The organism is Salinivibrio sharmensis, from assembly GCF_001995985.1.
In the GTDB taxonomy this organism is placed as follows: domain Bacteria; phylum Pseudomonadota; class Gammaproteobacteria; order Enterobacterales; family Vibrionaceae; genus Salinivibrio; species Salinivibrio sharmensis.
Map to the genome: position 1 here is coordinate 57,275 of NZ_MUFC01000005.1, position 114,901 is coordinate 172,175.

General features: G+C 51.5%; 111 protein-coding genes and 2 pseudogenes (2 of these 113 cut by a window edge). 71 read left to right on the forward strand and 42 right to left on the reverse strand.

Going from position 1 to position 114,901, the window contains the following annotated elements; translation table 11 throughout:
- The 8 genes from ftsY to BZG74_RS06390 all read left to right on the forward strand — a co-directional run.
- Nucleotides 1-417, forward strand: the 3' end of a protein-coding gene (gene ftsY / locus BZG74_RS06355) for a signal recognition particle-docking protein FtsY (protein WP_077771846.1). Its footprint begins 846 nt before the window's first position; the window shows 417 of its 1,263 coding nt (coding positions 847-1,263); its start codon lies off the left edge, out of view; it ends in the stop codon at nt 415-417.
- Between the two features lie 2 nt (nt 418-419).
- The gene (ftsE, locus tag BZG74_RS06360; RefSeq protein WP_077771847.1) at nt 420-1,088 is read left to right on the forward strand and encodes a cell division ATP-binding protein FtsE; all 669 of its coding nucleotides are present in this window, start codon (nt 420-422) and stop codon (nt 1,086-1,088) included.
- On the forward strand, nt 1,081-2,019 hold the full coding sequence (ftsX, locus tag BZG74_RS06365) for a permease-like cell division protein FtsX (protein WP_077771848.1): 939 nt from the start codon (nt 1,081-1,083) through the stop codon (nt 2,017-2,019). The genes ftsE and ftsX overlap by 8 nt, the downstream gene beginning before the upstream one ends.
- A gap of 121 nt (nt 2,020-2,140) precedes the next feature.
- Nucleotides 2,141-3,004: an RNA polymerase sigma factor RpoH gene (gene rpoH / locus BZG74_RS06370; RefSeq protein ID WP_069361987.1), complete on the forward strand. Its 864-nt coding sequence runs from the start codon at nt 2,141-2,143 to the stop codon at nt 3,002-3,004.
- Between the two features lie 319 nt (nt 3,005-3,323).
- Nucleotides 3,324-3,662: a thiosulfate sulfurtransferase GlpE gene (glpE, locus tag BZG74_RS06375; RefSeq protein ID WP_069361999.1), complete on the forward strand. Its 339-nt coding sequence runs from the start codon at nt 3,324-3,326 to the stop codon at nt 3,660-3,662.
- Nucleotides 3,663-3,683: 21 nt separating this feature from the next.
- A complete protein-coding gene (gene glpG, locus BZG74_RS06380; protein ID WP_077608868.1) occupies nt 3,684-4,520 on the forward strand; it encodes a rhomboid family intramembrane serine protease GlpG in 837 nt (278 codons plus the stop codon).
- 244 nt (nt 4,521-4,764) lie between these two features.
- On the forward strand, nt 4,765-6,126 hold the full coding sequence (gene glpT, locus BZG74_RS06385; RefSeq protein WP_077771849.1) for a glycerol-3-phosphate transporter: 1,362 nt from the start codon (nt 4,765-4,767) through the stop codon (nt 6,124-6,126).
- 86 nt (nt 6,127-6,212) lie between these two features.
- Complete coding sequence (locus BZG74_RS06390) at nt 6,213-7,007, forward strand: DeoR/GlpR family transcriptional regulator (RefSeq protein WP_077771850.1); 795 nt, start codon at nt 6,213-6,215, stop codon at nt 7,005-7,007.
- Here BZG74_RS06390 and BZG74_RS06395 read toward each other — a convergent pair whose 3' ends face one another.
- Nucleotides 7,008-7,424 (reverse strand): flagellar basal body-associated protein FliL, encoded by a 417-nt coding sequence (locus BZG74_RS06395; protein WP_077771851.1) that lies wholly within the window; start codon nt 7,422-7,424, stop codon nt 7,008-7,010. It abuts the gene before it with no gap.
- 157 nt (nt 7,425-7,581) lie between these two features.
- On the opposite strand from BZG74_RS06395, the gene BZG74_RS06400 reads away from it, so the two are divergent.
- Both BZG74_RS06400 and ubiA read left to right on the forward strand, forming a co-directional pair.
- On the forward strand, nt 7,582-8,124 hold the full coding sequence (locus BZG74_RS06400; RefSeq protein WP_077771852.1) for a chorismate lyase: 543 nt from the start codon (nt 7,582-7,584) through the stop codon (nt 8,122-8,124).
- Entirely contained in the window at nt 8,121-8,975 is an 855-nt protein-coding gene (ubiA, locus tag BZG74_RS06405; RefSeq protein WP_077771853.1) for a 4-hydroxybenzoate octaprenyltransferase, read from the forward strand. The genes BZG74_RS06400 and ubiA overlap by 4 nt, the downstream gene beginning before the upstream one ends.
- An 85-nt stretch (nt 8,976-9,060) precedes the next feature.
- On the opposite strand, the gene plsB is transcribed toward ubiA, so the two are convergent.
- Nucleotides 9,061-11,511 (reverse strand): glycerol-3-phosphate 1-O-acyltransferase PlsB, encoded by a 2,451-nt coding sequence (gene plsB, locus BZG74_RS06410; RefSeq protein WP_077771985.1) that lies wholly within the window; start codon nt 11,509-11,511, stop codon nt 9,061-9,063.
- A gap of 213 nt (nt 11,512-11,724) precedes the next feature.
- Here plsB and lexA point away from each other — a divergent pair, with 213 nt between their 5' ends.
- The 6 genes from lexA to BZG74_RS06440 all read left to right on the forward strand — a co-directional run bounded on the left by lexA (nt 11,725) and on the right by BZG74_RS06440 (nt 17,714).
- On the forward strand, nt 11,725-12,351 hold the full coding sequence (lexA, locus tag BZG74_RS06415; RefSeq protein WP_077771854.1) for a transcriptional repressor LexA: 627 nt from the start codon (nt 11,725-11,727) through the stop codon (nt 12,349-12,351).
- A gap of 120 nt (nt 12,352-12,471) precedes the next feature.
- Entirely contained in the window at nt 12,472-13,266 is a 795-nt protein-coding gene (locus tag BZG74_RS06420; protein ID WP_316243043.1) for a class I SAM-dependent methyltransferase, read from the forward strand.
- Nucleotides 13,267-13,593: 327 nt separating this feature from the next.
- Nucleotides 13,594-14,709, forward strand: coding sequence for a cytochrome c oxidase subunit II (gene coxB / locus BZG74_RS06425; protein WP_077771855.1), 1,116 nt, complete (start codon nt 13,594-13,596; stop codon nt 14,707-14,709).
- 9 nt (nt 14,710-14,718) lie between these two features.
- Nucleotides 14,719-16,320: a cytochrome c oxidase subunit I gene (gene ctaD, locus BZG74_RS06430; RefSeq protein ID WP_077771856.1), complete on the forward strand. Its 1,602-nt coding sequence runs from the start codon at nt 14,719-14,721 to the stop codon at nt 16,318-16,320.
- Complete coding sequence (locus tag BZG74_RS06435; protein ID WP_077771857.1) at nt 16,310-16,837, forward strand: cytochrome c oxidase assembly protein; 528 nt, start codon at nt 16,310-16,312, stop codon at nt 16,835-16,837. Before ctaD ends, BZG74_RS06435 begins: the two co-directional genes overlap by 11 nt.
- A gap of 10 nt (nt 16,838-16,847) precedes the next feature.
- Nucleotides 16,848-17,714, forward strand: coding sequence for a cytochrome c oxidase subunit 3 (locus tag BZG74_RS06440; RefSeq protein ID WP_077771858.1), 867 nt, complete (start codon nt 16,848-16,850; stop codon nt 17,712-17,714).
- Between the two features lies 1 nt (nt 17,715).
- On the opposite strand, the gene BZG74_RS06445 is transcribed toward BZG74_RS06440, so the two are convergent.
- The gene (locus BZG74_RS06445; protein ID WP_069361974.1) at nt 17,716-17,922 is read right to left on the reverse strand and encodes a DUF2909 family protein; all 207 of its coding nucleotides are present in this window, start codon (nt 17,920-17,922) and stop codon (nt 17,716-17,718) included.
- Between the two features lie 45 nt (nt 17,923-17,967).
- On the opposite strand from BZG74_RS06445, the gene BZG74_RS06450 reads away from it, so the two are divergent.
- Genes BZG74_RS06450 through cyoE form a run of 4 tightly spaced genes read left to right on the forward strand, consistent with a single transcriptional unit; the run spans nt 17,968 to nt 21,095 of the window.
- On the forward strand, nt 17,968-18,675 hold the full coding sequence (locus BZG74_RS06450; RefSeq protein WP_158020633.1) for an SURF1 family protein: 708 nt from the start codon (nt 17,968-17,970) through the stop codon (nt 18,673-18,675).
- Entirely contained in the window at nt 18,672-19,193 is a 522-nt protein-coding gene (locus BZG74_RS06455) for a hypothetical protein (protein WP_077771860.1), read from the forward strand. The genes BZG74_RS06450 and BZG74_RS06455 overlap by 4 nt, the downstream gene beginning before the upstream one ends.
- Nucleotides 19,194-19,195: 2 nt before the next feature.
- Entirely contained in the window at nt 19,196-20,218 is a 1,023-nt protein-coding gene (locus BZG74_RS06460) for a COX15/CtaA family protein (protein ID WP_077771861.1), read from the forward strand.
- Nucleotides 20,193-21,095: a heme o synthase gene (cyoE, locus tag BZG74_RS06465; protein WP_077771862.1), complete on the forward strand. Its 903-nt coding sequence runs from the start codon at nt 20,193-20,195 to the stop codon at nt 21,093-21,095. Before BZG74_RS06460 ends, cyoE begins: the two co-directional genes overlap by 26 nt.
- 4 nt (nt 21,096-21,099) lie before the next feature.
- On the opposite strand, the gene BZG74_RS06470 is transcribed toward cyoE, so the two are convergent.
- Nucleotides 21,100-21,348 carry a lipoprotein gene (locus tag BZG74_RS06470; protein WP_046074648.1) on the reverse strand — a complete coding sequence of 83 codons (249 nt, stop codon included), beginning with the start codon at nt 21,346-21,348 and terminating at the stop codon, nt 21,100-21,102.
- Between the two features lie 230 nt (nt 21,349-21,578).
- Here BZG74_RS06470 and dinF point away from each other — a divergent pair, with 230 nt between their 5' ends.
- The gene (gene dinF / locus BZG74_RS06475; protein ID WP_077771863.1) at nt 21,579-22,919 is read left to right on the forward strand and encodes an MATE family efflux transporter DinF; all 1,341 of its coding nucleotides are present in this window, start codon (nt 21,579-21,581) and stop codon (nt 22,917-22,919) included.
- A 57-nt stretch (nt 22,920-22,976) separates the two neighbouring features.
- Here the strand turns inward: dinF and nfuA are convergent, their stop codons facing one another.
- Together nfuA and BZG74_RS06485 are read right to left on the reverse strand one after the other, a co-directional pair.
- The gene (nfuA, locus tag BZG74_RS06480; RefSeq protein ID WP_201247360.1) at nt 22,977-23,636 is read right to left on the reverse strand and encodes a Fe-S biogenesis protein NfuA; all 660 of its coding nucleotides are present in this window, start codon (nt 23,634-23,636) and stop codon (nt 22,977-22,979) included.
- Nucleotides 23,637-23,672: 36 nt separating this feature from the next.
- A complete protein-coding gene (locus tag BZG74_RS06485) occupies nt 23,673-24,404 on the reverse strand; it encodes a ComF family protein (RefSeq protein WP_077771864.1) in 732 nt (243 codons plus the stop codon).
- Nucleotides 24,405-24,443: 39 nt separating this feature from the next.
- On the opposite strand from BZG74_RS06485, the gene bioH reads away from it, so the two are divergent.
- The 3 genes from bioH to BZG74_RS06500 all read left to right on the forward strand — a co-directional run bounded on the left by bioH (nt 24,444) and on the right by BZG74_RS06500 (nt 26,219).
- A complete protein-coding gene (gene bioH, locus BZG74_RS06490) occupies nt 24,444-25,223 on the forward strand; it encodes a pimeloyl-ACP methyl ester esterase BioH (RefSeq protein WP_077771865.1) in 780 nt (259 codons plus the stop codon).
- 98 nt (nt 25,224-25,321) lie between these two features.
- Nucleotides 25,322-25,681 (forward strand): hypothetical protein, encoded by a 360-nt coding sequence (locus BZG74_RS06495; RefSeq protein WP_077771866.1) that lies wholly within the window; start codon nt 25,322-25,324, stop codon nt 25,679-25,681.
- A 64-nt stretch (nt 25,682-25,745) separates the two neighbouring features.
- A complete protein-coding gene (locus BZG74_RS06500) occupies nt 25,746-26,219 on the forward strand; it encodes a hypothetical protein (RefSeq protein ID WP_046074654.1) in 474 nt (157 codons plus the stop codon).
- Nucleotides 26,220-26,291: 72 nt separating this feature from the next.
- Here BZG74_RS06500 and BZG74_RS06505 read toward each other — a convergent pair whose 3' ends face one another.
- Complete coding sequence (locus BZG74_RS06505; RefSeq protein WP_077771867.1) at nt 26,292-28,589, reverse strand: Tex family protein; 2,298 nt, start codon at nt 28,587-28,589, stop codon at nt 26,292-26,294.
- A 91-nt stretch (nt 28,590-28,680) separates the two neighbouring features.
- A complete protein-coding gene (gene greB, locus BZG74_RS06510) occupies nt 28,681-29,175 on the reverse strand; it encodes a transcription elongation factor GreB (protein ID WP_077771868.1) in 495 nt (164 codons plus the stop codon).
- A 221-nt stretch (nt 29,176-29,396) separates the two neighbouring features.
- On the opposite strand from greB, the gene ompR reads away from it, so the two are divergent.
- The 3 genes from ompR to BZG74_RS06525 all read left to right on the forward strand — a co-directional run bounded on the left by ompR (nt 29,397) and on the right by BZG74_RS06525 (nt 31,937).
- On the forward strand, nt 29,397-30,113 hold the full coding sequence (ompR, locus tag BZG74_RS06515; protein ID WP_046074657.1) for an osmolarity response regulator transcription factor OmpR: 717 nt from the start codon (nt 29,397-29,399) through the stop codon (nt 30,111-30,113).
- A 2-nt stretch (nt 30,114-30,115) separates the two neighbouring features.
- A complete protein-coding gene (envZ, locus tag BZG74_RS06520; protein ID WP_077771869.1) occupies nt 30,116-31,441 on the forward strand; it encodes a two-component system sensor histidine kinase EnvZ in 1,326 nt (441 codons plus the stop codon).
- A 100-nt stretch (nt 31,442-31,541) separates the two neighbouring features.
- Nucleotides 31,542-31,937 carry a GntR family transcriptional regulator gene (locus BZG74_RS06525; RefSeq protein ID WP_077771870.1) on the forward strand — a complete coding sequence of 132 codons (396 nt, stop codon included), beginning with the start codon at nt 31,542-31,544 and terminating at the stop codon, nt 31,935-31,937.
- Here the strand turns inward: BZG74_RS06525 and recG are convergent.
- From recG to gmk, 5 genes and pseudogenes are all read right to left on the reverse strand, one after another.
- Nucleotides 31,922-34,012: pseudogene (gene recG / locus BZG74_RS06530) on the reverse strand (ATP-dependent DNA helicase RecG); the annotation flags it as partial. The gene BZG74_RS06525 and the pseudogene recG overlap by 16 nt on opposite strands.
- A 26-nt stretch (nt 34,013-34,038) precedes the next feature.
- Nucleotides 34,039-34,740: a tRNA (guanosine(18)-2'-O)-methyltransferase TrmH gene (trmH, locus tag BZG74_RS06535; RefSeq protein ID WP_077771872.1), complete on the reverse strand. Its 702-nt coding sequence runs from the start codon at nt 34,738-34,740 to the stop codon at nt 34,039-34,041.
- 80 nt (nt 34,741-34,820) lie between these two features.
- Nucleotides 34,821-36,920 (reverse strand): bifunctional GTP diphosphokinase/guanosine-3',5'-bis pyrophosphate 3'-pyrophosphohydrolase, encoded by a 2,100-nt coding sequence (gene spoT / locus BZG74_RS06540; RefSeq protein WP_077771873.1) that lies wholly within the window; start codon nt 36,918-36,920, stop codon nt 34,821-34,823.
- A 27-nt stretch (nt 36,921-36,947) separates the two neighbouring features.
- Nucleotides 36,948-37,220, reverse strand: a complete 273-nt coding sequence (gene rpoZ / locus BZG74_RS06545) for a DNA-directed RNA polymerase subunit omega (protein WP_046074663.1) — start codon at nt 37,218-37,220, stop codon at nt 36,948-36,950.
- 114 nt (nt 37,221-37,334) lie between these two features.
- On the reverse strand, nt 37,335-37,958 hold the full coding sequence (gene gmk / locus BZG74_RS06550) for a guanylate kinase (protein ID WP_077771874.1): 624 nt from the start codon (nt 37,956-37,958) through the stop codon (nt 37,335-37,337).
- 381 nt (nt 37,959-38,339) lie between these two features.
- On the opposite strand from gmk, the gene BZG74_RS06555 reads away from it, so the two are divergent.
- Together BZG74_RS06555 and BZG74_RS06560 are read left to right on the forward strand one after the other, a co-directional pair.
- Complete coding sequence (locus tag BZG74_RS06555; protein WP_077521952.1) at nt 38,340-39,257, forward strand: phytanoyl-CoA dioxygenase family protein; 918 nt, start codon at nt 38,340-38,342, stop codon at nt 39,255-39,257.
- Nucleotides 39,258-39,388: 131 nt separating this feature from the next.
- The gene (locus tag BZG74_RS06560; RefSeq protein WP_235605717.1) at nt 39,389-40,492 is read left to right on the forward strand and encodes a glycerophosphodiester phosphodiesterase; all 1,104 of its coding nucleotides are present in this window, start codon (nt 39,389-39,391) and stop codon (nt 40,490-40,492) included.
- Between the two features lie 190 nt (nt 40,493-40,682).
- Here BZG74_RS06560 and BZG74_RS06565 read toward each other — a convergent pair whose 3' ends face one another.
- The gene (locus BZG74_RS06565) at nt 40,683-41,999 is read right to left on the reverse strand and encodes an MATE family efflux transporter (protein ID WP_077771875.1); all 1,317 of its coding nucleotides are present in this window, start codon (nt 41,997-41,999) and stop codon (nt 40,683-40,685) included.
- Nucleotides 42,000-42,677: 678 nt separating this feature from the next.
- Between BZG74_RS06565 and BZG74_RS06570 the strand changes: the two genes are divergently transcribed.
- The 16 genes from BZG74_RS06570 (at nt 42,678) to BZG74_RS06645 (ending at nt 63,890) form a co-directional block, all read left to right on the forward strand.
- Complete coding sequence (locus tag BZG74_RS06570; protein ID WP_077771876.1) at nt 42,678-43,703, forward strand: ABC transporter permease subunit; 1,026 nt, start codon at nt 42,678-42,680, stop codon at nt 43,701-43,703.
- A 1-nt stretch (nt 43,704) separates the two neighbouring features.
- A complete protein-coding gene (locus BZG74_RS06575; RefSeq protein WP_077771877.1) occupies nt 43,705-44,748 on the forward strand; it encodes an ABC transporter permease in 1,044 nt (347 codons plus the stop codon).
- 46 nt (nt 44,749-44,794) lie between these two features.
- Entirely contained in the window at nt 44,795-46,621 is a 1,827-nt protein-coding gene (locus BZG74_RS06580; RefSeq protein WP_077771878.1) for an extracellular solute-binding protein, read from the forward strand.
- A gap of 8 nt (nt 46,622-46,629) precedes the next feature.
- Complete coding sequence (locus BZG74_RS06585) at nt 46,630-47,496, forward strand: ABC transporter ATP-binding protein (RefSeq protein ID WP_077771879.1); 867 nt, start codon at nt 46,630-46,632, stop codon at nt 47,494-47,496.
- A gap of 15 nt (nt 47,497-47,511) precedes the next feature.
- Nucleotides 47,512-48,399, forward strand: a complete 888-nt coding sequence (locus BZG74_RS06590) for an ABC transporter ATP-binding protein (RefSeq protein WP_077771880.1) — start codon at nt 47,512-47,514, stop codon at nt 48,397-48,399.
- A gap of 289 nt (nt 48,400-48,688) precedes the next feature.
- Nucleotides 48,689-49,705: a TRAP transporter substrate-binding protein gene (locus BZG74_RS06595; protein ID WP_077521964.1), complete on the forward strand. Its 1,017-nt coding sequence runs from the start codon at nt 48,689-48,691 to the stop codon at nt 49,703-49,705.
- 62 nt (nt 49,706-49,767) lie between these two features.
- Nucleotides 49,768-50,325 (forward strand): TRAP transporter small permease subunit, encoded by a 558-nt coding sequence (locus BZG74_RS06600; RefSeq protein WP_077771881.1) that lies wholly within the window; start codon nt 49,768-49,770, stop codon nt 50,323-50,325.
- Nucleotides 50,318-51,634, forward strand: coding sequence for a TRAP transporter large permease (locus tag BZG74_RS06605; protein ID WP_077771882.1), 1,317 nt, complete (start codon nt 50,318-50,320; stop codon nt 51,632-51,634). The genes BZG74_RS06600 and BZG74_RS06605 overlap by 8 nt, the downstream gene beginning before the upstream one ends.
- Before the next feature lie 79 nt (nt 51,635-51,713).
- Nucleotides 51,714-52,214: a gluconokinase gene (locus BZG74_RS06610; protein ID WP_077771883.1), complete on the forward strand. Its 501-nt coding sequence runs from the start codon at nt 51,714-51,716 to the stop codon at nt 52,212-52,214.
- Entirely contained in the window at nt 52,211-53,701 is a 1,491-nt protein-coding gene (gene gndA / locus BZG74_RS06615; protein WP_077771884.1) for an NADP-dependent phosphogluconate dehydrogenase, read from the forward strand. Before BZG74_RS06610 ends, gndA begins: the two co-directional genes overlap by 4 nt.
- Nucleotides 53,702-53,810: 109 nt before the next feature.
- A complete protein-coding gene (gene gntR, locus BZG74_RS06620; protein ID WP_077771885.1) occupies nt 53,811-54,812 on the forward strand; it encodes a gluconate operon transcriptional repressor GntR in 1,002 nt (333 codons plus the stop codon).
- Nucleotides 54,813-54,908: 96 nt separating this feature from the next.
- The gene (locus BZG74_RS06625) at nt 54,909-56,435 is read left to right on the forward strand and encodes a DNA cytosine methyltransferase (protein ID WP_077771886.1); all 1,527 of its coding nucleotides are present in this window, start codon (nt 54,909-54,911) and stop codon (nt 56,433-56,435) included.
- Nucleotides 56,436-56,675: 240 nt separating this feature from the next.
- Complete coding sequence (locus BZG74_RS06630; RefSeq protein ID WP_077771887.1) at nt 56,676-58,160, forward strand: ATP-binding protein; 1,485 nt, start codon at nt 56,676-56,678, stop codon at nt 58,158-58,160.
- Complete coding sequence (locus BZG74_RS06635; RefSeq protein ID WP_077771888.1) at nt 58,150-60,861, forward strand: Z1 domain-containing protein; 2,712 nt, start codon at nt 58,150-58,152, stop codon at nt 60,859-60,861. The genes BZG74_RS06630 and BZG74_RS06635 overlap by 11 nt, the downstream gene beginning before the upstream one ends.
- Nucleotides 60,848-61,822 carry a PD-(D/E)XK motif protein gene (locus BZG74_RS06640; RefSeq protein ID WP_158020634.1) on the forward strand — a complete coding sequence of 325 codons (975 nt, stop codon included), beginning with the start codon at nt 60,848-60,850 and terminating at the stop codon, nt 61,820-61,822. Before BZG74_RS06635 ends, BZG74_RS06640 begins: the two co-directional genes overlap by 14 nt.
- Nucleotide 61,823: 1 nt before the next feature.
- Nucleotides 61,824-63,890, forward strand: coding sequence for an AIPR family protein (locus BZG74_RS06645; RefSeq protein ID WP_077771890.1), 2,067 nt, complete (start codon nt 61,824-61,826; stop codon nt 63,888-63,890).
- Between the two features lie 198 nt (nt 63,891-64,088).
- Here BZG74_RS06645 and BZG74_RS06650 read toward each other — a convergent pair whose 3' ends face one another.
- On the reverse strand, nt 64,089-64,952 hold the full coding sequence (locus BZG74_RS06650; protein ID WP_077771891.1) for a YicC/YloC family endoribonuclease: 864 nt from the start codon (nt 64,950-64,952) through the stop codon (nt 64,089-64,091).
- Nucleotides 64,953-65,112: 160 nt separating this feature from the next.
- Here BZG74_RS06650 and rph point away from each other — a divergent pair, with 160 nt between their 5' ends.
- The gene (gene rph / locus BZG74_RS06655) at nt 65,113-65,832 is read left to right on the forward strand and encodes a ribonuclease PH (RefSeq protein ID WP_077771892.1); all 720 of its coding nucleotides are present in this window, start codon (nt 65,113-65,115) and stop codon (nt 65,830-65,832) included.
- A 95-nt stretch (nt 65,833-65,927) separates the two neighbouring features.
- The gene (gene pyrE / locus BZG74_RS06660) at nt 65,928-66,569 is read left to right on the forward strand and encodes an orotate phosphoribosyltransferase (RefSeq protein ID WP_077771893.1); all 642 of its coding nucleotides are present in this window, start codon (nt 65,928-65,930) and stop codon (nt 66,567-66,569) included.
- Nucleotides 66,570-66,666: 97 nt separating this feature from the next.
- Here pyrE and slmA read toward each other — a convergent pair whose 3' ends face one another.
- Both slmA and coaBC read right to left on the reverse strand, forming a co-directional pair.
- Complete coding sequence (slmA, locus tag BZG74_RS06665) at nt 66,667-67,257, reverse strand: nucleoid occlusion factor SlmA (protein WP_077771894.1); 591 nt, start codon at nt 67,255-67,257, stop codon at nt 66,667-66,669.
- 195 nt (nt 67,258-67,452) lie between these two features.
- The gene (gene coaBC / locus BZG74_RS06670; RefSeq protein WP_077771895.1) at nt 67,453-68,703 is read right to left on the reverse strand and encodes a bifunctional phosphopantothenoylcysteine decarboxylase/phosphopantothenate--cysteine ligase CoaBC; all 1,251 of its coding nucleotides are present in this window, start codon (nt 68,701-68,703) and stop codon (nt 67,453-67,455) included.
- A 245-nt stretch (nt 68,704-68,948) separates the two neighbouring features.
- Here coaBC and radC point away from each other — a divergent pair, with 245 nt between their 5' ends.
- The 5 genes from radC (at nt 68,949) to mutM (ending at nt 71,664) form a co-directional block, all read left to right on the forward strand.
- The gene (gene radC, locus BZG74_RS06675) at nt 68,949-69,632 is read left to right on the forward strand and encodes a RadC family protein (protein ID WP_077771896.1); all 684 of its coding nucleotides are present in this window, start codon (nt 68,949-68,951) and stop codon (nt 69,630-69,632) included.
- Between the two features lie 185 nt (nt 69,633-69,817).
- A complete protein-coding gene (gene rpmB / locus BZG74_RS06680) occupies nt 69,818-70,054 on the forward strand; it encodes a 50S ribosomal protein L28 (protein ID WP_046074695.1) in 237 nt (78 codons plus the stop codon).
- Between the two features lie 13 nt (nt 70,055-70,067).
- A complete protein-coding gene (gene rpmG / locus BZG74_RS06685; RefSeq protein ID WP_046074696.1) occupies nt 70,068-70,238 on the forward strand; it encodes a 50S ribosomal protein L33 in 171 nt (56 codons plus the stop codon).
- 115 nt (nt 70,239-70,353) lie between these two features.
- On the forward strand, nt 70,354-70,833 hold the full coding sequence (locus BZG74_RS06690; RefSeq protein ID WP_077606801.1) for a hypothetical protein: 480 nt from the start codon (nt 70,354-70,356) through the stop codon (nt 70,831-70,833).
- An 18-nt stretch (nt 70,834-70,851) separates the two neighbouring features.
- Nucleotides 70,852-71,664, forward strand: coding sequence for a bifunctional DNA-formamidopyrimidine glycosylase/DNA-(apurinic or apyrimidinic site) lyase (gene mutM, locus BZG74_RS06695; RefSeq protein ID WP_077771897.1), 813 nt, complete (start codon nt 70,852-70,854; stop codon nt 71,662-71,664).
- Here the strand turns inward: mutM and coaD are convergent.
- Nucleotides 71,659-72,204 (reverse strand): pantetheine-phosphate adenylyltransferase, encoded by a 546-nt coding sequence (coaD, locus tag BZG74_RS06700; protein WP_392397585.1) that lies wholly within the window; start codon nt 72,202-72,204, stop codon nt 71,659-71,661. The genes mutM and coaD overlap by 6 nt on opposite strands.
- Nucleotides 72,205-72,323: 119 nt before the next feature.
- Between coaD and BZG74_RS06705 the strand changes: the two genes are divergently transcribed.
- On the forward strand, nt 72,324-73,034 hold the full coding sequence (locus BZG74_RS06705; RefSeq protein ID WP_235605719.1) for a 3-deoxy-D-manno-octulosonic acid kinase: 711 nt from the start codon (nt 72,324-72,326) through the stop codon (nt 73,032-73,034).
- Between the two features lie 4 nt (nt 73,035-73,038).
- On the opposite strand, the gene waaA is transcribed toward BZG74_RS06705, so the two are convergent.
- Nucleotides 73,039-74,298 carry a lipid IV(A) 3-deoxy-D-manno-octulosonic acid transferase gene (gene waaA, locus BZG74_RS06710; protein ID WP_077771899.1) on the reverse strand — a complete coding sequence of 420 codons (1,260 nt, stop codon included), beginning with the start codon at nt 74,296-74,298 and terminating at the stop codon, nt 73,039-73,041.
- Nucleotides 74,299-74,581: 283 nt separating this feature from the next.
- Between waaA and BZG74_RS06715 the strand changes: the two genes are divergently transcribed.
- Nucleotides 74,582-75,382, forward strand: coding sequence for a hypothetical protein (locus tag BZG74_RS06715; RefSeq protein WP_077771900.1), 801 nt, complete (start codon nt 74,582-74,584; stop codon nt 75,380-75,382).
- Here the strand turns inward: BZG74_RS06715 and BZG74_RS06720 are convergent.
- Genes BZG74_RS06720 through rfaD form a run of 5 tightly spaced genes read right to left on the reverse strand, consistent with a single transcriptional unit; the run spans nt 75,372 to nt 80,190 of the window.
- Nucleotides 75,372-76,409, reverse strand: a complete 1,038-nt coding sequence (locus tag BZG74_RS06720; protein ID WP_077771901.1) for a glycosyltransferase family 4 protein — start codon at nt 76,407-76,409, stop codon at nt 75,372-75,374. The two genes, BZG74_RS06715 and BZG74_RS06720, sit on opposite strands and share 11 nt — an antisense overlap.
- Nucleotides 76,410-77,189, reverse strand: a complete 780-nt coding sequence (locus BZG74_RS06725; RefSeq protein ID WP_077771902.1) for a glycosyltransferase family 2 protein — start codon at nt 77,187-77,189, stop codon at nt 76,410-76,412.
- Complete coding sequence (gene waaF, locus BZG74_RS06730; protein ID WP_077771903.1) at nt 77,186-78,223, reverse strand: lipopolysaccharide heptosyltransferase II; 1,038 nt, start codon at nt 78,221-78,223, stop codon at nt 77,186-77,188. Before waaF ends, BZG74_RS06725 begins: the two co-directional genes overlap by 4 nt.
- Nucleotides 78,220-79,200 carry a lauroyl-Kdo(2)-lipid IV(A) myristoyltransferase gene (gene lpxM, locus BZG74_RS06735; RefSeq protein ID WP_077771904.1) on the reverse strand — a complete coding sequence of 327 codons (981 nt, stop codon included), beginning with the start codon at nt 79,198-79,200 and terminating at the stop codon, nt 78,220-78,222. The genes waaF and lpxM overlap by 4 nt, the downstream gene beginning before the upstream one ends.
- 45 nt (nt 79,201-79,245) lie before the next feature.
- Complete coding sequence (gene rfaD / locus BZG74_RS06740; protein ID WP_077771905.1) at nt 79,246-80,190, reverse strand: ADP-glyceromanno-heptose 6-epimerase; 945 nt, start codon at nt 80,188-80,190, stop codon at nt 79,246-79,248.
- A gap of 103 nt (nt 80,191-80,293) precedes the next feature.
- Between rfaD and BZG74_RS06745 the strand changes: the two genes are divergently transcribed.
- From BZG74_RS06745 to tdh, 3 genes are all read left to right on the forward strand, one after another.
- Entirely contained in the window at nt 80,294-80,962 is a 669-nt protein-coding gene (locus BZG74_RS06745) for a TetR/AcrR family transcriptional regulator (RefSeq protein WP_077771906.1), read from the forward strand.
- Nucleotides 80,963-81,155: 193 nt separating this feature from the next.
- A complete protein-coding gene (locus tag BZG74_RS06750) occupies nt 81,156-82,352 on the forward strand; it encodes a glycine C-acetyltransferase (RefSeq protein WP_077771907.1) in 1,197 nt (398 codons plus the stop codon).
- Nucleotides 82,353-82,371: 19 nt separating this feature from the next.
- Nucleotides 82,372-83,400 (forward strand): L-threonine 3-dehydrogenase, encoded by a 1,029-nt coding sequence (gene tdh / locus BZG74_RS06755; RefSeq protein WP_101494675.1) that lies wholly within the window; start codon nt 82,372-82,374, stop codon nt 83,398-83,400.
- Nucleotides 83,401-83,482: 82 nt separating this feature from the next.
- Here tdh and BZG74_RS06760 read toward each other — a convergent pair whose 3' ends face one another.
- Nucleotides 83,483-84,616 carry a peptidoglycan DD-metalloendopeptidase family protein gene (locus tag BZG74_RS06760; protein ID WP_077771909.1) on the reverse strand — a complete coding sequence of 378 codons (1,134 nt, stop codon included), beginning with the start codon at nt 84,614-84,616 and terminating at the stop codon, nt 83,483-83,485.
- A gap of 7 nt (nt 84,617-84,623) precedes the next feature.
- Complete coding sequence (gene gpmM / locus BZG74_RS06765) at nt 84,624-86,162, reverse strand: 2,3-bisphosphoglycerate-independent phosphoglycerate mutase (protein WP_077771910.1); 1,539 nt, start codon at nt 86,160-86,162, stop codon at nt 84,624-84,626.
- A 477-nt stretch (nt 86,163-86,639) separates the two neighbouring features.
- Here gpmM and BZG74_RS06775 point away from each other — a divergent pair, with 477 nt between their 5' ends.
- From BZG74_RS06775 to cysE, 4 genes are all read left to right on the forward strand, one after another.
- A complete protein-coding gene (locus BZG74_RS06775; RefSeq protein WP_077771912.1) occupies nt 86,640-87,101 on the forward strand; it encodes a rhodanese-like domain-containing protein in 462 nt (153 codons plus the stop codon).
- A 96-nt stretch (nt 87,102-87,197) separates the two neighbouring features.
- Complete coding sequence (gene secB / locus BZG74_RS06780; protein WP_069361901.1) at nt 87,198-87,677, forward strand: protein-export chaperone SecB; 480 nt, start codon at nt 87,198-87,200, stop codon at nt 87,675-87,677.
- Between the two features lie 9 nt (nt 87,678-87,686).
- Nucleotides 87,687-88,706 (forward strand): NAD(P)H-dependent glycerol-3-phosphate dehydrogenase, encoded by a 1,020-nt coding sequence (gene gpsA / locus BZG74_RS06785; RefSeq protein WP_077771913.1) that lies wholly within the window; start codon nt 87,687-87,689, stop codon nt 88,704-88,706.
- A gap of 115 nt (nt 88,707-88,821) precedes the next feature.
- Nucleotides 88,822-89,655 carry a serine O-acetyltransferase gene (cysE, locus tag BZG74_RS06790; protein WP_231637427.1) on the forward strand — a complete coding sequence of 278 codons (834 nt, stop codon included), beginning with the start codon at nt 88,822-88,824 and terminating at the stop codon, nt 89,653-89,655.
- Nucleotides 89,656-89,784: 129 nt separating this feature from the next.
- Here cysE and pfkA read toward each other — a convergent pair whose 3' ends face one another.
- The 3 genes from pfkA to BZG74_RS06805 all read right to left on the reverse strand — a co-directional run bounded on the left by pfkA (nt 89,785) and on the right by BZG74_RS06805 (nt 92,357).
- Nucleotides 89,785-90,747, reverse strand: coding sequence for a 6-phosphofructokinase (pfkA, locus tag BZG74_RS06795; protein ID WP_077771914.1), 963 nt, complete (start codon nt 90,745-90,747; stop codon nt 89,785-89,787).
- A 186-nt stretch (nt 90,748-90,933) separates the two neighbouring features.
- The gene (gene fieF, locus BZG74_RS06800) at nt 90,934-91,824 is read right to left on the reverse strand and encodes a CDF family cation-efflux transporter FieF (protein WP_077771915.1); all 891 of its coding nucleotides are present in this window, start codon (nt 91,822-91,824) and stop codon (nt 90,934-90,936) included.
- 77 nt (nt 91,825-91,901) lie between these two features.
- Entirely contained in the window at nt 91,902-92,357 is a 456-nt protein-coding gene (locus BZG74_RS06805; protein WP_077771916.1) for a Spy/CpxP family protein refolding chaperone, read from the reverse strand.
- 168 nt (nt 92,358-92,525) lie between these two features.
- Here BZG74_RS06805 and BZG74_RS06810 point away from each other — a divergent pair, with 168 nt between their 5' ends.
- The 3 genes from BZG74_RS06810 to BZG74_RS06820 all read left to right on the forward strand — a co-directional run bounded on the left by BZG74_RS06810 (nt 92,526) and on the right by BZG74_RS06820 (nt 95,137).
- Nucleotides 92,526-93,221, forward strand: coding sequence for a response regulator (locus BZG74_RS06810; RefSeq protein ID WP_077771917.1), 696 nt, complete (start codon nt 92,526-92,528; stop codon nt 93,219-93,221).
- Complete coding sequence (gene cpxA, locus BZG74_RS06815; protein ID WP_077771918.1) at nt 93,209-94,609, forward strand: envelope stress sensor histidine kinase CpxA; 1,401 nt, start codon at nt 93,209-93,211, stop codon at nt 94,607-94,609. Before BZG74_RS06810 ends, cpxA begins: the two co-directional genes overlap by 13 nt.
- Nucleotides 94,610-94,672: 63 nt before the next feature.
- Complete coding sequence (locus BZG74_RS06820) at nt 94,673-95,137, forward strand: tRNA (cytidine(34)-2'-O)-methyltransferase (RefSeq protein ID WP_077771919.1); 465 nt, start codon at nt 94,673-94,675, stop codon at nt 95,135-95,137.
- A 50-nt stretch (nt 95,138-95,187) separates the two neighbouring features.
- Here the strand turns inward: BZG74_RS06820 and tpiA are convergent, their stop codons facing one another.
- A complete protein-coding gene (gene tpiA / locus BZG74_RS06825) occupies nt 95,188-95,955 on the reverse strand; it encodes a triose-phosphate isomerase (protein ID WP_077771920.1) in 768 nt (255 codons plus the stop codon).
- Nucleotides 95,956-96,219: 264 nt separating this feature from the next.
- Here tpiA and BZG74_RS06830 point away from each other — a divergent pair, with 264 nt between their 5' ends.
- Nucleotides 96,220-96,582, forward strand: coding sequence for a 5-carboxymethyl-2-hydroxymuconate Delta-isomerase (locus tag BZG74_RS06830; RefSeq protein WP_077771921.1), 363 nt, complete (start codon nt 96,220-96,222; stop codon nt 96,580-96,582).
- A 2-nt stretch (nt 96,583-96,584) separates the two neighbouring features.
- Here BZG74_RS06830 and BZG74_RS06835 read toward each other — a convergent pair whose 3' ends face one another.
- The 4 genes from BZG74_RS06835 to glpX form a co-directional block, all read right to left on the reverse strand.
- A complete protein-coding gene (locus BZG74_RS06835; protein ID WP_077638706.1) occupies nt 96,585-96,938 on the reverse strand; it encodes a DUF3135 domain-containing protein in 354 nt (117 codons plus the stop codon).
- 237 nt (nt 96,939-97,175) lie between these two features.
- Nucleotides 97,176-97,919: a ferredoxin--NADP reductase gene (locus tag BZG74_RS06840; RefSeq protein ID WP_077771922.1), complete on the reverse strand. Its 744-nt coding sequence runs from the start codon at nt 97,917-97,919 to the stop codon at nt 97,176-97,178.
- A gap of 9 nt (nt 97,920-97,928) precedes the next feature.
- Nucleotides 97,929-98,549, reverse strand: coding sequence for a helix-turn-helix transcriptional regulator (locus tag BZG74_RS06845; RefSeq protein WP_077771923.1), 621 nt, complete (start codon nt 98,547-98,549; stop codon nt 97,929-97,931).
- Between the two features lie 119 nt (nt 98,550-98,668).
- Nucleotides 98,669-99,676, reverse strand: coding sequence for a class II fructose-bisphosphatase (glpX, locus tag BZG74_RS06850; RefSeq protein ID WP_077771989.1), 1,008 nt, complete (start codon nt 99,674-99,676; stop codon nt 98,669-98,671).
- A gap of 291 nt (nt 99,677-99,967) precedes the next feature.
- Between glpX and zapB the strand changes: the two genes are divergently transcribed.
- Nucleotides 99,968-100,210, forward strand: coding sequence for a cell division protein ZapB (gene zapB / locus BZG74_RS06855; protein WP_077771924.1), 243 nt, complete (start codon nt 99,968-99,970; stop codon nt 100,208-100,210).
- A 50-nt stretch (nt 100,211-100,260) separates the two neighbouring features.
- Here the strand turns inward: zapB and rraA are convergent, their stop codons facing one another.
- From rraA to priA, 7 genes and pseudogenes are all read right to left on the reverse strand, one after another.
- Nucleotides 100,261-100,779: a ribonuclease E activity regulator RraA gene (gene rraA / locus BZG74_RS06860; RefSeq protein WP_077771925.1), complete on the reverse strand. Its 519-nt coding sequence runs from the start codon at nt 100,777-100,779 to the stop codon at nt 100,261-100,263.
- Between the two features lie 119 nt (nt 100,780-100,898).
- Nucleotides 100,899-101,804, reverse strand: coding sequence for a 1,4-dihydroxy-2-naphthoate polyprenyltransferase (locus BZG74_RS06865; protein ID WP_077771926.1), 906 nt, complete (start codon nt 101,802-101,804; stop codon nt 100,899-100,901).
- Between the two features lie 159 nt (nt 101,805-101,963).
- A complete protein-coding gene (hslU, locus tag BZG74_RS06870) occupies nt 101,964-103,295 on the reverse strand; it encodes an HslU--HslV peptidase ATPase subunit (RefSeq protein ID WP_077771927.1) in 1,332 nt (443 codons plus the stop codon).
- 2 nt (nt 103,296-103,297) lie between these two features.
- Nucleotides 103,298-103,834: an ATP-dependent protease subunit HslV gene (gene hslV / locus BZG74_RS06875; RefSeq protein WP_077771928.1), complete on the reverse strand. Its 537-nt coding sequence runs from the start codon at nt 103,832-103,834 to the stop codon at nt 103,298-103,300.
- A 150-nt stretch (nt 103,835-103,984) separates the two neighbouring features.
- Nucleotides 103,985-104,542, reverse strand: coding sequence for an SPOR domain-containing protein (locus BZG74_RS06880; protein ID WP_077771929.1), 558 nt, complete (start codon nt 104,540-104,542; stop codon nt 103,985-103,987).
- Nucleotides 104,543-104,612: 70 nt separating this feature from the next.
- A pseudogene (gene cytR, locus BZG74_RS06885) lies at nt 104,613-105,623 on the reverse strand (DNA-binding transcriptional regulator CytR); the annotation flags it as partial.
- A 169-nt stretch (nt 105,624-105,792) separates the two neighbouring features.
- Nucleotides 105,793-107,991, reverse strand: a complete 2,199-nt coding sequence (gene priA, locus BZG74_RS06890) for a primosomal protein N' (RefSeq protein WP_101494671.1) — start codon at nt 107,989-107,991, stop codon at nt 105,793-105,795.
- A 219-nt stretch (nt 107,992-108,210) separates the two neighbouring features.
- On the opposite strand from priA, the gene rpmE reads away from it, so the two are divergent.
- Together rpmE and BZG74_RS06900 are read left to right on the forward strand one after the other, a co-directional pair.
- Nucleotides 108,211-108,426, forward strand: a complete 216-nt coding sequence (gene rpmE / locus BZG74_RS06895) for a 50S ribosomal protein L31 (RefSeq protein ID WP_046074736.1) — start codon at nt 108,211-108,213, stop codon at nt 108,424-108,426.
- A 258-nt stretch (nt 108,427-108,684) separates the two neighbouring features.
- Complete coding sequence (locus BZG74_RS06900; RefSeq protein ID WP_077771932.1) at nt 108,685-109,929, forward strand: malic enzyme-like NAD(P)-binding protein; 1,245 nt, start codon at nt 108,685-108,687, stop codon at nt 109,927-109,929.
- Between the two features lie 77 nt (nt 109,930-110,006).
- On the opposite strand, the gene metJ is transcribed toward BZG74_RS06900, so the two are convergent.
- Nucleotides 110,007-110,324, reverse strand: a complete 318-nt coding sequence (gene metJ, locus BZG74_RS06905; RefSeq protein ID WP_077771933.1) for a met regulon transcriptional regulator MetJ — start codon at nt 110,322-110,324, stop codon at nt 110,007-110,009.
- Nucleotides 110,325-110,510: 186 nt separating this feature from the next.
- Here metJ and metB point away from each other — a divergent pair, with 186 nt between their 5' ends.
- The 3 genes from metB to metF all read left to right on the forward strand — a co-directional run.
- On the forward strand, nt 110,511-111,677 hold the full coding sequence (metB, locus tag BZG74_RS06910; protein ID WP_077771934.1) for a cystathionine gamma-synthase: 1,167 nt from the start codon (nt 110,511-110,513) through the stop codon (nt 111,675-111,677).
- Nucleotides 111,678-111,738: 61 nt separating this feature from the next.
- Nucleotides 111,739-114,180, forward strand: a complete 2,442-nt coding sequence (locus BZG74_RS06915) for a bifunctional aspartate kinase/homoserine dehydrogenase II (protein WP_077771935.1) — start codon at nt 111,739-111,741, stop codon at nt 114,178-114,180.
- Nucleotides 114,181-114,440: 260 nt separating this feature from the next.
- Nucleotides 114,441-114,901: the 5' portion of a methylenetetrahydrofolate reductase gene (metF, locus tag BZG74_RS06920; protein WP_077771936.1), read on the forward strand. It continues 439 nt past the right edge of the window; 461 of the gene's 900 nt are visible here — the first part of the coding sequence; it begins with the start codon at nt 114,441-114,443; its stop codon lies beyond the right edge, outside the window.

Below are 114,901 nucleotides of genomic sequence, written 5' to 3' on the forward strand. Positions count from 1 at the left end.
AGTGCCTCCGTGCTGTATGACGCAATTGAAGCGGCCAAAGCGCGCAACGTCGATGTGGTGATTGCCGATACTGCAGGGCGCTTGCAGAACAAAGCCAACTTAATGGAAGAGCTGCGTAAGATTGTGCGTGTGATGCAAAAGCTGGATGTGGGTGCCCCACACGAGGTAATGCTGACACTGGATGCTGGCACCGGGCAAAACGCCATCAGCCAAGCGAAATTGTTCAATGAGATTGCACCGATAACGGGTATTACGCTGACAAAATTAGACGGTACTGCCAAAGGCGGCGTGATTTTTGCCGTGGCAGAACAATTTAATATTCCGATTCGCTATATTGGTGTCGGTGAAGGCATTGAAGATTTACGCACCTTTAACGCCAACGACTTTATCGAGGCGCTCTTTAGCCGGGAGGAATAACCGTGATTCAGTTTCAGCAGGTAAGTAAAGCCTATCGGGGCGGTCGTCAGGCGCTGCAAAAAGTCAGCTTTGAGCTTCCCAAAGGGGATATGGCGCTGTTAACCGGCCATTCTGGCGCCGGGAAAAGCACGCTGCTGAAATTGATCTGCGCCATTGAGCGCCCCAGCGATGGGCAAATATATTTCAATGGCCATGATATATCCCGTATTCCGCGCCAAGATATACCGTTTTTGCGCCGTCACTTGGGGATCATTTTTCAAGACCATAACCTGCTGATGGACGCGACGGTTTACGAGAATGTGGCGTTGCCGCTGCGTATTGAGCAGCAGCCAGAAGGTGAAATCAAAAAACGCGTGTCTGCGGCGTTAGATAAAGTGGGGCTGTTGGATAAAGCGCGTTGTTTCCCGATTCAACTATCAGGGGGCGAACAGCAGCGTGTTGGGATTGCCCGGGCGGTGGTGAATCGCCCGCAAGTGCTGTTGGCGGACGAGCCGACAGGAAATCTCGATGCCGCGTTGTCAGCGCAAATCATGGAGCTTTTTCGCCTGTTCAATCAAGTGGGCGTGACCATTCTCATGGCTACCCATGACACCAGCTTGCTTGAGCAGTATCGCCACCTTAGGCGCTTTGACCTGGAGCAAGGCAGTTTGGCGGAGGTGGGGCATGGCTGAATCTTTCATCCAAACGCAAAAACGCCACGCATTAACCGCCTGGCAGGATCTGTTTCAACGCCCGATGGGGAATCTGCTCACCTTGATGGTGCTAGCGGTTGCACTGTCGTTACCCGCCACGTTCTACCTATTAGCCAAGAATGTGGTGGCAGTGAGTGCGCAGTGGCATAGCCCCGCCGAGATCAATGTGTTCTTAACCCCCGATCAGTCGTCGCAACAAGGTGAAGTGTTGGCAAAGCAGCTGGGTGACTGGCCCGCGATTGATAGCATTGAGTACATTTCGCCCGACCAAGGGATGGCATCGTTAAAACAGCAGCGAGGCTTTAACCAAGCGGTGAGCTTGCTTGATCGCAATCCACTGCCCGCGGTGTTGGTGGTGGTGCCTGACGTGACCCCCGCAGATGGAGAAAACGCCATCTCTTTGACCGCGCGTGTGGAAGCCTTGTCCGACAAGCTTTCGGCACTGGCAGAAGTGGATGAAGTACGGTTAGATACCGACTGGCTGGCACGGTTGGACGCGATTAAAACCTTGGCGGTCACACTTGCCTGGCTTTTTTCCGGGTTGATGCTAGCCGCGGTGGTGTTATTAGTGGGTAATACCTTGCGTTTGCAGGTGCTGCACCATCGTGCACGGATCCAGGTAATGAAGATGGTGGGGGCCACCGACAGTTTTATTCTTCGCCCTTATCTTTATATGGGGGCGTGGCTAGGCGTGTTAGCCGCGGTACTCGCTTGGCTACTAACGGCGTTAAACACTTGGTTGATGGATGGGGCGGTGCGACAATTCGCACAGCTTTATGATAGTCCCTTCACCCTCAGCGGACTGAATTGGGATGAATCTTTGCTATTATTAATGGCGTCAACCTTATTAGGGGTGTTGGCAGCATTACTGGCAACGCGCCGACATTTAAAAGAAATTGAACCTGTGTAGGGGTAATACGGTCATAAACCCACAACACACAGATAAAGGCTTGCAGTTTGCCCCTGCTTGGGTATATTTTTGCATGCTTAATCAGCAATTCGGTCTTCGACGATTCGGAAACGAGGTTTGAATGACAAAAGAGATGAACGCATTGGCACCGATTGTTCAAGATAACATCGACGGTTATCTGCAAGCGGTAAACAGCCACCCTATGCTCAGCGCTGAAGAGGAGCATTCGCTGGCCGAGCGTCTCCATTATCATGGTGATCTGGAGGCGGCGAAGTCGCTGATCTTATCTCACTTGCGTTTTGTTGTTCATATCGCCCGTGGATACACCGGATACGGTCTCCCGATGGCAGACTTGGTACAAGAAGGCAACATTGGCTTGATGAAGGCGGTGAAGCGTTTCAACCCAGAGGTTGGCGTGCGCCTCGTGTCCTTTGCTGTCCATTGGATCAAAGCTGAAATTCACGAGTACGTATTGCGTAACTGGCGTATCGTTAAAGTGGCAACCACCAAAGCGCAGCGTAAGCTTTTCTTTAACTTGCGTAAAAACAAAAAGCGCTTGGGTTGGTTTAATAACGACGAAGTGAATATGGTCGCAGAGCAACTCGGCGTGGAAGCGTCTGAGGTGCGCGAAATGGAAGCGCGGTTGGCCGCACAAGATGCGACCTTTGAAGCGCCGGCGAATGCCGACGATGAGCGCGAAAACGGTCCAATGGCCCCTGTCTATTATCTGGAGGACAAAACCTCCGATATTGCCGCGTCGCTAGAGGCGGAGAACTGGGAATCGCACGCCAATCGCCGCTTGGCCAGCGCACTCTCGGCACTGGACGAGCGCAGCCAACATATTGTTCGCTCGCGTTGGTTAGACGATGATAAGGCCACATTGCAAGATCTCGCGGATCATTATCAAGTGTCGGCGGAGCGTATTCGTCAACTTGAGAAGAACGCGATGAAAAAACTGAAGCAAGCAATGGGTGATGCGCTGTAAGCGCGCAGTCAATCGAAGATGAACCGGCCACTAGGCCGGTTTTTTTATGTCTATCGAATAGATGAAAACCGTGATATTAAAAAGTTATTCACAGCTTATCCTGGATCCTTACTACATCTAGTGGATCCGAATCAAGGATCATCGCTTATCAACGCAATCCACACCTTTTTCCACAGTCGATCAAAAAACGCACGTTGCTGGTTTGGTGACGCAGACGCGTGCGCGCAAACTCAGGTACAATGCAGGTTCACCGTGAGGAGCACGTTATCGCCGTGTGACGTCAGTTGGGAATAACTTTGTGAGTGAAGAGGTAAAAGGTATGGATCAGTTTGCACACATCTCTGTGACCGATGCGTGGGAAATGCTGCGTGATGATCAGCAAAATGCAGTATTAGTGGATATTCGCGATCCGCAAACATTTCAGGTTGCTCACCCTCAAGATGCGTACCACCTGACTAACGATACCCTGGTCTCGTTTATGGATCAGGTCGATTTTGATCAGCCGGTGCTGGTGATGTGTTATCACGGGATCAGCAGCCAAGGCGCGGCACAGTATTTGATCAATCAAGGCTTTGATGCGGTATACAGTGTCGATGGTGGCTTTGAGGCTTGGCAGCGCCAAGCGCTGCCGACCGCGTCGGGTATCGATCTTAAATAGTGATCATCAATAGGACACGTCATGCAAAAACTCGCGGTACTGCCAAATGCACGCTTGGCACAGGCGTTTGTCGATTATGCGGCGGCGCATCGGGTCAGTCTTGAGCTTGCCCCCGAGCCAGACGCACAAGTGGCGATTTGGTTAGTCAACGATAATGATAAGGCGTGGGTGGATAGCGAGCTGGAACGATTTATCGCTGATCCCATGCACAGTCGTTATCAAGCGGCATCTTGGCAAGTGGCTGAAACCCGTCATGCCCGTTTTCACTATCCGTCAGCCGGATTGTGGCAAACCGTTAAAGATAAATCTGGCCCGGTCACTCTAATGGTTATGAGTGCCAGCGTGGTGTTGTTTGCACTTATGACGCTCGGTGGGTTTGAGGTCGTGGTGCGCAGCTTGCTGTTTCCGGCAGACAGTGAACAGCGCTGGCAGCTGTGGCGTCTATTCAGCCATGCACTGCTGCATTTTTCCGCGTTGCATATTATTTTCAACTTACTCTGGTGGTGGGTGCTTGGTGGTCGCATCGAGCGCCTCGGCAGCAGCAGTAAGCTGGTTCAAATCTTTTTATTCGCCGCGCTTTTCTCGGGACTCGGCCAGTATTGGTTGGAAGGGCCTTACTTTGGTGGTCTCTCGGGCGTGGTTTACGCGCTGTTAGGCTATTTATGGTGGATGACTTGGCTGGCGCCATCGCGTGGTCTCACGGTAGAAAAGCCGTATGTTGTCTTTATGCTGGCATGGCTGGTGATTGGCTTTTTCCAGCCGATGGGTATGAACATTGCCAATATGGCGCATTTATTTGGTTTGATCATCGGCTGTTTGCTGGCGCTTTGGGATGCAAAACGCCATTCAACGGGCTGAAAGGGGTCTACACGTGGTGGGTTTATCCGCCGTTGATAGAAAAAAGAGCAGGTATCTGCTCTTTTTTGTTCGTAAGCGCAATTTTATTGCGTCAGATCTATGTTTTTATGTTCGCTTTCACGGTTTTTGTTTTCAATTTGAGTAATTATTCTACCCGTTGAGCGAATACGAAAATTTATTGCTCACTTCTTTGATTTTTATCCTTTTATAAATCCATCGCGTACATCTTACTGAGGACCCTCTCATGTTTGGAATCTTCCGTCCGGCTGCTCACCGGCAAAGATTGCCCCAAGCGCAGATCGGTGACACCTACACTCGACTGCGTTGGCAATTGTTTATTGGGATTTTTATCGGCTACGCCGGTTATTATCTCGTGCGTAAAAACTTTAGCTTGGCCATGCCGTATTTGATTGATGAGTATGGCTTTAGTCGTGGCGATTTGGGGGTAGCCCTGGCCGCTGTCTCGATTGCTTACGGCTTATCAAAATTCTTAATGGGCAGTGTCTCTGACCGCTCAAACCCACGTTATTTCCTTAGTGCTGGGCTGTTAATGTCATCGTTGGTGATGTTCAGTTTTGGTTTCCTTCCTTGGACAACCAGCAGCATTACCATCATGTTTATCCTGCTGTTTATTAATGGCTGGGTACAAGGCATGGGCTGGCCTGCCTGTGGGCGCACCATGGTGCACTGGTGGTCACGGAAAGAGCGTGGTGAGCTGGTGTCGGTTTGGAATGTGGCGCATAACGTCGGGGGTGGCTTGATTGGGCCGCTATTCTTGCTCGGCTTGTGGCTGTTCAATGATGACTGGCGTGCGTCTTTTTATGTGCCCGCATTTTTTGCCGCACTGGTTGCTGTGTTTATCTGGTTAACCCTACGTGACACTCCACAATCGTGTGGCTTGCCACCGATTGAGGAGTATAAAGACGATTACCCAGAAAACTATGACGAGGACGCGTTCGAGAAAGAGATGACCGCCAAAGACATTTTCGTCACCTACGTGATGAAGAACCGTCTGTTATGGTACATCGCGATTGCTAACGCCTTTGTCTATTTGATTCGTTATGGCGTACTCGATTGGGCACCGGTTTATCTTGATGAAGCCAAAGGCTTTACCGTGGATAAATCCTCATGGGCCTACTTCCTCTATGAATGGGCGGGGATCCCAGGCACCTTATTATGTGGCTGGATGTCTGATAAATTCTTCAAAGGGGCACGGGCGCCAGCCGGTGTGTTGTTTATGGTGCTGGTGACCGTGGCAGTGTTGGTATACTGGTTTAACCCAGCTGGCAATCCGGGCATCGACATGGTCGCACTGGTGGCGATTGGTTTCTTGATTTACGGGCCGGTGATGCTGATTGGTCTGTATGCCTTGGAGTTGGCACCGAAAAAAGCGGCGGGCACTGCGGCCGGCCTGACCGGTTTATTCGGCTATCTGGGTGGCGCGGTTGTCGCGAATATCGCGCTTGGCTATACCGTCGACCACTTTGGCTGGGATGGTGGCTTTATGCTGCTCACCGGCGGATGTGGGTTGGCCATCTTCTTCCTGTGTTTGGCATGGGTCGGGGAGCATCGTGTGCGTCGTGACACAGCTGTGCACGCTGTCTAAATGATCTGTCTTGGCATCGCCTAGTGGCTAGGCGTAAACTAGGAAGCCCTCGTGTTCGCGGGGGCTTTTTTGTAAGGGGAGAAGCAGTGAAGCAAAACAAACGTCATCAGCAAATCATTGATCTGGTTAAGTCACAAGGATACGTGAGCACGGAAGACTTGGTTGAGCGCTTCAATGTCAGCCCGCAAACCATTCGACGCGATCTTAACGAGCTGGCTGCAGAGAACCATATTCGTCGCCATCATGGTGGTGCGACAGTGCCATCTAGCTCTGAAAATACCGCGTATGCCACCCGTAAAGTGCTTCAGCAGCACGAAAAAGACACCATCGCCCAAGCGCTTGTCCAACACATTCCCGATGGCGCTACCTTGTTTATCGACATTGGCACCACACCTGAAGCAGTGGCGCGGGCATTGTTAGAGCACCAAAACTTACGGGTAGTGACCAATAACTTGAATGCCGCCGCGATCCTAATGCCAAAGCAGGACTTTACGGTGATTATTGCTGGCGGCGAGGTGCGTAACCGCGATGGCGGGATTGTGGGTGAAGCCACACTCGATTTTGTCTCTCAGTTTCGGCTCGACTTTGGCATTCTTGGTATCAGTGGTATTGATGATGATGGCTCACTGCTGGACTTTGACTACCATGAAGTGCGGGTGAAAAAGGCGATTTTAGATAATAGTCGTTGTGTGATGTTAGCGGCAGACCACACCAAGTTTGGTCGCAATGCCATGGTGAATCTGGGGAATATCACCCAGCTTGATATGGTGTTTACTGACGCGACGCCACCGGCGCAAATCCGTGACATGCTGAGCGCGCAGGGTAGCCACCTTGAGGTGATTAGCCACCCTGAGTCAGTCGCTGACGTCACCGCTGAGTAATTATTGGTATAAGTATTTAGTGAATAATAGGTCGGTGAGCATACGGCGATTGGTTTCGGCTAATAAGTGCTCGTTGACCTTTTCTAGGCACTTTTTCCGAATTGTCTCTCGGCCAGACAACGACTTAATCTGAGTGGCGGTTTGTTGGTTTAAGGTTTCAATAATCACATCGCGGATCAGCGGAGAGTGGTACTCAAGCTCACTAATCAGTTTGGGGTTATCGACCATCAGCTCCACTTTTATCTTAATAAAGCCCAGTCGGCGACCTTCGGTCACGTAGTTGGTGGTGATCTCAGGCTCCAAGGAATAGTAACTGTATTTGGGGTTACCCTCCCCCTCTTCTTGTGCATGGACTGCTGCGCTGAGCCAGAAAAAAAGGCTCAACACGACCATTAATAGGGGTTGTTTTTTACTCATAGTGGCCCAGTAATTCCGTTCATGGTGTGATAGGAGTAGGCCGAGCGCATTCTCCAAACGCAACCAGCCTGATACAATTACCAGCCGAGTATAGCAACATTGTCCACCCCTTAGCGGTAAGGACAGGCGAATTTTGCGCGATGTGGCACAGGAAACAATGTCGGAATTAAATTATACCTATTTAGAGGCGCTGCAAACAGCACGCTGGGAGCGACCAGATATTGCGGCGCTAAAGCGCACCGCAGAGGGCAGTTGGTTACTCGAATCGCACTCGATGACGGCGAGGCTAAAGCGCCACTGTCATGACTTTGACGTCGATGTGGTTGCTGTTTATCAATTAACCCCAGACAAACTGACCGACAGCGAAATTGCGCTGATTGGCCAAGAGGCGTGTGTCGTTCGTGAAGTGGTGTTAAAAGGCGATGGGCTTCCTTGGCTGTGCGCACGCACCCTGATGCCCGCTTCAACCTTAGAAGGGCAAGGGGGACACTTGCATGCCTTGGGCACCGAGCCATTAGGTCAACATGTGTTTAAACAGCGCGCCTCACGCCGTGATGCGATTGAAACCGCTAATGTGGTGTGCCTGTCCCATCAGTTGCATGCGCGTCGCTCTCGCCTGTGGCTCCACAATCGACCGATGTTAGTGGCGGAACTGTTTCTTCCAGACTCACCTGTGTATGGAAAGGAGATCCCTGCATGAGCGCAAAACTGGCGGCCTTTGGACAGTTAGCACGTCTAGACCGGCCAATTGGCACCTTACTGCTGTTGTGGCCAACATTATGGGCTTTGTTTTTAGCCGCGGATGGTCTACCGCCAACATCAACTTTAGTGGTCTTTGTGCTCGGTGTGTATATGATGCGTGCTGCAGGCTGCGTGATTAATGACTACGCAGATCGCCACGTCGATGGCCATGTTAAGCGCACCAAAGACAGGCCCTTACCGGCCGGAGCGATCAGCGAAAAAGAGGCCATTGGCTTTTTTATCGCGTTGGTGTTGGGCGCTTTTTTGCTGGTGCTGACCCAAAACCGTTTGACCATTCAACTGTCTTTTGTCGGTGTTGTACTGGCGTTTGTTTACCCTTTTATGAAGCGCTACACCCATCTGCCTCAGTTAGTATTGGGGCTGGCGTTTAGCTGGGCGATCCCGATGGCGTTTGCGGCGGCGCAAAATGCGCTGCCACCAGTGGTTTGGTTGCTGTTTCTGGCGAACATTTGTTGGACCATCGCTTACGACACCTTATATGCCATGGTCGACAGAGACGATGACGTTAAAATTGGCATCAAATCGACCGCCATTTTATTTGGCCGTTGGGACAAAGCGGCAGTGGGTGGCTTGCAATTGCTCACCCTAGGGCTGCTGATGCTCGCCGGGCAGTGGTTAGCGCTGTCGCCAGCCTATCAGTGGAGCTTATTGGCCGCCTTTGCCTTGTTTGTCTATCAGCAATACCTCGCCAGAGAGCGCGAGCGAATGGCGTGCTTTAAAGCCTTTTTGAACAATAACTATGTCGGCCTAGTGATTTTTATTGGTGTATTGGCCGGTATATACGGCTAGCCGAGTTTGAAAAAGAAATAACAAAGGCGCTTCTTGGTAAAGCGCCTTTTTTGATCAGGGTTGGTTGGTGAACGGACGGTTTCGCTTAGCTTTTGTCCGCCTTGTGCGTACCTAGTGGCTGATTAAGCACCGCTTGAATGGTCAATTGCACTTCCGGTGAAATTAACTCGCACACTAAATTGTTCAGTGCGGCGATACGCTCGGCATTGGCTTTGGCATCATCATCGAGATAGCCTTGCTCACGGAGTGTGTCGACGAAGGTGCTAAATACGCCTTTATCAAAGAACTCAGGCGCGTTAATACCGTGTAAGCGGCTCAGACGCTGCGCCAGCATTTGGCTGTGTTTTTCCAAATCGCGCTTATCAATGTGTGGCTGGTGGCTGAACAAGGTGAGCGTGATCGCGTAGCGCTGCAACGTCTCGGCAATGGTACGCCCAAGCAATTGCAGTTCACCGAGCTTCGCCTTGTTCATGGTCACTTTGCCATCGTCACAACACAGCAGCGACTGATCGTGCATCGCATGTAGTAAGGCATCGAAATAACTTTCGAGTCCCGCGTCATCAAAGCTCATAAAGAGCTCGGCTTTGAGCAAGGGATACAGCTGCTGCACACAAGCCCGCAAACCCGATTGGCTGATTGACTGGTGGGTCACCAATATTTGCGCGATCAGCGATGGCAGCGCCACCAGATGAATCACATTGTTGCGGTAGTAGGTCATCAAGATCGCTTGTTGGCGATCCAGAGAAATCACCTCACCCATGGTGTCTTTTTCGACAATCAGTTTGTTGAGTGATAACGCGTGATCGACCAAATCTGCCGGTGAGTCTTGAGGCACACTGCTGCTTGGCGAGTAAGGCGCTTGCGTTAACAAGGCCTTATACACACCCAGTTGTGTTTCGAGTGCCTCACGGCTTAAGGCACGCTGACGCGAGGCGAGCAACGCGGTGGCACATAAGTTGAGAGCGTTAGTGGCTGCCGCATCGTTAATGTGGGTCATCACCTTGGTGGCCAAATCGCTGACGACTGGGTTCATCCATGCCGGCTTTTGTGGCTCGATTGGATTGACGTAGTCATGCCAGTCAGGGACTTGTTCATTAAGGTGCTGATTGAGTGCAATGGGCTCGCCAAAGTTAACGTAACCGAGGCCATAATTACGCAGTTTGCGCACGATACCCAGCACCTGGCCAAAGCTTTCTTTCTCTTTGCGTTGGCCTTGGAGTTCTTTGGCGTAGGTGTTGACCTCCATTACGTGCTCGTAGCCGATATAGACAGGCACCAAGGTAATGGGGCGCTGTTGACCGCGAAGCATCGCTTGCAGTGTCATCGCGAGCATCCCGGTTTTCGCTGGCAGTAAGCGGCCTGTGCGAGAGCGGCCACCTTCGGCAAAGTACTCGACCGAGTAACCTCGGGCAAATAGCTCGGCCAAGTACTCGCGGAAAACGGTGGAATACAGGCGGTTGCCCTTAAAGCTACGACGAATAAAGAAGGCACCACCACGGCGGAATAAGGGTCCGGCTGGGAAGAAGTTAAGGTTCACGCCAGCGGCAATATGCGGTGGCACCAACCCTTCTTTGTACAGCACATACGATAGCAACAAGTAGTCCATGTGCGAGCGGTGGCAGGGCACATAGACGATTTCATGACCGTCTTGCGCTAACTGACGCACCCGCTCGGCATTATTGACGTTAATGCCTTGATAGAGCTTGTTCCAAAGCCAGGTAAGAATGCGGTCACTGTAACGAATCAAACGATAGGAAAAGTTGGCGGCGATCTCTTCCATCATATCGACCGCTTCTTTACGGACTTTCTCCACCGAAACGTCACGGCTTTGCGCTTCGTCGTGTACCACCTTATCGATGGCTTTCGACGCAAGCAGTCGCTTAAACAGTAAGCTACGGTTGGGCAAGCGCGGCCCTGAAGCAGCAAGCTTTTGGCGCGAGAAGTGGATCATTGCCACCCGCGCCAGTTTATGGGCGATGGCTTGGTCGGTGCCGTGTCTGTCGGCCATATAACGCAGTGACACCGCCTGGCTGATACGCACCATGCCATCACGGCCACGAGTCAGAATGGTCCACAGTTTCTCGGGGCCATTCATTGCCCGCAAAATAGCTTGGTGGCGCTGGGTCTCATTGCCCGGGTCGCGCTGCCAAAGCACCGAGGCAGGCACGAGTTGAATATCTAGCTCGCTATCTTGTCGGTGTAAATGGAGTAAGTCTTTAAAATGCGCGAGCGAGCGCGCAGGCAGATCGTCATCGCCGGCAAACACCTTGCGTCCGTGACTAATAAACACGTAGCGCGGCAAGGTGACATCGCCAATGGTCAAGGGCGTTAACGGATCGGGAAGCCCTTGACGCAGACACGTACGCCGTAAGGTCAATAAATCGGAATGAGACCGAAACGGCAACACATACACGATAGGCCGCGCGAGTGACAGATTAAGCTGTTCGACCGGTTCAGAGGGAATACATTGGGTTTTTACCCAGGCAGAAAGCGGCAAATTCAATAGCTTGTAATAAATCTTTTGCCAGAGCGCCATGATTGTCAGTGCCTCAAATTCAAAATGCGCGCCAAGGATAGCAGAAAAGTGCCGCGAACTTGCAAACAAAGGTCGAGATTTACCGCTCTCCTGCGTGCAATCGGCGGCGTTCACGAGAATGCGATCTGCTTCTCGCGCGCACAATTAGTGCTTTTCAAGCCGTATATTACTGGATATACTCACAGTTAACTGTATAAAAAGACAGGTAAGAGCATGAAGCCGTTAACCGCGAGACAGCAACAAATCTTCGATTTGATTAAAGCCCACATTGAAGAAACAGGAATGCCCCCGACCCGTGCCGAGATCGCCCGTCAATTGGGGTTTCGTTCCGCGAATGCCGCAGAGGAGCATTTAAAAGCCTTGGCCCGTAAAGGTGTACTGGAGATTATTCCAGGGGCATCACGTGGTATTCGTTTGATCAGTGAAGAAGAAGTGGTCACGCCGGAAGAGCAAGGGTTGCCCTTAATTGGTCGTGTCGCCGCCGGTGAGCCAATACTGGCGCAAGAGCACGTAGAAAGCCATTATCATGTCGATCCTGCTTTGTTCAAGCCCAATGCTGACTTCCTGCTTCGTGTCAATGGCATGAGCATGAAAGACATTGGTATTCTCGACGGTGATTTGCTGGCGGTACACAAAACGCAAGATGTGCACAACGGCCAAGTGGTGGTTGCCCGTGTCGATGACGATGTGACCGTGAAGCGTCTTGAGAAAAAAGGATCGCAAGTGGTGCTTCATGCTGAAAACGACGAATTTATGCCAATTTCGGTGGACTTAACCGCACAATCGCTGACCATTGAAGGTGTCGCTGTGGGCGTGATCCGTAATACCGACTGGATGTAATCTGAACCTTGGCGGACGATAGCGTCCGCCATTGGAACGCGGTTAAAAAAACACCTTTGCATTCTTGCTCAGTTAAACGATAATTATTATCATCAGTGATTATCGTGTGTGGAGGTGTCCGTGCGTACTCAACAGCATTCTGTTCCCAGTAAGCTATTTAAGCCCATGTGGCTGCGCAGTCGTGAGAGCCTGACTGACGACGGCGTGATCTATGATCCCATGGCGGCTGCCGCTTGCCAGGGGTGCGTGTTGCAACCTGAATGTGACTGGCACAACCTAGATCAAACCCAGCTGCTTTATGCCACTCTCACTAGCCAATGTGATGCCATCGTAAAACAGTTCTTGGCCCAGCATCCCACCGCGTGGATTATTAACGTGGGTGGCGGACTCGATACCCGCTTTTACCGACTGGATAACGGCCGCTGTCGCTGGTTGGAAGTGGACGTGGACGAAACCCTGCTCTGGCGAGAGCGCCTCTTTCATATCAGTGAGCGTTTTCGCATGGTGCAAGGTTCGGTCAAGCAGCTTGATTGGCTGGAGCAACTGGCGGTGCCTGCTGGTCATCCCACCATGCTGATTTGCGATCAAGCCTTGCTAGAATGCACTAACCAAGAAATTTCTGCCTTTTGCCACCACATTAGCCGTTATTTCCCTCAACTTGAGGCTTGCTTGGTCTTGGCGGGGGACAAATGTCATACCCGTATGGGTCAAAAACTCGGCTGTGAGCGCTATCAACACGGATTCACCGACCCCAGAATGGCGATTATTAATGCGTTACCTTGGGCGTGTCGCGTGGAAGAAAGATCTCCGCTTGATAAGCCGTGTCCGCGTTGGCGACTGTGGCAGCGTGCACTGGCAGCGATGCCGCGTTACCGCCTGCGTTTTACCCCTGTGGTACTGCACCTAGAGCTGTAATGCGGTGTGGTTCACCATCTATCCTGCTGCGTGATGCATCAGTATGTGCTTGGCATCACGATCTTTTTTCTGCTGTTTTTTTGTTCTTTGGGCAAACCTCTCCTAAATTGAATGTAAATAAAACGTTAATGAATGTGACCGGCTGTATCGCGTTTTTTCCTTAACGATGACTGACGGATATTGCCACTCCATGCCGTGATAACAGAGCGAGCCGTGATGACAGAGCAAACTGTCGGCATGTGGTGACAAGCCGTGACGCATTGCATTGATGCCGTGAGGCAGGAGGGAGCCGTGCTGAGGCACCAACGACGAATCCTAGCATTGGGAATGGCCTTGTTCAGTGGTCCAGCACTGGCCGCAGAGCGCGAAGGCTGGAACCTCACCCAAGGGGTGACGGCCATTAGTCAGCAGGTGTATGACCTGCATATGACCATCTTTTACATCTGCGTGGCGATTGGCGTTTTGGTGTTCGGTGTGATGTTTTGGGCCATCATCCGTCACCGTAAATCCAAAGGCGCAAAACCCGCCTCATTCCATGAAAGCACCAAAGTAGAAATTGCGTGGACACTCGTGCCGTTTTTGATTTTGGTCGGTATGGCGATTCCGGCCACCCAGGTGTTACTTGATATGGAAGACACCACTGAGCCGGAGCTTACGGTGCAGGTAACGGGCTCACAATGGAAGTGGCATTACCGCTATTTTGACCATGACGTTGCCTTCTTTTCACTGCTTGCCTCCAGCCCCGAACAAATCCGCAATGAAAGACAAAAGCGTGACACCTATTTACTTGAGGTCGATCAGCCGTTGGTGTTGCCAGTCGGGCGCAAGGTCCGTTTTTTAATCACCTCACAAGATGTGATTCATTCGTGGTGGGTGCCCGCCTTTGCGGTGAAGAAAGATGCGAACCCTGGTTTCATTAATGAGGCGTGGACCAAAATTGATAAGCCCGGCATTTATCGCGGGCAATGTGCAGAGCTGTGCGGTAAAGACCACGGCTTTATGCCGATTGTGGTGATCGCCAAGCCGCAAGAGGAATTCGATGCTTGGGTGCAAAAAACGGCCCTAGCACAGCAAAAAGCGCGCGAAGAGGAGCAACGCTTGCTAGACATGGAAATGCCGATGGATGAGCTGATGGCACTAGGCAAGCAGGTGTATGACAGCCGCTGTGGCATGTGTCACCAAAGCGAAGGGCAAGGGATGCCGGGCGTGTTCCCCGCGTTGGCCGGCGCTGAGATTGCCATTCAACCGGATAGGTTGGTCGACCATATCGATATCGTCGTTAACGGCAAAGCAGGTACTGCCATGCAAGCGTTTGGTCCGCAACTGTCGCTCAAAGAATTGGCGGCGGTGGTGACTTATGAGCGCAATGCGTGGGGCAATGACACCGGTGATACGGTGCAGGCTGCGCAAATCAATGCGGTGAAGTCAGGTGAAGATCTTTAGGAGCGCGTGATGACAGATACTACCCCAGATACCTTGCATGACGATCATCACCACAAACCGCGTGGGATCATGCGTTGGGTGTTGACCACCAACCACAAAGATATTGGCTCCATGTATCTGATTTTCAGCTTCACCATGTTTTTACTGGGTGGGGCGATGGCGATGGTGATCCGTGCTGAGCTTTTCCAGCCCGGCCTGCAACTGGTTGAGCCTAACTTTTTCAACCAAATGACCACAGTGCACGGCCTGATCATGGTATTTGGTGCGGTGATGCCTGCGTTTACCGGTTTGGCTAACTGGATGGTGCCGATGATGATAGGGGCGCCGGACATGGCGCTGCCACGGATGAATAACTGGAGCTTTTGGATCCTGCCGTTCGCGTTCTTACTGCTTATTGGCTCCTTATTTATGGAAGGCGGCGGCCCTAACTTTGGCTGGACGTTTTACGCACCGCTGTCGACCACCTATAGCCCAGACAGTACCGGTTTATTTGTATTTGCCCTGCATATCATGGGGATCAGCTCGATCATGGGGGCTATCAATGTGATTGTCACCATCACCAATATGCGTGCGCCGGGCATGACCTACATGAAAATGCCGCTGTTTGTTTGGACTTGGCTGATCACGGCCTTTTTGCTGATTGCGGTAATGCCGGTATTGGCAGGGGCCGCCACTATGGTGCTTACCGATAAGTATTTTGGCACCAGCTTTTTTGATGCCGCGGGGGGCGGCGACCCTGTGATGTTCCAGCATATTTTCTGGTTCTTTGGTCACCCCGAGGTCTACATCATGATTTTGCCCAGCTTTGGCATTATCTCGGCCATTGTCCCTGCGTTTTCACGTAAGCGCCTGTTCGGCTATAGCTCGATGGTGTATGCCACTGCCTCGATTGCGGGGTTAAGCTTTTTAGTATGGGCGCACCATATGTTCACCACCGGGATGCCGGTATTTGCCGAATTGTTTTTCATGTTCTGCACCATGCTGATCTCGGTGCCGACTGGGGTGAAGGTCTTTAACTGGGTCGCCACTATGTGGCGGGGATCCTTGACCTTTGAAGTGCCCATGTTGTTTGCGATTGCCTTTATTGTGCTGTTCACCATCGGCGGGTTTTCGGGCTTGATGCTGGCGATCACGCCGGTCGATTTTCAGTATCACGATACCTATTTTGTGGTGGCGCATTTCCACTATGTGCTGGTTTCGGGGGCGGTGTTCTCGATTATGGCTGCGGCTTACTACTGGCTCCCCAAGTGGACCGGCCATATGTTTAATGAAACCTTGGCCAAGTGGCACTTTTGGTGCTCGGTGATTTCGGTCAATGTGCTTTTCTTCCCCATGCACTTTCTGGGACTGGCGGGGATGCCACGCCGGATCCCTGATTATGCGCTGCAATTTGCGGACGTGAACGCCATTGTCAGCATCGGTGGCTTTGCCTTTGGTTTATCGCAACTTATTTTCCTCGTGGTGGTGATCAAATGCGCGCGTGGTGGTGAGCCTGCTGCGGCGAAGCCTTGGGATGGCGCCGAAGGGCTGGAGTGGACCGTGCCTTCACCGGCACCTTATCACACCTTTGAGACACCACCGGATCTGGAGGAGGTGCGCGATGGCCACTGAGTCCGCGCGCTCCGTGCGCCGATTACTGCTACTGGCAGTAGCGATGTTTGGCTTTGCCTTTGCCTTGGTGCCTTTGTACGACGTGTTCTGTGAAGTCACTGGGATCAACGGTAAAACCGATAATGAAGCCGCCGCATCCAGTGCGGGCATTGACCAAGATCGCTTGGTGACTGTCGAGTTTGTTGCCTACACCAACCCAGGAATGCGCTGGACCTTTGAGCCGCAAGTTAATCAGATGCAAGTGCACCCTGGTGAGACCCATACCATCAACTACCTAGCCACCAACAATGCGCGTTATGACACGGTAGGCCAAGCCGTGCCTTCGGTCTCGCCTGGGTTGGCGGCACAGTACTTTAATAAAATCGAATGTTTTTGCTTTAACCGTCAGCCACTGCCGCGTGGCGAGGATGCCTCCTTGCCGCTTATCTTCTACGTGGACCCCGAGTTGCCGGATGATATTAACCACTTAACGCTGGCTTACACCTTGTTTGATGTGACTGCCAGCGCCAAAGAATAAGGAGGCGCTCATGGCGACGCCTGAACGTTATTATGTCCCTGCGGCGAGTATTTGGCCGATTGTTGGTGCGGTAGCGCTGTTCCTGATTGCCGCTGGCGCAGGTGCCACGGTGGGCGGTCTATTTGGTGGCAACGGCCCTTGGCTGTTGCTGGCAGGCTCCGTGCTTATTTTGATTATGCTCACCGGCTGGTTTCGCGACGTGATCCGCGAATCTATGCAAGGGCTTTACTCGGCGCAAATGGACCGGTCTTTTCGCCAAGGAATGAGCTGGTTTATTTTCTCTGAAGTGATGTTTTTTGGTGCCTTCTTCGGCGCGCTCTTTTATGCCCGCTTTATCGCCGTTCCGTGGCTGGGGGGGGCGAGCAATAACGCGATGACCGCGGCGGTACTGTGGCCGGATTTTGTCGCCCAGTGGCCACTTACTTTGACCCCGGGCGGGATTGAAACCACTGCGATGCCGGCAATGGGACTGCCCTTGCTTAACACACTTATCCTCCTCACCTCGTCGGTCACGCTCCATATTGCCCATACCGCAATTGAAAAAAATCAGCGTGAACGATTGAAAGGCTTTCTACTGGTGACAGTGCTGCTTGGGGCGCTGTTTATGTTCTTTCAAGGCGAAGAGTATGTGCACGCCTATCAAGAAATGAATCTACGTCTCGACTCCGGGGTGTATGGCAACACCTTCTATTTACTGACCGGTTTTCATGGCCTACACGTGACTTTGGGCACCATCATGTTGTTGGTGGTGTGGCTACGGGTGATGCGTGGGCATTTTAGCCCTGAACATCACTTTGGCTTTCAAGCCAGTGCCTGGTATTGGCACTTTGTCGATGTGGTCTGGCTATGCCTGTTTGTTTTTGTGTATATATTGTAGCTCAGTAAGGACGCGGGTTAGGGGCAATCCAGCCCATGGAGAGCGCAATCAGCAATAAGACAAAAACAACCACGGAAAACAGCACACGCCGACCGAGATAACGCGATAAAGGCACGGAACTATCGCCTTTTAGGAGTACCGGCAAGGCACGAAAGAGGTTAAACAGAATAAAAACCAGTAAGCAAATCAGAATAGCTTTGACCAACATAAGCGCTCCTTAGCGCAATAGGTAATCATGAAACAAGGACGGCGAATGGGGTTTCTGATATTGACTGTGGTTGTGGTCTTGCTGCTCGTCAAGTTAAGCCACTGGCAATGGACGCGTGGCGAGCAAAAAGCCCAACACCAGGCACAGTTTGAGGCCAATCAAGCACCGGCGTCGCTCTCAAGCACGGTGCAAAAAGGGCAATACCTGGCGATCGATGGCCAGTTTCGCCCCGAGTTTGCCGTGTGGCTCGATAATCAGACTCACCAAGGTCGCGTAGGCTATCGCCTTTTTCTTCCCTTCATTCCAAGCCAGCAGCCATCGCAATGGTGGCTGGTCGAATTAGGCTGGATGGCCGCGCCTGCGCTGCGCCGCTTGCCGGCGGTGCCCGCGTTGGCATCGAGCTATCAGCTGTCTGGCTTTATTGATACACCGTCCAAGCGGGTGGTGCTCAAGAAAGAAACGGCATCGCATAAGTGGCCCGCTCGAGTTCAGCGCATTGACTTACAAGCACTTAACGCCCAACTGCCAACGCTGAATACGCAGTGGCTGATACGGACAAAAACATTGGTCGATCGGTCAGCGCAGAGCCAGGATGCCTTGGCGCAAGTTGGGGTGACGCCAGTGTGGCAGCCGGTGGTGATGCCGCCTGAGAAACACTATGGCTATGCCTTGCAATGGGCATTAATGGCGCTCGCGGTCAGTATTGGCGCGGGCATCTGGTGGTACAAAACAAAACAGAGGGAAGCTGTGTGAAAGGACGCATGACGCTGGTTGCACTGATTGGCATTTTTGTCCTGCCCGTGGTGGTGGCGAAATTGGTGCTGGAGCAAAGCTGGTATGAAAAAGGGGTCACCAATTATGGGCAGTTTCTCTCTGAGCCGGCGACCTTGAATTGGTTACCCAAGCAAGGCCAGTGGCGGTTGATTTATCGGGTGCCAGAGCAATGTGATTCCGTGTGCGAGCAAGCCCTGTTTCAGTTAACACAAATTCCGATTGCGGTCGGCAAAGAGCGCGATCGGGTCAGTAGCGTGGCACTGACAAGCTCGACCCTTAACGCGCCGGAAGTGCTGACATGGCAAACCCTGACCACAGATCAGGCGCAGGCATGGCAGCAGCAAGCGTTTGATAAAAATACCATTTATCTTAGCGATCCGATGAACAATGTGGTGCTGGCCTATCCTGTCAGTGACGATAAAACGAAGTGGGTGGCGCAAGGTAAAGGCTTATTGCGCGATCTCAAACGGCTTCTTAAATTATCGAAGGTAGGCTGATTATGGCAACACGTCGCTACCAACTCGCTGTCTTATCGACACTGATACTGGCCGTGCTGGTGGTTGGGCTTGGCGCGTTTACCCGCCTGACTGAAGCGGGGCTGGGCTGCCCAGACTGGCCCGGATGCTATGGCCATTTGGCAGTACCGGCCAGTGAAAGCGCGCAATCGGTCGCCATGTCGCGTTTCCCAGATGCGCCGCTTGATATCAATAAAGCATGGAATGAAATGCTGCACCGCTACGTGGCGGGCACCTTAGGTCTGGCGATTTTTACGTTGGCGTGGATCAGCTGGCGACGTCCTGACTATCAGGCTTTACGACCACTAACCACCTTGCTAAGTGTGGTCGTCATCGCGCAAGCCGCCCTTGGAATGTGGACCGTGACCTTAAGTTTAATGCCGGTGGTGGTGATGGCGCACTTACTCGGTGGTTTCACCACGGTATGTTTGCTGGTTTGGCTAGCGGTGGCGACAGGCGCGCTCCGATTGCCGGTGATTTCGATGTCATCATCCGCGCGCCGCGTAGGCACGTTGGCTTTGGTGGCGGTGATTGTACAAATCGGTCTCGGCGGCTGGACCTCGGCCAACTATGCTGCCACCGTCTGCACTCAGCTTCCTATCTGTGAAAGCCCTTGGTGGCAGCTTTTCACCCCTTCCGCCTTTCATCCCGTCAGCCCTCTTAGCGAAACCTATCAGTTTGGCGTGCTGAACCATGCCGAGCGGGTGACCATTCATGCCACCCACCGTCTCGGCGCCATGGTGGTCACCGCATTAGTACTTGCTTGGGCATGGATGCTGTGGCGTGCTGGGGCGCGCGCGCTGGCAATGAGTGTCAGCGCCGTGTTGGCGATTCAAATTACCCTGGGCGTGACCAATGTGGTCGCGCTACTGCCGCTGAGTGTGGCGGTGGCGCATAACCTCGGTGGATTGTCGCTATTGGCCACATTACTCCTCACCCGATTTCTATGTCTTTCACCGTCGACCCGACAAGGAGCCCGTGATGGCACAGTTTCAACGTACCGCTAGTGTTTCGACGCCTGCTGGCGCCAGTTGGCGAGATTATTATGAGCTGACCAAACCGCGTGTGGTTGCCATGTTGCTTCTCACCGCGTTAGTGGGGATGTGTTTAGCAACCCCCGGTTGGCCGCCGTGGTCGGCAGTGCTGGTGGGATTGTTTGGCATTGGTGCGCAAGCCAGTGCCGCGGCGGTGTTTAATCACGTTATCGATTGGAAAATTGACACGAAAATGCAGCGCACCCGCCATCGCCCCGTTGCCGAGGGACGAGTCAGTCAAGGCGCCGCGTTGGCCTTTGCGGTGGGGTTGATGGTGAGTGGTTTTATTGCCTGTTGGTGGCTGAATCCGCTCACCGCTTGGCTAACGTTTGCTAGCTTGGTCGGGTATGCGTTGGTGTATACCCAATGGCTTAAACCTGCGACCCCGCAAAATATCGTGATTGGCGGGTTGGCCGGTGCAATGCCGCCTTTGCTAGGCTGGACCGCGGTGACCGGAGAGCTTCACGCCCACGCGTTGCTGCTGGTGATGATCATTTTTACTTGGACGCCGCCTCACTTTTGGGCGTTAGCGATACATCGCCGCCATGATTATGCCAAAGCCGATGTGCCGATGCTGCCTGTCACTCATGGGGTCGGGTTTACCCAAACTATGGTCTTACTTTACACCCTACTGCTGGTCATCGTGGGCATTTTACCTTGGCTGACCGGGATGAGTGGTTGGTTGTATCTAGTGGGGGCGACCACGTTAAATCTGGTCTTTGTCGGGTACGCTTGGCGACTGAAAACCCAGTCGCAAAAAGGCATCGCGTGGCAGACCTTTAAGTTCTCGATATGGCATATCTTCGCGACCTTTGTGGTGCTCCTTGCCGACCACGCGTTGCTCTATTAAGGGACTACTTTAGCCCTTGCGCCGACAGCACGGTGGCTTTGTCGGCGACAAAAGACACTTTGATGTGTTTACCATCACCGCCCCACACACAGTGGGTCAGGCCCATGGTGTCGTCGCACTGGCTCGGCTCGCCAATATGGCTCACAACCACGTCATAGCTCATGCCGACTTCAAGTTGATCATAGTTTTGCTTGGTGACTTTCGAGCAGCCCGCTAGCAATACCACCAACACACAGGCAAAAAACACACGCATAACCATTCCTTATTCATTCAGTGTTGAGGGCAGTTGACCCAGTGTAACTGACGCAGTGCAACTGACGCAGTGGGCTGCCGCTCGTCGATTAGATTGCCGTAATGGTACACTGCTGCACCGATAAGGGCTACCGCTTACCACGTCGCTTATCAACGCAATCGTGCGCTTTATCAAAAACGATACGTCATCATGACGGATTGAGTGTAATTCAAACTTCAGAATGAGGCAGTATGTGGCAGTCTTTAACCCAGCGTGAGCTTCACTGGCGGGTCTTATCGCTGGCTTTACCCATGGTGATCTCCAATATCACTGTTCCCTTGCTAGGGCTAGTCGATGCTGCGGTGATCGGCCATTTAGATCATGCGTGGTATTTAGGTGGTGTGGCGGTTGGCAGCACCATGATAAATGTCACCTTTTGGCTGTTGGGCTTTTTGCGTATGGCGACCACTGGGTTTACCGCGCAAGCCTATGGCGCGAATGATAACCGTGAGCTGGCGGCCACCTTTGTGCGTGGGGCGACCTTGGCGGGCCTGTTGGCTGCGCTATTAATCGCACTGCATGTGCCTATTTTAGAGGGGGTGATGCACGTTAGTGATGCCAGCGCCGAGGTGAAACATTACGCGAGCCAGTACTTCTCCATTCGGATCTTTAGTGCGCCGGCGACCTTGATGAACTTGGTGATCATGGGCTGGCTACTGGGGGCGCAAAATGCGCGTCAGCCGATGTGGCTGCTGATCGTGGTCAACAGTGCCAATATTGTCCTTGATTTGCTGTTTGTGGTCGGTCTCGATATGAAAGTGGAAGGGGCCGCGGCGGCAAGTGTGGTTGCCGATTATCTCGGCCTCATGCTGGGGCTCTATTTTGTCAAAGGCATCTGGCAGTCGCGTCAGTTACCGACCGTTCGGTCGGTGTTTGAGCGCGGGCTAACTGGGATGAGCCGTTTGCTAAAGCTTAATCGAGACATCTTTTTACGTAGCCTTAGCTTGCAGTTGGCGTTTACCTTCATGACCTTCCAAGGGGCGACTCTTGGTGACGAGATTGTGGCCGCTAATGCGGTGTTGATGAGCTTTCTGATGCTGATTTCCTTTGCGATGGACGGCTTTGCCTATGCGATGGAGGCGATGGTGGGTAGAGCGATTGGCGCACAGAGCAAGTCTGCGTTGTTAGTGTCACTCATAGGCAGCACGTTTTGGTCGTTGGTGATTTGCTTGGCGATCACGCTGGCGTTTGGCGTGGCAGGCCATCACATCATTGCGCTGATTTCCGATATAGAGGCGGTGCGTGATCAAGCGGCGCGTTATTTGCCTTGGCTAGTGGCTATGCCTTTGGTGTCGATGTGGTGCTTTTTGCTCGATGGTATCTTTATTGGTGCGACGCGGGGTAAAGACATGCGCAATGGGATGTTCGTCGCCACCGCGGGCTTTTTTGCTGCATGGTGGCTAGCCCAAGATTGGGGCAATCACGCCCTGTGGTTAGCGATGCTTACTTTTATGGCGCTAAGAGGGCTCAGTCTCGCGGTGTGCTTTGTTTACCATTGGCGACGAGATAGCTTTTTTGACGTCACACACTGAGACCTATCAACAAAAAACAGGCCAGTTGGCCTGTTTTTGCGATGGAAGGGCAGCGTCTTAATAGTAAGAGTGATCGCCACGCGCGTGCTCGGTCACATCGCGCACACCCTTTAGCTCGCCGCTGAACTCAGCCAGCAACTGCTTTTCGATCCCTTCTTTTAAGGTCACGTCCACCATCGAGCAGCCATTGCAGCCGCCCCCGAATTGCAAAATCGCCACCGCGTCATCGGTGATTTCAATCAAGTTCACATGGCCGCCATGGCTGGCAAGCTGTGGGTTAACTTGGCTTTGAATCACGTAATCAACACGCTCCATCAAAGGCGCATCGGAGGCCACTTTCCGCATTTTCGCATTCGGCGCTTTCAGCGTCAGCTGTGAACCCATTTTATCGGTGACAAAGTCGATTTCCGCTTCGTCTAAAAATGGCAGGCTCATCTCATCGATAAAGGCCGAAAAGCCGTTGAACTTAAGTTCAGTATCGCTGCTTTCTATCGCTTCGGGTGGGCAATAAGAAACACCGCACTCAGCGTTTGGCGTGCCTGGGTTAACCACAAACACGCGAATATTGGTGCCCTCGGGCTGCTGCTCAAGCAGCTTCACAAAGTGGCTTTGTGCATTTTCTGAAATATTGACTTCTGACACGACAAATACCTGACTAATCCAGTGTGTTTTATACAGTGTACTCCGGTTTGCGTTGGCTATCACCCCTTGAAGCATGTGGCTACTTTCTGCGCATGGATAGCACGCTTTCCGTTAGGGTAGATCGGTACGTGCCAAGCAGTAAACATCGATCGTTTCTGCGCCGGCTCGTCGCAATAATCGGCACAGCTGCGACACTGTTTGCCCGGTTGTCACCACGTCATCAACAATCGCCACATGCGAACTTGGCAGCTCGCCGTTGATCGCAAACGCGTTTTTAAGATTAGATAGCCGTGCCTGTCGGCTCAAACCTTGCTGTGGTGCTGTATGGCGGCTTCGGGCTAAAACGTTATCGACGACGTGAGTATCCAGGTAGTCGGCGAGTGCCCAGGCTAAATGCATACTTTGATTATATCCGCGCTGCCAGCGTCGCCGCCAATGGAGTGGAACAGGCAGCAGTACGGGCGCGGGCGAATGAATTCGCTCACTTAACTGGCGGGCAAAAGGTATCGCTAATTCAAAGGCCTGTTGGTATTTAAATGCATGGATAAGCTGCGGCAGCGGATCCTCGTAGGCGCTGATCGCGACCAAACGGTCCCATGCTGGAGGGTGGCTAAGGCAGACACCACAGCGTGTCTGTGGTGTTGGGACCGGCAGGCCGCAACATTGGCATAGATAATAAGCGTAGTGCGCATCCCAGCAGGCGGCACAGCATAAAGCCGGGGTGGCACCCTCGGGTCCGGCATCCAATGACAAGTGGCAAACTGGACACTGAGAGGGCAAGAGTTTGCCTCTCCAATGGGTGAGTAAACGTGTGAAGCGCTGTGGTGTGATTGCTGATATCATAGGCACCTTGATTGAAAAGCAACCAAGGCAGTGTAAAGCATGGCGTTATGTGATTGGCAATCTCACGGGCAAGGTCCCGATCTGGTTCTCATTCATGGCTGGGGAATGAACAGCGCTGTCTGGTCAATGTTGCTCCCTTATTTGACGGCGCACTACCGTGTTCACTGCGTTGACCTGCCGGGTTTTGGCGGTAGTGCCTACCAACCGGATCTTGATATCGAGAAACTGGCACAAGTGTTGCTTAAAGAATCACCAGCGCATGCAACTTGGATAGGTTGGTCACTGGGCGGATTAGTGGCAACACAAGCCGCACTTTTATCGCCACAGCGCGTGACTGGATTGGTCACTATCGCCAGCTCACCCAAGTTTGTTGCAGAGCCAGGGTGGCGTGGGATCAAGTCGGCGGTACTCACCGACTTTGCCGGCCAACTTGAGCGCGACTTTTCGCAAACGGTGGAGCGTTTTATGGCGCTGCAAGCCATGGGGTCACCCACGGCAAGAAAAGATGTGAAAGCGCTCAAGCAAGCGGTGTTCTCGCGACCGGAGCCTGACCCTCGCGCGTTGGCGGATGGCTTGGCGATGCTGGCCACCACGGATCTGCGCCAGCAGTGTGAGGCGATTTCCGTACCGTGGCTGCGATTATACGGGCGGCTAGACGGTTTAGTGCCCGCGTCGGTGGCGGAAGCTGTCTCTGCGTTAGCGCCTCACTCGCAATGTGAGGTATTAGCACACAGTGCTCATGCCCCCTTTGTGACGGAGCCTGACGAAGTGGTGGACAAGCTGCTTGCCTTTTTAGGCACAAACTTGCCGCCCAAATAGTGTGCGCTGATCGTTTTTTGGTAGAATTGACTAAATCCTGTCATGGTTCTGCCGATAAGTTAACTATGTCACTTGCTCTGACATTAGGAGAGACCATAATGAACGTAGGTAACGTTGGGCAGTCTCAGGCGTATCATCAACAAACGATGAAGCCAAAAGCGCCGACACAACCGCAACAAAATGCGGACAACGCGGCCAAAGACACGAAAGCAGCCAAGGCTGCTGAGACGCTTTCCGCTGCCGAGGCAGCAAAAGAAAGCAAAGATGTGAAAGCAGCGAAAAACGCTGAAGGTGTTAAAAAGCCAGAAGAGAAATCATCGGTTGAATCCTTTACCTATGGTGCGTTGGGCATGGACCACCCGGAAAAAGTGAAAGAAAACGATGATACGGCCTACAGTGCGGGACAATTTTTGTCTGCGCTGGGCACAATAGGCACAATACTCGCGGTTGTCGTCTAAACTGTAAGGAGACGAGGCCGCACTGACAATTAGGCCTTCAGCTGATGTTGGGAGGTAGCATCAGATGAATATATCGCCAGCAAGCGTCAGTATCCCAACTGTCGCGCCATCGGTGAACCCGCCAACGGAGCAAGTTGCGCGGGATAATCGCATGCGCGAAAAAATTGTCCCCACCAAGCAAGCCCCAGAGCCAGAACACGGCAAAGCGGCGACCGATCAAGGCAAGCAGCTCGGCCGCTCATCCTGGGATCCGTCACAACACCCTAATTATTCGCTCGACTACAGTCGCGAGTCCTTGTCCGACGCTGATTATGACGGTGCGAACATTGCCGGGCGTGTTGATGCCATGGCGCGTACCGAGCCGGGTGAGCAAGCACGTAAAGACAACGGCTACCCGCTGGGGTTGAAAATGCCGGAAGAAGTGCTGGAGAAAGTCGAAGAGCTGAAAAGGTTCGAGCAAACGCGTGCAGTGGTTGCGATGCGCTATCAGCAAGCGACCGTGGCGAATATGCCCTCAGAAGTGCTGATTGTGATTTAAGTGGTGTTCATGACGCCATGCTGAGAAAGCCCACGATGAAAAAGCCCCACGATGTTGCGTGGGGCTTTTTGGTTAGGAGCGCTTAGCGCGGGCGAAGGCATCGGCCATGCTGCCCATTGCCGCGGGTTTGTCCTGGCGTTTTTTCGGACTTCTCTCACGCGGCTTAGGGGCGGCTGCTGGGGTTTCGCTAGCAGCCGGCGTATCGTCAAGGCGCATCGATAACCCAATTCGCTTGCGCGGTGCATCCACCTCCATGACTTTGACTTTCACCACGTCCCCGGCTTTGACGACGTCGCGGGGATCACTAATAAAGCGGTTCGATAGCGCGGAGATGTGCACGAGGCCGTCTTGGTGGACGCCGATATCAACAAATGCACCAAAGTGCGTGACGTTAGTGACCACGCCTTCGAGTTGCATGCCTGGTTTTAAGTCACTGATCTGATTCACGCCCTCGGCAAAGGTCGCGGTTTTAAACTCAGGGCGCGGATCGCGGCCTGGCTTGGCCAGCTCGTTCAATACATCGGTGACGGTGATTTGGCCAAAGGTGTCATCCGCGTAGTCACTGGCGTCTAAGCTTTGTAATAAGCCTGTGTTACCCACTAAGGCATCGACCGCCTTGCCAGTCTTTTGGGCGATTTGTTTAACCAAAGGGTAGGTTTCTGGGTGGACACCTGAGCGATCGAGCGGGTTAGCGCCATCCATCACCCGTAAAAAGCCAGCGCATTGCTCATAGGCTTTCGGGCCAAGGCGCGGGACCTTCAGTAAGGTTTTACGATCGCCAAATCGGCCATTTTCGTCGCGAAAGGCAACAATGTTTTGTGCCATGGTTTGGCTAAGGCCTGCCACCCGGGTGAGCAGTGGTGCGGACGCGATATTTACATCGACCCCTACGGCGTTTACACAGTCTTCCACCACCGCATCAAGCTTTTTGGCAAGCTGGTGTTGAGAGACATCGTGCTGATACTGACCGACGCCAATCGACTTAGGATCAATTTTAACCAGCTCGGCGAGGGGATCTTGCAGGCGGCGGGCGATAGAAACCGCGCCACGTAGCGAGACATCCAGGTCGGGAAATTCTTTGGCTGCCAGCTCTGACGCCGAATAAACCGAGGCTCCGGCCTCACTGACCATCACGGTTTGGATGCTCAAGTCAGCTTGTTTGAGCATGGTGGTGACAAAGTGCTCCGTTTCACGTGAGGCGGTGCCATTGCCGACCGCAATCAAGTTCACGCTGTGGCGGTCAATAAAACGGTGTAGTGTTTTACTCGCCCCTTCAATATCGTGTTTAGGCGCGGTGGGATAAATGGTGGCGGTGTCGAGCAATTTGCCCGTGCCATCCACCACCGCCACTTTACAGCCGGTACGTAGGCCTGGGTCAATGCCCATGGTGCAGCGAGGGCCAGCCGGTGCGGCCATCAATACATCTTTTAAGTTGGCCGCAAACACATCAATGGCGTCATTTTCCGCGCGCTCTTTCAGGTTGGCCATGAACTCGGTCTCGAGATGCATCAAGATTTTGACCCGCCAAGCAAAAGCAATAACTTGTTTGCGCCAGCGGTCTGCCGGTGCGGTGCCCAAAGACAGTTGATAGTGCTGAGCAATCATGGTTTCGCACACGCTTTGTTTGCTGTCTGGTGCTTGGTCGGGATCGGCAATCAGTGCCAGCTGTAACACACCTTCATTGCGACCACGAAGCATGGCTAAGGCACGATGAGAGGGCACCTTGGCAATCGGCTCTTGGTGGGCAAAGTAGTCTTTGAACTTGGCTCCGGCTTCTTCTTGGCCGGCAACCACGGTGGCGCGCAGCACTGCATATTGCTTAAGGTACTGGCGCAGCGTCTCTAATAAGCTCGCATCCTCGGCAAGGCGCTCCATCATAATCGCGCGGGCTCCCTCGAGTGCCGCTTTGCTATCGGCGACGCCCTTTTCAGCATTGATGTATTGCTCGGCAAGCGTGTCAGGGTCGTGCGAGGCATCTTGCCATAAGGTGTCGGCCAAGGGGGCGAGGCCCGCTTCAATCGCAATTTGGCCTTTGGTTCGGCGCTTGGGTTTGTAAGGCAGATAGAGATCTTCTAAGCGGTTTTTACTCTCCGCGGCGAGAATATCGCGGCGCAAGCTGTCGGTCAGTTTGCCTTGCTCGTCAATCGATTTCAGGATGGTGTCGCGCCGGGCATCCAATTCGCGCAAATAGACCAAACGGCTCTCAAGGGTGCGCAACTGCGAGTCATCCAGCCCTTGGGTGGCTTCTTTTCGGTAGCGGGCGATAAAGGGAACCGTGTTGCCATCATCAAGTAATTCAACCGCTGTTTTGACTTGGCCTGGCGCCACATTGAGTTCGTGCGCCAGGGTTTGTGTAATAGATGTGTGCATGTGTTTCCTTTTCTCTACAAGCACGGCAGGGGAACGCCCTGCCAAGGGATAGCATTTTTGACCGCGATGGGGACGAAGGTTCCCTCAGGTGTCACTGGGTTTCGGCGTCACTGGGCTTTGGGTAGGTAATGGTATTGACAAACCATTGCTTTTCGCCTTCAGGGGTTGAGACCACCACTTCGTCATCAACGGCTTTTTTTAATAGCGCACGGGCCATGGGGGCATCGATAGAAATGTAATCTTTGCGTTCATAAATCTCATCAGGGCCAACGATTCGAAATTGCTTGGTGTCGCCGGCTTCGTTTTCAATTTCCACCCAGGCGCCAAAAAAGACCCGTCCTTCTTGCTCGGGCGCGTAATCGACAATGGTTAAGTCATTGAGGCGTTTACGCAGATAGCGAACACGGCGGTCTATTTGGCGTAACAAACGTTTGTTGTAGGTATAGTCTGCATTTTCTGAGCGATCACCCAAACTGGCGGCCCAGCTGACAATTTTGGTCACTTCTGGGCGCCGTTCGTGCCACAGGTAATCGTGCTCGGCTTTGAGCGCGTTAAACCCTTCTCGGGTCACCAATTTGGTTTTCACGTTACCTCTCCTTTCGCTAGCCATTCGGCGTCGCGCGATATAACCTTGTTCAGGAAAGTACAAGAAGCGGGCAAACTTGTCGAGGCAACACTCGGTAACAATTTACCCCTCGCTTGGCGACAGACAAACACGCGGTCTGAAAGAGAACTGTGGCAAAATTCAGTATGATATAAGTGACGGCCAATCGATGGCCGGGCAACGATCAGCATTGAGGGCTTAGCATGCAAGAGAACTATAAAATTCTAGTGGTGGATGATGATATGCGTCTGCGCTCGCTACTGGAACGCTACCTGACCGAGCAAGGTTTTCAGGTACGTAGTGTGGCCAATGCCGAGCAAATGGATCGCTTACTCGCGCGTGAAGCCTTTCACCTGATGGTGCTCGATCTGATGTTGCCGGGTGAAGATGGCCTGTCTGTGTGTCGCCGTTTACGTCAAGCGAATAACCAATTGCCGATTTTGATGCTGACCGCGAAGGGCGATGAGATTGACCGCATTGTCGGTTTAGAAGTGGGTGCCGATGATTACCTACCCAAACCTTTTAACCCGCGTGAACTATTGGCGCGGGTACGCGCGGTATTGCGCCGGCAGACCATTGAAGCACCGGGCGCGCCGAGTGCAGACTCTACCACGGTGACCTTTGGCGAGTTTCGTCTCAACCTCGGCACCCGGGAAATGTTTCGCAATGATGAGCCCATGACGCTCACATCCGGCGAGTTCGCGGTGCTTAAAGCCTTGGTCACCAATGCGCGCGAGCCGTTATCACGTGACAAGTTGATGAACATGGCGCGTGGCCGTGAGTATTCGGCGATGGAGCGCTCGATTGATGTGCAAATCTCGCGTTTGCGTCGGATGATAGAAGAAGACCCGAGTAAACCGCGTTACATCCAAACCGTATGGGGGCTCGGCTACGTATTTGTGCCGGATGGAGAGGTATAGCGATGCGGATGTCACCGCGGACTAACTTTGCACGTACCTTGTTTATCTTGGCTGGCTTGTTAATTGCCAGCCAAGTTTTTTCTTATCTGACCATCGTCAATTATGCCTTGCTGCCCAGTTTGCAGCAGTTCAATAAGATCCTCGCCTTTGAAGTGCGCCTGATGCTGGAGGAGGACTGGTACCTCAAAGACGGTGAAGTCCTTCATCTTGGTGAACCTGTGCGGCGGCAATTGTTGGAGCAGATTGGTGTTACCTTGCATGCGCCCAACAGTGAGCAAGCGGCGGCGTTTAAAGACGCCATGGAAATTGATTATTTAAGCGAGCATATCAGCGAGGAGTTGGGCACCCAAACCGAAGTACGCTTGGTCAGTGGCGAAGACAGTTACGTACTGTGGCTGAAGTTTGACGAGATTGACGACTTTTTAATGCGGATCCCGCTTTCCGAGCTACATCAAGACGATTTTGCTCCTTTGTTTCAATACAGCTTAGTGATTGCTTTGTTGGTGATTGCGGGCGGGTGGCTGTTTATCAAGATGCAAAACCGCCCACTTGTGGCCCTTGAGCGCGCGGCGTTAGATGTGGCGGATGGCCGTTTTCCCGATCCTGTCCCGCCACGAGGGGCGTCAGAAATTCAGGCGGTGACGGTCGCGTTTAATAAAATGTCAGCGGGTATCCGTAAGTTGGAAGAAGACCGCGCCTTGCTGATGGCTGGAGTGAGCCATGATTTGCGCACGCCACTGACGCGCATTCGCCTTGCCACTGAAATGATGTCATCGGATGACGCCTATTTGGCCGATAGCATTACCGAGGACACCGAAGAGTGTAATGAAATCATCAACCAGTTTATGGACTACTTGCGCGCCGTGCAGCAGCAAGACCCTGATCCTGTCGACTTAGCGAGCATTTGCCGCGATGTGGCGAGTAATCAGCAACAAATGGGGGTCGATATTGATCTCGACTTAGGGGCATTGCACGGAGAGTTATTTGCTAACTCGGTAGCGTTAAAGCGTGCGGTAACCAACTTGGTGGTTAATGCGGTGCGATACGGCCATGGTTGGGTCCGTCTCGGTTGTGGCAGCAATGCCGATCACACCTATCAGTGGGTGGAAGTGGAAGACAATGGCCCGGGGATCGAGGCGAGTTTAGAGAATTCGCTATTTCAACCTTTTACTCGCGGTGACACCGCTCGCGGCAGCGAAGGAACGGGGCTAGGGCTAGCGATCGTGAAACGCATTGTGGAACAACTTCACGGTGATATTCGCTTGTCGTCACGCACTGAAGGTGGGTTAAGAATTCAAATGACGTTTCCTGTGGGCAATAAAAAATAACGCCCTTGTGTGCGTGTGACCACGTTTTTGGTCGCGGAAGTCGCGGAACCAGGGGGGTAGGCCATACTGTCATAGAGACTCAATACACTGGGAAACGGCCATGCGTTTATCGCTAGACAGTCAGGATCCGACGCCTAAATTTCAGCAGCTGATTGACCAAATTCAACGGCATATTGCCAGCGGCACCCTCTACCCCGGTGCGCGACTTCCCTCGGTGCGGCAACTGGCCAAAACATTGGCGATGAACCCAATGACGGTGTCGCGCAGCTATCAACAATTGGCCGACGAGGGCTGGCTTGAGCGTTTACCCGGTGTGGGTATGCAAGTGAGTGAAACCATGCGCCCGGCTGAGCCCGAGCAGCGTTTGCACTACGTTGAAGGCGCACTGGCGCATTTTATTCAGGCGGCCAGTGAAGCGGGCTACAGCAAGTCAGAAACCATGGCGTTGATCATGACGCACTGGGAGCGTTACAGCGCCGATCAGGCATTAGAATAGTGGGTTTTATGCCCCAGCCAGCGGCGAATAATCGCTTGAGCATGTTGTGGGTAGTGTTGATGTAAGTGCGTGGCCAGTTTTTGCACTTCAGGGATCAGCCCCTGATCTCTGACCAAATCGGCAATCTTAAACTCAGCCAGCCCAGTCTGGCGGGTGCCGAGAAGCTCGCCAGGTCCACGAATATCGAGATCGCGCTGCGCAATCACAAAGCCATCATTGCTATCGCGCAGCACCCCAAGCCGCTGACTGGCGGTTTTGGATAAAGGGGCGTGGTAAAGCAGTACACAATGACTGGCGACGGAGCCACGGCCGACACGGCCACGCAACTGATGTAGCTGGGCGAGTCCGAGCCGCTCGGGGTTTTCAATGATCATCAAGCTGGCATTGGGCACGTCTACACCCACTTCAATCACAGTGGTCGCCACCAATAACTGTAACTCGCCTTGCTTAAACGCTTCCATTACCGCTTGCTTTTCTGCCGCTTTCATTCGCCCGTGAACCAAGCCAATCTCCAGGTTGGGTAGGGCTTCTTTAAGCGCGGTGGCTGTGTCTTCGGCGGCTTGCGCTTCTAAGGCGTCGGACTCCTCAATCAAGGTACACACCCAATACGCTTGTCGACCGGCTGCACACGCGGCACTGACGCGGGCGATGATATCGTCACGGCGGGTGTCGGGGACGGCGACGGTTTGGATGGGGGTGCGCCCTGGGGGTAATTCATCGATGACGGACGTTTCAAGATCAGCATACGCAGTCATCGCCAAGGTACGGGGAATGGGGGTCGCGGTCATGATAAGCTGGTGCGGATGGGCGCCTTGCTGCTCGCCTTTCTCTCGCAGCGCGAGACGTTGGTGAACGCCAAAGCGGTGTTGCTCATCAATAATCACCAACGCTAGGCTGTCAAAGTGGACGCTCGCTTGAAACAAAGCATGGGTACCGACCACCATTTTTGCTTCGCCGTCAGCGATGCTTGCAAGGGTTTGCTCCCGCGCTTTCCCTTTTAGCTTGCCGGCCAGCCAACCGACTTGAATGCCCAGTGGTTCGAGCCACTGAGCGAAGTTAGTGGCGTGTTGCTCGGCCAATAGCTCGGTTGGCGCCATCAACGCGACTTGATGGCCTTGTTCAATGGCTTGCAAGGCGGCGAGCACGGCGACCAAGGTTTTACCTGCACCCACATCGCCTTGCACGAGGCGCATCATTGGAAACGGCTTGGCCAAATCGGTGCTTATCTCGCTCACCACTCGGGTTTGTGCGCCGGTGGGAGTGAAAGGCAGGTTATCTAAAAGACGCTGCCCTAATGACTGACTGGGCGCGAGGGCAAAGCCTTTCACTTGTTGGGCATGATGACGGACAGACAGCATCGACAGATGCTGGGCAAGGAGCTCTTCAATGATCAAGCGTCGCTGAGCAGGGTGTTGCCCTGCTAGTAAGTCTTCCAACACGGTCTCGGGCGGCGGACGATGTAAAAGGTGTAATGCATCGCGCAGCGAAAGCTGTCTATCGTACAAGCCTTCCGGCAGCAGCTCGTCGACGCCACTTTTGTCTAACAAAGCCAGGGCTTGATCGGTCAGGCTACGCAGCGTCGCTTGGCGCAGCCCCTCCGTCGTGGGATACACGGGGGTGAGGGTTTCTTCCATCACCAGTTCGGTGGGTTCGGAAAATACCTGATACTCGGGGTGAATGATCTCCAGCCCGTGCTTTCCGCGTTTGAGTTCGCCGTAGGCTTTTACTTGCTTGCCTACCGCTAAACTGTTTTTCATCGCGGCATTAAAATTGAAAAACCGCAGCGTTAACGCGCCGCTGCCATCTTGCACTCGGACGGTGAGCATCCGGCGACGGCCAAACACGGTGTCATTGTGGGTGATTTCCCCTTCGATGGTGGCATGTTGACCCGGTAAGAGACTCGCGACCGGCCACACACGGGTGCGATCTTCATAACGATAAGGCAGGTGAAACAATACATCCTGCACCGTATGCAGGCCTATTTTCGCCAGTTTTTCTGCCATTTTGCTGCCAACGCCACTTAAGGTATCAACAGTCACCGCACTTAGCATCGAAGATCGCATCCGTTTCTCTACTGATTCACTCTGGCTCGCGTGTCGGGCTAACGTGGATGTTTGGCCGCCTGCATCTGTGCCCACCACGCCTCGTCGGCCACAATTTGACCGTGTTCATCTAGGGGCGGATAAGGCAAGCCTTTTTGTTTTGCCACGCGGGCAAGCACCGGGTGACCACGCTCGAACAAAATGTGGTGAACCTCGTGGTCGGGCAAGCGTGTCTTATCCAACTGGTACATGCCAGCCGCTTGGCGTTGGCGCTGTGCTTCGTACAAAATCAAGGCACTGGCCACTGACACATTGAGTGACTGTACCATACCCACCATAGGAATGAGGATGTCTTGGTCTGCTTTATCCAGTGCTTCGCGACTGATGCCTTGTTTTTCTTGCCCCAGCACGATGGCCGTCGGGCGGGTGTAGTCAATCTCGCGAAAGTCGACCGCGGTATCCGATAAGTTGGTGACTAACACCTGCATCCCTTGGGCGTGCATGGTCTCAAAGGCTTCTTCCGTGGTGTTGTGAGTCACCACATCTATCCAGTTACGCGAGCCGGCCGATGTGCCACCGAGGGTGCGCATCTTGGTGCCCTCTGGCCACACCGCATGCATGCGGTGGACTCCCACGGCGTCGGCAGTGCGAATGATGGCGGAAATATTGTTGGGCTTGTGAACTTGCTCCATGCAGACAGTGAGATCAGGCTGGCGTTGGGCCAAGACCTGATGAATGCGTTCAAAGCGTTCAGGGGTCATGATTCAATTCCGTCAATAACAGGCAAAAAACGGTGACGCCCGCCAAAGGGCGGGCGACAGGTAATGATGGGTTGGGGCACTCAGTTTTTCTGGCGACTCACTTTCACCACATTAGGCATCACGCGAAGGCGGCGCATAATGTTGGCCAAATGCACTCTGTCTTTGGTCGTTAAGCGAACAAAAATGGTGTACAGGCGACCATCGCGCTCCTCGGTGGTTAACCCTTGGATATTGGATCCGGTTGCGGCGATGGTATTGGTGAGGTCGGCCAATGCCCCTTGGTGGTTTTGCATATCCACGCGTACCCGGGTGCTGAACTCTTGCTCAAAATCGTCCGCCCATTCGACGGGCATATATTTGTCCGGCTCTTGGCGGTGGCCACGGATGTTGGCACAGGTTTCACGGTGGATAACCAAGCCTTTACCTGGGCTGACATGGGCAATGATCGGGTCACCTGGGATCGGACGACAGCAATTGGCATAGGTCACCAAGATGCCATCGGCACCACGAATCGGCATTTTTCCCTCGGTGGGGGCAGCCGGGTCTTGGTCTAGCAAGCGACGTGCAATCACCACGCTCATGAGTTCGCCAAGGCCAATCGACGCGAGTAAATCGTCGCTGGTTTTTAGCTTCAAGTCACTCAATACTGCGTCAACGCGCTCAGGATTGATATCCGGTAGGTTTTGCTCTCCAAGCGCATGATTGAGCAGGCGACGCCCTAAGGTTACCGACTCTTCACGACGCATGGTTTTTAGCACTTGACGGATTTTCGTCCGTGCCCGCGCCGTGACCACATAGTTAAGCCAAGCGGCATTCGGACGCGCCCCCGGAGCGGTGATAATCTCAACTGTTTGACCATTTTTGAGCGGCTGGCTCAGCGGATAAGGCTGACGGTTAACCCGCGCGCCGACACAGGTGTTGCCCACATCGGTGTGGACGGCATAGGCAAAGTCGACCGCGGTGGCATCGACAGGCAGCTCGACAATCCGCCCTTTGGGGGTAAAGACGTACAGCTCGTCGGGAAAGAGATCGGATTTAACGCTCTCGATAAATTCAAACGAGCTGCCAGCGCTTTGCTGAAGCTCGATGATGTTCTGCATCCAACGTTGCGCCCGTTTTTGCGCGGTGGTACCTGACGGTCTGTCGGCGCCACTTTTATAGGCCCAGTGTGCAGCAACCCCTTTATCTGCCATTTGATCCATGTCTTCGGTACGAATTTGTACTTCCACCGGGACACCGTGCGGGCCAATCATAGAGGTGTGCAGTGACTGATATCCGTTGGCTTTGGGCACCGCGATATAGTCTTTGAGCCGGCCTGGGCGTGGTTTATACAAGTTATGCATTTGCCCCAGCACGCGGTAGCAGGTATCGAGATCACCCGCAATCACCCGAAACGCGTACAAATCCATGATGGTGTGGAAACGCTGCTCTTTATTCTTCATCTTGTTATAGATGGAGTAGAGGTTTTTCTCTCGGCCCAGCACACGGGCGTTAATCCCCGCATCTTCCAGTCGGCCTTCAATTTCCGCATGGATTTTTTGGATCATCTCTTTGCGGTTCCCCCGTGCCTGCGCGATCACCTTTTTAAGCACGCGGTAGCGATTGGGGTACAAGGCTTCAAAACCGAGCTCTTCAAGCTCGACTTTTATATTATGGATACCCAGACGATGGGCGAGGGGGGCGAAGATTTCTAGCGTTTCACGGGCAATACGGCGCTTTTTATCTGGGCGGAGGGCGCCCAAGGTACGCATATTGTGGGTGCGGTCACTCAGTTTTATCAGGATCACGCGAATGTCATGGGCCATCGCCATGACCATTTTGCGAAAGTTCTCGGCCTGGGCTTCTTTACGGTCGCGAAATTTAAGCTTATCAAGCTTAGACACCCCGTCGACCAAATCGGCCACCACATCACCAAAGCGTTGCTGCAGGTCCTCTTTGGTCACCTCAGTGTCCTCAATGACATCATGCAGCAATGCCGCCATCAGGGTTTCACAGTCCAAGCGCATTTCCGCTAAGATACGTGCCACCGCGATGGGGTGAATGATATAAGGTTCGCCGGTTGAGCGAGTTTGCCCGTCGTGGGCATCCCTGGCTACTAGGTAGGCTTGCCGAAGCGCTTCAAGCTGCGACTCCGGCAAATACTGGCTAGCAACTTCTTTCAGGCTATCAAATAGATACAAACGGCCTGTCCCTGATAAATGCAGCGTTTAACGTTGACCAGAAATGGTGCTTACCGCGGCCATTTCAGCGGCTTCTTGCTCTTGCTTTTCCTGACGCTCACGTGCGTCGAGGACTTCTTTGTTGATCAGTCCTTCTTCAACTTCACGCAAAGAGATCACTGTGTACTTGTCGTTTTCTTCTGCAACGAGGGCATCTTTGCCGCCGGTTTGCATTTGACGGGCGCGGCGAGCCGCAACCAGAACGAGATCGAAGCGGTTACCAATTTTTTCAACGGCGTCTTGAACAGTTACGCGTGCCATGAAGGACTCCAGCTATGTCATCAATAGGTCATTCAAAATGACCGAAAAGTATACAAAAGGCCGCGACCTATTGCCAGCCTTGGCTGGGGCAATGGTCACGTCTCAATGTGGTGGTTAGTCAGCCAACAGTTCGTCGATCATCGCATGATACTTGCTGGCTTGTTTGGCTTGTGCCATCCGCTCGGCACGGATGATGGCCTTAATATCCATCAATGCGACATCAAAGTCATCATTAATAATCAGGTAATCATAATTAGCATAGTGAGAGATCTCGGAGCGTGCTTCTTGCATACGCTGTGCGATCACCTCTTCACTGTCTTGACCACGAGTGGTCAGGCGTCTTTCTAGCTCTTCTCGGCTGGGAGGGAGAATGAAAATACTCTTGCTGTTCGGCATTTGCTGACGAATTTGTTCAGCGCCTTGCCAATCGATATCGAGGAAAATATCGACACCATTATTGAGCATTTTTTCAATCCATACCCGGGATGTGCCGTAGTAGTTGCCGAATACCTGTGCGTGCTCTAAGAACGCTTCTTGCGCAATCAGTGACTGAAACTCTTCCACGGAGACAAAATGATAGTGCACGCCATCTTCTTCACCTGGGCGCATGGCGCGCGTCGTGTGAGACACAGACACTTTCATGTCATAGCGAGGGTTATCATTCAGCAACGCTGAAATCAGACTGGATTTGCCCGCACCACTTGGGGCGGAAACAATGTAAAGCGTACCTTGGCTCATGGATTGATCACTTTCACTGGCTGATGCCCATCCGCAGTATAGCGTATACGTACAGGCGTCGATCGACGAATAGATAGTTGTTCCCCGTGGGAGGCGCGCAGGGTAGCACGAACTCATTTGGATTTGAACGGGATCGCGGTGAAAGCGATCATTAAGATGGCTTGTCATGACGCATAGCGGTTGTGGGTTTGCAAAGGTTCACTGTTCGATGTGGAGCTGGTAGGGTAGCTCGCAGTTATCCAAGAAGATGCATAGCACGCGTAGGGGGTTGATTTTAGATTAGCCGCCCACACCTGTGTTGTGTGCAATTCACGCCCTTAAGGGCCTCAAACAGCGAGAAGATATCACTAAAAAACGAACGACATGAAGGAGGTGTCAATAATGGAAGGTACACCCGATTTGTATCCCTCACGCGTCAATGGAAAAGAAACCCTCTCCCCACGTCTAGACCCTGTTGTGTACGGCGGTGCGCAGCCAGAGGTACCGCATAGCTTGAGCCAACGTGATCTGGATACGTTTGATCGCCAAGGCTTTTTGGTGATGAATGACTATATGCCGGAAATGGTGGCACCGCTTAAACGTGAAATCACCCGTTTACGCGATGATATGGCCGGCTATGAAGAGCTATATACCGAGCCAGATAGTGACGAGCTGCGTACTATTTTTAAACCTTTTGCCTACAGTGACTTAATTGATCGCTTCTCACGTGATCCACGCATTCTCAATAAAGTTCGGCAAATTTTGGGCTCGGATGCATATTTGATGCAATCGCGCGTCAACATTAAGCCTGCGTTTAAAGGCAAGTCGTTTCCTTGGCATTCTGACTTCGAGACTTGGCACGTTGAGGATGGAATGCCACGGATGCGAGCCGTGACTGTATGGCTGATGTTAACCGATAACACCGAGCACAATGGGCCTTTGTATGTGATCCCCGGCTCGCACCATCACTATGCGTCTTGTGAAGGCAATACCGGCGAGAAGAACTATCAGCAGTCGCTGAAAAAACAAATGCTGGGCGTGCCCAAGCCAGAGACCATGGAGGCATTGTTAGAAGACAATGGCATTGCCTCGGTAACGGGACAAGCCGGTACCTTGGTGTTCCATGATTGTAACTTGATGCATGGCTCACCCGATAATATCGCCAACGACCCACGTTCGATTTTAATGTTTGTCTATAACAGTGTGGAGAATAAACCGGTGACGCCATTTAGTGGGTTGCCACCGCGCCCGCACTATTTATCTAACCCCGATCAACGCCCCCTACAGGCAGTAGAGTCACTCTGGCCGCTGGCTTCTTAACCGTGTTGACGCCCACGTCTTTGTGGGCGTTTTTATTTTTTCGCTTTAAATCAGGGTTTTGCTATGCTGTCTCGATAATTGAACAAGCGTTTAATTATCTCGCCAACTTCAACGACATTAAGGAGTTTCCGTTGAACACATCATTAAAAGCGACCCTGAGCGTGACAGCTACTGCCCTGAGTGTGGCCAGTGCCGTATCCTTCTCTTCTTTTGCTCAAGCCAGTGACACGGCGTTAAGCGCACAACTTGGCATTGCCGATCACGCGGTCATTGCCCACCGTGGTGATTCTTACAATGCACCAGAGTCGACCTTGCCGGCTTACCAGCTTGCCTGTGAAGTGGGAGCCGATTATCTCGAGCTTGACCTGCAGCGCACCAAAGACGGCAAATTGATCGCGGTGCATGACGACAACCTTAAGCGCAACACCAATATTGAGACAGTCTATCCTGAGCGTGCCGACGATCCGGTCAATACCTTTACTTGGGCAGAGCTGGAAAAACTGGATGCCGGTAGCTGGTATAACCAAGCCTATCCCGAGCGCGCACGCGAGAGCTTTAGCGGCTTGAAGCTAGTGACGCTGGATCAGGTACGTGAAATTGCTGAAGACTGTGCGCACCAGCCTGGGCTTTATATTGAAACCAAGGTGCCTGAGTTCTTCCCGGGGATTGAGCAGGATTTGAAGCAAGACTTGACCGAGCATGGTTGGTTAGATGACGACGCCAAAGGCAAAGTGATCCTGCAGACCTTTAATAAATCGAGCCTTGAAGCGCTGCAAGATGTGATGCCGAATGTGCCAAAAATCTTGCTGCTTTGGGCGGGTGATGGCTACATTCCCACTAAAGACAGCGCGCCTAAAGCGGATGATGAGTCTTACGCCCAGTACTACGCGCGTCAGGAAGTGGCCTCAAAATCCGGCTACGCAGAATGGTTGGATTATGCCAAGGAGCATGGCGCCATCGGTGTGGGGCCGTCGGGCACCCAAGCCAACTTTGATGATGCTTGGTCAAGCCAGTTTAGCTATATGGACTTGGCGAAGTCTTGGATGGTGGATATGAGCCATGAAAAAGGCTTGCTGATGCACATGTATACCCTGGACGATCGCGAAGATTTGATTCGTTACCGTGAGCGCGGTGTGGATGGCTTCTTTACCAACCGTCCTAACGAGGCGGTTAAAGCCTTAACCGACAGCGACGGTAAAGACATTGAAGCGACCTTAACGCAACTGGGTTATTAACCCTGCGCGTCAACTGTATTTACCTTTTGAGCCCGCCTGTTATTAGCGGGCTTTTTTAGTTATGTGCATCGACTGGAGCCGCACGCAGACACGCCGTTAATCCATCCCTGGAGGCTCCGCCGCGCCATCCTTGGCGCGGAGGGTCTGCTAAGCGAATCCAGTCGATGATAGTAGCGAGCATCGACTCAGTTTAGTGGGGCTGATGCGCCATCAGTTTAGCCAGCGTACGTCGGTACATGGCATAAGCCACTGCGCCCGCAAGGAGGTTACCGATTAAGGCACCGGCAAACAGGCCAAACAGCTCGCCAATTTGTGCGCCTAGCCAGAGGCAGGGCAGGAAAAACGCAAATAGGCGGAGCGCAGAAATGGTTAGGGCGATGTATGAGCGGCCTAATGCATTGGTAATCGACACCATCAACATACACACTCCTAGAGCGCCCAGGCTAAACGGCACTAGCGTAAGGTGAGTGTACAAGATATCGGTGACTTGTTGATCGCTGGTCATCAAATCGGCGAGGGGCGCGGCAGCAAGCCAGGTCACCACGGCAATCAGCAATTGAAAGCCGAGAATAAACTGACACGCTAACTTGACCGAATGGCGCACTTCGGTCAGATCGCCTTTACCCAGCAAACGACCCACCATGGGGGGCATTGACATAGTCAGCGCCAGTACCGAGACAATGGCAAAGAACTCAAAGCGTGAACCTAGCGCCCAGGCGGCCACTGCCGCTGAGCCAAAGCTGGCGAGCAGCTTGGTCGCCAGCATAGATGACACCGGCGGCAGCAGCTGGCTTATCATCGCTGGCCCCATAATATGCCCAATCGAACCCACACTTTGTTTGATGTTTAAGTCCTGCCAGTCAAACGAAACCCAGCCTTTACCGAACACGCGAGGCGCGACAATGGCAATGCCAGCGCCAAACGCAATCAAGGTTGCCACGGCCGCGCCATTAATGCCCCAATCGAGCCAAAAGATAAATACCGGGTCGAGCGCAAGATTAAATAAGCTGGTGACCACCATCATGGAGCCGGGCAACATGGTGTTCCCGTTGGCGCGTGCTAGGCTATAAAAGAAGTAAAGCACTGCGCCTGTCCAAGCACTGACCAACCAAATTTGCCAATAGCTATCAATTACCGGAAATACCTTGTCCGGCGCATCAAGCAACATCAAGATTGGATGGCGCAAGGCGTAGAGCAAGCCGGCAAACAAAGCAACGCCTGCGGTGCCAATAAATAAAATCAGGCCGCCTAATTGTTTGGCATAGCGGCACTGATCGGCCCCGAGCGCACGTGAGATCACCGCCGTGGTCGCAATCCCGAGGCCGACTTGAATGCCGATAATGATCATCTGAATGGGCAAGGTGAAGCCTTGTGCCGCGAGAGGTAGCACGCCCAACTGACCAATGAAGGCGCTATCGACAAGTTGAAAACTCATTAGTGACAGTACGCCAAACAGCATGGGGAGGGTGGTCGAGAACAAGCGCTTTGCGCGAGAAGCAGACTCCATCAGGCACTCTTTGCGTTAATAAAGGGAAAAAAAGCCGAGCAGGAAGCGGCTCGGCATAACCTGCACAATTGTAGAGGATTGCTAAAAATTACCAACCCCTAATAAATGCGGGTATTCAGTGTTTGAGCTCCTGACTCAAGTGTGTATGGGGCGATTAGGGGCGCTTCTGCATACAGTAATTGATGTTGGTGATTTGTGCTGGTGGTTCAGATTATGGTGAAACAAATCACTATCACTGTTGCGCCGGTTTTGGTGAATGAATATGAGAATAGATGAGGCCGGAAGATGGATTGTCTTTTTACCAAGACAGGCTGTCGCGGTGGGTTATTGGTAAGTGAAGTGACGAAAAGAGACAATGTTTAGGTGAAATGTCAGTTTTATTGCATTTTAAACCAAACTTTTGTGACTATTGAGTGAAATATTTATTGCTTTTGGTGATAAGGGAGTTAGCACAACGCAGTAGAAAAATGGCATAGTTTTCGCTGTCTTGTGGAAAAAAAATCACTTCTAACAGGCCGTTATCGTTGATCGTGACTAAAAATCGAGATAAATATAGACCACTTTATGTGAGTGTGTAATACGTAGTGTTGCTTTCAGTGCTTAGGATGGCCAAGAGAGCACAACGGCAGGTTCCATGACCTGCAAAAATATCAGACAGTGGACAGGGAGTAGTGGACTATGCTGTCGTACTTTTTACGCCGGTTACTGTTGGTGATCCCGACATTTCTCGGCATTACCATTTTGATCTTTGGTATCACCCGTCTTGTGCCGGGTGGGCCGGTCGAGCGAATGATGACGCAAATGCAGGCACAAGCCGATGGCGGCTCGAGCTTGCAACGTGCTGGTGACAGCTCGGCGTTATCGGACGATCAGATTGCCGAACTTAAGGCATTTTACGGCCTCGATAAACCCGTGCTAGAAGCCTATGTCGATTGGCTGGGCAAGCTCGCCAATTTCGATCTGGGTGAGTCGACGCGCTACTACGAGCCGGTCACCGACATGATCGCCGAGCGTCTGCCCGTCTCCTTGTTTTACGGCGGCATGACCTTCTTCATCAGCTATTTTATCTCTCTTCCGCTCGGGTATTACAAAGCCCTCAAACACGGTTCAGTGTTTGATTCGTCCTCCTCTGTGCTGATTTTCATTGGGTTTGCCTTGCCTGGCTATGTGGTCGGGGTATTACTGATCACCTTGTTTAGCTATCACCTCGAATGGTTCCCGATGGGGGGCTTTGTGGGCGATGCCTACTACGACGCGACCAGCTTTTGGGAACGCGCCAAAGATGTGATGTGGCATGCGGTACTGCCGCTGATTTGTTATCTGATTGGTGACTTTGCCACCCTGACCATGACGATGAAAAACAACCTAATGGAAAACCTCTCGGCGGATTATATCCGTACGGCGATTGCCAAAGGGTTACCGTTCCGCTCGGCGGTGCGCAAGCACGCGCTGCGCAACAGCTTGATCCCGATTGCTAGCCATTTTGGCAACTCGTTGTTGTTCTTTATGACCGGCGCGTTTTTGATTGAAGTCATTTTCAATATCAATGGCATCGGCTTACTTGGCTACGAGTCAATTATGGAGCGCGATTATCCGGTGGTGATGGGCATTGTCGCCATCAATGCGCTATTACTGCTGGCCGGCAATATTATCTCCGATATCTGTGTTGCCTTGGTTGACCCTCGCGTGAAGTTTGGATCTTGATATGTTGACGTTTAGCCCTTTAACTCAAAAGAAAATCCGCAGCTTTAAGCAAATTAAACGCGGTTACTGGTCGTTTGTGATCTTGACCACCATGCTGGTGTTGTCGCTTTTTGCCGAGCTTTTTATCAACAGTAAAGCGTTAATGGTCAAATACGACGGTGAATATTATTTCCCGGTACTGAGTGATGTGTACTTGGCGAGCGACTTTGGTCAAGTGGGCACTAGCGAAGCCAACTATCGTCAACTTGCCAAAGCCTTTGAGGCACAAGGCGGTGACAATTATGTGGTGATGCCCCTAGTGCCATGGAACCCACTGGAGCAAGATTTTAGCGGGGATTTCCCGCCGACAGCGCCGAGCGCTGAGCATCAGCATTACCTTGGCACCGATGAGATTGGCCGCGACATTCTCGCTCGCTTGGTGTACGGCTTTCGTATCGCCATGGGGTTTGCGTTACTCACCATGGCCGCTTCCTATGCGATTGGTACAGCCGTCGGCTGTGCGATGGGTTTTTGGGGCGGCAAGTTTGACCTTTTGTTCCAACGCTTTATCGAAATCTGGTCGATGGTGCCGTTTTTGTACGTGATCATGATTTTGGTTTCGATTCTTCAGCCCACGTTTGCCCTGTTTGTAGGGATTAACGTGCTATTTGGCTGGATGGCGATCACCTGGTATATGCGCACCATGACCTATAAAGAGTCAGCCCGCGATTATGTGATGGCCGCGCGTGCACTCGGTGCCTCGACCAGCCGTATCTTATTCCGGCATATTTTACCGAACACCATGGTGATGATTGTGACCTTGGCGCCCTTTACCATCGCACTCAATATTACCGCGCTAACGGCGCTGGATTATCTCGGCCTTGGGCTGATGCCGCCGACGCCCAGTTGGGGCGAGCTGTTACAGCAAGGCAAATCGAATTTGGACGCACCATGGATTGTTGCATCCGTGGTGACCTCACTGGTGGTGGTATTGGTGATGGTGACCTTCATTGGTGAAGCGGTGCGCGCGGCGTTCGACCCGAAAAAATTCACCCGTTACGACTAACGTTAAACACAATGTGCAATGTTTGAATCACGATAAGGAAATCACGATGAAAAAACTGATCCTTGCGACCTCAATTTCGATGTTTAGCCTCAGCGGCTGGGCGGCGGATTTGCCTGAAAACCTTAATTGGCAAACCAATTGGGATGCACCTAAAATCGGCTCTCCCGACGCCAAACGTGGCGGCGTTTTGCGCTCACACTTAAGCTCCTTTCCCCAGACGCTGCGCACGGTTGGCCCAGACTCCAACTCAGGCCTGCGCAGTTATTTTCTCGATGAAATGCCTTCATTGGTAAAGCGCCACCCAGACACACTGGAATGGATCCCGGATTTGGCCAACGAGTGGGCGTTTGGCGATGATCATAAAACCATCTACTTCAAGCTGAACCCAGAGGCGACCTGGTCGGATGGCGAGCCCGTCACCGCCGATGATTTTGTCTTTATGATGCAGTTCTACCGCTCGAAAGACATTGTTGCGCCTTGGTACAACGAGTACTACACCAACACCATTGGCGGGGTAGAGAAAATTGACCAACACACCATTGCGATATCGACTGCAATAGAGAAAAGCGACGAAGATCTGATGTATACCCTGGGTAGTTTGGTCCCACGTCCCGCGCACTTTTACGCCAATCCGCGTAAAGATGAAAACCAAGACGGCATTGCCGACGACTTTGTACGTCGCTATAACTTCAAAGCGACCCCCACCGTGGGCCCGTACGAGTTAGCGCGGGTGCAAAAAGGCCGTAGCGTCACCTTTGAGCATGTGGATGACTGGTGGGGCTACACCAACCCCTATTATCAGCACCGTTATAACGTCGACAAAATTCGTCTGCGGGTGATCCGGGATAACGATATCGCCATGAAGCACTTTGAAAAAGGCAACTTGGATGTGTTCGATTTGCTATTACCGGATGTGTGGCACGACAAAACCCAATCTGAACCTTATAAAAAAGGCTATATCACCAAATTCTGGGGCCACAACGAATTACCGGTTGGCGCGGGCGGTTTATGGATGAATACGGCTATGCCGCTGCTCGATGATATCAATGTGCGCAAAGGCATCCTCTATGCCACGGACTTTGATGGCATGATTGAAAACATTACCCGTGGTGACTACTCACGCAAGCCACATGCAATGGGGCATGGTCATGGTGAGTACGACAACGATGGTGCGACACCGCCAGCGTTTGATCCTGAAAAAGCGATCAGCTATTTCGAAAAAGCTGGCTTTGACCAAGTGGGTCCCGATGGCATTCGTATTAACGACAAAGGCGAGCGTTTAAGCTTTGCCATCACTTATGGGTACCAACACCACACTCCACGCATCGCTTACTTGAAAGAGCAAGCGAAAAAAGCAGGGTTGGACTTTACCATTCACTTGGTTGATGGCTCATCGGCGTTTAAATACATACTGGAGAAAAAGCATCAGCTGGCGTTTCTCAATATGGGCACCTCAGAAATCCCGGCCTATTGGGAATACTTCCACTCGGATAACGCTAATAAAAAGCAAACCAACAACCACACCAATTACAGCTCCCCGGCGTTGGATAAGCTGATCATGGCGTACAAAACCGAGTTCGACATGGCGAAGAAATACCAGCTGTCGCACCAGATCCGCGCTAAGATCTCAGAAGCCAGTGTGATTGTACCTGGGTACATGGTGCCGTATGTGCGTCAAGGTTTTTGGCGTTATGTACAAATCCCAGACAACGCAATGACCAAGCGCACCGAAAAAATGGTCACCAGTGGCCGCGTGATGGGCTTTGGTACCTTCTGGATTGATGAAGAGATGAAAGACGCCACCGAAGAGGCGATGGATGACGATAAAGCCTTTGAGCCGGTGACCATCATTGATGACAGATACAAGCTGTAGGGGCGATTATGACGCAGGATGTCATTCTTTCGGTTAAGGATTTGACCGTTAATTTTACCACTGACGACGGCCCCCGTGAGGTACTTCACGGGGTAAGCTTTGACGTAAAAGCCGGGCGCACGCTCGGCTTGGTGGGCGAGTCGGGCAGTGGCAAAAGTGTCACAGCAATGTCAATCATGGGTCTGCTTCCTAAACCCTACGGCCAGGTGACGGGCGGCGAAATCTTGTACCGCGGGACCGACTTGGTGACCTTGCCCGCCAAAGAGCGCTATGCGATGCGTGGCAATCGGATCTCGATTATCTTTCAAGACCCGATGACGGCACTGAACCCGGTGCATACCGTGGGTCGGCAAATCAATGAAGTTTTGATGCTACACCGCCCAGAGCTGGATAAAAAAGCGCGCGCGGTGTGTGCGCTCGATATGCTGGCCAAGGTGAAAATCCCGATGCCAGAAAAGCGACTGAACGAGTACCCGCATAACCTATCCGGTGGGATGCGTCAGCGGGTAATGATCGCCATGGCACTGGCCTGCAAACCCGATATCTTGATTTGTGATGAGCCAACCACCGCCTTGGATGTGACGGTGCAGGCCTCGATTTTGGACTTGATTAACGAGCTGCAAGAAGAAACCGGCATGGCGGTGATTTTTATCACTCACGATCTGGGGGTAGTCGCCGAGGTGTGTGACGATGTGGCGGTGATGTACGATGGCCAAATTCGTGAACGTGCAGATATCTTTACTTTGTTTGACCACCCATCCCACCCATATACCAAGCGTTTGTTGGGATTAATGCCGGGGCGTCACCATCAACCCAAACAGATGATTGATATTCGCCCGTTGGAAGCGTTTGATGCCGCGCCATCATCCCCGTAGTTGCAGGAGAAGGCGATGAGCAAGGAAGTCCTCAGAGTAGAAAACCTGAAGCAGTATTTTGTCTCGGGCAAAGGCCTGCTTCGTCAAGGCTATACCATTAAAGCCGTCGATGGCGTATCGCTCTCGGTGTCACAAGGTGAAACGCTCGGGCTGGTGGGTGAGTCGGGGTGTGGCAAAAGCACCCTTGGCCGTACCATGCTTAAGCTGTTTGAGCCTACCGAAGGGAAAATTTTCTTTGAAGGTAAAGACATCACGCATTTATCGCCACGTCAGATGCGGCCACTGCGTAAAGACATGCAGATTGTCTTTCAAGACCCGCTCGAGTCGCTAAACCAGCGTCACACCATCGGCGGGATCTTAGAAGAGCCCTTTATTATTCACAATATAGGCACCGCGAAAGAGCGTCGCCAATGGGTACTTGAGCTGCTAGATAAAGTCGGCTTGCCCCACGATGCGGTCAACCGCTACCCGCATGAGTTTTCGGGCGGTCAGCGCCAGCGGATTGGTATTGCGCGCGCGATTGCCCTTAAACCGAAACTGCTTATTTGTGACGAATCCGTCTCCGCTTTGGATGTATCGGTGCAGGCCCAGATTCTTAACTTGCTGCTGAAACTCCAGCAAGAGATGAACTTGGCGATGATTTTTATCTCCCACGACTTATCGGTGGTTCGTCATATCTCCGATAAGGTGGCAGTGATGTACTTTGGTCATGTAGTAGAAGAGGGGCCGACCGAAACCGTCTATCATCAGCCGCAGCATGAGTACACGCAAAAGTTACTCTCTGCGATTCCGATCACCCACCCTAAATACCGCAAACACAAGCGCCGCGCTGAGCAACCGGCCGCTGACGCGGACGCAAGGGATGAGTCGGTGGACGAAAAAAAGCCTGAAACCACCCGCTAGTTCTGTTTCCCCACCCTGTTTCAGGGTGGGCATCGGCTCATGCTTGCGCTTTTTGCCGAGGATGCTAGCCCGATAACCGCCAATGTGGTGTGTCTCACACTTCTTCCTCTTTGATTTATCCTTGTGACAAATTAATCAATAACTGTGAGTGCGATCTCTGTTCATCCATTAGTGTTACCGGTAACTTTGCGTCGTAGAAGGTTGGTAACATAACAATTACATCCAGCGTTTCGACCACTCGCATTCCAGCTTGATGGAATAAATGGAAATAAAACAAGGATATCCTACTATGAAAGCAATAACGAAAACCCTGCTCGCTGCCTCTATCTCTGGCTTGTTCTCTATGTCAGCGATGGCGGCGGATTTTAATCTGAAAATCCAATCGTCTGATCCCTCAGGTGATCTCAACTTTAAGGTTCAGCAGCGCTGGGCTGACCGTGTGGAGACCATGTCTGATGGCCAAATCAATATTGATTTATTGCCTGTTGGCTCTGTGGTGAAACACACCGAGACGCTCGGGGCGATAAAAATGGGGATCCTAGACGGCCATGTCACTGCCACGGGCTACTTTTCCGGCAAAGATCCTGCTTTTGGCTTGATTGGTAATATGGTCGGTGCTTGGTCCGATACCACCCAGCTGCTGCAATACATGAATTACGGTGGCGGAAATGAGCTGATGACCGAGCTTTACGCCCCGTATGGTGTGCAGTTTGTAGGCGCATCGACCACAGGCGTTGAGTCGTTTATCTCCAAAAAACCGATTGACGGCGTGGCTGATCTTAAAGGACTCAAGCTGCGTGCCCCAGAAGGCTTGGTGCAGCAAGTGTTTGCCGCCGCTGGCGCCACACCAGTTAACTTGCCTGGCTCGGAAGTCTTTACCGGTCTGAGCAAAGGGGTGATTGATGCGGCCGATTACACCGTGTTTTCCACCAACCAAAAAGCGGGCATGAATGATATTGCACCGCACCCAGTGCAACCAGGCTTCCACTCGTTGCCACTGATTGATATCTCTATTGCGCAGAAAAAATGGGACAAGATGCCGGAAGACTTGCAGACCATTTTGAAAACCTCGGTGCGGGACTTTTCTTACGACATGACCACCCAGCTGAAAATGGCAGATATGGCGGCAGTGAAAGAGGCCAAAGCCAACCCAGAGATCACTATCCACGATTGGTCTGACGAAGAGCGCAAGAAGTTTCGTGAAATCGCCAAAACCCAATGGAAGGTGTTTGCCGAGCGCTCACCGAATGCGCAAAAAGTGTATGACTCAGTCACTGAGTTCTTAGAAACCAATGGCTTGTTGTAAGCATTCATCCTTGTCTTGTCAGTGATAGGAGGGCATCGCCCTCCTGATTGTGGACCTATTTTATGACTGAACAAATACCTCATACCCCGCCCGAGCCCGACGAGCACCCAAGAAACGTACTCGATAGAGCGATCATTAAGGTGAGCCATTTATTAAGTTGGCTATTTATCGCCACCGTTTTTATCTCGTTTTACGAAGTGGTGATGCGTTACCTGTTTGATTCGCCCACCACCTGGGTGCATGAAACGGCCTCATTTATCGGCGGCTCCTTGTTCATTATCGGTGGTATTTATGCCTTTGCAGCCAACCGCCATGTGCGTGTGGTCTTAGTTTACGACGCGGTATCGTCACAAACGCGCAAATACCTCAACCTGGTTCATCACCTCGTCGGACTCGCGTTTGCCAGCATGCTGGCCTATTCATCCTACTCGCTTGCCAAGGAAGCCTGGTTTGCACCTTGGGGCGAGCTACGACTTGAGACCTCAGGGTCTGTGCTCAATGCGCCCTATCCGGCGCTGCTTAAAGGGCTGATTTTTATCGCTCTGTGCATTCTTGTGCTCCAGTTTGTATTGCATCTCATCCAAGAGCTGATGGGGCTGAGGAACAAAGACGATGTTTGATTTATCTTCGATTGGACTGGCGTGGGGAAGCCTGCTCATGCTGGTGATGCTGATTGGATTGCTACTCACTGGGATGCAATTGGCGTTTGTGTCTGGGTTTGTGGCGATCTTTTTTACCCTCTTTTGGTTTGGCCCCGAGGCGATGCCATTAATTGCCAGCCGTACCTACAGTTTTGCCTCTGGTTACGTCTTTTTAGCCGTGCCGATGTTCGTATTAATGGCGGCACTACTTGACCGTTCAGGCATCGCCAAAGATCTTTTCGATGCCATGAAGTCCCTTGGGCGCAAGGTGAGAGGCGGGGTCGCGGTTCAAACCATTTTAGTCGCGGTGTTGCTGGCTTCTATGTCTGGTGTGATTGGCGGTGAAACCGTGTTATTGGGGATCTTGGCGTTACCGCAAATGCTCCGCCTTGGTTATGATCGCAAGCTGGCGATCGGGACCACCTGTGCGGGGGGCGCGCTGGGGACCATGCTGCCGCCCAGTATCGTACTGATTATCTATGGTATGACCGCTAGTGTGTCGATTGGTGATTTGTTCAAGGCATCCTTTCTCCCCGCCTTCATTCTCGCCGCTTGTTACATCGCTTATGTGTTGATTCGTTGTAAGTTAAACCCGTCACTGGCGCCGATCCCAAGTGACAGCGGCGAAGACGACGAGCCGCAAGTGAGCTACTTTAAAGCGCTGTTTTTCCCGCTTTTCTCGGTAGCCGTGGTACTTGGCAGTATTTACACTGGGGTGGCCTCGGTCACTGAAGCCTCGGCGCTTGGCGTGGTGGGGATCATGCTGTCTGCGATTATCCGTGGTGAGATGAACCTTTCGATGCTCAAAGAGAGCGCGATTGCCACTATGCGCACCTGCGGGATGATCATGTGGATTGGCATTGGTGCCAGCGCCCTGGTGGGAATCTACAACCTGATGGGCGGGATTGATTTTGTTGAACAAGTGATCCTGAGCCTAAGTGGCGGCAGTGCGATAGGTACCTTGCTTATCATGATGGTGATCTTACTCGTCTTAGGGATGTTTTTAGACTGGGTCGGGGTGGCGCTGTTAACCATGCCGATTTTTGTGCCCATCATCACCGGGCTTGGTTTTGACCCCATTTGGTTCGGGGTGGTGTTCTGCCTCAACATGCAGGTGTCGTTCCTTTCGCCACCATTTGGACCCGCTGCTTTTTACCTCAAATCGGTTGCCCCGAAAGACATTAGTCTTGGTGAGATTTTTACCTCACTCCTGCCTTTTATCGCCCTGCAAGTGTTCGTGCTGTCATTGGTGATTATCTTCCCTGAGTTGGCAATGTGGTGGCAATGATCATGGTATTAAAACAGCAATATCGAGTTCTCAAGGTGTTATCGCTGGCGTGTGGCCTGGCTAAGGGTTGTGGTGTGCAATGAAAGTAAAAAAACTATTAATCATGGGGGTTTCAGGGTGCGGCAAAAGCCTGATTGGCAGTGAAATTGCCCGTGCACTCGACCTGCCTTTTTATGACGGTGATGATTATCATCCCGCTGACAATGTAGAAAAAATGCGGCAAGGGATCCCACTGACTGATGCTGACCGCAGCGGTTGGTTACGTACCTTGAACCGTCTGTATACCGACAATGAGGCAGCGGTGATTGCTTGCTCAGCATTAAAGCCGGCGTACCGCGACGTTCTGCGACAAAACAACCCAGAGTTAGTGGTTGTTTACCTGCAAGGGGATTACGCCACGATTTGGTCACGGCTACAAAAACGGGCTAACCATTATTTTCATGGTGAGGCCATGCTGCGTAGCCAATTTGATGCCTTGGTCGAGCCCAGCGCTGAAGAGGCCTTGTTTGTCGATATCTCTTACCCCGCCGATACTGTGGTCGCGCACGCGTTGCAACAAATAAAGGAGATGGAGTCATGATGCCATCACAGATAGGTCTGGTTGGATTAGGTGTGATGGGGAAAAGCCTGGCTTTAAACCTGGTCGATCACGGCTTTAATGTCGCAGGCTTTGATATTGACCCGCACCACCGGCAAGCGGCGCATGAGGCCGCGTTACCCCTCAATCAGGCATCGGACAAGGGGCAGCTAACGGTAGTTGATTCGCAATCTCAGCTGCTGACCAGTTTGCAAATGCCGCGCGTTATCGCCTTGTCGGTGCCTGCCGGCGAGGTGGTCGACACGGTGATCCGTGAGTTGCTAGCGGCGGGGCTTGCATCTGACGATATTGTTATCGATACCGGCAACAGCCTGTGGACGGATAGCGAACGGCGCGCCCGCGACTACCAAGGGCAATTGCGCTTTTTTAACACCGCCATTTCCGGCGGGGAAGTGGGCGCACGTACCGGCCCCTCGCTGATGGCCAGTGGCGATGCGTCAGCGTGGGCGCAGGTTAAACCCATGTGGTTGGCGATTGCGGCAAAAGTGGATCACGCCGGTCAGCCTGTGGGCCTGTTTGAGCACGGGGAGCCGTGTGCCGCTTATCTAGGCGGGGCGGGCGTGGGTCATTATGTCAAAATGGTACATAACGGCATTGAATATGCGGACATGCAGTTAATTGCCGAAGCGTACCATTTTATGTCGCAAGCACTAGGACTGTCGGCGGTGGAAATTGGCCAATGTTTTGCTCGTTGGAATCAAGGGCCACTTAATAGCTACTTGATGGCAATCAGCGCCGAGATCTTGCAAACCCCAGACCCTATCACAGGTAAGCCGTTCGTCGAGGTGGTACTGGATAAAGCTGGCCAAAAGGGGACAGGCATGTGGACGGCAGTGAATGCGCTGCAAACCGGTGTCGCGGCACCGACCATTGCCCAAGCGGTGTTTGCTCGCGCCCAAAGTGGCTTAAAAGCGGTGCGAGTGGCGGCAGCGAAAACCCGTACTAACCCAGAGTCTGTTGCGTATGATGGTATTGATACACAGCTTGAAAGCCTGCACGACGCCCTGTATTGCGCCAAATTATCGGTGTATGCCCAAGGGTTTGATCTGATCAACACCACCGCGCAGCAACAAGGCTGGACACTGGATTTTGTGCAAATTGCCAAGATTTGGCGCGCAGGGTGCATTATCCGCGCACAATGTTTAAGCGAGATTGCCAGTGCGTATCAACAGACGCCAGATGTCGCTAACTTACTTCTCGTCGCGCCCTTTGCCGAGGCGGTGAACCGCCAAGCTCCCGGCTGGCGTGCGACCGTTGCCAGTGCCGCGCAAGCGGCGGTGCCTATTCCCGCGATGGCGGCGTCATTGAGTTATTTTGATGCTCTTTATAGCGAGGTGTTACCCGCTAACTTGCTTCAGGCTCAGCGCGACTATTTTGGCGCCCATGGTTATGCACGTGTGGATGACGATGAGTCACGCCAGTACCATTTGACCTGGAGTGAGCAGCCAAAGCGCCAGCAAATACGATAATAGAAGGCGCGCTGTGATGGGCGCGCCTTTTTGTTACACGTAACAACAAAAAGGGCCAAAGAGTGGGTATGATGGAGCCAAAACAAGACTGCATCAACGACAGACCCAGATGGCGAATAAGAAAAAGCGACCGACATTACAAGACATTGCCGACCGAGTCGGCGTCACCAAAATGACAGTAAGCCGCTGTTTACGCGACCCGGCGATGGTCTCGGACGCCGCCCGTGAAAAAATCCAATTGGCGGTAGAAGAGCTGGGTTATATTCCCAACCGCGCCCCCGATATTCTTTCTAATGCGAAATCCCACGCAATTGGCGTACTGGTGCCTTCGCTGACCAACCAAGTCTTTGCCGAAGTGATCCGCGGGATTGAATCCGTCACCTCACCAGAGGGCTATCAAACCATGATTGCCCACTACAGCTACAGCGCTGCGCTCGAGGAGCAGAGCATTGAGTCTTTGCTCTCGTATAACGTCGATGCGATCATTTTGTCGGAAAATGTCCATACCGATAGAGCGCGCAAAATGCTGCAAACCGCCTCGATTCCGGTGATTGAAATCATGGACAGCGTGTCGCCACGCCTCGAGCAAGCGGTCGGTTTTGACAACACCACAGCCTCGCGCGACATGACCAACGCCCTGATTGAAAAAGGGCGTCGATGCATTGCGTATTTTGCTGCTCGTATGGATGAGCGCACGCGCTTAAAGCTTGAGGGTTATCATCAAGCGATTGCTCAAACCCAACAAGCGCCGATCAGCCTGCAAACTGAAGACGCCTCGTCATTTACCTTAGGGGCCAAGTTACTCGGCCAGATCCTTGAGTTACATCCCGAGGTGGATGGCATTGTTTGCACCAACGATGACCTGGCGATTGGCGCTTTATATGAATGCCAACGACGCGGGATCAAGGTGCCGGAACACATTGCGATTGCCGGTTTTCACGGTCACGACATCAGCCAAGCCATGCTCCCCAAACTGGCGACAGTGATCACCCCCCGAGAAGAAATCGGCCGCGTCGCCGCCACCGAGCTTATCGCCCGACTCCGCGGAGCCGACACCTGGCCGAGCCACATCGATCTTGGCTACCGCATCGAACACGGGGAGAGTATTTGAGATGAAGCGTGGCAGAAAAGGGACTACAAAGCGGTTGTTTATATCGAGTGGCCTAGTATTATTCTCGGGCATTTTTACTTGTAGTAGTGTTACATCATGAAAGCCGATGAAATTCTTGTAATTGACCTGTTTGCTGGCCCTGGAGGGCTTGGTGAGGGGATCTCTTCTGTTACAGACGAAAATGGATATCGTCCTTTTAAAATCGGTCTCTCGGTGGAAAAAGAGTCGTCGGCTCATTTAACGCTAACAACGCGCGCACTATATCGGAAACTTAAAGATAATAGACAGGGTTTACAGAGTTATCATGATTACCTATGTGGTCAAATAACGCGCGAAGAGCTGTTTGATCAGTACCCTGAAGAAGCAGAAGCCGCTCGGACTGAGACACTACACAAACCAAGAGCACTGGGTGACGATAATGAGTTTATTCACGAAAGAATTAAACAGTTAGTCAATGCTCATGGTAATAGGCCCAAAATTGTTATTGGAGGGCCGCCTTGTCAAGCATACTCGTTGGTCGGACGTTCAAGAAATGCGGGAATAAAAGACTATAACGCTGAGACTGATAAGAGAAACTTTTTGTACAAAGAGTACTTGAAAGTGCTATCAATAGCCCAGCCGGATGTGTTTGTCATGGAAAATGTTAGGGGGATCCTTTCTGCCAAGGTTAAAGATAAGCCAATATTCCCCCAGATGCTTGAAGACTTACGTAACCCTGAGCAAGTGACGGGCATACATGGAGCGAAATATAACGTTTACTCTCTAGTTAAGCCTGCTAATGATCCTGCCAACCCAGACTATGATAAGACGAGCGATTTTCTTATTAAAGCGGAGGACTATGGTGTGCCTCAGGCGAGACATCGAGTAATTTTACTGGGCGTGCGAGAAGACATTGATAGATATCCTGACACTTTGTTGCCTAGTAGTGAACACGTTACTGTTGAGCAGGCAATTTCTGACTTGCCAAAATTAAGAAGTGGGCTATCCAAGCAAAAAGATGACAACAAGGCGTGGGAGAGGATCGTTGAAAGGCATGCCAAAACAGTCAAGCGGCTCCTTAGTAAATCCTTCTCGAATACAGAGGAGCTAGATTTAAAGCCGAGAAAAGGTTTGTCTCGAAGTAGTAAGGATATTGCTGGTGTGGACCCAAAGGTCTCCAGGCACCTAAGGGATTGGTATATAGATAATAAACCCAAATGTGTTCTAAATCATGAAACCCGCGCTCATATGGAGAGTGACTTGTTGCGCTACGCATATAGCTCTGCATATACCTACCTCAGTGGAGGCTCTTCACCAAAATCTAAGAGCTTTCCAGATCAGTTAGCCCCTGCTCATGGTAACTGGAAAACTGGCGCGCACGACGATAGGTTCCGTACTCAAGCAGCTAATAAGTCCTCTACAACGGTAACGAGCCACATGTCAAAAGATGGTCACTACTTTATTCACTATGATCCAAAACAATGCCGTAGCTTAACCGTGCGTGAAGCCGCGCGATTACAGACGTTCCCAGATAACTACAAGTTTGAAGGGAATCGAACGCAGCAGTATGTACAGGTAGGGAACGCTGTGCCGCCGTACTTGGCGAAGCAAATAGGTGAAGTTTTACTAGAGTTACTCCGTTAAAAATTAATTCAGATGAGAGTAATCTGGAGTACCGATACAGCTGAATCCGCCGTATGCCCAAAACACGAATGGAGTTTTGGAGAGAAAAGCTTGAACGAACTGTTCAGCGAGACAAAGAAAAGAACAGGGAATTAGCTGTTGATGGTTGGCACGTTTTTACTGCTTGGGAATGTGAGTCAAAGGAAGCTTCGGGAAAGATCGTAGAACAGATTCATAAGTTTTTAAGGGAGTGGAAAGTTAATGGCCAGAGAGTATACATTGCCACCAAGTGCTTCGTCATTGTCTGAGTCTATGAGAGACCTTGGATATTCTTTGGCGACAGCTGTTTCTGATATAATAGATAACAGTATCACGGCTGGATCGACCGAAGTCGATGTCTACTGTGATTTGACTTGTGAAGAGCCGACACTGGTTATCATAGATAACGGAAGTGGAATGACACAGGACGAACTTCTACTTGCAATGAAACATGGTTCAGCTAACCCCAAGCAGACTAGAGAGCCTAATGATCTGGGTCGCTTTGGCTTGGGTTTGAAAACGGCTTCATTTTCACAATGTAGAAATTTGACGGTCGTCAGCTCGATTAATTCAATAGTTTGTGGAGCTGAATGGGATCTAGACCATGTAAGTAAGAGAGATGAATGGTGCCTGTCAATTCTGGATGACGATGATATCAAAAAAATACCGTACTTAGGGCACTTAGGTGAGACTGGTACAGCGGTTGTCTGGACTAAGTTAGATCGGTTGTTTGAAGACCAGTATGGTAGTAAGCGAGATGAAATTGTTTTTGAAAAACTAGATCTCGTTGATCGCCATTTGTCTCTGGTTTTTCATAGGTTTCTAGCTGGTGAAGTTAAACATCATCCTAAATTTAGCATTCGTATAAACGGTAACTCCATAGATGCATTCGATCCATTCTGTCGAAAAATAAAAGCGACACAGGTACTGCCAAAGGAAATAGTCCGCGTTGATGGTATGGAAGTAGTTATTCAGCCATACATCCTACCGCATCATAGCAAGCTCACGGCGAAGGAATATGATTTCTACGAAGATCGTAGCAGCTTCATCTCAAATCAGGGAGCATATATCTACCGAAATGGCAGGCTTATGGCTTGGGGAGACTGGTTCAGGTTAGTTCCCAAAGGTGAAGCGACCAAGCTTGCTAGAGTTCAGATTGATTTTCCAAATGCTCTAGATGAAAGCTGGACAATTGATATTAAAAAATCGCGAGCAAGACCGCCGCATGAAGTTAGAGAAAGACTTAGACAGATATTGTCTAAGGTTGCTGGCACAAGCACCAGAATTCATCGAGGTAGAGGACAGAAGCTTTTCCAACATTCTCCTGAGTCAATTTGGGAGCGTTATGGTGATAGAAATCGAGTTCGGTTTGAGTTGAATTTATCTCATCCTCTTTTGCAAAGATTAAAGGAGGGGTTGTCAGACCAACAGTCTTCAATTTTACGTTCATATCTGGAAGCCGTTTCAGCAGCAATTCCGGTAGAGATGATCTACTCGGATTACTCTTCAGCGCCTAGAAGCGTTGATCAATTCTCAATAGAGAAAAACAATGTTTTACAAAAGCTCGAAGAGCTTAGAAAGTCCTTATTTGGTTCTGGTGAGATGAATGTCGATATGTTTCGGAATGTTATTGATTCTGTACGTATGTTTGATGCTCACAAGGAGCTGGTGGAACAATACTTTGAAGGGATAAAAAATGAGGAATGAGAAAAAGAAGTTTGAAGCAAATAAGGTTTTTATCTCAGCTTTGATTAATACCGCAAAAGGAAAATGGGAAGAATATATCCCGACTCGAGAAGAAGTAGATGAATTGGCTATTAATCTAGCAGAAATGATGGGACTGCAGGAACTTGATGTCCTAAGTCTCGCTAAAGAAGCCTACTATGAAATAGATTCTAAAATGGGTGTGGGTGTTTCACTTGTAGATCCTGAGGCTGTTCATGATGATGAGTGGGTATATAAGCGTAAGGATATTAAGAAGTGGCTTTATTCAGATGCTTATGAAAAGTATCTAAGAGACAAAGGATGGTCACCAACAGTAGTTCAGTCTCTGAGTGATGTAGGTACCAAAATACTTGGTCATCTTCAAGATCCCACATCGCCCGGTGTGTGGGATAGACGAGGATTGGTTATTGGTCACGTGCAATCGGGTAAAACAGCGAATTACCTAGGATTAGTGACAAAAGCGGCAGATGCTGGTTACAAGTTTATTATCGTTATTGCGGGTAGTCAAAATAACTTAAGAAAACAGACACAAGAAAGGTTTGATGAGGGCTTTATTGGAAGAACAAAAAATGGAGAAAGCTGGCAAGAGGTTGGCGTTGGACTTAGTTTTGATGAAATAAATTTTCCAGTCTCTGTGACCAATGTTTACTCTGATTTCGATAAGAAAACTGCTGATATAAGTGGTTGGAGTCTCGGTAGCAGGTCTCAACCCGTAGTGATGGTAATCAAGAAAGAACATAATATCCTGAGAAACCTCAAACAATGGTTGGAAGATCTAAATACGAAAGAAAGCCGAACGGTAAGAGTGCCAATGTTGATGATCGACGATGAATCTGACTATGCGTCGATTAATACGAAGAAAAATTCGGATGAGACAACCACGATTAACAAAGGCATTCGAGAGATTCTAAACTTATTCGATAAATCCGCTTATGTGGCATACACAGCAACACCATTTGCGAATATTTTTATTAACCCAGATGCTTATGGTGGTGATCAAGATCTGCAAGATGATCTCTTCCCTAGAGACTTTATTTATTGTCTCGATGCTCCGACAACATATTTTGGCCCTGATAGGGTCTTCTTAGATGATGAGAGTTCTGAACGAATTTTAGAAACAATTGATGACGCAAAAAACTATATTCATTTAGGTCATAAAAAAGATTTTGACGTTCTCGAACTGCCTCCATCCCTTTACAGAGCTATACGACAATTTGTTTTAGTAAAAGCAATTAGAAAGGTAAGAGGGCAAGATGAAAAGCATTGCTCAATGCTGGTAAATGTTTCTAGGTTCGTGGATGTTCAAAAATCAGTCCGCGCACACATCAGTGTATATCTCAAAAAGATGAAGGTAGCTATAAAGGCAAACTATTTGATGCCGGATTCAGTCTCTCAAAAAAATGAATATATGGATCAGTTGAAACAGACTTTTGAAGCTGATTATTGGGATGCTGATGTTTCTTGGAAAGAGCTAAAATGTACGTTGTATGACGCTGCTGAATCCATAAGAACTTTTGTTGTTAACAGTAAGTCCGATGAGCCGCTTGATTACAAAAAATATGAAAGAGATGGCCATGGTTTAACAGCAATTGCTGTCGGTGGTTTAAGTCTTTCTCGTGGTCTTACAATTGAGGGGCTATGTATCAGTTATATGTACAGAAATACTCGAATGTACGACACGCTCATGCAGATGGGACGTTGGTTCGGTTATCGAACTGGATACGATGATTTATGTAAAGTTCATTTGCCTCATGATTCCATAGACTGGTATTCGCATATTGCGATTTCATCAGAAGACTTGCGAGACCAAGTTATACAAATGAGACTTGATGGATTAAGTCCTAGAGACTTTGGCTTATATGTAATGTCTCACCCTGATACTTTGCTAGTTACAGCTTCAAATAAAATGAGATCTGCGGAAAATATCACTGTAAGACAGAGTTACAGTGAAAAAGCTATCGAAAGTGACACTCTTCCAGATGATCGAGAACTAAACGATTTTAATCAAAGTCTAATTATAAAATACTGGAAGGAAAATTTTGGTGTAAAAGATAGAGAAGTTTTGCCAAATGAAGGTGGAAAAGGCTGGTACATAGGTGATGTTGATACAAAGATAATAATCGAGTTTTTAAACCAATTCAAGTGTTCACCTAAAACACAGGAAAAGAGAAATTTTGCATTAAAGTACTTAAAGTCAATCGTCAAAAAATACCCACTCTCTGATGTTGCTTTAGTATCAGAAAAGTATGGTTTGTTAGAGCACGATTATACTTTATCACCAAGAACTCGAAGTGCAACTTATGTAAAAGAAGATAAAAGCTGGCGTGTGAATCAAGCCCGTGTTGGAGGTAGGCATGAGCATTATGGACTATCTCAAGAGCAAAAAAATGCAGCGATGGAGAAAGCTGTTGCTGACGCTAAAGAAAAAGGAAAGGAAATCAAAAGACCTTCAGACAGGTACTACAGGGTGGAAAGAAATAAGCCACTTCTTATTGTTTATAATTTGAATTTGGTTGATGGTGAAAATGAAAATCTTGCAGTTCCTGCTTTCGTTTTAAGCTTTCCCAAGGTGGACTATTCTCATACTGTATCAGTAGTCGCAAATCGAGTTTATTTGGAAAAATCAATTGGGATTGATTTGGATAGTTTGATTCAAGATGAGGCCGAAGGTGAGGACGAATAATTATAGGCCATGGGATGATATTAAGACACCCATTAGAGATCTAAGCGTAAGACAGGTAAGAAGCAGCAAATACCTTCCTCTCTATTGGGGAAAGGACTCTATCGGTCACTGTGTCTTTATTTATGAAATGACAGAAGATGGAGCAGAGATCTTTCAAAAAAACATGGTATCTATTCATGGGATAAAGATTGAGTACAGACTGCTTAGTACGACGGGAAATCAGGGCCTCATTTTGGTTCTTGAGAAGCATGTTGATCAAGATCTTTTTTATAGCTTTTGCGAAACATTGATTCATGAACTTTCTGAAGTTTCAGACCCATTGGTTGGTTTGTCTATAGCTCTGTCCCAGATAAAACGCTGGAAAGCATTTATGGCGGGGAAGAAAGGCCAGGTGCTTAGTGCAGAAGAAGTAAGGGGGCTGTTCGGTGAACTTAATTTCCTGCTACAAATGCTAAGGGAAATGAATAATGAGCTAGACGCGTTAGAAGCATGGCAGGGGCCTGAAACCTCTCATCAGGATTTTATATTTTCCGATACTGCCGTAGAAGTTAAGTCACTATCAGGCCGAGAGAGAAATGCGGTTAAAATATCTTCTGAAGATCAACTTGAAAGCTTGAGTAGTAGCCTTTTTCTTAAGGTTTTCAGACTGGTTGATATGCCTGAGTCAAAAGCATCAACATCCTTGAACGAGTTAGTAAACGCAGTTGAAGAAACGCTAACTGAGGCTGAAGCTATAGAGATGTTTGATACAAAGCTGGCTAAAGCTGGCTATGTGAAAATGCTTGCTTACGATAAGCCTAAATTTATTGTCATTGAAGAGCAGACATATCATGTCGACCGTGAGTTTCCAAAGATTGTAAGATCTGAATTACATACAGGTCTTACGAGAGTCGGCTATGAAATTAAGTTAGAAAGCGTTCGAGACTTTTTATGCGCAGATAAGGATGTATGGGGGAGGTAAAATGGAGCAAACTATCCAAGATTTTTTTCATGATTTCAAGCAGGACTTGTTAGCTGGGGCAGAGGCCAGTAGTAGTTTTCAATTGTCGCAGTTTGTAGAAACCGTCGCTCATGAGTTGATGGATACCGGATTTTTGGAAGGGTTTGAGCTTTGTCACTATCGGGCACAAAGAGGAATGAGAGTTGATGGTTACTGGTTTAATGATGAGGGTACTTTAGATCTTATCATTGCAGATTTCGATTGTAGAGAAGAGTTGGCTTCTCTTACGGGGACCGAAATAGATAGCACTTTTAAGCGAGTTGCGAAGTTTTTTGAAGCAAGTAAACGCAAGGAGTTATTCAAAGACCTCGAAGAGACAGCTCCGGAATATGGGCTATCAAGGCAAGTTTATGATCGAGGACGTGCAATTCAAAAGGTAAATTTTTATCTGTTCTCTGAGCGAGTTTTGAGTGGTCGAGTAAGCGTCATTAAAGATGATGAGGTTTCAGGAGTTCCAGCATCGTATCATATTTGGGATGTTTCTAGATTGCAGCGGCAACAAAGTTCCCGAGGCCAAAAGGAAATTCTTGATATAAATTTTCCTGAAACTTATGGAACAGGGATTTCGTGCCTGCCTGCACATTTAGGCTCAGATACTTACAAGTCTTACTTGATGGTAATTCCAGCAGCTATTTTATCATCAATGTATGAAAAATATGGTGCTCGATTATTAGAGCAAAACGTACGATGTTTTTTACAGGCTCGAGGGAATGTTAATAAAGGGATAAGAAGTACCATTATAAATGAGCCGCAAATGTTCTTTGCCTATAATAATGGTATTACTGCCACAGCTCAGGAAGTAGAAGTTAGGCTAGGAAGTTCCGGACTTGAAGTGGTGCGGATGAAAGATCTGCAAATAGTAAATGGCGGTCAAACCACTGCTTCACTATTTCATACAAGTCGTAAAGATAAGATTTCCTTGGAAGGTGTTTTTGTTCAGATGAAGCTATCAATAATTGATAGCGAACAAAGTGAAGTCGTCGTGCCGAAGATTTCTGAATACGCAAACACTCAGAATAAAGTAAATGCTTCTGATTTCTTTTCAAATCATCCGTTTCATATTCGTATGGAAGAGTTCTCGAGGCGTATATGGGCCCCCGCTCAACAAGGGGCGCTACGAGAGACAAAATGGTTTTATGAGCGTGCCCGTGGTCAATATACTGATGCGCAAAGCAAGCTAACTCAAGGCGAAAAGAAAAAGTTTCAGGCAGAAAACCCCAAACCACAGATGTTCACTAAAACTGATCTTGCTAAGTTTGAGAACGTTTGGGACGAAAATCCAAGATTCGTTAACCTTGGAGCTCAGAAAAACTTTGCTCAGTATGCCAAGCGTATTGGCTCTGAATGGGAAAAATCATCTAAATACTTTAACGAGTTTTATTACAAAAGAGCTATTGCTCGCGCCATCATTTTTAGAAAAACAGAAAAGTTGGTTTCAGCTCAGCCTTGGTATAATGGTGGTTATAGAGCAAACGTTGTTGCTTATACATTAGCACTATTGGGCTATTACTCTTCAACGCTCGACAAGTCTATAGATTTTATACATATATGGAAYAAACAGCTTATATCAAATGATTTAGAAAGGGCCCTAGAAATAACTTCAGAGTTTGTCCATGATGAGATTACTCGACCGCCACAAGGAATATCTAACGTTACCGAGTGGTGTAAAAAGGAAGGGTGCTGGCAAAGGCTAAAAGAGAATTCAGAAAGCTTGGTTAAGCTATTGCCACAGGGTTTTAAAGACAGCCTTGTCTCACAAGAAGTTATACAGAATGAAAAAAAGCAGGCCCAAAAAATACAGAAAATGGACGATGGAATTGAGGCTCAAAAAGCGGTCTTAAAAATTGAGGCAAAACAATGGACTAGCCTGCTGCTTCAGTGTGGTTCTTTAGACGTTTTTACCGAGAAAGAGCTTGAAATTATGAGAGTCGCTACACAAATTCCTAAAAAAATACCAACGGAGAAACAAAGTAAGTTACTCATTGAAACCTTGAAGAAAGCTGAAAGTGAAGGGGTTGTAATAAAGTAAATCAACTGTATAGCAGCTTCACATCTTTGTCGCCTTTACAATAACTAAGACCGCGGATTGTATCATTAGCCATACGGCCACCCCTTGTACTCACTAATAGTTCGAGATTAGCAGTGAAAAATACTCACCAATTGAATGAAAACCCACCATAAAGTGAGTTTTTTAATTGGTGGTGTGTTTTTTGAGTGTTAGTGAGTTTTATTCAATATTCTGGATCTGCTCGCGCATTTGTTCGATAAGTACTTTGAGCTCGACGCCGGAGGCGGTGATCTCGGTGCTGATTGATTTGGAGGCGAGGGTGTTGGCTTCGCGGTTGAACTCTTGCATCATAAAGTCCAAGCGTCGGCCGCAGGCGCCGCCTTTTTTGAGGATTTTATGTGCTTCTGAAACGTGTGAGTCCAAGCGGTCAAGCTCTTCTGCAACATCCACTTTTTGCGCCAGCATCACCATTTCTTGCTCAACGCGAGCCGGGTCGAGCTCCACTTGTGCTTCTTCTAAGCGCGTGGTCAAACGTTCACGCTGCCATTCAATCACGGTGGGCATCTTTTCACGCACTTTGATCACTTCGGCGCTAATCGCATCGAGTCGCTGCTCAATCAGGGCTTTCATGTTCTCGCCTTCGCTGGCACGTGCGGCGATAAAGGCATCGAGCGCGTCATCAAGGCCAGTTAATAAGGCGCGGTGTAGCTCGTCGGTGTCTTGCTCCGGCGCTTCCATCACGCCTGGCCAGTTCAGGACTTGAAACGGATTGATGTTGCCTTCACCCGCGGTCTCTTTCACCCATTTGGCGGCGTGAATAACTTGCTTGGCCAAGGCTTCATTGATGGTGAGCTTATCTTGGCTGGCTTGTGAGGTATCAAAGCGCAGGTTGCATTCCACTTTGCCGCGGGCTAGGCGTTTGCGAAAACGCTCGCGTACTACAGGCTCAAGGCTACGTAGCTGCTCAGGCATGCGAATGTAGGTTTCGAGATAGCGCTGGTTAACGGAGCGGATTTCCCAAACCGCGTTGCCCCAATCGCCCTTGAGTTCTTGACGGGCGTAGGCGGTCATACTGTGGATCATGTGTACCTGCTCTTATGTGCTGAAGGTCAATGGCAAAGATTATACGCATCCATGCCCTTGCCGTCAGCTGTCTTGGTCTGTGGGGTGGACAGGGATCGCAAGAGGGCGGAGAAACACGTATAATCGCGACCACATTCTGTCAGTCAATAAGGTAACTTGCATGCGCCCAAGTGGAAGAGCACTCGACCAAATTCGTCCCGTTAGCTTTACCCGCGGTTTTACGGCCCACGCAGAAGGCTCTGTGTTGGTGTGCTTTGGTGATACCAAGGTGATCTGTAATGCCACGATTGAAGAGGGCGTGCCGCGCTTTTTAAAAGGTAAGGGCCAAGGTTGGGTGACTGCCGAGTATGGCATGTTGCCGCGTGCAACCCACACCCGTAACCGTCGTGAAGCGTCAAGCGGTAAACAAGGTGGCCGTACCGTCGAAATTCAACGTTTGATTGGCCGCAGCTTGCGCGCCGCGGTCGATTTAAAAGCACTGGGTGAGCGCACCATTACGGTTGACTGTGATGTGATTCAGGCCGACGGTGGCACACGCACCGCATCCATTTCTGGGGCGAGTGTGGCCCTGGCAGACGCGCTTAACGCGCTGGTACGCGAGGGCAAGCTTGCGGCTAACCCGATGCGTGGCCATGTGGCCGCTGTGTCGGTGGGTATTTACCAGCAAACGCCGATTTGTGACCTTGAATACGTGGAAGACTCGGCGGCAGATACCGATATGAATGTGGTGATGCTCGAAGATGGCCGCATGATTGAGGTGCAAGGCACTGCCGAGGCCGAGCCGTTTACCCCCGATGAGCTAAACGCGATGCTCGCACTGGCCAGTAAGGGCATTGATGACATTGTCGTCGCGCAAAAATCGGCACTCGCCGACGTCTAACAAATTAAGTAGCTCCCGCATCGGGGGCTATTTTTTTATCTATCCGACCCCAGGTGGCATGTGGCGTGTCACCAAGACAACCAAGAGAGGAACGAATGAAAGCCTATCAGCGCCAGTTTATTGAGTTTGCCTTAGAGCGTGAGGTATTAAAGTTTGGCGAGTTTACCCTTAAATCAGGGCGGAAAAGTCCGTACTTTTTTAATGCCGGCTTGTTTAACACCGGGCGCGATTTGGCAAAGCTGGGTGAATTTTATGCTGCCGCGTTGATGGATGCAGGGATTGATTACGATGTGTTGTTTGGTCCTGCGTACAAAGGGATCCCGATTGCGACCACCACCGCGGTAGCACTTGCTGCGCATCATGATGTGGATACGCCTTATTGTTTTAACCGCAAAGAGGCCAAAGACCATGGTGAGGGCGGCAACTTGGTCGGTAGCGCACTGAGTGGCCGTGTGATGTTGGTGGATGATGTGATAACCGCAGGTACTGCCATTCGCGAGTCAATGACACTGATTCAAGCGCAGGGGGCGCAGCTTGCTGGGGTGTTGGTGGCAATTGACCGCCAAGAGCGTGGCCAAGGAGAGTTGTCGGCGATCCAAGAAGTCGAGCGTGACTTTGGTTGCCAGGTGGTGTCTATCATTAGCTTATCGGACTTGGTCACTTACCTAGAGCAAAGCCAAGCCGATCCGGCTCAGTTGGCGGCGGTGAAAGCGTACCAGGCGAGCTACGGGATTTAAGTTGCGTGCGTGCAGCCGGCAGAGCCATTTAGCTGAGCCTGTTGCACGACACCCGTTGCACTGCGCTCGTTGCACTACGCCAGTTGCACTGCGCTATTTACTGCAGTTGATTGGTGAGCAGTTGCCAGTATTGCTCGAAATTGGCAGTCGGCAACTGCTTAAATGACGATCGTACGTAGCGACAAAAGCCACCTTCCACTTGGCTAATCAATTGGCTGGCGAGCACTGCCTCATCCAATGGGAACCCTTTTCCTTCGCGTAAACGACGCTCGCGCAGTACTTGCTTAAGCTGGGCTTCGACGCGCTCGAAAAGCTGATTGATGCGCGCTTGTAACCTATCTTGCTCAAACATCAAGGCATGACCTGTCATGATGCGCGTGAGCCCTGGGTTGCGCTCACCAAAGGCCAGCAATAATTGCAAAATTAGTTTGAGGCGCACCAAGGTGTCCTTTTCTTCCTCAATGATCAGATTGATGCGGGATAACAGGGAATCTTCGATAAACTCGATGAGCCCCTCAAACATCCGCGCTTTACTGGGGAAGTGGCGATAGAGAGCTGCCTCAGACACCCCGACTTGCTCGGCGAGTTTGGCCGTGGTGATGCGTTGGCTGCCTTGGCTGGATTCCAGCATTTGCGCGAGCGCTTGAAGGATCTCTTCGCGGCGATTACTTTTTTTTGGGGCTGCCATGGATGCGATTCCTTTGTCTTTTTATCTGTCACACTGGCGACCGGTAAAGGAGGCATCATGGAGAGGTGCCGCCATGTGTGGATTTTTCCCCTATCTTAGCGACGAGGTCTCTGTATTAAAAGCAAAAAGCGTGGCCATGGCGCACGCTTTTGAACTTGTATTGTGGTGATAAGTAGGTTGCCCCTCTCACCCGCCTCAGTGCTCATCCTGGATGGTTTGCTGTAAATAGCGTGCATGTATGTGCGTCATCACCTCGTGGGCCAATGTGCGCTTTTCCGCGACCGGCAGGGCTTTGTCTCCCCCAGGCCAAAACAGATGCAAGGCATTGCGATCGCTGTTAAAGCCTTGATCGGACTGGGACACATCGTTAGCACAAATCATATCAAGCGTTTTACGTGCCAGCTTGTCACGCGCGTAGGCCGCTACATCTTGGGTTTCGGCGGCAAAGCCGACCGTAAATGGACGATGTGTCGTTAAGCCCGCTACCGAAGCAATAATGTCTGGATTTTTCACCATAGTGACCGTCATTGTGTCTTGATTGGCCTGCTTTTTCATTTTCTGCTCGGCCATGGTCTGTGGACGGTAGTCAGCGACCGCGGCACAGCCGATAAAAATATCCTGGTCGATGATGCTCGCATGCACCGCATCATGCATTTGCTGGGCACTGGTGACATCAATACGTGTGACACCTGTCGGCACCGACAATGCTACCGGGCCAGAGACTAAGGTGACGTCGGCCCCTAAACGGGCTGCCGCCTCGGCGAGGGCATAGCCCATTTTCCCTGAGCTGTGGTTAGAGAGATATCGGACTGGGTCTAGCGCTTCGCGGGTAGGGCCGGCGGTAATCATCACGCGCTTGCCTGAAAGCGGTTTGGGGCCGGACCAACGTTCGCATTCAGCCACTAAGGCCAAAGGCTCGAGCATGCGCCCGGGGCCCACATCGCCGCAGGCTTGCGCGCCACTGTCTGGGCCCCATATCAGGCAGCCTCGTGCACGTAGCCCACTCAAGTTCGCTTGGGTGGCGTGGGCGCGATACATTTGCTGGTTCATCGCCGGCGCAATCGCCAGAGGGGCATCGGTGGCCAAGCACACGGTAGTGAGCAAATCATTGCCCATGCCCGCGTGGATCCGGGCTATCAAATCGGCGGTTGCGGGGGCAATCAGCACCAAATCGGCCCATTTAGCCAGTTCAATATGCCCCATAGAGGCCTCAGCCGCGGGGTCGAGTAAGCTATCCGATACCGGATGACCGGAAACGGCTTGCATGGTCAATGGGGTAATAAACTCTTTTGCAGCATGAGTCATCACTACCTTGACGGTGGCCCCGCGCTCGATGAGGCGGCGGGTGAGATCGGCACACTTATACGCGGCAATTCCGCCGCCCATGCCAAGCAAAATACGTTTACCGGCCAGCGTCTGGGCTGGCTGCTGTGAACTATTGGCCATAATGCTCTGTGTGTTGGAACATGAATGACAAAACCATACCATAATCCTTAGCGCAAAAAGCTTGTTTGAGCGCATGAATCCGCATGGGGTGTGATTCGCGTTGGATGTGATATGGCTAGCGCGCGGCTGAAAGCGTTAACGGTGGCTCATGATAAAATCGCGAACGCGCCGCAGTTACATGTAAAAGTCATTGCGGCGTGAAAGGCGCTTACTTTAACTGGCGGCAACGTTGAAGAGGAATCACTATGAGCCTAAAAACCTTGCCGCAAGATTGTCGTCCCAGAGAACGCTTGTTAGCACGGGGAGCGGAAAGCCTCTCGGATGCCGAGCTATTAGCGATTTTTTTACGCACGGGCGTCACAGGGATGAGCGCGGTGGCGTTGGCCGATCATCTTTTGCAGGATTTTGGCTCGCTCCGGTCGCTGATGGGGGCGGACCAAGGGGCGTTTTGTCAGCGAAAAGGGCTGGGTAGCGCCAAATATGCTCAGTTACAGGCGGTATTGGAGTTGAGTCGACGTTATTTAAAAGAAACCTTGAGCAAAACCGATGCGCTGACCAGCCCGGACCATACTCGCCGTTATCTCTCGACCTTACTGCGCGACCGGCCTCGCGAGGCATTTTACGTTTTATTTCTCGATAATCAGCATCGCGTGATAGCCGATGAGCAGCTTTTTGAAGGCACACACAATGCGGCGAGCGTTTATCCACGAGAAATTGTCCGTCGCGCGCTTGAGTTGCATGCGGCAGCACTGATTTTGGCCCATAACCATCCATCCGGTGTGGCAGAGCCGAGCCAGGCAGACCGACATATTACCGATAGAATTGCCAATGCCTTGTCATTAGTGGAGGTTCGCGTGCTTGATCACCTAGTGATTGGGGACGGAGATGTGGTATCGTTCGCCGAACGAGGTTGGTTGTTATCCCCTTAAGGATCGCCATTGGCGAAAAAAACGATCAAAAAGCGCATAAAAGGATCTGCTCGGGACTTGAGCAATGTGAATTCAGTTAGTATAATGCGCCACCTTTGATAGCCTTGACCTTCGACCTGACCTTAACGATGCAGGACTGGCGGACAAGGTTGATATCGAGCCGAAACGATTTTGGAGAGACTTTCATGTCACGAGTATGCCAAGTAACTGGCAAGCGTCCTGTAGTTGGTAACAACCGCTCTCACGCTAATAACGCCACCAAGCGTCGTTTTCTGCCGAACCTGCAAACTCATCGTTTCTGGGTAGAAAGCGAAAAACGCTTCGTTAAACTGCGTCTATCTACTAAAGGTATGCGCATCATCGACAAAAAAGGCATTGATTCTGTACTTACAGAAATGCGTGCCCGCGGTGAGAACGTATAAGAGGAATTAGAGAATGGCTAAAAACGGCGTTCGTGAGAAGATTCGTCTAGTATCCTCTGCAGGTACTGGTCACTTCTACACCACAGATAAGAACAAACGTAACATGCCTAGCAAATTCGAGATCAAAAAATTTGATCCTGTAGTTCGCAAGCACGTTATGTATAAAGAAGCCAAAATCAAGTAATTTGATTAACGCTTTGAGAAAGACCCAGCCTAGGCTGGGTTTTTTTATAACTAAAATCTGGTCACATTTGCGGTATACTGGGAAAGACACGCGTAACGTCCTCAGGTGAACCGACATGAAGCTAAAGCGGCAGACATGGAATAACATCCTGATTCTCTCAGTGGTGGTTTTTTTTGGCTTAATGCTGCTGCCAGATTATTTGCGCCATCAACGCCAAGCACGGGCAACACCTGAGGGGGTGATTGCGCTGGTTGAGTCGCGCAGTGATGTGCTGTCGTTGCGGTTTTCCCATTTAACACTGACGCGTACGTTAGAGGGCTGGCAATCGGATAAACCCTTGGTGATTAGCCCGACAGAGCTTGCCCAGCGCTGGCTGGGGCTGACTGGGACGCAAGTCGATGACACCACCATGCAGTCGTTGCGACCCCAATTAACGTCTCCCCGTACGTTGGAGCTTACCCGTAGCCCCGACCAAGAGCCCATCCGCATTACCTATTACCAACAACCCCAATTTTGGTTGATGCAAAACGAGCACGGCCAATGGCTAGCGGTGTCGGTAGATAGTCGGTATCTTTTTCCGCTATCAAAGTCGTAAATATTAAGCGCTGTCTCTATGCCAGAGTTACCGGAAGTAGAAGTAAGCCGTTTAGGTATCATGCCGTATGTTGAAGGGCAAACCGTTACTGAGATTACCATTCGCCAGCCTAAGCTGCGCTGGCCGATCCCTGAGACGCTACAACAGTTAAAAGGTCAGGTGATCCGACGGGTGACCCGTCGCGCCAAGTATCTTTTATTGGAGACGGACGTCGGTACTGCGATTGTGCATCTTGGCATGTCGGGCAGTTTACGAGTACTGCCCACCTCTTTTGCACCGGAAAAGCACGATCATGTGGATGTCACGCTCAGCAATGGTCGTGTGATTCGTTATCACGATCCGCGCCGCTTTGGCGCCTGGCTGTGGCAGGAAGGGGATTTACCGCATCCTGTATTAGGCAATCTGGGCCCCGAACCACTCACTGATGCGTTTAACCCAGACTATTTATTGGCTAAGGCGGCGGGCAAAAAAATGGCAATGAAAAGCTTTATCATGGACAACGCGGTGGTGGTAGGCGTGGGAAATATTTACGCCAATGAATCGCTGTTTTGTGCGGGTATTCACCCCAAACGTCCTGCAGGGAGTCTTTCCTTTGTCGAGGCGACAAAGCTTGTGGATGAGATAAAAACCGTGTTAGCGGCGGCAATTACGCAAGGCGGCACCACGCTAAAAGACTTTACCCAGGTAGATGGTAAAGCCGGTTATTTCGCTCAAGAGCTGCGCGTTTACGGTAAATCGGGTGCGCCGTGCCCCGCTTGTGGCGTGACCCTTGAGCGGATGGTTATCGGCCAGCGGGCAACCGTTTTTTGCCCGCAATGCCAGCCCTTATGAACGCTTGTCTTGCAGCTTTTCTTGCAAGGCGGTCAGTACGCTAGGCGCGACAAACTCACTGGTATCACCGCCGTGTAACGCCACCTCTTTGACCAACGTCGAGGAGATAAATGAATGCTCCTCTGAGGGAGTGAGGAACACACTCTCGAGCGCTGGCATTAATCGGCGGTTCATATTGGCCAGCTGAAATTCATACTCAAAGTCAGAGACCGCGCGCAAACCGCGCACCAGAATATTGGCCTGGTACTGCTTGGCAAAATTGACCAGCAACCCTGAAAAGCCCACCACTGAGACATTGGGAAGGTGCGCGGTAACCGCTTGCGTGAGCGCCACGCGTTCATCCAGGTCGAACAGTGGCTTTTTGCTTGGGCTAGCCGCGATCCCCACAATCACATCATCAAACATTCTTGCCGCCCGCTCAATCAGATCCAGATGGCCATTCGTGATGGGATCAAATGTGCCTGGGTAAATCACGCGTGTATGCTGTTTGTGTGTCACGAGCTTTTCCTTAAAAACGTTGATCTGGGAAGAGGTTATCAAATCCTTGTCCATCACGCATTGTTCTTACAGCGCCGTGACCTCTCGCCTGTGAATCCATTGGCGAGCAAGGTACACTGATGTGCGCCAGCGTCAGTGCGCAAACAGGAAAAACCGTGAGTATAGAAGTAGAGCAACGCGACAACGAGTGTATTTGGTACGACCCTGCCTTGGTGGAGGGCGATCCTCGTCAGTATTTTGATATTCATTTTTGGCATCAGCAAGCGGCCGTCACCGGCTCAGCGAAAGGGCGTGGTACCACGTTCTTTATCCGAGGGCCGAAAATGGAAATGGCGTTACGTCATTACTACCGCGGTGGCTTGTTTGGTAAATTCGTGAAAGATCAGTATTGGTTTCAAGGGTGGGAAGCGACTCGTTGTGGCGCTGAGCTCAACTTACTGGCCTATCTTCGCGAGAAAAAAATGCCGGTACCTCGTCCTGTTGCCGCGCGTGCAGTAAAAAATGGCCGTACCTATCGTGCCGATATCTTGGTGGAGAAAATCCCAGGTGCGCGCGATCTGGTTGCTGTCTTGAGTGAAAATAGCTTACTTGCCCATGATTACCGCGCCATTGGGCGTCTGGTTCGCCGCCTACACGACGCTGGTGTGTGTCATACCGATCTGAATATCCACAACATCCTGCGTGATAGAAAAGGAAAGTTGTGGCTGATTGACTTCGATAAGTGCCAGCAGCGCGATGGCGAGCAGTGGAAAGAGGATAACCTTGCCCGCCTTCATCGCTCGTTTAAAAAAGAAAAAGAGAAGCGTCAGATCCGTTGGCAACCCGAAGACTGGGCTGCCGTATTAAAAGGCTACAATCATATCCGTAAGTAAGACGCTAGCGCGGGCGATTAAGCCAGGGGGCGAGAGCCTGCAAGGTGCGCTCGACCGCGCCACGATTTTGTTCAACCACAGAGAGCCCAGCGTTGCCGGCTTGTGCGGCCAGGGCGGGGGCACTGAAAAAAGCACCGATTTTAGCGGCGAGGTCTTGGCTGTCGTTACACACCTGTAGGGCGCCTGCCTCAATCAGCGCGTCGCCAATCACTTGGAAGTTATAATAGCTTGGGCCAGTTAAAAGGGGCTTGCCTAACGCCGCAGGCTCAAGCAGGTTATGTCCTCCCACTTTGGTGCCTAAAAAGCTGCCCGCCATCACCACCACATCCGCGGCTGCCAGGTAGGTCATCATCTCTCCCATGGTGTCTCCAAGATAAACTTGGGTGCTGATTGCCAGCGGCTCACCCTCGGTGCGTCGTTGTACGCTGAGCCCTTGGGTGGCCACTTGCTGGGCTACATCATCAAAACGTTCTGGGTGTCGAGGGACCAATATCAGCAAGGCGTCTGGGTAGTCGCGCAGTAATACACTGTGAGCGGTGAGCAAGGTGGCGTCTTCTCCCGCGTGAGTACTGGCACCTATCCAGCAAGGACGCTCGCCACGTGCTTCACGAAGTGCGGCACCCAACGCCGGATCCACGGCTTTAATATCAAATTTCACCGAGCCAGCCACCGCGAGCTTGTCATGCGCGACACCGAGGCTTGCAAAGCGCGCCTGATCGTTTTGATGCTGACAAACGATCAAGTCGATATGTTTGCTCATGGCGTGAAAGAGCGGGGCGATTTTTTGGTAGCGTTGGCAAGCTTTTTGAGAAAGCCGGGCGTTGATAACCGTAATGGGGATGCCCGCTCGACCCACATGATGCAAGGTATTTGGCCAAAGCTCGGTTTCCATAATCACGCATAAACGGGGAGAGACCGCACGGAGAAAACGTTTTACCGCAAAAGGGAAATCGACCGGCATATAGCGGTGTATGACACCATCGATACGCTCGGCTTGCTCAGCGCCTGTGGCAGTGGTAGTGGTGACAAGGATCGGGACATCTGGATAGACTTGTTGCAGCGCGCTGATCACTGGTTTTGCGGCGAGGACTTCGCCCACCGATACTGCGTGCAGCCAAATAGGCTGACCGTCTACGTTGGGCGTTCCACCAAAGTGCTCACGCCACCGCTCGCCAACAGCAGGCTTACCAGGCCGTTTGCGATAAAGCCCAACAAGCAGAAAAGGGGCGGCAAGCGTGAGTAACAATGTATATATCCAGCGCACAAGTTGGCTCCTATTGATAGCTTGTTGCCATGATAGCGTTTTGATAGCGTTTTGTTGATGTTTGATTGTCGGTAGTAGCTCATGCCTTGGGCGTTGTGAACAGTAAGCGATAACTAAACTGTGCTAAAGTTGGCGGCATTTAGTAGAGAAAAACAGCAATAACATGGGAATACTTAAAAAATAAAGAAAAGTATCAGAGAGCGTAAGCAGCGACATCGCAATCAACGAGAACATTGAAAACATTTTCGCGACGCGTCTTCGCCAAGAGAAACTTCACCAGCAGATGCTTACCGATACAAGCTCCTTGGTTTCCGCTCACTCGTATTTTGATACGCCGTTAGTTGTTAGCTTGACCTCGTTTGCTGAAAAGGTGCATGAGGTCTATCTTGTCGTCGAGTCGTTGGCGCAGCAGACTTGCCCACCAAACCGCATTATTCTATGGCTCGACGAAAAGGAATACAGTAATGAAAATCTGCCACACTCGCTAAAGCGGCAACGTGAGCGCGGGCTGGAGGTAAGATATTGCGACAGTACCAAGTCATACAAAAAGATTATTCCCACCTTGAACTTGGTGCCCGAAGCCTATGTATTGACCGTTGATGATGATGTGCTGTATCCGCATAGCATGATTGAGGGGTTAATTCGCGCTTGCTACCGTCACCCTGGTCATATCTATGGTCATCGCGGGCACAAGATAACCACCCGTGGTGGCGAAGTGCGACCCTATAAACGCTGGCAATACTGCGCTAGCTTCTCTGCACCCAGTCATCATCTGATGCTCACTGGCTGCGAGGGGATATTATATCCGCCGCAATCGCTTCATCCTGATGTGCTCGATCAGTCATTATTCATGCAGCTTGCGCCGAACGCCGATGACTTGTGGCTAAAAATCATGGCAATCCGCCAAGGCAGTCTGTGCATGAAAGTGCCATATAGCGATCCATCGCTGGCTTTAAAACGGTACCGTGCAATTGGTCTAGCGCAGGCGAACATTCGCCAAGGTGGCAATGATAAGCAACTCAACATGCTGCTTGACCATTATCCTGAGGTCAAACAGGCATTATTGGCTGATGCTAGTGCGTGATCACTTGTTGGTAGAGATCTTGATAGGTGATGGCGGTTTGGGAGATATCACACGCAGCCGCTTGCTGGTGGCTGCCTTTAATAAGGTGAGCTCGCAGCGCGTCTTGTTGAGCAATGTCCGCGATATATTGTGCTAACTGGTTGGCGTTGCCTGGCTCAATGAGATGTCCGGTGACCCCATGTCCAATGATATCAGGTATCCCGCCGGCTCGGGCGCCGATCACGGGCAGCCCTGCCGTCATCGCTTCTAAAATAACCGAGCCTAAGCCCTCTGTATAGGAAGGGTGGACAAGCAAATCGGCCGCCGCGAACCAATCTCCCATATTGGTTTGTTTACCCATAAACTGCACGTTCGTAAGCCCCTGAGCTTGCCCCTCGAGTGACGCTCGCTCTTTGCCGTCACCGAGTAAGCAAAACTGAATGTCAGGTGATGTGTCAGCCAGTAACCGTGCAGCTTCAATCGTGACATCAAAGCCTTTATGCGCATACATATTGGCGGCATGAATCACCAAGAACTTACCACGAAAGTGCGCGTTGATTTGCTCCACCTTATCTTGCGAGACAGGGTAGGTGACAGGAGAGCTAGGGATTTTGACTAACTTGGCATCAGGATGGCGTTTTTCTAGTTGATGGACGATCTCCGAACTCAAACCGACCAGCGCGCTGGCTTTGCGGTATGCAAGTTGAGATAACCACTTTTTCTTTAAAGGGTTATCAATGCGGCGTGTCACTATGTAGGGCACGCGGTGCAATAGGTGTTGAAACAGTGCCCAATAAATGGCGCGGCCTTCGTGAACATGGATCAGATCGCATGTCGCAGTGATTGAGCGCCCATGTTGCCGAGTATAGTGCGGACAAAGCACGATTTGGCATTGAGGTATCGCGCGAAGCTCGTCGACTAGCGGGCTTTTGGGGTTCACCACCGCCGTTAGCTGGTAGCCCATTTGGGCTTGTTGCTGGATCAAAGTGAGAGTTTGGCGCTCCCCACCACTAAAGCCTGACGCGAGATTGACGTGACAAATGTGCATTTAGGGCGCCTTTTTTACATACTCTCTCAACCATAGATCTGCGTAACGTGTAAAAACAACGTTCGCACTTAACAGCGCAAGAACTAACCCATGTCTACCATCTAAAAAACCCTTCTTAAAAAAATACATCTTTATAAATCTGAACATAGAATGGGAGATGGCTTTTGATAAGCTTGATGTCTTCTTTCCTTCTCGCTGGTCGCTCCACAACTTAATATACTGATTGGTTTTCGCTGTATATTCATGAAGGTATTTAAAGGTGTTGTGTTTTAATGTGCCACCTAAATATATTTTTTTATGGGTGTTAGGCACAACGACATGTTCATGTACTAAAGAATCTGAATAGTGCGCTTCTGATGTTTTATAAAGGCGACAAATCCAATCAGGGTGCCACCCAGAATGTTTTATCTCTTTTCCAAAAGCACTAGATAATCTATTAACATAAAAAACACAATTAGGTCGAGCTTCATCAAGAGCATGAAGAATGCTCTCTTTTAGCTCAGGCGTCACTATTTCATCTGCATCAAGCCAAAGTACAAAATCGCTGACTACGTGCGACTGAGCTCGCTGACGTTGCTTACCAAAGCCAGGCCAATCGGTGGTAACGTAAACTTTGTCAGTAAAACGTTTGGCTATATCAACAGTGTTATCTGAGCTTCCTGAATCCAAAATAACGATCTCATCTACCCAATTACACACCGACTGTAAACATTGCGCAATGTTATCTGCCTCATTCTTGACGATGAGAGCAGCAGCAACCGTGTTGATGTTCTTGCTCATTGGTTATTACCCACCTTAATTAGAGAAACAACTCGGCTCGGGGCGAGATCGTTTAAACATTTTAAGTGCCCTAGGGGACATTCGCGCTGGAAGCAAGGACGGCACTCGATATCCGTGTGCACAATATCGACCTTACTGGTCAGCGGCGGGGTGTAATCGGGAGATGTTGAGCCGTAGATGGCTATCACTTGGCAGTTGACCGCCGCGGCGATGTGCATCAACCCCGAGTCATTGCTGACCACGGTTTGGCACGCACCCAAGAGGTCGACGGCTTCGATTAAGTTGGTTTTGCCTGCCAATACATGAATGTTAGGTGCGTTTTCTGCAAGAGCGGCAATTTTTTCACAGGTTTCAACATCTTTTGCCGAGCCAAATAGCCAGATTTGGTAGCCGTGTTGATGCGCTTGGCGTGCTACTTCAGCATAGTGCTGCTCAGGCCATTTTTTGGCGGGCCCGAATTCGGCACCCGGGCATAAACCGATCACAGGTTTGTCTTGATTTAATCCCAGTTTGGCGATGACGGCCGCTTGAGCGTCTGGGTCGATGTCTAGCGCCGGCTTAGGGAGGCTGTCTAGGCCGCCCAGCGAGGCAGAACTTTGCATCTCGGTGCGAGGGTGGGCCAGAGCAACATAACGCTCAACCATGTATTGAAACGCTTTTTTATTAGGGCGCAGATCATTGAGCAAACCATAACGCATTTCACCTTTCCAACCCGTACGCGTCGGGATCCCTGCAAACCACGGGATCAGTGCGGATTTAGCGGAATTAGGCAACACGTAGGCGCGATCATAATCGTGCGTTGCTAAGCGCTTGCCCAGTTGGTAGCGCTTACCGAAAGCCAACTCTCCATGGCCGAGTGGCATTTCAATGCTGCGATTAACCTCGGGCATACGCGCGAGAATTGGCGCGCACCAAGCGGGTGCCATGACATCAATCTGGGCGTCGGGAGATTGTTGTTTGAGGGCTTTATACAAAGATTGCGACATCACCATGTCGCCGACCCACGATGGGCCAATGACTAAAATGCGTGTCATGATGCCCGTTTCCTCTTTGCTTCTTGGTAGATATTACGGCCATCTTCTCGGGTGCGAAGCAGCTGCAAAATCCACATGTATTGATCTAGCTGGCCGTCGAGCATGGTCTCGATTTGTTGGTTCATCATGCGTGCGTCGGTATGACTCTCACCGGTTGGAAAGTCTTTAAACGCAGGGTGCACCTCGATAACGAAGCGGCCGCTTTTCGCATCAAAGCCGGAAAGCACAGGGACAATATGCGAGCGGGTGACTTTGCTTAATTTCCCGAGGCTGGGCAACGTTGCTTTGGTGGTGGCAAAAAATGGCACAAACTCGCTGCTCTCATCGCGCATATCTTCGTCGGGCAAGTAATACCCCAAAAATCCACGCTTAACTGCGCGGATAAAGGGTTTAATCCCTGCCTCACGCTCATAACAATTGCCGCCATATTGCACGCGTTGACGGTGCATGAGCCAGTCCAGCAGCTGATTTTTTTGCCGTTTTGAGAATGCCGCCACGGGGAGCCCTTGCGAGGCAAATAAAATCGCGGCTGCATCAATGGCCCAAGTATGGGGCACAAAGAGGATCACGGCCTCACCGTTATCAGTGTGCCGAGTGATATGTTCCATGCCAGTCACATCACAGTGGTTTTGAAACCACTGGCGACTACGCAAGGTGATCAGCGGAAAGCTCAGCAAAAAAGCCCCTGCGGTGGTCAAGATGTCGACTAATATGGCTTCGCGTGCTTGCGCGGATTTCTCGGGAAAGCAGGCTTCCAAATTAAGCCAGGCGTTAAGAATCGTGCCTTTTTTCTTTTTTACCAGTTTACGCGCCACCCATTGTGCGAAGCGATGCTTACCGCGCGCCGGCACCAGAAGGCTGAAAGGCATTGCGATGAGTAGCATCAGCCACGTGCCCCAGTATTTAGGCGCTAAGTAAGCACGCGAGAACTCTGGGTTATACGCGTGCGTGTCGTAATCGTGTCGCTGTTTTGTCATTGCTCTTTACTCGCGCCCCAGAACGTCTGAGGCGAACTGCTGTGATTAGCGATTGATTTCGGCAAGGTAAGCGGCGACACCTTCTGCCACTGTCTTAAAGGAGGCGGTGTATCCCGCTTCACGTACCTTGGTGAGATCGGCTTGCGTATAAGCTTGATAGCGACCTTTTAGGTGTTCGGGGAAGGGGATCTCTTCAATCTCGCCTTGGCCGTGGAAGTCGATAACTGCGTTGGCAACCGCACTAAAGGGCTCAGCGCGGCCGGTACCACAGTTGTAGATCCCGCTGATCTGTTGCTGCCAGAACCAAATATTCATTGCGCAGACGTCACCGACATAGACAAAGTCACGCTTGAAGGTATCACTGCCCTCAAAGAGTTTGGGGTTCTCGCCTTTTAGAATTTGTTGATTGAGGTGATAGGCCACTGACGCCATGCTGCCTTTGTGCTGTTCGCGCGGACCATACACATTAAAATAACGGAAGCCAGTAATGGGTGGCAGTGTCTCGCCATGGGCCTTAGCATCTTCTTGCACGCGACGAACATAGTTGTCGAATTGCTGTTTGGAATACCCGTACACATTCAGCGCGCCTTCATACTCTGGCGCTTCAATGAAGTCACTGTCGCGGCCACCATAGGTGGCGGCTGACGAGGCGTAAAGAAAGGGGATGTCACGGTCAATACAATAATGCAACAGCTCTTTGGAGTATTCGTAGTTATTGAACATCATGTATTTGCCATCCCACTCTGTGGTAGCCGAACAAGCACCTTGGTGGAAAATGGCTTCGATTGGGCCGAAATTTTCACCAGCCATGATTTGGGTAAGAAAATCTTCCTTATCCATATAGTCCGCGATGTCGAGGTCAACCAGGTTAACGAATTTGGTGCCGTCTTTGAGGTTATCGACCACCACGATGTCACGGTAGCCTTGCTCGTTCAGTGCTTTTACTAAGTTGCTGCCAATCATGCCAGCACCACCAGTCACAAAAATCATATCGTTACCTAATTCATCTCTATCTGACGACAGACCCCGTCGCCATTACTGTTGACTGTGATAGTATGGTTGAGCATCAACCGGGCAGAGGACTGAACCATACATGAAAACCCGAGACCGAATTATCCATGCTGCACTGGCTTTATTCAATCAACATGGTGAGCCGAATATCACCACCAACCATATCGCGGCAGATCTCGGGATAAGCCCGGGGAACCTTTACTACCACTTCCGTAATAAAGAAGCGATTATACACAGTATATTCGACCAATACGCGCAAGATCTTGCCCTTGCCTTTGATCCTAGTCAGCCTCGTGACGATACCCAAGCTTTACTGCAGCATTATCTCGATGCGACCTTTAGCTTGATGTGGCGTTACCGGTTTTTTTACGCCAATTTGCCGGACATTTTGCGCCGAGACGAAGCGCTACAGCAAAAATACCTGGGGGCACAGCAACAGCTACAGACCAACTTGATGACCATCTTGCATCACTATCGGCAAGCTGGTTGGCTTAGCCTCAATGACAGCGCCTTGTCCGCGATCGGGGAAACGCTTAAGCAAGTGGCGTCGAGCTGGATTTTCTACCAAAGTGCGCAAGCCCCCCAAACGCAAATTCATGCAGGCGTCATTTACAAAGGCGTTTTGCAGATGTTGGCATTGCTTCATCCGCTGACATCAGCACAGGGGCAAATGGCCATCACTGCGTTAATAGACCACTACGAGCAGCAGTTAGTTCGCCAAGACTCACGCTCGCTGGATACATTGAACTGAGTTATCTCTCTAGGCTGACGTCGCATTGCGCGATATTCGTCCAGCTTGTCAGTGATTACACGATATGAATCACTGTCTGGTGCCCCTTATTGGCACAAAACGCGTGAACGTGCCATGATAGCAAGCATTCATTCGTCGTACACAATGTGTGCGACGGCCTTCCCAAAGTAATCATCACAGCACGGAGATTGCGATGACGGCTGCCTTCTATCAGCAAATTCGTCATCAGCTTGAGCAAGTAAAAGCTGATGGCTTGTACAAAAGTGAACGCCTTATCACCTCGCCACAAGCGGCCAGTGTCGCCGTCAATCATGAACAGCAGGTACTGAACTTTTGCGCCAATAACTACTTGGGGCTGGCGAACCATCCTGAGTTGGTCAAGGCTGCCAAGGCAGGGATGGATGAGCACGGTTTTGGTATGGCGTCGGTACGGTTTATTTGTGGCACACAAGATGCACACAAAACCTTGGAAGCCAAGTTATCTGACTTTCTCGGGATGGAAGATACCATCCTTTATTCTTCATGCTTTGATGCTAATGCAGGATTGTTCGAGACCATTCTAGGCCCAGACGATGCCATTATTTCTGATGCGCTAAACCATGCGTCAATCATTGATGGCGTGCGCTTGTGTAAAGCGAAGCGTTTCCGTTATGCCAACAACGATATGGACGAGTTGGAAGCCCAGCTTCAAGCTGCGAAAGCGGCCGGTGTGGCGAATATCTTGATTGTGACCGATGGTGTCTTCTCGATGGACGGCGTAGTGGCGAACTTGCCGGCTGTGTGCGATCTGGCGGAGCAATATGGCGCGCTGGTGATGGTGGATGACTCCCATGCGGTGGGTTTTATGGGCGAGCATGGCCGAGGCACCCACGAATACCATCAAGTAATGAATCGCGTCGATATCATCACTGGCACCTTGGGTAAAGCCATGGGCGGTGCGTCAGGGGGTTACACCTCAGGCAAAAAAGAGGTGATTGATTGGCTGCGTCAACGTTCGCGCCCTTATCTTTTCTCCAACTCGCTGGCCCCCGCGATTGTGTCGGCATCAATTCGCGTGCTGGATATGCTGGCTGAAAGCGATCATTTGCGTGAGCAGCTTTGGGATAACAGCCAACACTTCCGTGCACGCATGACCGACGCTGGCTTTACCTTGGCAGGCGCGGATCACGCCATTATTCCCGTGATGCTCGGCGATGCCAAAGTGGCCAGTGAGTTTGCTGAGCGGATGATGGAAGAGGGCGTGTATGTGGTGGGCTTCTCCTACCCAGTGGTACCGAAAGGTCAAGCACGTATCCGCACCCAGATGTCAGCCGCACATACGCGTGAGCAACTGGACCGTGCCATTGATGCCTTCATCAAAGTCGGCAAAGAGATGCAACTGATTGGGTAATGTCATGACACAAACAACCATGAAAGCCTTGGCCAAGCTCAAAGCCGAGCCTGGCATTTGGATGACCGAGACAGAGCTTCCCGAGCTGGGTCACAACGATTTGCTGATCAAAATTCGTAAAACCGCTATTTGTGGCACCGATGTGCACATTTATAAGTGGGATGAATGGTCGCAAAATACCATCCCTGTGCCGATGGTGGTCGGCCACGAATATGTGGGTGAAGTGGTCGGCATTGGCCAGGAGGTACGCGGCTTCTCATTAGGTGATCGCGTATCGGGTGAAGGCCATATCACCTGTGGGCATTGCCGGAATTGCCGTGGTGGCCGTACTCACTTATGCCGCAATACGGTCGGGGTGGGCGTCAACCGTGAAGGCGCATTTGCCGAGTACTTGGTTATTCCTGCTTACAATGCGTTCAAAATCCCGGATGAGATCTCGGATGACTTAGCCTCGATTTTTGACCCGTTTGGTAATGCGGTCCATACCGCACTGTCATTTGATTTGGTGGGTGAAGACGTGCTGATCACCGGCGCAGGACCGATTGGCATCATGGCCGCTGCGGTAGCGCGTCATATTGGGGCGCGTCATGTGGTGATCACCGATGTGAATGAATATCGCCTCGAGCTTGCCCGCAAAATGGGTGTCACGCGCGCGGTCAATGTGGCTGAGTCCTCTCTGGAATCGGTGATGGAAGAGCTGGGCATGACGGAAGGCTTTGATGTTGGTTTAGAAATGTCCGGCGTCCCCGCGGCGTTCAATAGCATGCTGACGGCCATGAACCATGGCGGTAACATTGCGCTTCTTGGCATCCCACCAAGTGATATGGGCATTGATTGGAACCAGGTGATTTTTAAAGGCTTGGTCATCAAAGGGATCTATGGCCGAGAGATGTTCGAAACCTGGTACAAAATGGCATCGCTAATCCAATCTGGCTTGGATTTAACCCCGATCATCACCCACCACTATAACGTGGATGACTTCCAACAAGGGTTTGATGTGATGTGCTCAGGGCAATCCGGCAAGGTGATCCTCGATTGGCAAGACTAATACCCGATAGCCGAAACCATGTTTAGTCGTGTTGATGCGCGCTAGGCACCACTGAAAACGCCCGCCTACTTGGTGGGCGTTTTTAATCTAGCCAAGGCATGGGGTTGGTGGTGTTGCCCTTGCGGCGAATTTCGAAATATAGAGAAGGAGTGGATTGTCCACCGCTGTCGCCCACCAAGGCGATAGGCTCACCGGCGGTGACGGTATCACCCACGTCCTTGAGCAAGGCTTGGTTATAGCCATATAAGGTCATGTCGCCTTTACCGTGATCGACGGCAATCAAAAGCCCATAACCACGTAACCAGCTAGACAGCACCACTTTGCCGGCATGCGCGGCCTTGACCTCGGTGCCGCGCTTGGCACCAATCACAATACCATTCCATGACACTTCACCGGATTGGCGCTCGCCAAAGCGGTGTAGCAACTTGCCTTTGGTCGGCCAACGCAATTTTCCCTTGGCTTTGCCGATGCCCGCCATTTTCACTTGTGCGCGCCGTGCGGCAGCGGCGATCTGCTCTTGCAGACGTTGCTTGTTGGCCTTGAGCTCGGCTAAGTAAGCGTTGTCGCTGGCAATTTTAGCCCGGATTTTTTTCGCGGTTTGGCTTTGCGAGGTTTGCTCACGCTCTAGTGCATGTTTTTTCTCAGTTAGCTCATCGATCAGACTGGCTTGTTTGGCACGTTGTTGATTAAGTTGGTGAGCGGTGAGTTGGTAATCGGTACGGTTGGCTGCCAAAGATTCGATTGCTTCTTGCATGGTACTGGCAAGTACCTCGGCGTAACGCGTCAGGCGGTCAAGCTTCGCTGGGGACTCTTGGCTCAGTAGGCGCTTAAGCTGGTCGTGCTCGCCTTGGCGGTATTGGGCATCGATTAATTCAGCCAACTGTGCCTGCTGGGCAATCATCTCTTGCTTAAGTCGGGCCTGCTTTTTCGTCAAACGTGTTATTTGGTCATCGGTCTGCTGCAGGGTTTGCTGAGCTTGACGAATCCGTTTAGACAAGACGTCAATGCGTTTCGACTGTGCTTTTAGATCGCTCTGTAACGTATTGAGTTTTTTGTTGTGGGCCGCCAATTGCGATTGCTGGCGGGCAATTTCATTGCTCACCCCCTCTAGCTCAGAGTTAGCATGGGCAGCGCCAACTAACAGGCAGAGAAAAACGCCAGTGCATAATGCACTGGCGCGGAGGGTTTGGCTTAAGCGTGTTCGTTTCTCCCGCATGGGGGGATTATTTCAGATCGAACAGTGGCTTGCCAGTCATCTCTTCAGGAATCTCCATCCCAGTCAAAGCCAGCATGGTCGGTGCCAGATCAGACAGTTTCCCGCCTTCTTTCAAGCTTACTGGCTGACTTCCCACATACATCAGCGGTACCGGCAGGTTGGTGTGTGCCGTGTAAGCACCGCCAGTCTCTTCGTTGACCATCATCTCTGCGTTACCGTGATCAGCGGTGATCAGCATCTGGCCATCCACTTCTTTAATGGCTTCCAACACTCGGCCAATGCAGTGATCAACGGCTTCACAAGCTTTCACCGCAGCGTCATACACCCCAGTGTGACCTACCATGTCACCGTTTGGATAGTTACAGATGATCATGTCGAACTTGCCAGATTTAATCGCATCAACCAGTTTATCGGTCAGCTCTTCAGAGCTCATTTCTGGTTGCAGATCATAGGTAGCGACTTTTGGTGAGGCGACCAAGGCACGTTCTTCGCCTTCAAACACGGTCTCGATACCGCCGTTGAAGAAGAAGGTCACGTGTGCGTACTTCTCGGTTTCGGAGATGCGCAGCTGGGTTTTACCGGTTTTCGACAGCCACTCACCCAAGGTGTTGGACAAGCTCTCTGGTGGAAAGGCGACCGTGGTATCGATGTCGGCGGCGTATTCTGTCAGCATCACAAAGTCAGACAGCTCAGCGTATTTCTTACGTGTAAAGCCATCAAAATCCGGCATAAAGGCGCGGGTCATTTGACGGGCACGGTCGGCACGGAAGTTCATGAAAACAACCGCATCGCCATCGTTGATGGTCGCTTTGTTGTCACCGACACGGTAAATTTCCGTTGGCGCGACAAATTCATCATTTTCTTCTCGGGCGTACGCAGCCTCTAGTCCCTCAACGGCGCTGGTCGCGGTGAACTCACCTTGTGCTTGGGTAAGCAGGTCATAAGCGCGCTCGACACGGTCCCAGTTGTTGTCACGGTCCATGGCGTAGTAGCGACCAACCAGTGATGCGGTACGGCCTTTACCCAGCTTTTCAAACAGGGCATCGAAGCGCTCTAGCGATGCTTTTGCACTGCGTGGCGGCGTATCACGGCCATCCAGGAAGCAGTGTAGATAAATCTGATCGGCGCCACGTTCTGCCGCCAGTTCAACCATCGCGGCAATATGATCTTCATGGCTGTGTACACCGCCTGGTGACATCAGGCCCATGATGTGCACGGCTTTGCCTTTATCGACGGCTTTATCAACGGCAGCTGTCAGCGCTGGGGTTTGGTTAAACTCACCATCGGCAATGGATTTGGCAATACGGGTCAAATCTTGATAAACCACGCGGCCGGCGCCAATGTTGACATGGCCAACTTCTGAGTTACCCATTTGTCCATCAGGCAGACCTACATCGAAACCTGAAGCAGAGATCAGGGTGCTGTTATCGGCCATGAGGCTGTCGATCACAGGGGTGTTGGCGTTGGTGATAGCATTATCACTTTGAGGGTCGCGATAACCCCAGCCATCGAGAATCACCAGTGCAAGTGGTTTTTTCGCAGACATGTTACGTCCTCTTAATTCAAGCAAAAGACTGACATTGGATGCCAATGACATTGGATGTCATGGAGCAACCACTGAGGCATGGAGCCAGATTCATGGCTAGCTTCAGGACTCAGTGTGTGCGTAATTTTACAACATTTTACGGGCTGATATGTAGGCTAAGATCAATTATCCCAGCTGACAAGTTAAGCAGCAAGCCTTGGTTGACTTGCCTTCGACCCTTGACTCCCCTCATTATGGCGAAGATCGCCGCTGTGCGCGAATGGCTTGGCTCAATTTCTGCGATTGATGAAACCTTCTTTCTTTTCAAGTTATTGAGCGGAAGGTGAAAACGTGCGGACGTGCGTATGAGTGAGCAAACGCGCGATTTCGTCTCGGCAGGCTGTAAAACCATGGCGAGCAGGTTATACTCGACACCATTTTCACCCTTGATGGACTCTCGCCTTTGGCGAGACAAGCAAGCAGTATAGAGCAAAGGTTATGCAGGAATATATTGATTTTGTCTCCAACAACATGATTCTCACCCTTGTCTGGGTGGGTTTGGCGGCCGCTTTACTGATGTCGCTGATTAAACAAAAAACGGCTGCCTACAAAGTGGTCGGTCCTAATGACGCGGCGATCCTTAACAACCGAGAGAATGGGGTGTTTGTCGACATTCGTAGCCACGATGAATTTCGAGCCGGCCACATCACGGGCGCGCTTAATGTGTTACCAAGCGAAATCAAATCACAGTCGTTTGGTGAGCTTGAAAAACATAAAAATGACCCCATCATTGTGGTATGCAAAACCGGTCAAACGGCGGCTGACAGTGCCAATCAATTGGCAAAAGCTGGCTTCGAATCCGTGTATGTTCTCAAAGACGGTTTGACCTCTTGGAACGATGCCAAAATGCCACTTGTTCGCGTCAAAAGCGGTAAGGGCAAAAGCAAAAAGAAAAAGTGATCCTTCACTCAATTCTCGGGCAGCCGCATGACGCGGTGGCTCGCATTTTTTAATGTGCCTGGCGCATTTGCAATTTTTAAATAAGGACGAACCATCATGGCTGAAGCCGAAAACAACCAACAAGCCGAGCAAAATTTTGCCATTCAACGCGTTTTTCTCAAGGACGTGTCTTTTGAAGCACCAAACTCTCCAGAAGTGTTCCAGCAAGATTGGGCGCCAGACGTTAACCTGGATTTGGACACGCAAAGCCGTGAGTTGGGTGAAGGCATCTATGAAGTGATCTTGCGTTTGACCGTGACGGTGAAAAACCAAGAGAGTAATGCGTTCCTGTGTGAAGTGCAGCAGGGGGGGATTTTCTCGGTATCAGGCATGGAGTCACCACAACTGGCGCATTGCCTGGGCGCGTTCTGTCCAAACATCCTCTTCCCGTATGCGCGTGAAACGATTTCGAGCTTGGTCGTTAAAGGTACCTTCCCGCAACTGAACTTGGCACCGGTTAACTTTGATGCCTTGTTTATGAACTACCTGCAGCAGCAGGCGGGCGAGGCATCAAGCGAAGAAGACGCACAAGCATAAGGTGTGATGATGACAGATCTTGCTCCCACTCAAGATGCGGCCATTACGGTTCTGGGCGCTGGCTCTTACGGGACGGCGCTGGCGATCTCGTTGGCCAGAAATGGTGCCAACGTGGTGTTATGGGGGCACGATCCGAGTCATGTCGCGCAGCTAGAGATTGATCGCGCCAACCATGCTTTTCTCCCCGATGTTGTATTTCCAGACTCGTTAGTGCTCTGTGCGGATCTCTCTGTTGCAGTCAATGCCAGTCGCGATTTGCTTGTGGTCGTCCCCAGCCATGTGTTTGCTGATGTACTGAGCCAAGTGCGTCCGCACTTGCGTGCCGACTCGCGTATATGTTGGGCGACCAAAGGCCTAGAACCTGAGACTGGACGCCTATTGCAAGAGGTGGCGCGGGAACAATTGGGTGACGATATTCCGCTCGCGGTTTTATCGGGTCCAACGTTTGCTAAAGAGCTCGCAGCCGGTATGCCGACCGCGATTTCTGTGGCCTCGCCCGACGCAGAGTTTGTGAGTGATTTACAAGAGACCATTCATTGCCAACACAGCTTCCGCGTCTACGGTAACCACGATTTCATTGGCATGCAGCTTGGCGGCGCGGTGAAAAACGTGATTGCGATTGGCGCCGGGATTTCCGATGGCATTGGCTTTGGCGCCAACGCTCGCACGGCTCTTATCACGCGGGGCTTGGCGGAAATGACCCGGTTAGGCGAAGCGCTGGGAGCGTCCCGCGATACCTTTATGGGAATGGCGGGGTTAGGGGATTTAGTGCTGACGTGCACCGATAACCAGTCGCGCAACCGTCGCTTTGGTCTAGCGTTAGGCCAGGGTGAGGACGTACAAGGTGCCCAAGATAACATCGGCCAAGTGGTCGAAGGATATCGCAACACCAAAGAAGTATGGGCACTGGCCCAGCGTGCGGGAGTTGAAATGCCCATCGTCGAGCAGATTTACCAGGTGCTGTATCAAGGCAAACTGGCCCATCATGCTGCGCGAGATTTGCTGGCACGAGACAAAAAGTCCGAATAACAGCAAAGACGAACAGAGTAACGCGCGTGGTGAGAACCGCGCGTTTTTTTTATACACTGGCGTGGGGCGGTGTTGTCGCCTGAGTGGTAGATCATTTGGGATAAGGATGAAGGCAGTGAATCAGGCTAAAAAACAATGCCAACAAGATCGTGTCTGGCAAGCAGTGAAAAAAGAAGCGCGCGAGCATTCAGAGCGTGAGCCGATGTTGGCGAGTTTTTACCACGCCACCATTATTAAGCACGACAATTTAGCCAGCGCATTGAGTTATATTCTCGCCAACAAGCTTTCCACGCCCTCGATGCCCTCAATGGCGGTGCGAGAGGTGATAGAAGAAGTCTATGCTAACGATGCTTGCGTGGCGGAATCCGCCGCGTGTGATATCTGTGCCACCGTTGAGCGCGATCCGGCTGTCGAATTGTATTCAACGCCACTTTTGTACTTAAAAGGCTTTCATGCGTTGCAAGGCTTTCGGGTTGCGAACTGGCTATGGCGTCAAGGACGAAAAGAGTTGGCCACCTACTTACAAAACCAAATTTCGGTGACCAGCCAAGTGGATGTTCATCCAGCGGCCTGTATTGGTCGTGGCATTATGTTTGACCACGCCACGGGTATTGTTATCGGTGAAACCGCAGTCATTGAAGACAATGTGTCTATTCTCCAAGATGTCACCTTGGGCGGCACCGGCAAAGAGGGCGGCGACCGCCATCCGAAGATCCGTACGGGCGTGATGATCGGTGCCGGGGCGAAAATTCTGGGTAATATTGATATTGGTGAGGGAGCGAAAATTGGCTCCTGTTCTGTGGTGCTTAACCCCGTACCGCCTCACACCACGGTGGCTGGCGTACCGGCAAAGATTGTGGGTCGACCCAGCTCGCACATGCCATCGCTGGATATGGATCAAGAGTTTAATGGCTCGCATAAGACATTTATCTCGGGAGATGGGATATAGCGCGGCTTGCATAAGCGCGGCTTGCATAAGTGCGGCTTGCGTAAGTGTGGGCCTCATCCAAGCCATCTCAGAATAAAAAACGGAGCCGTCAGGCTCCGTTTTGTTATGCATAAATCATGATGCCGCTATTTAGAACAGCTTTTCGGCGACTTCGTATAAATCATCGCGGAATGGGCGCTTCATGTTTTCAATCGCATCGATGATGTCGTGGTGCACCATTTTGTCATTCTGAATACCGACACAACGACCACCTTCACCTTGTTGCAGAAGGTCAACGGCGTAAGCACCCATGCGCGAGGCAAGAATGCGGTCAAAGGCGCCAGGCTGGCCGCCACGTTGAATATGACCAAGAATGGTCGCGCGTGTTTCGCGGCCGGTTTCTGTCTCGATGAACTTCGCGAGTTCATTGGCGTCGGTCATCAGCTCAGTAATTGCGATAATCGCGTGTTTCTTACCTTTGTAGATGCCTTCTTTAACCTTGGCGAGAAGCTTGTCTTTATCCAAGCCGATCTCTGGGGTGATGATGTATTCACAGCCACCGGCAATTGATGCCATCAGGGTCAGATCTCCGCAATGGCGTCCCATCACCTCAACAATTGAGATACGTTGGTGAGAAGATGAGGTGTCGCGCAAGCGGTCAATCGCATCAATCACGGTGTTCATCGCCGTCATGTAGCCGATGGTATAATCCGTACCGGCGACGTCGTTGTCGATGGTGCCAGGTAAGCCGATGCAGGGGTAGCCCATTTCGGTGAGCTTTTTTGCCCCCATAAAGGAGCCATCGCCGCCGATCACAACCAAGGCGTCGATGCCGTGCATCTTCAGATTTTGGATCGCTTGCTCACGGACTTTCTCTTCGGCAAACTCAGGAAAACGTGCCGAGCCTAAAAACGTCCCGCCACGGTTAATCACATCGGAAACACTGGTGCGGTTGAGGCGCTCAATACGGTTTTGATGCAGACCGAGAAAGCCATCATAAATACCATACACTTCTAAGCCTTCGCTGAGCGCGCTGCGAACCACACCGCGAATCGCTGCGTTCATACCTGGCGCATCACCGCCACTGGTCAAAACACCAATTTTTCTAACCATGGTTACCCTCTAACTGTTCGTCACTTATTTCGTGCCGATTGCGGTAATGGCAACCTGCTTGCCCCAGTGAACCCGCAATGACGATCGCTTAAACTGTAATTTTCCTACTTCTGTAATAGTATTACAATTGCTATAGGAAAAAAGTTGATACATGTCAGCCCGATGAGCTTTTGTTCATGCCATCAATCACGCTTTTGCCTCTTTTGGCACCACGGATTTAGGGTCTTGATGAATGATCACATCCGCCCCGGGAAAGGCGACGAGCAATCTATCTTCCACTTCATCGGCGATAGTATGTGCATCCACTAAGGGTAGCTCGTCATCCAGCTCTATGTGTAATTGGATAAACTTTGTCATGCCCGCCTGACGAGTGCGCAATTGATGAATGCCGTGCACCCCTACCACTGAGCTCGAGAGCACAGCAATTTTTTCTTGTTCTTCAAGCGGTAACTGCCTGTCGAGCAGTGATTGGATGGCCTCGTAAGCCATTTTAAGTGCTTGCGATAAGATAAACAGACTGATCGCAATCGCGAACCAGGCGTCGGCTTGCGCCCAGCCGTACCAGCTGAGGCCAAGCGCAATAATAATCGCAATGTTCATCAATAAATCAGATTGGTAATGAAGCGCATCGGCGGCGATGGCGGGGCTGGCGGTTTTACGGATCACCCACTTTTGGAATAGCACTAAACCCAGCGTGAGTACTGTCGCCCCGACACTGACCGCGACCCCAAGCTCGGGGGCAGCAATCGGCACGGGTTTGAACAAACGTTCGAGTCCGCTAAGCAGCAAGAATGAGGCGGAACCGACAATAAATGTTGATTGTGCGAGGGCTGCCAATGATTCCGCTTTACCATGACCAAAGCTGTGTTCACTATCAGCCGGCTGTACTGCATACCGCACCACGACTAAGTTGGTGAGCGAGGCGAGCAAATCGAGCAATGAGTCAACAAAGGAGGCCAGCACACTGACCGAGCCGGTGAGCCACCAAGCGATGAGTTTGGCTAATAGGAGAAGGGTCGCCACACAGGTGGCTGCCCACGCCGCGGCTTCGACCCAAAACGCATACTTTTTTGTCATACAGAGGGCAGTCGGTTAATCAACACTGCCCTCAAGTATATATGCCATTGACGGCAAACGTATGACACGGCGCAGGTTTAGCGCCAACAGTCACCTTTTTGACCCGACTGGTGATGCCCCCCTTTGCCACGGTGACCGTGACCGCGCTGATCCCGTTTTTCCATCATCGCATCACAAAAGGCGCTTTGTTGCTCAGGTGTCAGTACTTGCAACATGGCGTGTTGGTGACGAGCGTGAGCCAAACGACGCTCAAGCTTAGGTTGTGACTGAGACGCCAAGAGATCGCGCACCGCTGCTTCATCAAACGTCTCTTGGGTGAGCAGTGTATGCATGTTGGTATGGAAGTCGCCTCGTGCTTGTTGGCGCTGGGCACGGTAGTCATCTCGCAATGCTTCAAGCTGCGTCTTTTGCTCAGCGGTCAAATCCAGGTCACGCCACATACCGCGGTCCATGCCACCGCCAAAGTGCGGAGCAGCCAAGGTGGGAAGGGTTACTGCTGCAAGTGCCAAGCCAATGGTCAAGCGTTTCATCATCTTTCTCCTTTAGTGGATTGTTTACCCTGTTAGCCTACGTGCTGGGATGTAAAGTGACGTTATGGGATGTAAAGATGGGTAAAGTCACGCATGTGTATGAGCCGCTATGATAGAAATACACCCTGTTGGGTGTCACAAACACGCCACCTTGGGAGTGAGTGTAAAAGCATGTATCAGGTTTTAATCATCGATGATGACACAGCGTTAACGGACCTTCTAAGCGAACTGCTGTCCTTGGAGGGATTTTCGGTGTGCTGCGCGGATAACGGCCAAGTGGGTTTGGAGATGGCAAATGCGTCACCGCCCGATATTATTTTACTGGATGTGATGATGCCTGTGCTCAACGGGATGGAAACCTTGCGCCAGCTACGCGCGACCTCCAACGTGGCGATTTTGATGCTAACCGCGCGAGGTGAGGAAGTGGATCGTGTGATGGGGCTAGAATTAGGTGCGGACGACTATTTGGCTAAACCCTTTAGTGATCGTGAACTGCTTGCCCGAATGCGAGCGATTTTACGCCGGACGCAGGGAGATGGCGCCGAACCGACGCAATCGGACGAGGAACCTGTCCTCGCGCATCATGACGTGCGGGTCTACCCACGCCGGCTGGAAACCCTTTGCCAGGACGCACCGGTGGATCTAACGGGGATGGAAACAGAAATGTTGGCATGCCTACTGCAACACCCTGGCGAAGTGGTGAGTAAAGCCCTGCTCAGCGAACAAGTTCTGGGCAAGCGCTTAATGCCGTTTGATAGAGCGGTAGATGTACATATCTCCAACTTACGCAAGAAGTTGCCAGAGCGCCTTGATGGTAAGCCAAGAATCAAGACCTTAAGAGGTAAGGGGTACCTATGGGTCGATTAGCGACGTGGCGACAACGATCCGGGGCGCGTTGGGCGCGGGTGCCTTTTCTCGGCAGCTTATACGGTCGGGTTTTTATTATTTTCTGGCTTACTTTGCTGGCGGTATTAGCCGCGGTGATGTGGGCTCAGCGTGGTGACCCGCGTAGCCTGCATGCGATCCCATCCCCAGAAAAAGCGCGTATACAAGGTCAGATTGAGAAACTGATGGCCGTCGCGCAAGGTCGGGAGATACCGCTTTCCGTGTTGGTAGCACGGCAAAATCAACATCATGGACACCGTCGCACACCCTATAAGCTCTACTGGGTGCCTGACAGCGCACCACTCGACGCTCTTCCTCGCGAGTTACGCCACTTTATGTCACGCACTTCAGACTCCGCTACCCCCATGCAGCGGCTTTACCGAGGGACCATGCTCGCTGGGCCGTTTCCAGTTGTGACACCTGAAGGAGCAGGCCGTTTTTACCACGCCAGACGTTGGCAGCCTCGGCTACCCTTTGTCCTCAAAATACTGGAAAAGCCAGAGCACTTGCTGGTGGTAACCATGTTGGTGAGCACCCCTTTGCTGTTGTGGCTGGCGTATACCTTAACGCGCCCGGCCAGACGTTTTCAGGCGGCCAGCCGACGAGTGGCGCACGGTGAATTGGTGACCGATCCTCAGCTTGAGCGAGGTCCAAGGGAGTTTCGTGATGCAGGGCGGGGTTTTAACCAAATGGTCACTGCGCTTAATCAGATGGTGACGGGGCAACAACAGCTGGTCTCAGATATTTCTCATGAATTACGCTCGCCGCTCACGCGTTTGCAAATGGCGCGGGCCCTCGCTGCGCGTGAGCTGGGCGATAGCGAGGCGTTAGCGAGAATTGAACGCGAAGCGAGCCAACTTGAGGCGTTGATTAGCGAGTTACTCACTTTGTCACGCTTACAATCCCAAGGCCACCTGGAGCGAGAAAGGATCAGTGCTGATGCCTTGTGGCAAACAGTGGTAGAAGATGCCCAGTTTGAAGCCGGTCAACAAGATAAGCAAGTCACCAGTAATGTGATCCCCGATGCCATGCTGACCGCCAATGTGCGCCTGGCACGTAGTGCCTTAGATAACGTATTACGCAACGCCATTCACTATGCAGACCAACAGGTTAGCATCACGGTTGAGCAAAAAGGGGCACAATTGTGCATTGTGGTCGAAGATGATGGGCCTGGGGTACCAGAGACGATGTTAAAAGACATTTTCCGCCCGTTTTACCGAGTATCGGCCGCGCGCGATCGCCAAAGTGGTGGCTCAGGACTTGGGCTGGCGATTACTGCACAAGCGATTCAACAGCACGGTGGGCAGGTTAACGCGGCTAATCGCCCACAAGGTGGGCTGGCGGTGTGTTTATATTGGCCATGTGGTTAATATTGCGCAATCTACCAGCGGTTGCGACAATACCTGCCTTGCTTACTTTGGTAATGAGCTCTCATGTTTGATATCGCGCTCTATGAGCCTGAAATTGCACCGAATACGGGCAATATTATTCGCCTGTGTGCCAACTGTGGCGCGCACTTACATCTGATTGAGCCGCTAGGCTTTGATCTTGACGAGAAGAAAGTCCGTCGCGCGGGATTGGATTATCACGACCTTGCTCGCGTAACACGGCATAAAGATTATGCAGCCTTCGCGAAAGCAATGGCCGGCCGACGTGTTTTTGCGTGTACCACCAAAGCCACCCAGTTTCATACGGAGGCGACGTTTGCGGACGGTGATGTGTTGTTGTTTGGGCCAGAAACGCGCGGCTTGCCTGATGCGTTGATCCAAGCATTACCAGACGCGCAGCGGTTACGCATTCCCATGCAGCCAGAGGCGCGTAGCCTTAATCTGTCTAATGCCGTGGCCATTATTGGCTATGAAGCGTGGCGGCAATTAGGGTTTGCCGGTGCACAATAAAAAACGTCCCCAGTCTGGGGACGTTTTGTTAGACGTTTAGCGTCAGTCGCTTATGCTTTTTTCGCGTCAGCTGCTGCTTTAGCGATAGCGGCAAAGCCCTCTGCGTCAAGTGCGGCACCACCAACGAGCGCGCCGTCGATGTCTGGCATTGCAAACAGCTCAGCCGCGTTGCCTGCTTTCACCGAGCCGCCGTATTGAATAACCACTTTGCTCGCCACGCCTTCACTGTAAGATGCAATGTGCTTGCGAATCTCGGCATGGATATCTTGCGCTTGCTGTGCGGTAGCCGCTTTACCGGTGCCGATTGCCCAGATTGGCTCGTAGGCGATCACGGCATCGTTCAAGGCTTCAACCCCTTGCGATTGGATCACAGCGTCAAGCTGACGTGCACATACCGCGAGGGTTTCGCCCGCTTCGTTTTGTGCTTCAGACTCACCGATACACAGCACAGGCGTTAGGCCGTTTTCTTTTAAGAAAGCAAACTTCTGCGCGACAAATTCGTCAGACTCTTGATGATATTCACGACGCTCTGAGTGGCCGATAATGATATGGGTCGCACCAAAGTCTTTCAGCATCTCTGCAGAGATATCACCGGTGAATGCGCCGCTGTTGTGTGTGTCGACGTTTTGCGCACCGAGTTTGATGGCGCTATCAGCCAGCAGTTGCTCGGCTTGAGCCAAATACATCACTGGTGGCGCGACGGCAACGTCTACGCCTTCAACACCTTTAAGTTCAGCGTTTAGGCCGTTAAGCAGTTCAGTGACCATGGCTTTGCTGCCATTGAGTTTCCAGTTACCCATTACCAATGGACGGCGCATAGGAATTCCTCCGCGGTTTAGTTGATTTGAAGTCAAAAGATGTAAAGAAGGTAGTCTATTGTAGCGCGGCCTTCTCTGTTTAAAATCATAGTATGGCGAGAATGCTTTCGTTTTTACCCGTTTTAGGCCGAAAAGGGAACCTTAAGGTAGTAAATTTTCATCATAATGACAGGCTGACATCGGCAAAATTGTGACAGTCGCGCTCGTGGTAAGGCAAGACTTTCGGCACTATGCGAATTGGCGTTTTTAATGGAGGGACGTTTTATGCCCCATCTGGTGATGGAATACACAGACGCACTGGCCGAGCGCGTCAATATTGATCAACTGGTGGATGATCTTCATCGTGCCGCGATTGCTACTGACAGCTTCGACCCCGAGGCCTTAAAATCACGTGCTGTGCCTTGTGGTGTGTGGCGGGTTGGTGCTCAGTCAGACCGCAGTGAATTTGTCCACGTTGAGTTTCGTTTGCTTGCCGGGCGCAGTGACACGCAAAAAGCGGCGATTAGTGACGCACTCACCGCACCGCTGCGCGAGCACGCCGGTCACGTGAGCAGTTTAACGGTAGAAGTACGCGACATGGACACCAACAGCTACCGTAAGTGGGTGGGCGACAAGCAAGCGATGTAAAGCTAGCTTGGACGCTCGGGCGCATTGGCGGTCGCTTTTCTGGCGGCTTGGCCGACGCGAAAGTCCATAATGTCCGCTTGATGACTGCGCAACTCTTCCGGCGCCGTAAAGGCAGTGGCAAAGCGCGAGTATTGGCGGGTGAGAGCCTGAAACAACATCACGTTGACGTGTAAAGGGTTCTTGCCATGGTCAATCATTCGGTTGATATGGCTCAACATCGCGTGGAGCTGAGGTTGGGTGGCGTAAGATGCATTGGCGATGACATCTTCACTCATTGTTAGCCTCAGCTCTTCTAACGCACGAGGGTCAGACTCAGCCAGTGCCGCTAACTCATCGAAAGAGGGTAGGGTTTTCATCGCGTACTCCTTACACGCCGCCGATCCGCTGATCGTGTTACCAAAGCGTTAATTTAACTATGAGCCGGGGGCTGGAGGGGATCAAATAAGCGATGTCTGGCTATGTTGACGGCCTGAATGGAGATGCAGACGGAGGCGGGGGCAATCGACTGAATCTGAATTGGTTTTTGTGGTTAATTCTCGTCGATAAAAATGCCCTGCTTTACCGTATGCGTGTCAGCAAAGCAGGGCTCGCGTTTACCAATAGTGCTCGGTGGTGACGTTGCCGGGTTTACGACGCAGGTTTTTGCTCAGTCCTTTGCCTTCCAAGAGTGTTTTTACTTCTTTGACCATCGCCGGGTTACCACACAGCATCACTTGGCTGTGCTCAGGCGTGAGAGGGAGACCCACTACCCGTTCAAGCAGCCCGTCTTCGAGTGCGTGGGTGACACGTCCGGATAGGGCGCCAGCGGTCGGCTCGCGGCTGACGAAAGGTTGAATCACTAACTGATCGGGGTATTGTTCTTGCAGCGCGTTAAGCCGCGCTTGGTAGGTTAAATCCGCCGCAAAGCGCACGGCATGCACCAGTATCACTTTTCGAAAGCGCGACCATACGTCTCCTTGTTCCATCAAAGAGATATAAGGACCGATTGCCGTTCCAGTGGCAAACATCCAAAGGTGTTGGCCTTGCGGCACCTCGTCAAGGGTGAAATAGCCAGCCGGATCTTGTGTGATCATCACGTTGTCACCTGGCTCGAGTGCATGGAGCCGGGGTGACATTAAACCGTCTGCGACACGCGTGGCATAAACTTCTAAATATTTACTGTGTGGAGGATTCACGAACGAGTAGGCGCGTTGGATCAACTTGCCATCGATCTCCATGCCCAATTTTGTGAATTGGCCTGCCTTAAACGGCTCGACAGGGGCGGATAACACCAGGCTGAAGAGATCCTTTGTCCAATGTTGGTTCTCCACTACCTCAGCCTTGATCCAAGTGGCCATATTACCTCCTCACGTCTTTTCTCCAATACGGTATGTGCAGCGGCGCTGTCCTGAGACGATATGCTCTTCGCGTTCGACCCGGTAGGCGTCACCGAGTAGGTGGCGGAATAACTGGATTTCCGAGCGGCATAATGCCGGACAGGACTTCGCTGCATGACAGATAGGGCAGTGATGTTCAATCAGTATATAGTCGGTGCCGTCTTGATGAAGCTCGGCCATATATCCCTCGCTCTCTCTAAGATACGCCAAGGTTCGCAATTTAGCCTCTAAATTATCGCAATCTTTGAGCGCGTCTTGATATTGAGCAAAGGTGGCGGCTTCACGTTGAGCAATGACTTTTGCAACACCTTGCTCGCCAAACACGTCTTGCACGGAATCGATAAGGGTAATCGATAAATCATGGTGGCTGTCGGCAAACCGGCGGTGACCCTGGGCGGTGAGTGACCAGTGGCGTGACGGCCTACCCACTTTGGCGCGGATATCCTCAAAGTCGACCAAGCCATCGCGCTCTAAGCTTTGCAAATGTTGACGTACGCCCATGGTGGTCATGCCGAGCTGATCGGCCAGGGCTTTCGCACTTACGCTGCCTTCCCGTTTGATGGTGTGAAGAATGCGGTCAGTGGACTTCATGATTCGATTTCGATTACCCCAATCGTGTCGTCGCAAATAAATAAAGTAAACTATTTATAAAAGGGTAATCGAAATCGACGGGCTTGACCAGTCAAGGGCCGTATTCACGGCCACTAAGACTACAAGATGTGCGGTTTGATTGCTGCATCCTTACGGCTTAAATAATGGGTCGAGCGGATCCGACGAATGGTGCGGCACTGTCCGCGCACCACCAAGGTTTCAGTGGTCGCCAAGTCACCTTGGCGGGTAATGCCGTCGAGTAGGTCGCCTTTGGTGATCCCGGTTGCCGCAAACACCACATTATCGCTGCTGGCCATCGCCGATAGCGGCAGCACTTGGTTCGCGGCAATGCCCATTTGCGCACATCGCGCGCTTTCTTGCTCACCGAGTAAGCGATTGTCTGGGGTATCTCCTTTAACTTGGTGGCGTGGCAGTAATCGGCCTTGCATATCGCCGCCCAGTGCACGGATAACCGCTGCAGAGACCACGCCTTCTGGCGCGCCACCAATGCCGACCATGACATCGACTTCGCTTTCAGGCATACAGGTGAGAATAGATGCCGCCACATCTCCATCGGGGAAGGCAAAGACACGTATTCCTTGTGCCTGCATGGTAGCAATGATCTCATCATGGCGTGGTTTGGCCAAGGTGGCGACCACCAAGGTGTCGAGTGTTTTACCCAGCGCCACCGCAATGCGCTCAAGGTTATCGATTAAAGGTTTACTGAGGTCAATCGCGCCTTTGGCACCGGGGCCGACGACCAGTTTTTCCATGTACATATCAGGGGCTTTTAAAAAACTCCCTTTCTCTCCAGCGGCGAGGACTGCCAATGCGTTGGCTTGCCCCATGGCCGTCATTCGTGTGCCTTCTATCGGGTCAACGGCAATATCCACCGCATCGCCACCTAACCCGACGTGTTCGCCAATGTAGAGCATCGGGGCATCATCGATTTCACCTTCCCCTATCACGATTTCACCGTCGATATCAGTGAGATTAAGCAAGGTGCGCATTACTTCAACAGCCGCGCCATCGGCGGCGTTCTTGTCTCCTCGTCCCAGCCATTTGTACCCAGCCAATGCTGCGCCTTCGGTCACACGCGAGAAAGCCAATGCGAGATCACGTTTCATCTGTACTCCGGAAATATCAGCCACACGATTACAGGCCTTAGCCCAATTTGCGCGCAAGTCTACCAGAAAGAGAAAACGTTTGCGTTGGGTCTGGTCGGGTGTTTTTGCCGAATCTGAAACGGTGATGACAAAAGGCGCTGCATTTTTGCGCACTTGTACGCGGGCAGGTAGCGAGAACAGTGGCAGTCTGGTATCACCTGAGTACAATAAAGCCGGGGTGCACGTTCCGTTGCACGGGTTGCTGCGCATGATGCAGTAACGGGATCAATCGTCAGAAATAAGGTGGCCTTGATGTCATTGGAAGTATTAGAACAACTCGAAGCTAAAGTACAAATGGCGGTGGATACCATTTCGCTGCTACAAATGGAAATCGAAGAACTGAAAGAAAAAAACGGGTCATTGGAGCAAGATGCGGGCGCGGAGAAAGAGCGCCGTGAACAGCTCGAGCAGGAAAATGCCAAGCTCCGCGAAGAGCAACAAGCATGGCAAGATCGTATCCGAAGCTTGTTAGGTAAGATTGAGAACGTTGAATAAACAAAAACAGAGCCAATTGGCTCTGTTTTGCGATGAGGCGAGGCGACGAATCAGTTGTCGTCTTCCTCTTCATCGAGGTCGACGCCTTCCATTGCCAGCGCATCTGGTGAGAGGATCACGCCGGTGGTATCTGCATAAACATGATCGTCAGGCAAGAAGGTAACGCCGCCAAAGTTAACGGGTACGTCGGTTTCGCCCGTGCCTTGCTCATCAGCGCCAACAGGTATTGAGGCCAACGCGTGAATACCGATATCAATCTCATCGATGGTATCCACATCACGGACACAACCGTAAACAATGATGCCAGCCCAGTCGTTGTCAGCGGCAAGTTGTGCCATCTCGCCGTCAATAAGGGCGCGACGTAACGAACCGCCGCCGTCAATCAGCATAATTCGCTGCTCGCCATCTTGCTCGGCCAGTTCACGAACTAAACCATTGTCCTCAAAGCATTTTACTGTGGTAATTTGGCCACCAAACGAGCTGCGGCCCCCATAAGAGCTAAACATTGGCTCCACGACATCCACGTGTTCGGGGTACATGTCGCATAGTTCCGAGGTATTATATTCCATAGTCTAACTTCTTGTTGAGGCAGAAAAAGGCTGGCAAGCTAGCGTTGCCAACATGGCAAGTCCAAGTATAACGAGCCCATAAGGGTTTGCAATGTTAAAGCGGACAATCTGTGGTCTAATTAGACCAACAGCATTCCGGTCATAAACAGGCCATTGGTGATCAGTGCACAACGGACCATATTTCCCATCATAGGGCGCAACGCGCTCGCACTGGTTGCCTGGTAGACCTCACGGCCATGACGCACCAGCAGTGGCACACTGGCGAGGAACAGCCAGCCCAACCAGGCTTGCAAGGTGAGGGCGGCAAACAAGGAATAACAAACAATAGCACCGGCCAGCAAAATCACATGATACTGACGCCCGCGCTCTGGCCCTAAGCGTACGACCAGGGTGTGCTTGCCACAGGCGCGGTCGTTATCAATATCTCGCAGATTATTGATATTCAGCACGCCCACTGCCAGTAAGCCGCAAGCGGTAGCAGGAAGTATGACTAACGAATCAATATGCCCGACCTGTAAATAATAAGTGCCTGCGACGCCAAGCCAGCCAAAAAACATCAGTACCGATAAGTCCCCCAGTCCGCGATAGCCATACGGTTTGTTGCCGACCGTGTAGGTAATGGCCGCAACAATCGCCATCACACCAAGCAGCAAGAAACTGATAATGTCTGTGGGTTGCTGACAGGCAATTGCGATCAGCGCTCCGCCACTGAGTACGGTCAACGCGGTGTTTAAGAGCAGCGCGCGGCGCATGGTGGTTAGGCTGACGTTGCCGGATTGGATCGCGCGCATGGGGCCGATACGCGTTGCGTTATCCGTGCCTTTTATCGCATCACCATAGTCGTTCGCGAGGTTGGAGAGGATCTGCAGCAATAAGGCAGTGACTAGCGCCATGGCGCTGATTGACCAAGAGAGGCGCCCTTGCGAGGCAGCGACAGCACTGCCGGACAAAATCGAGGTAACGGCCAGCGGTAGCGTTTTAGGTCGCGCCGCATCCAGCCATATCGCGAGAGTAGAAGGTCGCATAGCGATCCTCAAGACGAAAAACGATGACGCTATTATTGCGCAAGCCGCATCTGGAGTAACGGTTTGTCAGTCGAAATCCCGCTTCCTATTGCGCTAGCTCAAGTTTTTATGCAAAAAAGGGCAGCGTTTGCTGCCCTAACATTGCTATCTGAGATGTGTTTACAGGATGAAGCGACTCAAGTCTTCATCATCAACCAACTCTTCAAGATGGTTGCGCACGTAGTCCGCGTCCACCGTAATGCTCTGGCCGGCGCGTTCGCTCGCGTCGTATGAGACTTCTTCCATCAAGCGCTCCATCAAGGTATGCAGACGACGGGCGCCGATGTTTTCGGTTTTTTCGTTAACACGCCATGCCGCGGATGCCAGCTCATCAATACCACTGTCCTCAAACGCCAGATCAATGTCTTCGGTTTTTAGCAGTGCGGTATATTGCTGGGTAAGCGAGGCGTTTGGCTCGGTGAGGATCCGCTTGAAGTCATTGGTGGATAGCGCTTCAAGTTCAACACGGATCGGTAAGCGGCCTTGCAATTCCGGGATAAGATCAGACGGACGTGATACTTGGAAAGCACCGGAGGCGATAAACAAGATATGGTCAGTTTTAATCATCCCGTGTTTGGTGGACACCGTGCTGCCTTCAACGAGTGGCAAGAGATCGCGCTGTACCCCTTCGCGAGACACATCGCCACCGCTGGTGTTGCCAGACTTACAAATCTTATCGATTTCATCCACGAACACGATACCGTTGTTCTCCACCATGTGGATGGCTTGCTCTTTGATTTCCTCTTGGTTGACCAGCTTGGCCGCCTCTTCTTCGGTCAGCGCTTTCATGGCGTCTTTGATTTTCATCTTACGCTTTTTAGTGCTGTTACCACCGAGGTTTTGGAACATGCTTTGCAGCTGGTTGGTCATCTCTTCCATGCCTGGTGGCGACATGATTTCGACCCCCATTTGCGGCGCGGCCACATCGACTTCCACTTCTTTATCATCAAGCTGGCCTTCGCGTAGTTTTTTACGGAAGCTTTGCCGTGTTGAAGAGTCCTCTTGGCTCGCCTCATTTTGCCCCCAAGCATCACGTGCTGGTGGCAGCAAAATATCAAGGATACGGTCTTCCGCTTGCTCTTCGGCGCGGAATTTTACCTTTTCCATCGCTTGCTGCTGGGTCATGTTCATCGCCACATCCGCAAGATCGCGAATAATGGTTTCCACTTCTTTACCCACATAGCCCACTTCAGTGAACTTGGTTGCCTCGACTTTGATGAAAGGCGCGTTAGCGAGCCGTGCCAGTCGACGGGCAATCTCGGTTTTACCGACACCAGTCGGGCCAATCATAAGGATGTTTTTCGGCGTGACTTCCGCACGCAGATCTTCTGGCAGCTGCATACGGCGCCAGCGGTTACGCAGTGCGATCGCCACCGCACGTTTGGCATTGTCTTGACCGATAATATGGCGGTCGAGTTCATGCACGATTTCGCGTGGAGTCATTTCAGACATCACTAATCCTGTTTATTACTCTCGAGTTCTTCAACCGTGTGTTGTTGGTTGGTAAACACACATATATCACCGGCGATGGTTAGCGCTTTTTCTGCAATTTCGCGGGCGTCTAGCGCCGTGTTTTCAAGCATCGCGACGGCAGCGGCTTGGGCATAGTTGCCACCAGAACCAATGGCGATCAAATCGCGCTCCGGCTCTACCACATCTCCGTTACCGGTAATGATCAATGAGGCGGTTTCATCAGCGACCGCCAGTAGGGCTTCTAATCGGCGCAGCGCGCGATCAGTACGCCACTCTTTGGCAAGCTCTACCGCGGCTTTGGTTAGGTGCCCTTGGTGTAATTCAAGCTTGCGCTCGAAGCGCTCGAATAAGGTGAAGGCATCAGCAGTGCCGCCAGCAAATCCGGCGAGAACTTGGCCGTTATACAAACGACGGACTTTTCGGGCATTGCCCTTCATGACGGTATTGCCGAGAGAGACTTGGCCATCGCCAGCAATAACCACTTTACCTTCGCGACGAACGGAAACGATTGTAGTCACGGGAACCTCTTTCTTTGTGTCTGGTACACCAGATGGGTGATTAATGTAAGAGGTTGGGCTTTGACGCTCAGTTTTCAAGGGGAGAGGGGAGGATTTCAATCAAGGCTGGGCAAGGAATAGACTTGGCCCAGCCGATAAAATGCAGTGCTGTTATTCCCAGTACCAAATAGCACAAGGCTCAACCCCGGCGCGCCGGAGCATATTACGGTCACGTTCTGCTTGACGCTTGCGTGGGTAAGGACCCAATACCACTCGGTACCACGTGCCTTTTTCCCCTTGGCTGATCTTGATTTGGCTTTCTAGCCCTTGAAAGGCAATGATCGCTTTACGCTCATTCGCCTGATCTTGACTGCGGTACGCGCCGCATTGCATCAGATAAGGGCGTGTCGATTGTGGAAGCGCTTTGGCCTTCACCTCTACCTCTTTGCTTTCCAGCTCTTCGATGTAACTCCATTTTTCTTCAGGCTTTTTAGGTAGATGCGCCTTATCGCTCTGCGTGGAAGGCTCAGGCTGTGCGTTTGTTGCCGGTTTAGGCGTGGGCGTGTCGGTATTGCTTAATAGGTATAGGCCATAACCAAACGCGCCAACCAAGCAGACAGCAAGCAGCGCCCACTTTAATGGGAAACGAGCACGCGCTTTGGGCGGTTGGCGGCGGGTATTTTTTTTACGCGGCGCTTTGCCACGCTTGACATAATCACGAGTTGCCACAGCAAATAATCAAATTCAAAGCCAGTAAAGCGCTCATGTTACTGGCTTCGACCCGTGCTGACTAGTCTTACTACCGAGACGGTGGGGCGACGCTCTCACGGATCACTAACTTGGCATCTAAAAGCCGTGATCCCGCGTTGACTTCTCGACCTTGTAAGGTGTTGAGCAACATCAACATCGCTTGACGGCCAATGTCATAGCGAGGCTGTGAGACGGTGGTGAGTGGTGGATCGCAATATTCCGCGAATTGGATGTCATCAAATCCGACGATGGAAATATCTTGTGGCACGCGCATGCCTAAGCGTTTGGCTTGTTGCATCGCGCCCACGGCCATCACGTCGCAATGACAGAAGACGGCGGTCGGTGGTTCGGGCAGGGAGAGTAGGTTGGTCATCGCCCGCGCGCCAGAAGCAAAACTGAAATCGCCCATCACGCTGTAGGCAGGATTGACGGTGATTCCTGCGCGCTGTAGTGCTTGCTGATAACCTTGTGAGCGGAACTGGGTGAGCGCGGTTTCCGGCACCCCAGTAATATTGGCGATACGGGTGTGGCCAACTTGGGTGAGGTAATTGACCGCCTCAAAAGCCGCTGTCAGGTTGTCGATATGCACCGTCGGCAATTCAAGATCAGGCGCGTATTCACAAGCCATCACCAGCGGCGGCAGGTTTTTCTGCTCGGGCTTGCTGACATCAAAGGGGACATCGGAGCCCAGCAGTAGCATGCCGTCTGCCTGCTTGGTGAATACCAAATTCACGAAAGAGTTTTCACGGTGGTGTTGCTGGGCGCTATCACCGAGCAGAACCAGGTAGCCGTGCTCCATCGCGGCTTCCTCTATCCCTCGAATGATTTCACTAAAGTAGGGATCGCAGATGTCCGGGACAATAGCGACGATAGTTTTGGACTCATTGCGACGTAGGTTCCGTGCAAGTGAGTTAGGGGAGTAGCCAGCTTCTACGACCGCTTGCTCAACCTTTTTACGGGTTGTGGCCGAGACCTTTTCAGGATTCATCAGCGCGCGTGATACGGTTGCTGTGGATACACCGGCAATGTGGGCAACGTCCTTCATTGTCGCCATAATGACAGTCCTCTTGTTATCTGTATTGTGAGATCAGACAGTTATTAGCTCATCTGACCTGTTCTCTTAGCCAATCGCGGCCTTATTCTACCTAGCCTTGTCCAATTTAAACACGGACAAGCTAACACTTATTGCAATGAAAGTGTGATTGCCGTCGCTTTACTGCAAGGGAATGTTAAGAAAGGTCTTGCGGCTCGACGTCTAATGACCATCTGACTTTACGTGACAGGGGGAGCTGCTGGATCGCTGGGAGTGCCACCTGAAGCCATTGCTGCATGACTTTTCGGCTGGGTGCTTGAATGAGGAGTTGCCACCGATAGCGGCCCGCGCGTTTCGCCATCGCGGCAGGCATCGGCCCCATAATATGGCATTCATCCTGTTGAATCGGTGAAGCCGCTAGCGTTTGACGCACCTGTTGTAAAAACTGCTGGACACCGCTTACTTCATGGCCATCGGCGCGAAAGAGGCAAAGAAACGTATAAGGGGGGAGCCAAGCCTGTCGCCGTTCACTTAACGCCGATTCGGCAAAGGCCTGATAGCCTTTATGCACCAAAGATTGGATCAGGTTATGCTCAGGGTGGTGGGTTTGTAATAACACGGTACCCGGCTTACTGGCGCGTCCGGCGCGCCCGGCAACTTGCACCATCAATTGGGCCAAACGCTCAGGGGCTCGAAAGTCATTGCTGAACAGGGCTCCGTCCACATCGACTAGGGCGACGAGGGTGACGTCAGGAAAGTGATGGCCTTTGGCGAGCATTTGTGTGCCCAGGAGAATTTGATATTCACCTTTTTCAATGTCGGCCAAGTAGCTCTCCAGGCTTCCTTTACGCCGGGTATTATCGCGGTCGATGCGTACTGTATTGTATTCGGGAAATAGCTCGCCAAGTTGCGTTTCTAGCTGCTCGGTGCCCACGCCGACACTAATCAACTGGGTAGAGCCACAGTCGCCACATTGCGGCGGTACACGTTTTTGGTGCCCGCAATGGTGGCAGCGTAACTCCTGATGTCGCTGATGAAGGGTGTAGTAGGCATCACAGCGTTGGCAGTTCGCTAGCCAGCCACACTCGTGACACATCATCGCGGGCGCATAGCCGCGGCGATTTAGAAACAACATCACCTGGTTGCCTTGTTGCAGGTGCTGGCGCATTTCGGCAATGAGCGGTGCGGATAAGCCTGCCTCGAGGTGATGGCCCTTAATATCGAGTATCCCCTGACGCGCGGTCACAGCATTACCAGGACGTTGAGTCAGTTTGAGGTACTGGTATTTACCGGTCTTGGCGTTGTGTAAGCTTTCTAGCGATGGTGTGGCTGAGCCTAAGATCACAGGGACTTGCTCTTCATGTCCCCGCATGACGGCCAAATCGCGGGCGTGATAGCGAAAGCTATCTTGCTGTTTATATGAGGGGTCGTGTTCCTCATCAATAATGATGATGCCAAGCTTTGCCATGGGAGTAAAAAGTGCAGAGCGGGTGCCAATCACAATGGCTGCTTGATTTTCGCGTGCGGCTAGCCAAGCGTTAAGGCGGTCGGTATCACTGAGCCCTGAGTGCATCACGGTCACAGGGACGGCAAAGCGGCGCTCGAAACGGCGAATGGTTTGCGGTGTCAGGCCAATTTCTGGCACCAATATTAACGCCTGTTGGCCACGTGCGAGCACCGGCTCAAGCACATTAAGGTACACCTCGGTTTTGCCCGAGCCGGTGATCCCCTCTAATAATGAGCAGGCAAAGCCCTCGCTGGCATTGATAGTGGCGACCGCCATTGCCTGTTCATGATTTAACGTCGGCTTTTCTTCGGTCACCGCAAAGTTTTTTACCCAAGCATTGGCCAGAGAAGGGGGCGAGTAGGGCGCGATCCAGCCTTTTTCTGCCACCGTTTTTAGCACCGGCGCGCCGATGTCCTGTTCGATTAAGTCGGCGTGGGTAGCAGGGCCATGAGTGAGAAGCTGCAACACTCGGGCTTGTTTGGGGGCGCGGCTCAGACCTGATAGAGGTTGGTTTTGTCCTGACTCGGTGATTTGCCACCATTTTTGTTGCTGCAATGTCGCAGGGCGTCCTTTACGCAGCGAGGTTGGCATCACCGCCCCCATCGCATCGCCAAGCGGGTGATGGTAAAAGCGACTGGCCCATTGCAGAAGGTTGTACACGGCGGGGGTCCAGAGCGGCTGCGTGTCGAGCACAGTATCAATTGCTTTGAGTTGGCTGGCCTCCACATTGGCCGTGGACGATAAGCCGATGACGATGCCAATTTTATGTTGGCGACCAAACGGTACCTTGACCCGTCCCCCGATGATCGGATGCTGATCGTCAGCAATACGGTAATCAAAGGTTTTCGCCAAAGGGACAGGCAACGCTACCTGAGCAAACTGTTCCATCACAACATCTTATTGGCCAGAAGGAATGTCAGTGTAACGGTTAGCTATCACTTGGCAAAGCCTTGATGCCTTCAAGCTGGCGCTGTGATTGCACAAAAAAGTTGCGAAAAAGAGGGCGCTTGATTAGAATTGCGCGCCTTAGAAAATGTTTGTTAACGACGTGTGGTGCCCGGCTTAGGATCGGGAGAGCGACACGGCCTTTAAGATGAGGTTATTCCTATGAAAGCTGGTATCCATCCAGAGTACAAAGCCGTCACAGCAAAATGCTCTTGCGGTAACGAATTCGCGTTCAGCACAACCCTAGGCAAAGACATTTACCTAGACGTGTGTGACAAGTGTCACCCATTCTACACTGGTAAGCAGCGTATCCTTGATACCGGTGGCCGTGTTGACCGCTTTAAGAAACGTTTCGGTGCCCTTAGCAGCAAAAAATAAGCCGCTATTGACCGAATACAGAGAAGGGACGCATCAGCGTCCCTTTTTTGATCGTATCGTTCTCGTATTTGGACAACAGGTCCGAGCATCATCGCGAATGCGCTGTTAGTACTGGTGGACGTTTGCTCCCTGCGTTACCATCTTTTTTATTATACAAACCTTCCCTGTGTGGTTTGTTGATTGTCTGACTAATATCGTTGACGCTTCCCTGGCGATATTGGTTATCTATCCCTTCACTATAATAATTAGGAACACTAAATGTCGGACGATAAACGCCAGCAAGCGCTGGATTATCATGCATACCCTACTCCTGGAAAAATTTCTGTTGAACTAAGCAAACCGGCCGATTCGGCGGCGGATCTTGCCTTGGCGTATAGCCCAGGCGTTGCCGAGCCAGTGCGTGAGATAGCGCAAGACGCGGATGCCGTTTACCGCTATACCGGTAAAGGCAACATGGTAGCGGTGATCTCAAACGGCACAGCGATTTTGGGGTTAGGGAATTTGGGCCCAATGGCCTCAAAGCCCGTCATGGAAGGGAAAGCGTTATTGTTCAAGCGTTTTGCTGGCTTGGACTCAATTGACATTGAAGTGAAACATCGCACTATCGATGAGTTTGTCGATACCGTTGCCAATATCGCGGACACGTTCGGCGGTATCAACCTTGAAGACATCAAAGCCCCTGATTGTTTCGAAATTGAAAAACAACTGATTGCACGTTGCGAAGTCCCCGTCTTTCACGATGACCAACATGGTACCGCGATTGTGACGGCAGCCGGGATGCTCAATGCCCTTGAGTTACAGGGTAAAGATATTCGCGAGGCGACGGTGGTATGCATGGGTGCAGGCGCAGCGGCGGTTGCCTGTATGGAACTATTAATCAAATGTGGCGCCCAGCGGGAAAAAATCTATATGTTGGATCGTAAAGGCGTGATACACACCCGTCGTGACGACATCAACAAATATAAGCAACTGTTTGCCAATAACACCGATAAACGTACCTTAGAAGATGTGATTGAGGGCGCGGATATGTTCGTGGGTGTGTCTGGGCCAGACTTACTCTCCCCAGAAGCCTTGAAACTGATGGCGGATAAGCCTGTGGTTTTTGCGTGCTCGAACCCGGATCCTGAAATCCATCCGGACGTAGCACACCAAGTGCGTGATGATTTGATCATGGGAACTGGGCGCTCTGACTATCCGAACCAAGTGAATAACGTCTTGTGCTTCCCGTTTATTTTCCGAGGTGCGCTGGATGTGCGCGCGAGTGAAATCAATGATGCGATGAAGCTGGCCGCGGTGGAGGCCATTCGCAGCTTAGCCAAAGAGCCCGTACCACAAGCGGTATTAGACGCCGCCGGTTTGTCTTCGCTGAGTTTTGGCCCAGATTACATCATTCCCAAGCCCATGGACGCGCGTTTGTTGCCGAAAGTGGCACGTGCAGTGGCGTTGGCGGCCGTTGAAACCGGTGTTGCCCGTATTGAGATGCCAGAAAACTATATGTTGTAGCGAGATATGTTGTCACGTGCGAGTGACAGACTTCACCATGCTAGAGATAATGAAAACCCGCCGGTTGGCGGGTTTTTTTAGTATTCGCTATCGTCGAATTCGATGCCAAGCTCTTCCATGATCCGACGTGCTTCAGCGGGAATACTGTCCGGCTTATCCTTACGGATATCGTCATCGGTTGGCAGAGGTTGACCGGTGTAGGCATGGAGAAATGCCTCACACAACAGCTCGCTGTTGGTCGCGTGACGCAGGTTTTCTACCTGGCGACGAGTGCGCTCATCAGTCAGAATTTTAAGTACTTTTAATGGGATAGAGACGGTGATCTTCTTTACCTGCTCTTTCTTTTTACCATGTTCGGCATACGGATTAATGTAGTCGCCGTTCCACTGCGCCATGTCTCACCTATCTTGATTATGGAATACCCAGAATGATGCTGCGGAGATTTTAGCTATATTAACCGCCACATGCAAAGGAGTATAGACGTCTAGAAGTGTTGACGGCCTAAAAAGCTAAGGGTAAGGTGTCAGTATGACGCCTGGATCACCAAAACCATGCTCACACCAGACTAGCAAGGACAGATCATGACAGAGAAAAAAACCGACACTATCGCTGTTCGGACCGGAATTGGCACTGACACCCAGCACCATGCGGTGGTCCCGCCTCTTTATTTGTCGACCAATTATCGTTTCCCCGCACTGGGTGATGTCCCTACTTATGACTATGCCCGCGGGGGTAATCCAACCCGTGCCCAGTTGGAACAAGCGCTGACTGAGCTAGAGGGAGGAGCCGGTGCGGTGGTGACCAACTGCGGGATGTCGGCAATTAACCTGGTGCTATCTCTGTTGGAAGCGGGGGATAAAATCGTCGCCCCGCACGATTGTTATGGCGGCACCTATCGCTTGCTCGAGTCACGGGCCAAACAAGGCATCTGGCAGGTGAGTTTTGTTGATCAGTCGGATCATGATGCGTTGGAACAGGCATTGGCTAAACAGCCCAAGCTGGTGATGGTGGAAACCCCATCCAATCCACTCTTACGCGTGGTCGATATCGAAGAAATATGCCAAAAAGCGCATCAAGTGGGGGCTTGGGTGGTGGTGGATAACACATTTTTATCGCCAGCTCTGCAAAAGCCCTTTGCGCTGGGCGCGGATATGGTGGTGCATTCCACTACCAAGTTTATTAATGGCCACTCTGATATCGTCGGTGGCGCTGTGGTGGCGCGTACCGGTGAATTGGCAGACACCTTGGCTTGGTGGGGAAACTGCTTAGGGGCAACGGGCAACGCCTTTGACAGTTATATGACATTGCGCGGGTTGCGTACCTTAGGCGCTCGGGTTAAACAACACCAGCAGAATACTGAAGCGGTACTTGGCTACCTACAAACGGTGTCGGCGGTGCGGAAAATATACTATCCCGGCTTGGCCTCTCACCCGGGTCATCAAATTGCTGCGCGCCAGCAAGCGGGGTTTGGTAGCATGCTGAGCCTAGAATTGGAGACTGACCAAACCGGTGTGGCGCGATTTATTGACGGCCTTTCGTTATTTACCCTGGCCGAGTCACTCGGGGGGGTAGAAAGTTTAGTCACGCATCCTGGCTCGATGACACACAGAGCCATGAGTGATGCCGCGCAAGCGGAGGCGGGCATCGCACCGACCTTGTTACGTTTTTCCATCGGGTTAGAAGATGCGCAAGATTTAGTGGCTGACCTCGCCAGCGCTTTTTCTCGTTTGGAGCAGCACACCGCTTAAAGACGGCGCATCAATACGCCCCGTTTTACCGAGATTGATAGACATTAAGAGAGACCTTGTCATGCAAGCGCAACCGACGGAAACGTCCCCAGAGTTACAACGCCAATTGCACAAGTTTGGTGGCAGTAGCCTCGCGAGCCCCGATTGTTATCGCCGCGTAGTCGATGTATTGACTGCCCATGCGAATCAACACGACCTGATTGTGGTGTCGGCGGCCGGAAAAACCACTAACCAGCTGATTATGTGGTTGGGACAGTTAAACAAAGATGGGCGAGTTGCGCACGAGACGTTGCAAACGGTGCGAGCCTTCCAGCAAGATTTGATTGAAAACTTGGTGGATGGAGAGTCAAAACAACAGCTGGTGGATGCACTTTACGCTGATATTGCTACCATTGCGTCGTTGGGCGATAACGGCGTGAGCGAGAGTGACAAAGCGTACGTGCAAGGTTTTGGTGAGGTGTGGTCAGCGCGTCTATTGGCTCAGCTACTCACTCAGCATCAACGTGCGGCGGTAATGCTAGATTCACGCCAGTGTTTGCGCGCCGAGTGCGCCGCTCAGCCGGAAGTGGATCGCGGTGCGTCTTGGCCTTTGCTGCAAAATCAGCTTTCGCAGCATGGCGATACGCATGTGGTGATCACCGGCTTTATGGCGCAAAACCAAGCAGGTGAAACCGTGCTGCTTGGTCGCAATGGCTCCGATTACTCGGCCACTGTACTGGGTGCTTTAGCTGGTGTGAGCCGTGTGACCATTTGGAGTGACGTAGCCGGGGTGTATAGCGCGGATCCACGTCATGTTGATAATGCGTGTTTGTTGCCTTTAATCCGTCTTGACGAGGCGGGCGAGCTGGCGCGTCTCGCCGCCCCCGTGCTGCATAGCCGAACCTTACAGCCGGTGGCGCAAAGTGCCACCGACCTGACTTTACGTTGTACGCATGCGCCAGATAGTGGTTCAACACGTATCGAGCGTGTATTAGCGACCGGGCGTGGTGCCAAGATCATTACGGCGTTGGATGAGGTGAGTTTGCTGCAGTTCGATGTGGCCCGCGGCCAGGATTTTCAGGCGATAAAGCAGGAGCTTAGCCGGATTTTGTCACAGCTGAAGGTACAGCCACTGGCAACCGATGATCAAGACGATCAATACCGAATCTTGTTGGCATTTACCACGGAAGTGGTTGCGCTAGTGATGGCGCAAATTCAAGATGCCGGCTTATCCGCTGAGCTCAAACTGCGTGAAGGCTTTACCATGGTAGCGGCCGTCGGGGCTGGCGTGGTGAACAACCCCGTTCATTGCCATGGCTTTTACCAACAACTCAAATCCCAACCGGTGGAGTTTATCAGTGAGTCAGCGTCTGGGCTCAGCATGGTTGCTATCCTTCGCCAAGTACACACTCAAGCCCTCGTGGCCAGCATGCACGATGCCTTGTTTCAAGCCCAGCGTCGTATTGGTTTGGTGCTAGTGGGTAAAGGTAATATTGGTACCCGCTGGCTAAGCCTCTTTGCCGAGCAAAAATCACACTTGGAAAAGCGTCATGGCAAGGAAGTCTCACTGATTTCAGTGGTGGACAGTCGCAACCAATGGCTTGATTTTGCCGGCATTGATGCGACGCGGGTGTTGGAGGGGTTTGACGAGCGTTGTGAACCTTACTTCGACGATGAATGGCTCATCCGTCTACTCAATCACCCGTATGACGATGTGATTGTGTTGGACGTTACTGCTAGTGCGTCACTTGCGTACTTATATCCGCGACTGGCTGAGCATGGCTTTCACTTAATCTCCGCCAATAAAGAGGCGGGCGCCGCACCTGCCGAGCAGTACCACGCGATTCAGCAGGCGTTTAGCAAAACCGGTCGCCATTGGCTCTACAATGCGACCGTGGGCGCCGGGTTACCGATTAACTACGCGGTGCAAGACCTTCGTGAAAGTGGTGACACGATTGTTGCGCTGTCTGGGATCTTTTCTGGCACCTTATCATGGCTGTTTTTGCAATTTAGTGGTGAAGTGCCGTTTAGCGTGTTACTGGAACAAGCGTGGCAGCAAGGCTTAACGGAACCTGACCCACGGGATGATCTTTCTGGGGCTGACGTGGTACGTAAATTGGTGATTTTGGCGCGAGAGGCGGGCATGTCGCTTGAGCCAGAGCAGGTTAAGGTCGAGTCTTTAGTGCCCAACGCTTTAGCATCTCTTTCTTTAGATGCGTTTCTTGATAACGCTCACCAGATGGATGAACGACTGCAAGAGCGTTTAGAGAAGGCACACAAAGATCGCGCTGTGCTGCGCTATGTGGCGCGCTTGGAGGTTAACGGCAACGCCCATGTGAGCCTAGAAACCCTACCCAGCGAGCATCCACTTGCGCATCTATTACCGTGTGACAATGTGTTTGCGATTGAAAGCCAATGGTATCGCGAGAACCCTTTGGTCATTCGTGGGCCAGGGGCGGGACGCGATGTCACCGCAGGCGCCATTCAATCCGATTTAAATCGCTTGATAAGTCGCCTTCACTAACCCGCTAATGGATAACCGTGATCAAGCTGTCTGCGCGCTGCGTAGGCAGCTTTTTTTGTGCCGTTACCCGCGTTGTGATGTGTGCATTGATGGCTGTGTCGTCTATCTTCATAACATCATGAGTTTTTTTCATGGCTTGTGTCGTTGACATTTTAGCCGAATCACGACAACCTTTAGACATATGGACGTCTAAACGTATAAATTAAAGTAGAGCAGACACAGGCATACTGAACAGCGTCGTTCGGTGTCAGGGAGAGGATATGAGCTACACGCACGCAGGCCACATTGATGCACTTAACCAGAATATTGCTGACTTAGATGGCGATATTAATGTCTCATTCGAGTTTTTTCCTCCCAGCACTCCAAGCATGGAAGAAACCCTTTGGAACTCAGTGCATCGCTTAAAAGCGCTTAAACCCAAGTTCATGTCGGTGACCTATGGCGCCAATTCAGGCGAGCGGGACCGCACTCACGACATCGTGAAAAGTATTCATGATCAAACCGGTATCGCCGCGGCGCCACATCTAACCTGTATTGATGCCACTGAAGATGAGCTTCGCCACATTGCCCGCGATTATTGGCAAAATGGCATCCGTGACATTGTGGCGCTACGCGGGGATTTACCCTCGCCAGAGAAAAAGCCGGATATGTACGCGGTGGACTTGGTGCGTTTGCTTAAAGAAGAGCATGACTTTGATATTTCGGTCGCCGCTTATCCCGA

Bases quoted from the DNA above. Each gene is read 5' to 3' on its own strand.
- ftsX (WP_077771848.1), top strand. From the start codon at position 1,081: ATGGCTGAATCTTTCATCCAAACGCAAAAACGCCACGCATTAACCGCC.
- rpoH (WP_069361987.1), top strand. From the start codon at position 2,141: ATGACAAAAGAGATGAACGCATTGGCACCGATTGTTCAAGATAACATC.
- glpE (WP_069361999.1), top strand. From the start codon at position 3,324: ATGGATCAGTTTGCACACATCTCTGTGACCGATGCGTGGGAAATGCTG.
- glpG (WP_077608868.1), top strand. From the start codon at position 3,684: ATGCAAAAACTCGCGGTACTGCCAAATGCACGCTTGGCACAGGCGTTT.
- glpT (WP_077771849.1), top strand. From the start codon at position 4,765: ATGTTTGGAATCTTCCGTCCGGCTGCTCACCGGCAAAGATTGCCCCAA.
- BZG74_RS06395 (WP_077771851.1), bottom strand. From the start codon at position 7,424: ATGAGTAAAAAACAACCCCTATTAATGGTCGTGTTGAGCCTTTTTTTC.
- BZG74_RS06400 (WP_077771852.1), top strand. From the start codon at position 7,582: ATGTCGGAATTAAATTATACCTATTTAGAGGCGCTGCAAACAGCACGC.
- ubiA (WP_077771853.1), top strand. From the start codon at position 8,121: ATGAGCGCAAAACTGGCGGCCTTTGGACAGTTAGCACGTCTAGACCGG.
- plsB (WP_077771985.1), bottom strand. From the start codon at position 11,511: ATGGCGCTCTGGCAAAAGATTTATTACAAGCTATTGAATTTGCCGCTT.
- lexA (WP_077771854.1), top strand. From the start codon at position 11,725: ATGAAGCCGTTAACCGCGAGACAGCAACAAATCTTCGATTTGATTAAA.
- coxB (WP_077771855.1), top strand. From the start codon at position 13,594: ATGGCCTTGTTCAGTGGTCCAGCACTGGCCGCAGAGCGCGAAGGCTGG.
- ctaD (WP_077771856.1), top strand. From the start codon at position 14,719: ATGACAGATACTACCCCAGATACCTTGCATGACGATCATCACCACAAA.
- BZG74_RS06435 (WP_077771857.1), top strand. From the start codon at position 16,310: ATGGCCACTGAGTCCGCGCGCTCCGTGCGCCGATTACTGCTACTGGCA.
- BZG74_RS06440 (WP_077771858.1), top strand. From the start codon at position 16,848: ATGGCGACGCCTGAACGTTATTATGTCCCTGCGGCGAGTATTTGGCCG.
- BZG74_RS06445 (WP_069361974.1), bottom strand. From the start codon at position 17,922: ATGTTGGTCAAAGCTATTCTGATTTGCTTACTGGTTTTTATTCTGTTT.
- BZG74_RS06450 (WP_158020633.1), top strand. From the start codon at position 17,968: ATGGGGTTTCTGATATTGACTGTGGTTGTGGTCTTGCTGCTCGTCAAG.
- BZG74_RS06460 (WP_077771861.1), top strand. From the start codon at position 19,196: ATGGCAACACGTCGCTACCAACTCGCTGTCTTATCGACACTGATACTG.
- cyoE (WP_077771862.1), top strand. From the start codon at position 20,193: ATGGCACAGTTTCAACGTACCGCTAGTGTTTCGACGCCTGCTGGCGCC.
- BZG74_RS06470 (WP_046074648.1), bottom strand. From the start codon at position 21,348: ATGCGTGTGTTTTTTGCCTGTGTGTTGGTGGTATTGCTAGCGGGCTGC.
- dinF (WP_077771863.1), top strand. From the start codon at position 21,579: ATGTGGCAGTCTTTAACCCAGCGTGAGCTTCACTGGCGGGTCTTATCG.
- nfuA (WP_201247360.1), bottom strand. From the start codon at position 23,636: ATGCTTCAAGGGGTGATAGCCAACGCAAACCGGAGTACACTGTATAAA.
- BZG74_RS06485 (WP_077771864.1), bottom strand. From the start codon at position 24,404: ATGATATCAGCAATCACACCACAGCGCTTCACACGTTTACTCACCCAT.
- bioH (WP_077771865.1), top strand. From the start codon at position 24,444: ATGGCGTTATGTGATTGGCAATCTCACGGGCAAGGTCCCGATCTGGTT.
- BZG74_RS06495 (WP_077771866.1), top strand. From the start codon at position 25,322: ATGAACGTAGGTAACGTTGGGCAGTCTCAGGCGTATCATCAACAAACG.
- BZG74_RS06500 (WP_046074654.1), top strand. From the start codon at position 25,746: ATGAATATATCGCCAGCAAGCGTCAGTATCCCAACTGTCGCGCCATCG.
- BZG74_RS06505 (WP_077771867.1), bottom strand. From the start codon at position 28,589: ATGCACACATCTATTACACAAACCCTGGCGCACGAACTCAATGTGGCG.
- ompR (WP_046074657.1), top strand. From the start codon at position 29,397: ATGCAAGAGAACTATAAAATTCTAGTGGTGGATGATGATATGCGTCTG.
- envZ (WP_077771869.1), top strand. From the start codon at position 30,116: ATGCGGATGTCACCGCGGACTAACTTTGCACGTACCTTGTTTATCTTG.
- BZG74_RS06525 (WP_077771870.1), top strand. From the start codon at position 31,542: ATGCGTTTATCGCTAGACAGTCAGGATCCGACGCCTAAATTTCAGCAG.
- trmH (WP_077771872.1), bottom strand. From the start codon at position 34,740: ATGACCCCTGAACGCTTTGAACGCATTCATCAGGTCTTGGCCCAACGC.
- rpoZ (WP_046074663.1), bottom strand. From the start codon at position 37,220: ATGGCACGCGTAACTGTTCAAGACGCCGTTGAAAAAATTGGTAACCGC.
- gmk (WP_077771874.1), bottom strand. From the start codon at position 37,958: ATGAGCCAAGGTACGCTTTACATTGTTTCCGCCCCAAGTGGTGCGGGC.
- BZG74_RS06555 (WP_077521952.1), top strand. From the start codon at position 38,340: ATGGAAGGTACACCCGATTTGTATCCCTCACGCGTCAATGGAAAAGAA.
- BZG74_RS06565 (WP_077771875.1), bottom strand. From the start codon at position 41,999: ATGGAGTCTGCTTCTCGCGCAAAGCGCTTGTTCTCGACCACCCTCCCC.
- BZG74_RS06570 (WP_077771876.1), top strand. From the start codon at position 42,678: ATGCTGTCGTACTTTTTACGCCGGTTACTGTTGGTGATCCCGACATTT.
- BZG74_RS06575 (WP_077771877.1), top strand. From the start codon at position 43,705: ATGTTGACGTTTAGCCCTTTAACTCAAAAGAAAATCCGCAGCTTTAAG.
- BZG74_RS06580 (WP_077771878.1), top strand. From the start codon at position 44,795: ATGAAAAAACTGATCCTTGCGACCTCAATTTCGATGTTTAGCCTCAGC.
- BZG74_RS06585 (WP_077771879.1), top strand. From the start codon at position 46,630: ATGACGCAGGATGTCATTCTTTCGGTTAAGGATTTGACCGTTAATTTT.
- BZG74_RS06590 (WP_077771880.1), top strand. From the start codon at position 47,512: ATGAGCAAGGAAGTCCTCAGAGTAGAAAACCTGAAGCAGTATTTTGTC.
- BZG74_RS06595 (WP_077521964.1), top strand. From the start codon at position 48,689: ATGAAAGCAATAACGAAAACCCTGCTCGCTGCCTCTATCTCTGGCTTG.
- BZG74_RS06600 (WP_077771881.1), top strand. From the start codon at position 49,768: ATGACTGAACAAATACCTCATACCCCGCCCGAGCCCGACGAGCACCCA.
- BZG74_RS06605 (WP_077771882.1), top strand. From the start codon at position 50,318: ATGTTTGATTTATCTTCGATTGGACTGGCGTGGGGAAGCCTGCTCATG.
- BZG74_RS06610 (WP_077771883.1), top strand. From the start codon at position 51,714: ATGAAAGTAAAAAAACTATTAATCATGGGGGTTTCAGGGTGCGGCAAA.
- gndA (WP_077771884.1), top strand. From the start codon at position 52,211: ATGATGCCATCACAGATAGGTCTGGTTGGATTAGGTGTGATGGGGAAA.
- gntR (WP_077771885.1), top strand. From the start codon at position 53,811: ATGGCGAATAAGAAAAAGCGACCGACATTACAAGACATTGCCGACCGA.
- BZG74_RS06625 (WP_077771886.1), top strand. From the start codon at position 54,909: ATGAAAGCCGATGAAATTCTTGTAATTGACCTGTTTGCTGGCCCTGGA.
- BZG74_RS06630 (WP_077771887.1), top strand. From the start codon at position 56,676: ATGGCCAGAGAGTATACATTGCCACCAAGTGCTTCGTCATTGTCTGAG.
- BZG74_RS06635 (WP_077771888.1), top strand. From the start codon at position 58,150: ATGAGGAATGAGAAAAAGAAGTTTGAAGCAAATAAGGTTTTTATCTCA.
- BZG74_RS06650 (WP_077771891.1), bottom strand. From the start codon at position 64,952: ATGATCCACAGTATGACCGCCTACGCCCGTCAAGAACTCAAGGGCGAT.
- rph (WP_077771892.1), top strand. From the start codon at position 65,113: ATGCGCCCAAGTGGAAGAGCACTCGACCAAATTCGTCCCGTTAGCTTT.
- pyrE (WP_077771893.1), top strand. From the start codon at position 65,928: ATGAAAGCCTATCAGCGCCAGTTTATTGAGTTTGCCTTAGAGCGTGAG.
- slmA (WP_077771894.1), bottom strand. From the start codon at position 67,257: ATGGCAGCCCCAAAAAAAAGTAATCGCCGCGAAGAGATCCTTCAAGCG.
- coaBC (WP_077771895.1), bottom strand. From the start codon at position 68,703: ATGGCCAATAGTTCACAGCAGCCAGCCCAGACGCTGGCCGGTAAACGT.
- radC (WP_077771896.1), top strand. From the start codon at position 68,949: ATGAGCCTAAAAACCTTGCCGCAAGATTGTCGTCCCAGAGAACGCTTG.
- rpmB (WP_046074695.1), top strand. From the start codon at position 69,818: ATGTCACGAGTATGCCAAGTAACTGGCAAGCGTCCTGTAGTTGGTAAC.
- rpmG (WP_046074696.1), top strand. From the start codon at position 70,068: ATGGCTAAAAACGGCGTTCGTGAGAAGATTCGTCTAGTATCCTCTGCA.
- BZG74_RS06690 (WP_077606801.1), top strand. From the start codon at position 70,354: ATGAAGCTAAAGCGGCAGACATGGAATAACATCCTGATTCTCTCAGTG.
- mutM (WP_077771897.1), top strand. From the start codon at position 70,852: ATGCCAGAGTTACCGGAAGTAGAAGTAAGCCGTTTAGGTATCATGCCG.
- BZG74_RS06715 (WP_077771900.1), top strand. From the start codon at position 74,582: ATGCTTACCGATACAAGCTCCTTGGTTTCCGCTCACTCGTATTTTGAT.
- BZG74_RS06720 (WP_077771901.1), bottom strand. From the start codon at position 76,409: ATGCACATTTGTCACGTCAATCTCGCGTCAGGCTTTAGTGGTGGGGAG.
- BZG74_RS06725 (WP_077771902.1), bottom strand. From the start codon at position 77,189: ATGAGCAAGAACATCAACACGGTTGCTGCTGCTCTCATCGTCAAGAAT.
- waaF (WP_077771903.1), bottom strand. From the start codon at position 78,223: ATGACACGCATTTTAGTCATTGGCCCATCGTGGGTCGGCGACATGGTG.
- lpxM (WP_077771904.1), bottom strand. From the start codon at position 79,200: ATGACAAAACAGCGACACGATTACGACACGCACGCGTATAACCCAGAG.
- rfaD (WP_077771905.1), bottom strand. From the start codon at position 80,190: ATGATTTTTGTGACTGGTGGTGCTGGCATGATTGGCAGCAACTTAGTA.
- BZG74_RS06745 (WP_077771906.1), top strand. From the start codon at position 80,294: ATGAAAACCCGAGACCGAATTATCCATGCTGCACTGGCTTTATTCAAT.
- BZG74_RS06750 (WP_077771907.1), top strand. From the start codon at position 81,156: ATGACGGCTGCCTTCTATCAGCAAATTCGTCATCAGCTTGAGCAAGTA.
- tdh (WP_101494675.1), top strand. From the start codon at position 82,372: ATGAAAGCCTTGGCCAAGCTCAAAGCCGAGCCTGGCATTTGGATGACC.
- BZG74_RS06760 (WP_077771909.1), bottom strand. From the start codon at position 84,616: ATGCGGGAGAAACGAACACGCTTAAGCCAAACCCTCCGCGCCAGTGCA.
- gpmM (WP_077771910.1), bottom strand. From the start codon at position 86,162: ATGTCTGCGAAAAAACCACTTGCACTGGTGATTCTCGATGGCTGGGGT.
- BZG74_RS06775 (WP_077771912.1), top strand. From the start codon at position 86,640: ATGCAGGAATATATTGATTTTGTCTCCAACAACATGATTCTCACCCTT.
- secB (WP_069361901.1), top strand. From the start codon at position 87,198: ATGGCTGAAGCCGAAAACAACCAACAAGCCGAGCAAAATTTTGCCATT.
- gpsA (WP_077771913.1), top strand. From the start codon at position 87,687: ATGACAGATCTTGCTCCCACTCAAGATGCGGCCATTACGGTTCTGGGC.
- pfkA (WP_077771914.1), bottom strand. From the start codon at position 90,747: ATGGTTAGAAAAATTGGTGTTTTGACCAGTGGCGGTGATGCGCCAGGT.
- fieF (WP_077771915.1), bottom strand. From the start codon at position 91,824: ATGACAAAAAAGTATGCGTTTTGGGTCGAAGCCGCGGCGTGGGCAGCC.
- BZG74_RS06805 (WP_077771916.1), bottom strand. From the start codon at position 92,357: ATGATGAAACGCTTGACCATTGGCTTGGCACTTGCAGCAGTAACCCTT.
- BZG74_RS06810 (WP_077771917.1), top strand. From the start codon at position 92,526: ATGTATCAGGTTTTAATCATCGATGATGACACAGCGTTAACGGACCTT.
- cpxA (WP_077771918.1), top strand. From the start codon at position 93,209: ATGGGTCGATTAGCGACGTGGCGACAACGATCCGGGGCGCGTTGGGCG.
- BZG74_RS06820 (WP_077771919.1), top strand. From the start codon at position 94,673: ATGTTTGATATCGCGCTCTATGAGCCTGAAATTGCACCGAATACGGGC.
- tpiA (WP_077771920.1), bottom strand. From the start codon at position 95,955: ATGCGCCGTCCATTGGTAATGGGTAACTGGAAACTCAATGGCAGCAAA.
- BZG74_RS06830 (WP_077771921.1), top strand. From the start codon at position 96,220: ATGCCCCATCTGGTGATGGAATACACAGACGCACTGGCCGAGCGCGTC.
- BZG74_RS06835 (WP_077638706.1), bottom strand. From the start codon at position 96,938: ATGAAAACCCTACCCTCTTTCGATGAGTTAGCGGCACTGGCTGAGTCT.
- BZG74_RS06840 (WP_077771922.1), bottom strand. From the start codon at position 97,919: ATGGCCACTTGGATCAAGGCTGAGGTAGTGGAGAACCAACATTGGACA.
- BZG74_RS06845 (WP_077771923.1), bottom strand. From the start codon at position 98,549: ATGAAGTCCACTGACCGCATTCTTCACACCATCAAACGGGAAGGCAGC.
- glpX (WP_077771989.1), bottom strand. From the start codon at position 99,676: ATGAAACGTGATCTCGCATTGGCTTTCTCGCGTGTGACCGAAGGCGCA.
- zapB (WP_077771924.1), top strand. From the start codon at position 99,968: ATGTCATTGGAAGTATTAGAACAACTCGAAGCTAAAGTACAAATGGCG.
- rraA (WP_077771925.1), bottom strand. From the start codon at position 100,779: ATGGAATATAATACCTCGGAACTATGCGACATGTACCCCGAACACGTG.
- BZG74_RS06865 (WP_077771926.1), bottom strand. From the start codon at position 101,804: ATGCGACCTTCTACTCTCGCGATATGGCTGGATGCGGCGCGACCTAAA.
- hslU (WP_077771927.1), bottom strand. From the start codon at position 103,295: ATGTCTGAAATGACTCCACGCGAAATCGTGCATGAACTCGACCGCCAT.
- priA (WP_101494671.1), bottom strand. From the start codon at position 107,991: ATGGAACAGTTTGCTCAGGTAGCGTTGCCTGTCCCTTTGGCGAAAACC.
- rpmE (WP_046074736.1), top strand. From the start codon at position 108,211: ATGAAAGCTGGTATCCATCCAGAGTACAAAGCCGTCACAGCAAAATGC.
- BZG74_RS06900 (WP_077771932.1), top strand. From the start codon at position 108,685: ATGTCGGACGATAAACGCCAGCAAGCGCTGGATTATCATGCATACCCT.
- metJ (WP_077771933.1), bottom strand. From the start codon at position 110,324: ATGGCGCAGTGGAACGGCGACTACATTAATCCGTATGCCGAACATGGT.
- metB (WP_077771934.1), top strand. From the start codon at position 110,511: ATGACAGAGAAAAAAACCGACACTATCGCTGTTCGGACCGGAATTGGC.
- BZG74_RS06915 (WP_077771935.1), top strand. From the start codon at position 111,739: ATGCAAGCGCAACCGACGGAAACGTCCCCAGAGTTACAACGCCAATTG.